Raw genomic sequence first — 110,065 nt, forward strand, 5'->3', positions numbered from 1 at the left:
CGAGGATCGGCCGGCCAATGCTGTCGAAGAAGAAATGCCCGATGCCGTAGCCGAACAAACCGCCGACCACCGATGCGGCGGTGGCCACCAGCGCAATCAGCCAGGCGCGGCGCGGCGCGGCGAGGATCATCGGGATCATCAGCACGTCGGGAGGGATCGGGAAAACCGAGGCTTCGATGAAGGAGACCGCTGCCAGCGCCCAGAGGGCCTTGGGGTGATCGGCAAGCGACATGGTCCAGTCGTAGAGGCGGCGCAGCATCGGCGGGTCGGTCTCCGGCGGTTGTGTCTCCCGCAGGAAGCATGCGGTGCGGCGGGGTGCAAGCCATTGGTGTGGCTTTTGTCCTGACAGTTCCGTCAGCGTGACGCAGGGCCATGACGATTGCCGCTTTACGCGGCGCGACGGGGCCGCTAAATCGGGGCCAGTGCCCAAGTGGCGGAATGGTAGACGCAGGGGATTCAAAATCCCCCGCCGCAAGGCGTGCCGGTTCGAGTCCGGCCTTGGGTACCAAGCTGAAATCACTCGGCTTTCCGCGATTTCCTACTGCCAGGACAGGCCGCCAGAAATCGCCCGTTCACACACCCCGTTCACACATTCTCGTTTCGTTTTCGTTCTGTTCCGCATCACTTGCGGCGCTCCTGCGCCGTGCGCGAAAGCTTTTTGCGGTTCGCTCTGGCACGGTAGTAGGCGACCATCTGAGCGCTCTGCCCGGTGACTGCTTGTATCTCGGCGTCGGAGGCGCCCGCCTCGGCGAGCTCGACGATCGCGAGCTTCCTCAGGCCGTGCAGAGTGTACTTCTGCGCCTGCTCGCCAAGCCCGTTCCTCCAGTTGCGGAATGATTTCTCGATCGCGTCATAGCCCACGGGCTCACGGATGTTTTTGGCTAGGATGTGTGCGCCGCGTTTTCGAATCCCGCCGACGAACGACCTGAGGCGGGGTGGGCAGAATACCGGGAACATCTCGTCCGCCTTCTCGTCCAGAACTTCCATCCAGTCTCCGCTGAACTGTTCATGCCGCATGCTGATGGCGGCGCTCGGTCGCTGGCCGGTGCCCCGGATGAGCTCCGCGGCGATCTGCACGTTCTCAGGAGCTGTCGCGAGCTTCTTTACCATCCAGTCAGGCCAAGCCTCATACTCCCGGGCGGGCTTGTACTTCGCGAGACCTGATGCCGGGTTCTTCCCGAGCGGCCAGTCGAGCTCCTTATCGGCGTAGTTCCACAGCAGAGAAATCGTCTGAGCGTAGCGCGCGGCCTTCCTCGGCGTGTCGGCTAGCTTCCCGAGCGCGGCCCTGACCTGCTGCCGTGTGGTATTCCGCATGTCCTTCCCGCCATTCTTCTCGAGGATCGCGTCCATCGGAAGCCGGTAGCTGCGCTTGGTGCCATCCGCGAGCTTCTGCTGGATGGTGGGATCGCTGCGCCACGCGATGATGCATTCGCGCCAGGAGAACTGTGCAGGGCGCGCCTGAGCCTGATGCTGGCCGGCCTGCGCCAGCCAGTAGAGGCGGTCGAGCTCCTGCGGGTCTTCCTTCCAGTCGAGCTTGATTTCTCGGCTCCGGCGCTTGCCGTCGTCGGTCCAGGTGACCCGGTGATAGGGTTCCCACTTGCCGCGGACCCATCGCCACGTGAGGCGAGGTTTCGAGATGCGGGGCTTCGGCGTCTTCACAGTTCAAATTCCTCATGCGGGAGGGCGGCGTTGCCCTTCAAGATCGCTTCGATCTGGTCGACGCGCCATCTCTTCATATCGCCGATGACGACCGGCGCGGGCAGCGCGCCCGCGTCTACCAAGGCGCGGAACTTGGCGGCTGGCATGTCGAGCATGCGGGCGGCGCTGGTGTCCCTCACGGCAAGCTGAACGCTCATTCCTACGGTTCCTCTTCGGTGGGTTAGTTGGACTGGTTGCGTGCGGAGCTGGGCCTGCGCGCGATGCATTTCTGCGCGAGCTCGCGCATGGTGATCTCGACCGCGCAGGCGGCGACCGCCTTCGCGCGCAATCCCATGCCGATGTCGAAGTGATCGTCAGCGGTGCCGGCCTTCTGCAGCCACTTCCGCTTCAGGCCGATCTGGTCAGCCATGGCGAGCAGCTCGTCGGTGCTGTCCGCGATCATGTGGCTCATCTTCATGTGCCGGAAGCGCCCCATGGTGGTGCGGTACATGTCGTCGGCGTAGACGGTCATGCTGCCATTCCCACCACATCTAGACAGCGGATTTTCCGGCGGTTGTTATCCACAGGAATCTCGACAATCGGGGGCTGAGCGTTCTCGACTGAGGCAAGAAAGTGACGCAGCGTGAACGAGGTCCGTGAGTGGGCTGATGCGCCCGAAGACCTCTTGGTGCAGATAACCGGAATTTCCCCGGTTCTGAGAGGGAGGGCAAACTTTTGAAGACAGAACTTTTGTATTACCAGTCGCCCCGGTTTGGAAAATGTCCCCCCAATCCGGGGCATTTGGTGGGCGACGCCACTCATGCGGCAACCTCCCGAGCTTTGACCAATTGCGCGCAGTTCGACCGCACCAGCGCTTCGGCCAGCGGTGCCAGTGCTGGCACCGCCGCCGCCGGCGAAGCTGTCGACGATCAGCGGCAGGCCGGTGAAAGCGCGATCGGGAATCTCAGGGAAGTCGAAGGTGTCGCGCATCAGAGCCATCCCTCGAACAGCGCGGCCAGCGAGCGGATCGCCGTGGCCAGTAGGTCGAGGCCAAGCCAGATGGCGAGGGCGCCACCGGTCGCAAGGATAGCCATCACAAGAAACGCAAACCAGAAGCCTTCCGGAAGCCAGCGCTCCTGGTCGTGGCAATCATTCCAGAGGCGATCAGTAAGGCCTTGGGCCTCGTATTCTCGCTGAGGCGGGATCGGGGTCAGGGCAGCAGATTTCCGGCGCTCGCGCTCGACGCGGATTTTCGCGAGGATGTCGTCGGAAGTGATCGGGGTGATTTCGTCCATCAGTCCATTCCCAGCGCGGCTTTGTACATCTCGAGCACTGCCTCTTCCTCGGCGATGTCATCCTTGTCGCGCTTGCGGAGGGCGATCACCTTGCGCAGGACCTTGGTGTCGTAGCCGCGCCCTTTAGCCTCAGCCATGACCTCCTTCTGCTGGTCGGCGACCTCCTTCTTCTCGATCTCAAGCCGCTCGAAGCGCTCCACGATCTGCTTGAGTTCGCCTGCGGCGCGCCCATAGGTGCCGTTCTTCACCTCGACGTCGGCGGCGGTCTCTTTCATAGGGGTGCGCTTCTTCGTCCCGGCGCGGGCCATCTCGGCTGCGGCGAGTTCGGCGGGCAACTCGGTCGCCACCACATCGCGCTGGCCCACATGGTCTGCGCTGGTGACGATGCCGAGCGCCTCGAGGTGCTCCATCAGCCGCGCGGCGCGGTTGTAGCCGATGCTGAGGTTGCGTTGCAGGTAGCTGGTGGACGCCTTCCGGCTGTCGATCACCAGCTTCGCCGCCTGGTGCGTGAGCTCGTCGACGACGACGGCCGCAGCGGCTGCGATCTGCTCGGGGCTAGCTGTCGAGATGTCCTGCTGGAAGTCGGTCGTCTGGGTCATGAGCATCACGGATCCTCGATTGGGAATTGTGGCCCCTCGCCACGTTCGTCTTGGGGGCAGACGATCCATGCTGGGTCGCGGCGAGGGAATGCGGGCCTCATGCCCGGCATCTTTGCTGGCTGGCGCCTTAGCAGGCGCCGCAGCCTTGCAGTGTGTGCATCACGCTCCGCACGGCCTTGTCGGTGACAAAGAGCAGGCCGATCCCGCCAGCGGTGATCATCAGCCAGCAAGCGACCGACAAGAGGCGCTCTCCGGCGTCCACCGCGGCGCGCTCGATCTCGTCAATATCGATGTTGATCGGTTGGCTGGTCTCGATGTGCTGATAGGTCATCTGATCCTCCGGTTCGGTTGGCGCTTGGCGCGGCGGAATTCGAGATCGAGCGTAATGGCGGAGAAGCGCGCGGCGCTGGGGGTGGGCATGTTCACGAGCGCGGTGCGCCGGAGGGCGCCCCGCAGCACGACGAACTCGCGGAACTGCCTCGCCTGGATGGGGCGGAGGGCCACACGCGTAGCTTTGCTGCCAGTTCGCGAGAGTGCGCGTAATTACCGATGGTTAACCATTCCTGTCCTTTTCGGTCTAGGAGGTCGCAGGTAATTGTTCGGCGGGGATTTAGCGCAAATCTCAGGAGAGGCTGCTCATGTTGGGCGTTTACTGTCACTGCGTGCGCTCCTCGATGAGGGCGGCAGGAAATTACGGAAGTCCGGGTGGTGGTGTGCCGCTGCCGTCGTCAGTTGGTGCCGAAAAGAAATCGGCAACGTCGCCGGCGCGGGCGGATGTCGCAGGGCGATCGCCCTCGCGGATCGCTCGCTTGAGCAGTTCAAGGCGGTGCTGAAAATGATCCATCGATGATGTCTCCCTGGCATTGACCCACCACCTGCCCGAGGGGGTGCTGTGATGGAGCATAGGAGTTTTTATACGTATGGTGTATGTCTAGGTCAATACGCAGAACGTATAACTTGGAAAATAAATACAGCTACCGTAGGGTCGCTATTCTAGAACGAAGCAAGAACATTTAAGTGGGATGGGGACATGAGTAACGGCTACGGCCAGCATTTGCTGGCCGCGACGCGCTTCTTGGAGGTGGGCGAATCGGAAGAGATTAGTGCTGGCTATCTTCCAGGAGGGTCAGTAGCGCGGCTTGACGTTCGGGGCTTGCTGATCGAAATGCTTCCAGAAAGCGTTGCTCGAGCTCGGGTATGCCGAAAAGCTCAACAGTGCTGACATTCAGCGCCTTAGCGATCTGATCTGCGACAGCAAGCGATGGGTTATTTGTCCCGCTCTCTATCCGAGAGATGGTCGCTTGCTTCACGTTCGCAAGCTCTGCCAGCTTGGCCTGGGACAGGCCGCGGGCTGTCCTGATCCGCTTGAGGTTCTTCATGCATGCTGTGTCACAGAAGGGTGTGAGTGTGCATAGACCCGCAGGCGGATAATTATTCGTGGAGCGGATTGACTCAATAATACGCTCAACGTATATCTGCGTCATGGCTACCCTCGCGCAATTTCTCAAAACAAGTCGGATGACACAGCAAGCATTTGCTGACGCCGTTGGAGTGTCTCAGCCCACGGTGAACCGTTGGCTGAATGGAGCAATGCCCTCTTGGGGAAAGGCGGCAGCCATCGAGCGTGTGACCGGTGGAGTAGTGCCGGTCGCATCGTGGGTTGCTGAGCCCTCTTCGGAGGCTTCGTAATGTCTTGCCTGCAATCAGCCCGCCAGTGCTCGCACGCGGCGTTTCGAGCGCTAGCGCAGAATAATCGAATCCCGGCACCACTCATGTCGGGCCGCAGCGCGGGCAGGGCTCTCTCCTCCTCCCTGGTCCCACCCGCGCTGCACTTGAACACTATCACTCACTGAACAAACCACTCGTCCAATGGTCTTCAACATGGGCTGGGTCGCCAAGCCCTTCCAGCTAAACGAAAATGAGGCCTTCACATGCGAGACCAGATTTACGGCACGATCCAAAACGCGGTCTGCGCGGCGGTCGAGGCGACCGGGAAGCGCCATCAGGATGTTGCGGAGTTCCTCGGAATTCGGGGCTCGACGCTGTCCTACGGAATGGAGCTCAGCGAGACCCGTCCGGGTGGGCTTGGCGTGAACTACCTGCACCGGCTTGGGATTGATTGCCCGGCGGCGGCTGTGCCGGTGGCGCGACACTTCGCGGCCCTGGCTGGCGGCATCTTCCAGCCTGTCGAGGTCGGCGGCGTCGTGACATCGCTTTATTCGCAGTGCGGGAGTGTCGCCAAGGAGTGCGGCGAGGCGCAGGCGGCGATTATTCGGGCCGCGGAAAAGGCGTCCACTCGCGCAAAGGCCGACGCGCTCTGCGAGATTGACGAGGCGCTCGAGGCGCTGATGCGCGCTCGCGCCTCGATCGTCGCCATGCGGGATGCGGCGTGATGCTGCCGCGCCTCGCTCTCTATGACATCCCGAGCGCCGCGGGGAACCGGCGCATCTTCCTGTTGGAACTCTCCGCGCGGCGTCTGGCTGCGCGGGGCTTTTTGTGAGGTTCGCCATGGGTGAGTTCGACGCCGCGGAAGCCGAAAAGAAGCTCCGGCGCTACTGGAAGCGCGGCTGGTCCGACGCTCGGATCGCCGTGGAACTCGGGCGCGGCCGTACCTGGGTTCGAAATTTTCGGAACGGTCTGGGCCTCGCCCCGGTCGGTGTTCTGCTGAAGGTCACGGATGAGCGGCTGCGCGAGTTGCACGGGCGCGGATTGACCGATGTCGAGATCTCCAAAGCGGCCAAGGTCACCACGTCCACGGTCGAAAGCCGCCGGCGGAGCCTCGGCCTCGCGCCAAATGGAGTTGCTTCTGGGCGACCGTCTGGACCGGCGCACTTCACCGAAGAGCATTTTCGGGAGCTTCACGGCGAGGGCCTTGTCGATGGGGACATGGCGTATCAGCTGGGGGTGTCCAAGGACACGGTCCAGTGTTGGCGCAAGCGCTATGGTCTGGCGCCCAATATGCGCAAGACGCTTGAGCAAGTCGAGACGGCGGCTAGGGACGAGCTCCTGAGCCGGGCCGCGCGTATGGCCTTTGCCCTCGCGCCCGAGGACGCACGCATCCTGAAGATGTTGGAGCCGATCCTTGCCGCCGAAATGCGCGCGGTGGCGGCATGAGGCCGGTAGCTCGCACCGCACGGTCGGTCTTCGTGATCTCGGCCACCGCCCTGGCGCTGCACAAGGGCGGCATGACGCTTTGCGGCGGCACCATCATGGCGCTGAGAGATGCGCTCGACGCCTTCCCGCGGGCAGCATCTGACGATGAGGTTGCCGCGGCGCACGGTCGGGCGCGTGAGGTGATCTTGGCACGACTGGCCGGTGATGAGGTCGCGTTCAACGCCGCGAAATACGCGCTCGAAGTCGAGATGGCGGCCCTGTGGGCACTGCGCGCCCGAGCCTATGCACGGGGGGCAGCAGCATGAAATCGGCGACATCTCTGACCGTTGTCAGCGGCAGTGCAGAGCTACCGGAGTACCCGGCCGAGCTTTGCGACCCGCACCTGACGGCCGACTACTTCACGATGTTCTGGCACGACCGCTGGCTCTCGTCCCGTCTGCACCTAACCGGCACCATGGCAGTTCAGGGCGCCGCGCTGAACCTGTTCTTCTTGGCGCGCAAGCAGGTGCCGGTGGGCTCTCTTCCGGCGGATGAGGCGATGCTGTCCCGGCTGCTTCGCATCGACCTAGCCGAGTGGCGCGGGCTGATGGCCCAGCCGGTCACGCCACTGCACCAGTGGAAGCAGTACAGCTATGAAGACGGCGTCGTGCTCGGGCACCCGGTGGTGATCGAGGTTGCCCGAGATGCTCTGACCAAGCGGGAGCATCGCAAGGCGAGCAGCGAGGCGAAATCGGTGGCGATCAGGCAGACGCGCCTCATTGAACTCATGCGCGAACTCGGCTGCAAAAAGGAGCTGTGCGAGGACAAGGTTCTCGTCGAGCGGCTCGATGCCTGGCTCCTCGAAAACCATCGCGGGCAGCGCCGCCGGCCGCAGGTCGACGCCTCGCTCACGCGCGCGCTCGATTTCGCGGTGAAAGAGGGGTGGATCGGACGCCATAATATGGCGCGTTGAAAACGCTCGATAAATCGGCGCGTTGGTTGCCTCCACAGTTCGGAACAGTACCGGAACAGTTTTCCACAAAACGGAACAGTTCCACACAGAGAAGAGAAGAACAGAGGAAAGAAGAAAAGAGGACACAGAACAGATCGGGACGTGTCTCAGGGGCGGAGAGGGTGAATTGCTTAGAAAGGGGATGGCCATGACGGAAGAGCAGACCACCACCGAAACGAAACGGGGCAGGGTGAGGCGCCTGCTGATCCAGCCGCTGATCGAGCACGGCTTCCGCAAGCCGGGGAACGTGAAGCTCGAGCAGCACGAGGCCTTCCTGGTGAAGCTGGCTGATGCGTTGACCTACATGGCGGATCATCAGCTTGAGACGCTGCGGGACATGCTGCGCTATCGCGGCGAGGGCAAGACGCGGGACGCCTGGCCGTCGATGGCGACGATTGCTGCGATGGCCGAGACAGTCGCGCCGCGCCCGCTCGAAGAGCACCCGACGATCCTTAGCTGGTTCGGCTCGGCGCGCGGGCCGAAGGCGCTGGAAGAGGGCGTGCTCGTCGCCGAATTCGCCTTTCTCGAGAAGCGTAAGCGCCCGCCGCTGAACGATGGCGACAGGCGCGCAATCCGCGAGCGGGCGGACGAATGGGCGCGGCAGCGCGAGCTGATGGTGGATCGGGGCCGGCGCGGCATGTCTCGGGACGGCGATGCGCAATGGCTGCGCTGGTTCGATGGAATGGAGCGGCGGGCGATGGCCCTGCTGCCGACGGAAGCACGATAAGGAAGGCGAGGCAGTGTTGAAAACCTATAGCAAGGGCGCCCGGCGACGCGCCAAGAAGAACTCCCTCGGTCTGCCGGAACTGGCCGGGGGCAAGACCCGTCAGCCCGACGGGCGCTTGCGTCCGACAGTTGACCGGCAGGACCCGGCGCGACTTGCGCTGGAGGTTCGCTGCCGCCACGCGGGCCTTGAAGTGACCCGCGCGAATTTGCGGGAGGTTCGCGCGCAGTGGTGTGGGTGCGCGGCTGGCCGGGCCATGGCATCAGCCGTCACCGACAACGATGAGCGGGCTCGACTCTGGGATGCGATCCAGCACATGCGGCGGGTCCAGGTTTCCTATGACCGCGCGATCGGTGCTCCGGGTCGGCACGCTAAGTGCCTGCGACTCCTCGTCCCGATCGAGGCGCTCAGTGCCGATGCGGAGACGCCCCCGCTCGACGAGCGGACCGACGAGGAAAAGCTCCGCGATGCCAATCGCGCTCTGATGCAGCTCGAAGGCTGGCTCGGCTACACTGACAAAACAGCTCGATCCGAAGCGAAACGTGTGATCGTCGATGACAGTGAGGCACGAGATATCGCCGGCCTCCTGTCCGCTCTTCTCTGTATCGCCGATGGGCTGGCGGGCCGGCGGGTCATGGTGTGGCGCGGGAGGGCTTGACGCGAGTTGGTGAAATCGGCAGTTTGGCATCATCGAGAGTTTCCGCGCCCGGAGGAGAAATCCTTCCGGGCGCGATGCTTTTGGAAAGCTGCAGGCGCAAAGAACGCTCGACGACAGAGCTGGTTCCGGATGGCGGCGCATGGCGCGATTGTGGGCAGTGTTTCGCCGCTAGCAGCCGAATTATGTAGTGGAATTCCGCTTGGGATCGACGAGGGCCGGAACGTCGACGTCTGCTTCTGGGTTCTTACGGTGTACCCAAGAAGGATGAAGACCATGAAAAAGTACCTGTACATCTCCGTGATCGCGCTTCCCTTCGCCGCCGGTCCTCTCTGGGCTCAGGACACGACTTTGACGCCCACCGACGAGGCACCCGCAGAGCAGATGGAAAGCGAGGCACCGGATAGCGGTGCCGACATGTCCACCGACTCCACTGCCGCGCCCGCCGCCGAGGCTCCTGCAGAAGCGCCCTCCGCAGACGCTCCCGCCGCCGCACCTTCCGCAGATGCGCCCACCGACCAGACGGACGGCACTGCGACCATGGATGAAGCGACGGATGAAGCCGCAGCACCTGTGGCGACCTCCGATGCAGTCGTTTCGCAGCAGGATAGTGCCGAGATGCTCGGCGACTGGCTTCTCAGCACCAGCGTGACGTCGCCGGATGGTGAAACCATCGGCAGCATCAAGGACTTCATCATCACCGAGGATGGTCAGATCACGGCAGTTGTCCTCGGCGTGGGTGGCTTCCTTGGCATGGGTGAGAAAGACATCGCAGTCGATTACAGCGAACTGGACATCCAATATGATGGTGATGCCATTCAGCTTGCGATGACCCGCGAAGAGGCTGATGCCGCTCCCGAATACCAGTATCGCGACAAGCAGACGCCCCCGCCGGCGACCGGCGATGCTATGGGCGCCACTGGGACCGAGATGAACAACGGGACCGAAGGCACGGGCATGGGCACTGCAGCCCCGACCGAGTAACGACCAAAGCCGCAGAAAGCGCTATCTAGCCTGCAGCCGCGCCCGGTGGAGAAACTCCACCGGGCGCTCTGCATTTGCAGCACTGCGAACCGTCGAGATCGAGCACGGGCCTGCCCTAAAATTCCAATACAAGCCGTAAGGCCCAAATCCATGGGTCCCTCCTGGAAACCGCCCGTATACGGGGCGGCTAAGGGCATGGGTTTTGCCTCTCTAAACAAACGAAAAAGCCTAAACTCCTAACTAAACCAAGGGGATGAAGCTAAACAACTTGGGAGGTCGCAGATGAATACGACCGAACTTGCGAAAGAGCTTGGCCTCTCGAAAGGCCGCATCAGCCAGTATGTTTCCGAGGGCAAGCTCGACGGGTGCTTTACCGGCGCCGGGCGGGCGCGCCGGTTCAACGTCGACAAGGTGCGCGCGGTCCTCGAGCAGAGGCTGGACCCCGGCCAGATGCTTGGCAACGGTGCCGAGACAAAGCGCCGGCTGCGAGATGGTGAAGCTGCGCCAGAGGCAACCGAAGTCACCCCGGCGGTTCCGAAGCGCGATGGGCAACTGCCCCGGAATGACCCGGACCGCTACGAGCTCGCGCGGATCCAGAAGGTCGAGGAAGAGGCGCGGCGGCTGCGCCGGCAGAACATGCTCGAAGAGGGCAGCGTTGTCCTGGCGGACAAGGCCGCACGCGAAGCGACGCGCGCTCTGTCGCGCGAGCTGGCACAGGTCGAGGACTTCCTGCGCCGCGCCGCTCGGGCGATCGCCGACGAGCTCGGCGTCGATTTCAAGGAAGCGCGGAAACTGGTGATCGATCTCTGGCGCGAGCACCGGGGCGCGCGGGCCGAGGCCATGGCCGAAGAGGCTGCCGTTGCCACGATGGACGCCGAAGAGGACGAGGTCGATTTCTGATGGGATTTCTTGCGTCGGCGCGACATGTGGTCTGCTCGGCCATGGCCGCGGCGATGGCACCCCCGCCGCCGCCTGACATCACCCGGTGGTGCACCGAGAACATCGAGTTTGACGAGCGCTCACCGATCTCCGGTCCGTTCGACATCGCGCGCTTCGAGTTCCTGCGCGAGATTCACCAGGTGCTCTCGCCGGAACACCCGAGCCGGGAGGTGACCATCCGGGGCTCGGCGCAGTGGGGCAAGACGGTCTCGATCATCCAGCCGACGCTGGGCGCCTGGCACGAGTACACGCCGCTCGACTCGTTGATCGTGCACCCGACCGGCAGCGCTGCGAGCGAGTGGGTCAACAACAAATGGATGCCGATGCGCCGCCAGGCGCCGGGGCTGATCCGGGTCTTCGGGGCAGGGCGCGGCGAGAACCGCGACAACATTTTCAACCAGGAGACACTTGACCGGAACGGCTCGCTGAAGGTCGCCTCGTCCGGATCGCCCGCCGACCTGACCGGGACCAGCCGCCGCCTCGTGATCATGGATGACCTCTCGAAGTTCGAGAGCTCGGACAAGGGCGATCCGGAGAAGCTGGCCGAGAGCCGCGCGTCGGGCTTCGATGATGCCAAGATCCTCCGCGTCTCGACGGCGATGATCAAGGGGACGTGCCGGATCAGCGAGGCTTACGAGCGGAGCGATCAGCGGCTCTTCCACGTGCCGTGCCCGAGCTGCGGCTTCGAGCAGCCTTTAACCTGGGAGAACTTCAAGGCGAGCCTCGAGCCCGAGCGTCTGCATGCCGCGCATTTTACCTGCGAGAGCTGCCGCGAACCGATCCGACATGGGGCCAAGGAAAAGATCGTCCGCCTCGGCAAGTGGGTGCGCCACAACCGCGGCGGGGACCATCCGGGGTTTCACCTCTGGCGCGCCTATGCGCCGCAGCGGGACTGGGCGTCGATCGCGATCGAGTACGCACAGATGATGGGCTGGACCCGGCTCGAGGCGGGACGCTCGAAAGCCGCCGAGGGGCAGGGGAGCGACGAGGCACCCGGCAAGGCGGCGACCGCCAAGCCGATCAAGGCCGCGGTCGAGCAGGTGTTCTTCAATGACGTGCTCGGCCTGCCCTATGAGCAGGCGACCGATGCGCCGGACTGGGAGACCCTGCGCGACCGGACCGAGCATGCCGAGCCCGGCGCGGTGCTCGAGCTCGGCGTGCTGCCCGCGACGGGCTTCATCTTCGCGGCGGGCGTCGACTGCCAGGATGACCGGCTCGAGGTGCACCTGGTGGCCTTCGGTGCGAACCGGCGGCGCTGGGTCATCGACTACAAGGTGATCCCGCACCACATCGGCGACGAGGCTGGCCGGGACGCGCTGAATGCGCTGCTGCGGCAGGAGTGGCGCACCGAACTGGGCTTCCGGGTGCCGCTCGACATCCTCGCGATCGACGGCGGCGCCTACACCGACGACGTGTGGAGCTGGGCGAAGCGCCATCCCTGGGGCCGGGTGATCATCGTCAAGGGCGGCTCCACGGAGAACGGCCCGCTGATGGCGCTGCAGAAGTTTGATCGGCGCAGGGACGGCAAGGTGAAGAAGGCGCAGAAGCGCGCCTTCAACCTCAACGTCTCGTCGCTGAAGGCGGGGCTCTACGCGCACCTGCGCAAGGAAGACCCCGAAGAGCGCGGCTTCATCCAGTTCGCCAGGGCACTTGGCGACGAATACTACCGGATGATCACCGCCGAGAACCGCGTGCTCAGCCGGAACAAGCAAGGCGTGATGACCAGCCGATGGGTCCTGGTCGAACCGACGCGCCGCAACGAAGCGCTCGACACCATGAACTACGCCGAGGCCGGCGCGCTGCGGAAGGGCTGGGCTGCCATGACCGACAACCAGTGGGATGCGCTGGCGGCGGAACGGGGCGGACCCGCGCCGGACAAGCAGCCCGACCTCTTCGATGCATCGCTGCCGCTCCTCACGGGTGAGCAGCTACGCGCCGCGGGCGCGAAACCAAAACCCAAGAGCAAGCCGGCCAGCAAGGCCACGCGGCTCGCCGATCTTCTGAGGGAGCAAAATGGCGGATAACGAGACCCTCACGAAACGCCTGGCCGAGGCCGAGGAAGCGCTGCACCAGGTGCGGATCGGCGGTCAGGCCGTGGTTGTCGGCTACGACGGGCATCGCACCGAATACAGCCCGGCCAATGCGGCGGAACTGCACCGATACATCACCTCGCTGCGCCGCCAGCTTGGCCTGCCGAGCGGTGGCCTCGCGTCTCGCCCGGTGAGGTTCTGAGATGGCCGTGCGCTCGCTGACCGAGGTCCCGCGCATTCCCCGCAAGCGCGGCGCGCTCCGCGATGCCGGCTTCGGCGGCTCGGCACCCTACGTCGCGGCCGATACCGGCATCGACACGCTTGCCGGATTCCTTCCCACCAACCGCGCCGTCGATGCCGAGGTGTTGCCGGGCCGGGATCGCATCACCGCGCGCAGCCGCGATCTTGGCCGCAACAATGGCTGGGCCGCCGGGGCGATCGCCAAGGAAGTCGATGGCGTCATCGGCGCGAACTTCCGGCCGCTCCTGAAGCCGGACTGGCGCGCCCTCGGCCTCGATGCGGACTGGGCACAGGAGTTCAAGGAGACGATCGAGGCGCGCTGGCGGACCTATGCGGATGACCCGCGCAAGTTCTGCGACACCACGCGCAGCCAGACCATGCCGCAGCTCTTCGGCATGGCCTATCGCACCTATCTCGTCGAGGGCGAGGCGATTGCCCTGGTCAACTGGCGGGCCCGGCGGCCGTTCAAGACAACCATGCGGGTCGTCGATCCCGACCTTCTGAGCAATCCGAACGGGGCAGCGGACGAGGCGCGGCTGCGCGGCGGCGTCGAGATCACCCGCGACGGCGTCGCGCGGGCCTACCATTTCCGGCAAGGCCACTACGCGACCAGCTGGGCGGATGGATCGGACGCGATGACCTGGAAGCGGATCGGGCGCGAATCCGCGACAGGCCGCCCCCAGGTGATCCACTTCTTCGACAAGACACGGGACGGCCAGACCCGAGGCATCAGCCGCCTCGCGCCGATCGTCGAGCGGCTGCGCATGGAGGACCACTACAGCCGCGTCGAGCTGCAGGCGGCGGTGATCAACGCGGTGCTCGCGGCCTTCATCAAGAGCCCGATGGGCCCGGAGTCGATCAACGAGATGTTCGGCGATGATGACGGCATGCAGGCGTTGCTGAACTACCAGAGCGGCCGGAAGGAATTCTACGGCAGCTCGGGCGGGGTGAAGATCGGCGGCGCGCGGATCAGCACGCTCTATCCCAACGACGAGATCGGTATGGTGCCGACCGCGCGGCCGGCGGCACAGTTTGCCGATTTCGAGGCGGCTGTGCTCCGGCATATCGCGTCGGGCATGGGGATCAGCTACGAGCAGCTCGCCTCGGATTGGTCGAAGACGAACTACTCGAGCGCCCGCGCCGCGATGATCGAGATCTGGCGCGGATGGACCGCGCGCCGCACCGCCTTCGCGCAGGGCTTCTGCCAGCCGTTCTTCATGGCCTGGCTGGAAGAGCAGATCATGGATGGTCACGTGCGCCTGCCACGCGGCGCGCCTGACTTCTACGCATTCTGGCCGGCCTATGCCCGCGCCAAGTGGATCGGACCGGGCAAGGGCTTCGTCGATCCGGTCAAGGAAGCGCAGGCCGCGGCCATGCGCGTGTCGCTCGGGCTTTCGACGCTCGAGGAGGAGGCGGCCGAGCTCACCGGCACCGACTACGCCGACAACATGGAGCAGATCGCGCGCGAGGTCGCGGCCATGCCCAAGGGCACGCTGCACCCGGCCCAGGAGAGCTTCGCAAAACTGCTGGGCCCGACGACCGGCCCGAGCATGAGCCCCGAGGACTGACATCATGCACCATCCGCAAATCGCGCAGCGTGTGTTTCACACGCCGCTTCTGGCTGCGCCGACGAAAGCCGCCGCCTTCATCATCGGCCTCGGGCCGCGCCTGATTGGCGCCGAGGAGATCGAGGTGGTTGGCGCAGAAGCCTCGCCCGAGGCCAGTCGCCGGGCTCGCGCCTCGCTGCTCGATGAGCGCCTCGAGGAGGGTATGCGCAGCGGCCGGCTCGGAGCCTACCGGGTGCGGGACGGGATCGCGGTCATCCCGGTCACCGGCGCATTGATCCACCGCGGCGGATGGATCGGCAACAGCTCCGGTCAGACCTCCTACGAGGGGCTCGCCGCGCAAATCGAAATGGCCGCGAGTGACGGCATGGTGCGCGGCGTGGCGCTGGAGATCGACAGCTTCGGCGGGGAGGTCGCGGGGTGCTTCTCGCTGGCGGACCAGATTCGGGAATTGCGCGAGAAAAAACCGGTCTGGGCCTTTGTCAGCGACCACGCCTTCTCGGCGGCCTACGCCATCGCCTCGCAAGCAAGCCGCATCGTGATGCCGCGCACCGGTGGCGCCGGATCGATCGGCGTCATCTGGATGCATGCCGACCAGAGCGCCGCGCTCGAGCAGCGCGGGGTGAAGGTCACGGTGATCGCCGCGGGTGAGCACAAGGGCGACGGCAATCCCTATGCGCCGCTCCCCGAGAGCGTGCGCGCCGATCTGCAAGCCGAAATGGAACAGCTGCGCACGATCTTCGCCGAGACGGTGGGGGCCGGACGCGGCGCAAAGCTCACCGCCGAGGCGGCCCTGGCCACAGAGGCCCGCTGCCTGCTCGGCGCTGACGCGGTCGAGGCGGGTCTCGCCGACGAGATCGCCAACCCGCGCGAGGCCTTCGAGGCCTTCGCCGATGACCTCTACGGCCGCCGACCCGCGCGGCCCTCCACCAGTGCAGAAGGAAAGACCCTGATGACCGACAAGACCAATCAGCCGCCCGCCGCGACCGCTCCGGCTCCGACCCCCACGGCCGCGCCGACACCGGCGCCTTCGGCCGACGTGCCGACCACTCCGGCTCCCGCTGCGGCCACGCCTGCACCGGCCGCCCCGGCCGCGACCGCCCCGGCGCCCTCCGCCGCGAGCGAGGACCCCAAGGCGCGCATCCAGGCAATCCTGACGTCGCCCGAGGCCGAGGGCCGCGAAGAGCTCGCCAAGAGCTTCGCCTTCAACAGCGACATCTCCTCGGCCGAGGCGGTCGCGCATCTCTCCGCGTCGCCGAAAGCCGGCGCGCAGCAGACCCTCTCGGCCTCGATCGACGCGGAGGCCACTGACCTTGATGCGCCGGCACCCGGCGCTTCGGCCGCGGCACCCTCGATGAAGGACCGCATGGCGGCCCGCTTCACCTGATCCGGCGCGGGGGCTTCCCCCGCGCTTTCTCTTTGACCTCTGGCAGGAAGGAAGACCCCGATGCCTCCCCTTACTGAAGGCCGCACCGCCGGCGATTTCGTGTTGTTCGACCAGGCCGAGTATTCCCGCGAACCCGCGGTGATTGGCGGTGGCGCCGATCTTCAGCCCGGCACCGTGCTCGGCAAGATCACGGCCACCGGCAAATATGTCCGCTGCGACAGCGGTGCCAGTGACGGCTCGCAGACACCCGTCGCCGTGCTGCGCACCGAGGCGCCCGCAGCCTCGGCCGACGTCACCGCGGTGATCCAGGCACGGCACACCCGCGTGCGGCGCTTCGGGCTGATCTTCGACGCGAGCTTCGCCACCGAGGCGGACCGCAATGGCGCCTGCGCGGCGCTGAAAGAGGTCGGCATTCTCGCGACCTGACCCGTCCTCGGCGCCGGGGCCCACCCGGCGCCGCCGTCCCGCCGCGCGGAAGCGCGCCAATCGATGAAAGGAGAGCCCGATGGCTCATTACGATATCTTCAAGGGCGATGGCTTCTCCGCCATGACGCTCGGCGACTCCATCCGCGTCGTCCCCAACCAGTGGGGTCTGGTCAGCGGCATGGGTGTCTTCGCCGCCAAGCCGATCCGCGGCACCAAGTTCTCGGTCGAGATGATCAACGGCGTCATCCAGCTGGTGAACTCATCCGAGCGCAGCACGCCGCTGCCCGGCGCGGACACGCGCAAGGGCAAGCTGGTGGACTTCTCGACCAAGCGCTTTGGCCTCAAGGCCCGGATCACCGCCGACGACATCGACAACATCCGCGCCTATGGCTCCGAGACCGAGCTCAAGCAGGCGCAGGATGAGGTGATGGAACGCCAGATCGAACTGCGCGGCTCGCTCGACATCACGCGCGAGTATCACCGCGTCTGCGCGCTGCAGGGCATCGTGCTCGACGCCGACGGCTCGCCGCTCTGGGACCTCTACGACAAGTTCGAGATCAGCCGGAAGTCGGTCGACTTCGCCCTGGGCACCGGCACCACCGATCTCGCCGCGAAGTGCCGTGAGGTGACGCGCCACGTCCGGACCAACCTCAAGGGCGATGTGATGACCGGCGTGATGGGCCTGATTCACCCCGACTACACCGACAAGCTGATGGGCCACGCGGACTTCAAGGACCGCTACAAGTACTTCCAGAACACCAACGGCGGCGATCCGCTGCGCGACGACAAATCGGACGGCTTCGAGTTCGGCGGCATCACCTGGAAGGAATACCTCGGCGAGGCGGATGTGCCGCAGGAGGATGGCACCGTGGTGACCCGCAACTTCATCCCCGAGGCGGAGGCGAGCTTCTTCCCGGTCGGCACCCGCCAGACCTTCCGCACCTTCAACGGCTCGCCCGACTATGTCGGTCTCGCGAACACGCCGGGGCAGGAGTTCTACTCGAAGGTCATCTACGACCGCGACGAAGAGCGCTTCGTCGACGTCGAGGCGATGATGCAGAACGCGCAGATCTGCACCCGCCCGGCCGTGCTGGTTCGCGGCCACACCTCGAACTGATCCCGATAATCCGGCCCCGGCGCCGCGTGCGCCGGGACCCTGTTCCCTGGAGTGAACCCCATGGCCAAAAAGACCAGCACCGAACTCGTTCGCGTCAAGATGACCGGCGAGTTCACCTACAAGCTCGACGGCTCGTCGAAGCGCACCCTGCCGAAGGGCTGGGCGGGCGCGGTCCCCACCTCGATTGCGGAACTGATCGAGAAAGATGGCGCCGGCGCGCGCGAGGCCGACGGCGAAGCCGTGACCGCACCGGCGAAGACCGCGACGAAGAAGGCGGCCGCGACCAAGAGCGGCGCAGCCAGCCAGGCCGCGACCGGCACCACAGTGGCAAATGCGGAGTCGACAAGTGCCATCGCTGCCTCATCCGCGACCACCGGAGTGGTCACGGGCGCTGGCGCTGCCGGTACCGGCGCCGCGGACTGACCGCGATGGCCCCGTTTCTTCGCAGCGTCGAGGAGACCTTCCGGCGTCACGGGATCGAGGCTGTCCTCGATCCCGACGGCGTGGCGCGTCCGGTGCGGCTGCTCGCGGCGCGGCCGGATGAGATCGCCGATTTTCGCAGCCTGCAGGTGCAGTCGGAGACCGGCATGTTCGAGATCCTCGCTTCAGATTTCGAGGGCTTCTTGAAGGGGACGATCCTCGGCATCGGGTCCGAGCGGCGCAAGGTTCAGCACGTCCGGACGCGGGACCCGCGGCGCTACAAGGTGCTGTTGAACACCGTGGAGCAACCTGCATGAAGGAGCGGATCAGCGTTGCCCTGACCGGCAACCTCGAGGAGTTCATGGAAGAGGAACTCGATCTCGCCGAGCGCGCGATCACCGCCGGGGTCCGTTCGGCAGGGGCGAGGGCCAAGCGGCTCCTGCGCCAGGACGTGCTGGCGGGCGGGCTCGGTCCGCGCCTTGCGCGGTCGTGGCGCCAGAAGGACTACCCGCGCGGCCAAGCCTCACTGGCGGCCGCCTCGATCGTTTACACCAAGGCGCCCGAGCTGCTGCGCGTCTTCGACGAGGGCGCAACGATCCGCTCGGCTGACGGCTTCTACCTTGCGATCCCGACCCCGGATGCCCCCAAGCTCGGCGACGGGCGCAAGCGGCTCACGCCGTCGAATTTCCCCGAGCACCGCTTCGGGCCGCTGCGCTTCGTCTATCGCGAGCACGGTGCGTCGCTGCTGGTGGTCGACAACCAACGCCAGCGCCAGGGCAAGCGGGGCGGCTACGCGCTCTCGAAGAGCAAGCGTGCGCTGAAGACCGGGCATGGGCTGATGACCGTGCCGATGTTCTTCCTGGTGCCGCGCGTTCGACTGAAGCGCCGGCTCAACATCGACAAGAACCTGCATCTCGCCATGCGCAGCCTTGCCGAGGACATCGACACCGCGTTCCGCACGCTGCGTCGCCGCAAGAGAAGGCGCAAATGATGCCCAGCACCCATGAAACCGCGATCACCGCGTTGGTCGCAGCTCTGGCCCCGCATTCCGCGCGGGTGCTGCGCGAGGCGGAGCTGCCGCATGCCTGTCCGGCCGAGGGCCTGGTCAATGTCCAGCCGGCTGATCCGGGCGAGGGCGAGCAGCATCTCGGCACCGGGACGCGCGAGTTCGAGCGCGACATCGACCTCGAATGCGTCGTGCAGGGATCGGACGCCGAGGAGCGCGATGCGGGCCTCGATGTCCTGCTGCAGGGCGTGGCGGCGCTGCTGCTCGCCGACCGCTCGCTTGGCGGCGCTGTGACCTACCTGCGGGTCAATGCCCCGCAGGGAACCGACGTGGTGCCCATGGATGGCGCGGAGAGCCTGAAAGGCGCCGTGCTGCCGGTGACGATCTACTACGAAACCCCCGACAACCCGATGGAGTGATCCCATGACCTTTGCGCGTGGAAACGAGGCGCGGCTGCTGTCGCGCCAACAGGCGAGTTTTGGCACCGCCGAGGCGGCGGCCGATGGTGCCTTCCGGCTGATGCCCTTCTATTCCTACAACGTCTCGCCCACCGGCGAGCTTGCGAACGACGAGGCCGCCTACGGCGACTCGATGCCGGGCGAGGTGGTCGCGGGGCTCGAGAACCTCACGGGGTCGATGGCGGTGCCGATGGGGCTCAACTCGATCGGCTGGCACCTGCAGCAGCTCTTCGGCGATCCGGTGACCACCGGGACCGAGGATTACAGCCACGTGTTCAGCGTGCCGCGCCAGCAGCTGATCCGCCTCATGACGCACGGGATTTCGCACAACGGCATCGGCCAGCACTTCGTGCAGGACAGCCTGGCAATGACCGGGCTTGAACTCTCGGGGCAGAAGAACGGCCAGCGCCAGCGGGTCACCTTCAATCTCGCCGGTCGCCAGGAGGTGGGCGTGCCCGCGACGCTCGACGCGACACCCGTGCAATATGCGCCCGATCCCGTGCCGGTCGGATTCCAGGCGGCGCTGCTGATGGATGGCGCGATCGCCGGGGCGGTGACCCAGGCGGCGCTCACGCTCAACAGCGGGATCGAGCCGGACCAGGAGGCGCTCAACGGTCTGCCCACGGCGGCCGCCATGCAATCCGGGTTCTGGGAGCTCTCGGGCACGCTCGGCGCACGCTTCCAGGACCGTGTGATCTACGATCTCGCCAATACCGGCGGGTCCTTCTCGCTGGGCTTCAAGTGGGAAATCAGCGCGACGCGCTCGCTCGAGATCGTCTGTCCGGACGTGCGGCTCGAGCGCACCGGCGTGGCGGTCGAGGGGCGCGGCATCCTGTCGTCCTCGTTCAACTGGCGGGCCAATCGACCTGCGGACGGTGCTGAGCTGATGACCGTCACGCTCAAGAACAGCACCGCCAGCTACGCCAACCCCGTCTGATGGTCCTGCGCCTGCACCGGCGCGGCTCCGAGCCGCGCCAGATCGACCTCGGCTATGGCGTCACGGTCTCCTGCAAGCCCTTCGGCTACGCCGATTACCGCGAGGCCGAGGCGGCGGCTCTCCGGCTCGCTCGGCAGAATCTGCCCGAGGAGCTGCAACTCGAGGCCGAGATCCACGACGAGGAGAACCTCGGACCGGAACACGACGAGGCCCTTCGGGGCCTCGCCGCGCGATACGTGGTCAAGCTGCTTCTGCTGCGGTTCGGCGCGGGCTGGGCCGGGGTCGAGCTGGAGGACGGCAGCGCCGCTCCGATGACCGCCGCGACGCTCGACGAGTTCATGCGGCTCTTCCCCGGCGTGTCCGCGACGCTGCACGGCGAGCTCCTCGCGCCCTGGATCGCGCTGGAGATGGAGGGAAACGTCTCCGCGCCCTCGCCAAATACCGCCACAGCGGAGGGCTGAGCCATTGCGCGGGCTGCCGGGATGCTCCCGGCTTTGCCTGCGCAAGGTTAGGCGGCGAGGGCGCATGCCCCGAAGACACCCATCTGCCACGCTCGATCGAGGGACGTGCCATTGCCTCGGCGGGGCTCGAGCTCTTCCACCAGCGGCGGATCGGTCCCGGCGGCTACGCCGGGCTCGACATGCCCGCCTGCCTCGCGCTCCTGAAGGCGCGCCGCGTTTCCGAAGATATTGCAGCGCTGCTTTTGCCGCGCTGGGAAGCCGGGCTTCTCGAGGCCGCGGCGCTACAGCGTGAGGACAAGAGCGAATGAGCCGAACGGAACGCCAGTACTCGATCCGCTTCTCCGCGGCTGGCAAGCAGCAGCTCGAGGCGGACCTGCGCTCCCTCGGCGCCAGTGGTGAGCGCAGCCTGCGCCTGATCCACAATGCGGCGCGCCCGGCCGGTGCGGGGCTCCGCGAGACCGATCTCGCGGCGCGGCAGCTCAAGGGCTCGCTGCTGTCCGTCGCGGCGGAGCTGCCGGCGCTTCAACGCCTTGCCCGCTACATGGGCACAACGGCGATCGCCGGTGGCCTGGTCGCCTTCGGCAAGGGCGCGCTCGATGTCGGGCGGCAGTTCCAGGCGATGATGCAGCGTGTGCAGGCAGCGACGGCTGCCAGCGTTCAAGAGACCGCCAGCCTCGAGGCGGCGGCCAAGCGGCTTGGCGGCACGACCGCCTTCACCGCGATGCAGGCGGCCGAGGCGATCGAGGTGCTGGCGAAGAACGGCGTCGCGGTCTCCAATATTCTCGGCGGCGCGCTCGACGCCTCGCTGTCCCTGGCGAGCGCCCTCGGTGCGGAGCTCGCCCCGTCGGCCGACCTGGTCACCGACCTCATGGCGCAGTTCAGCCTCGAGGCGGCGGCGCTGCCCGACGTGGTCGATCGCGTCACCGGGGCGGCCTTCACCTCGAAGTTCGGCTTCGACGATCTGCGCCTCGCGATCGGCCAGGCCGGCGGTGTCGCCGGCACGGCCGGGGTCGAGCTCACCGACTTCCTGACCTCGCTCTCTGCGACCGCCTCGAACTTCTCGTCCGGCCAGGACGCCGGGACGTCGTTCAAGACCTTCGTCCAGCGCCTCACGCCGGAGAGCAAGCAGGCCGCGGCGGCGATGCAGGAGCTTGGCCTCGAATTCTTCGACACGCGCGGCAACATGAAGACCATGGCGGAGATCGCCGGGGAACTGCAGGAGGGTCTTGCCGGTCTGTCGGATGAGGCGCGCAACGAAGCGCTCAAGACGATCTTCGGGACCGATGCCATCCGGACCGCGACGGCGCTGGCAAAGACTGGCGCCGAGGGCTTCCGCGAGCTTGCCTCCGCGATCTCGGAAGTCTCGGCCGAGGAGCAGGCCGCGGTCAGGCTGCGCGGTCTCGACGGCGCGCTGAAGGAGCTCGCCTCGGCCTGGGAGGCCCTGCAGCTGCAATCGGCGCAGAGCGGCGGGCTCGAGATCGCCGAGGAAGCGGTGCGCCGGCTGACCGACGCGCTGCGCTTCCTCACCGATAATTTCGACGACGTGCAGGAAGTCGTGGAGCGGGTCGCGCAGGCGCTCACGGTTTTCCTCGTCGGTAAGGGGATGACGCTGGCGATCGCCAAGGGGGTCGCCATGCGTGCCTCCCTGATCGAGATCGCCGGGGCGACGGCAGGCGTCGGCACCGCGGCAAGCCGCGCCGTCGGGCCGCTGACCCGCCTCGGGCTCGCCGGGCGCCTGCTGATGGGAACCCTGGGCGGGCCGCTGTCGCTGGCTCTGACGGCCGCCTCGCTGATTTCGCTGGGCATCGACACCGACACCGCGGCTGACGCGATCGGCCGCGCCGAGACCTCGGCGCAGAAGGCGGCCGATGCGCTGCTGGCCTACCAGGACGCCAGCAAGCGCGCGGCCGACGAACAGGCGAAGCTAGGCGGCAAGGTCAGCGAGACCACCCAGCAGATGCTGACCCAGTCCCGCGCGGCGCTGGTGCAGGCAGTGGCCGACATCGGCCGCGAGCTCGAGGAAGCACAGAGGGCCATGGGCGAGTCGCTGCTCGACAGCGACGGCTTTGATGATTTCGCCGCGCGCTACCGCGCCGCGCTCGGCGGCGGGCTGCAGACGGGGACAATTGGCGGCGGAACACCAAGCAATCGCTACCTGGCGCAGCTTGCGAAGATGTCCGAGCAGGCCGGCAAGATGGAGATCGCGGCCGGTGAGTTTGCGGCTGCCTTCGAGCGGGTGCAGGCGGTGGGCCCCGCCATTGAGCAGGCCTCAAACGCCATGGCCGAACTGCTCGGCTCGGGCGGGCCGATCGGTGGCAGCGAGACCCTGTCGGCCGTCACCGAGCTTGCCGAGCGGACCGGTCTTTTCGGCGAGGAACTGGCGGCGCTCTCCAAGGCAGACAGCGAAGCTGATCTGCGTCGGGCTTTCGAGGCGCTCATGCGCGCGATGAACGAGGCGGTGGTCGCCGGCCAGCAGGTGCGCTCCGAGCAGCTCGAAGGATTCCGCGAGAACGTCGCGGGGCTGGTCGAGGTTGAAACGAAGCAAAAGGAGCTGTCCGAGCAGCTCGGCGAGATCGAGGGTTTGCACGAGAGCATCGCCAACCAGCGCCCGTTCGATGCGGCGGCGGAAAGTGCGCGCGAAGCGGCCGATGAGGTGGAGAGGCTCGCGAACGCGGAAACGAACCTTAAATCAGGGATCGATGCGGCCAAGAAGCTGATCCGCGAAAAAGAGGACTTCCGGCCCGACGCGTATCCCGACTGGTCCTACAAGAACGGCAAACGCTACAACAGCGGTTGGCGCGCAGGCTACGGCTCGGACACCTACACGACGCCGGATGGCAACGCGCATCGGGTCGCTGAGGGCATGACGATCACGCGCGCACAGGCCGAGCTCGATCTTGATCGGCGGATTCGGGACTATTTCGACGCCATCACCGCGCAGATTGGCGAGACCGCATTCGCTGTGCTTTCGGACGATCGGAAGGGCAGCCTTGCGTCGCTGCTGCACAACTACGGCACGGGCGAGTTCCGTGCGGGCGGTGATCTTGGCGGCGTTGTCTCGGCGCTGCGCGGCGGCACCTCTCAGGAGGTCGCCGATGCGATCGGCGGGCTTGCCAAGCACAACAATGGCATCAACGAAAAGCGCCGCCTTGAAGAGGCCGCGGCTTTCGGCAGCACCAGCTCGGCAGAGGCTGCGCTCGCGCGCGCCGATGCCCTGAAAAAGGTTGTCGACGCCGGTGCGGAGCAGCTCGAGCAGCTCCGGCTTGAGGCTGAGCTGGCAGGCCAGAGCGTCGAGGCGCAGGCGCGGCTCACCTACCAGGCCGAGGCCCTGCGGCGGGCCAAGGAAGCCGGGATCGATGCAGAGACCACGCTCACCGAGGACGGGCGCAAGCTGGTCGACGTGATCAACGAGCAGGCCGAGGCCTACGGCAAGCTGATGGCGGCGCGGGACGAAGCCGGCAAGCGGCGGGAAACTTCCGGCGACGAGGATCAGGATCGCACTCAGCGGATCGATGAGTATCGGCAGGAAATGTCGCGGCTCTTTGACAACCTCAAGCCCGGCGGCAACGGCTGGACCGGCTTTATCGACGACTTCCAGACCTACCTGCTCGACAAGCTCTGGGAGCTCGCCCTCGATCCGGTCTGGCAGCAGCTCGCCCTGCTGATGGATCAGGCCTTCGGCGCAATCGGGCCGGGTGGCACGCTGACCCTGTCCGGTGCCGGTGCGACCTCCGGCTATACCGGCAGCGCCGGTGCAATGGTCTCGGGCGGTCTTTATTCGACCGGCGGACCTCTGCCGCGCCGCGCGGGGGGTGGCGGCTTCCAGAGCGTTCCGCGTGCGGTCGGCATGCTGCAGGGCCCCGGCAGCAAGAAGCAGGACAACCTGCTTTTCTGGGGCTCGCGGGGCGAGTTCATGCAGCCTGCCGCGGCGGTGGACTACTACGGGCTCGAATTCATGGAAGCGCTCCGCAGGCGGGAGGTGCCAAAGTTCGCGGAAGGTGGGGCGATGCCGGGCACCTCCACGGGCGGCTCTGGCGGCGTCACGCTGCGCCAGGGCGATGTCGTCGTGAACAACTTTGCGGGGGTCGAGGTCGAGCAGCGGCGGGACGGTGCGGGCAACCTCTCGCTCGATCTGCGCCGGGCAGTCAGCGACATGATCTCCTCCGGCGGGGCGGATGCCGCGCTGCAAAACCGATTCAATCTCAAGAAACCGCCGAGGGGGTGGTAAGCATGCCGAGCTGGCCCAGCAGTCTGCCGTTCTTTTCGGGACGCAGCGCGTACGAACTCAGCGGTCCGACCGGGCACATCCTGCGCACGCAGCCGAGCGTCGGCCCCGCGCAACGGCGCCTGCGCACCACCGCCGCCTCGCGGCCGTTCTCCGGGGCAATCTCCTACATGACGCTCGCTCAGCTCGCCGAGTTCGAAGCCTTCTATCGCGACGATCTGCGGCTTGGCTCGCTTGCCTTCGATGCGGTCGATCCGCTCACCGGCGAGGCGCGCGTCTACGCCTTCGCCGGCGAATACAAGATCAGGCCGAACAAGCTCGGAGTGAGCGTCTCGGCCAAGTTGGAGATCATGCCATGAGGCCTTTGAGCGATCAGCTTCTCGCCGAGATGTATGCGGATTCAAACGGCGCCGTGCTGGTGCCGCTGGTCAAGCTCGAGCACGTCGATTGGGAGATGCCCGTCTGCCTCGCGCGCAACGCCGAGCCCGTATCGCATGGCGGCGAGACCTATGTGCCTTTCCCGATGGAGCTGAGCCTGCCCGACGATGAGGACGAAGGGCTGCCGATCCTGCGCTGGACCGCGCAGAACGTGGTCCGCGAGATCATGTGGTACTTCCGGCGGGTCTCCGGCGTGGTGCGCGGGACGGTGGTCTATGTCCAGCCCGCCGTGCCGGGCGTGGTCGAGATCGGGCCCTTCGAGGTCGAAATCTCGGGCATCGAATACGACGAACAGACCCTTTCCGGCGTCATGACGATCGAGCCGATCCTGGAAGAGGCTTTCGGGTACCTGACGATGACACCTGGGACCACCCCGGCGCTCTTCTGATCCATGTGGACGGATGACTGGATTGGCCTGCCCTATGCCGAGCTCGGCCGGGGGCCGGGCGCCTATGACTGCCTCGGTCTCTGGCTCGCCCTGCAGCGCGCGCGCTTCGGGCGCGAGGTGCCGGACCCGGAGTGCCGTATGGGGGACGCCCTCCGGCGCGGCACTGTGGACCGCTATCGTTCCCGCTTCGCGCGGGTGACCGCCGCCGCTGAGGGGGACCTGCTGCTTTTTCTTTCCGCCGGCCGCCCGCTGCACGTGGGCTTTGCTCTCGACAATCAAGACATGATCCACATCGACGCCTTTGGGGGCAGCCGTGTGGAGCGCTGGCGCGGGATGCGCTGGCTTGGAAAGCTCGAAGGGATATATCGCCTTGCTTGACCACCTGACCCACGCTGACGGCATCGAGGTTTCGATCGAGCACCACCCGTGCGCGCGCACCGAGTGGGAGATCACGCGCGCCCCGATCGGTGCGACCGTGGCCGAGATCGTCGCGCTGTCGAATATCGACTGCGCCCGCTTCGGCACCTTCCCGACCGTGATCCTGCTGCGCGGGGACCGCATCGACGTGGTGCCGCTCAACATGTGGCGCAAGGTGCGCCCCAAATCCGGCACGCGGGTCGAGATCGCTTTTCCCATGGGAGAGCCCGGCACGTTGGCGCTGATCGCCTCGGCGGCGCTTCCGCATGCAGCGGCCTACGCCGCCACGGCGCTGAAGCTGACAGGGATGTATTACGCGCTCACGGTCGCCGCGATCACCGTCGTGGGGGCGTTGACGATCAACGCGCTCATTCCGCCCGCCCAGCAGGGCGGCACCGGCGCGGGCCCGCAGAACTTTGCGATCACCGGCGTGGCGAATGTCGCCAATCGCTATGGCTCCTTCCCCTATGTGATCGGCCGGCACCGCATGTTCCCGTCGCTGACCGCCAGCGGCTATTCGGAAACCGTCGGGCGATCGATCTTCTATCGCGGGCGCATGACCTTCGGATACGGGCCGGTCGCGCTCGAAGATTTGCGCATCGGCACGACGCCGATCTGGGAGTACGACGGGGTCGAGCTCGAGTTCCTGAATGTCGATCGGGACCGGACGCTGGCGGCGATGCCGCAGCTCGCGGACCTGGTGATCACACGCACCGAGGAGGCGCAGACGCCCAAGGCCTTCGTCGCACCGGGCAGTGAGGGCTATGTCTTCGCGCCGGGCGGGCTGGCAAAAAGCGCGAGCCTGACAATTACCCCGAGCCCGCTCGCCTATTACGCGAGCCTCGATGTCGTGGTCGAGGTCTCCGAAGGTGGCGGCGCGTGGTCCGCCGTGGCGACCTATCCCGGTATCACCGGCACCGTCACCTTCTCGGCGGGCGCGTTCTCCGATGGGGTGCAGCGTAGCTGGCGGGTGCGGATCGCGGCGGCGACCGAGGCCCCCGCGGTGCCCGGCTCTGCGCTGCGCCGGAAATCGAGCGAGGGCGTCACGGTCACCGCGGCGTCGGCGGTCTACCAGGCGCCGAGCGCGGGCTGGCGCAAGGGCAGCGAGACCATGCGACTTTACGCGCAGGACGTGACCGAAGACGGCTATTCGGACGTGCCGCAACACAATGACCCCGTCGTGAAATACACCAGGCTTGAGACCACCAGCGCGGCGATCGACCTGACCTTTCCGCAGGGTCTCTACAAGACCCGCAGCAGCGGAAAGGTCTCGGGCCACGGGACCGACTTTCAGTTCGAGTACCAGAGCACCGAAGGGGGGCTCGGCGAGGCGGATTGGATCGATCTCGGGATCGACAATATCCACGCGAAGGCCACCACGCTTTTCCGCTGGACGAAGCACATCAGCTTTCCGGCGCCGGGCGAATACGCCATCCGTGTTACCCGTCGGTGGCTGATCGACGAAGACCCCGGCGACGTGAACACCGCAACGCTGACGGCGATCCGCTCATTCGGCGACGGGGATTTGCCGAGCCACGAGGGGGTTGCCGAGGTTGCCTTCCGCATCAAGGCGAGTGAGCAGCTCAACGGCCAGATCGACAGCCTCAATGCGATCGTCCAGCAACTCGCGCCGATGTGGGATGGCTCGGCCTGGACCGAGCCCCAGCCGATCCGGCATCCGGCCTGGGCCTTCCTGCAGGCGTTGCGTGGGCCGCACCTGCGCCGCCCGGTGCCGGCCTCGCGCATTGACCTCGAGGCGTTCCGTGCCTGGGCGGAGCAAGAGCCGCATTGGACCTGCGACTATGTCATCGACACGCCCACGCAGGTCGCGGATGTTCTCGACGTGATCGCCGCCTCGGGCCGCGCCAAGCGCACGCTTACCGATCTCAAGTGGTCGGTGATCCGGGAGAGCGCTGCGCACCCGGTGCGCCAGGTCTTCACGCCGCGCAACAGTTGGGGCTTCAAGGCCGAGCACCGCTTCCCGCGCGAAATCCACGGCTTCCGGGTCAAGGTCCGCAGCGAGCGGCTCGAGTGGCAGGAAGACGAGATCCTCGTTCTGATGGATGGCTACACGCGGAAGACCGCGAGCGAGCTCGAAACGCTCGAGCTTCCCGGCGTCGTTGTCACGGCCGAGAGTGAGGATGAGGGCAACGCCTTCCGGCTCGCGCGCTACCACCTCGCGGCTGCGCTGCATCGACCAGCGACCTACACGCTGCAGACGGGTTGGGAGCATCTTCGCGTCACGCGCGGAGACAAGGTCCGCCTGGTGCATGACGCCGCGCTGATCGGCGTGGGGCAGGGGCGCATCAAGGCAGTCGGCCAGGACGGCTCCGGTAGCCTCGCGTCGATCACCCTCGATGATTGCCTCTATGGCACGAGCGGGGAGTTTCGGCTGACGGTGCGCACGGTTGCCGGTGAGGCAATCTTCACGGCAACGGCGCCGGCCGATCCCACGACCCGGCTTTGGACCGTTGCTTCGGGCTCGGGCATCGCGGCGGCCGATGTGACACCGGGCGATCTTGCGATTGTCGAAGAGGTGGCCCAGCGGAGCGCCGAAATGCTGGTGAGTGCCATTCGCCCCAATACCGAGGACGGTGCGGAGCTGGTTCTTGTCGATGCCGCCCTCGAGGTCCTCGATGCTGACAGCGGGGTGATCCCGCCTTATGACCCGGTGATCACCGAGCCGCGCGATCCGGCCTCGGTCGGTCTGCCGGTGGCGCCGGTGGTGATCTCGGCCTACTCCTCGAATCTGACACAGCTGGTGCTGCCTGACCTCTCGGTGCGTCCGCGCATCGCGGTGCAGCTCGCGCCCTTCGTCACGGGCGCGGCGGCCGAGGGGGTGACCTTGCAGCTTCGCTGGTCCGACGCGGAAGCCGAGGCGGTCTGGGCCTACGGCGAAAAGGTCTCGGCGGGCGAGTACACCCTGCTGACGGGCGCGCTCGAGGAGGGCGAAAGCTACCGCGTCGAGGTGAGCTCGGTTGGAGCTGATGGCAAGACGCGCGGTTGGGTTTCGGCTGGCGTGATCACCGCCACCATGGCCCCGCCCGCGCCGCCGCTCATCGCAGCCAGCGCCGCGCCTTTCGAGATCCCCGATGCTGCAGGAAGCGCCCGCCGCCCCGGCATCCTGCTGAGCTGGCCGGTTCCGTCGAACAAGATGCTTCGCGTGACCTGGCAGTTGCGCATTGCTGCAACTGGCGCGCTGGTGCAGCGTGGGCTCTTCGCCGAGGCCTCCGAGGGCAGCGTGCTGATCTCCGATGGTCTCGTGCCGGGCGTCGCGTATCAGATCAGGCCGAGCTTCGTGACGGGCGCCTCCGACCAGAGAACCTGGGCAGACTGGCTCGACGTCACCGCACCCGATGTGCGTCTCGAGCGGAATGATCTCGATGACGCGCTCACGGCGGAGCTGGACGCGGCGACGGCTGCCGCCAACAAAGCCCTCGCCGACGCCGAATCGGCCGATCAGCACGCGACCCAGGTGCAAGAGAGCCTCGACGCTCAGGTGGGTGACCTTCTGCAAGGGTATGGCACCATTGGCGATGCTGTGGGCGTGGCCGAGCAGGCGAGAGACGACGCGCAGGCAGCCAGCACCAGTGCGGCGGCTGATCAGGTGGCAGCAACCCAGGCGGCAGACGCCGCCGAGCAGTCGGCAACCAACGCGCAGGGCAGCGCGTCTGCGGCCAGCACCAGTGCGACCGCAGCGGCCACTAGCTCGACTGAGGCAGGGGATTCCGCCAGCGCGGCGTTGGGCAGCGCCAACACGGCAAGCACGGCGGCGGGGGATGCCGAGACCTACCGGGACGAGGCGGCGGTCAGCGCCTCCGCTGCGGGGCTGTCCAGCGTGGCTGCGCAGGCAGCGCAGGGCGTGGCGGTCAGCACCGTGGCGCTTAACGCGCACGTGACGGACTTCAACGAGGACGGGACGTACTACACCAACATCATCATCGGCGATCCGCTGACCCCGGAAGGCATGTCGGGCGACTGGACTTACGTAGACACGACCGAGGGCCGGGCCGCCACCATCTCGGTGCCCCCGTTGGCTAACCGGCACCTCGTGCCTCGCTACCTCCTGCGCAACGGCACGGGCCGCACCTACCGCATGCGCGTCAAGGCGCGGTACACCGGCACCGGGGCATTGGTTGGGCCTATGTCCCTACAGTTCCGTCGCATCAAGGCCGACTTCACGGACGGGGGTGCCGTCGGTAACGTGTCGGTGACCTTCGATGCCTCCGGGCAGTGGCAAGAGTTCGTGCACGAATGGACCGAGGTAGCTGTTTCCTCGCTGACGCCGTGGATCAGGGGCTTCGTCTTTGCGCCTGCCACCTACACGGGCAGCGGCACCTTGGAGGTGGTCTACATCTCCGTGGAGGATGTGACCGAGGAGCTTAAAGCGACCAACGCGGCCACGGCAGCAGCGGGCAGCGCAGAGGATGCCGCCGCGAGCGCGTCCGGGGCTACTCAGGCGGCCAGCGCGGCCAGCACGTCCGAGACCAATGCCAGCACCAGCGCCGGGGATGCTTCGACCGCTGCTGGGCAGGCGTCGTCCAGCGCAGCCGCTGCGGCGGGGGCGAGCAACGAAGCGGCGGAATACAGCCGCCTTGCGGCCGTCACCAAGCGCGCGGCGTCTACCCGGAACATGATCTACGAGCCGAACGGTGACGAATACGCGGCTGGCGCTAACCCGGAGTTCTGGAACGGCTCTGTGACCGTTGGGGCTGGCTCCCCCAGCGCGGCCCCGGCTGGGTCGAAAAGCCTCAAGATGACCGACGGTGCGATGGTCGATCCGGTCTACACCGGCAATTTCAAGGACCGTCGTTATCGGTTCAGTGGTTGGGTCTATACCGGCAATCAGACGCAGGGCACCGCGCGCTTCGCCATGCGGGGGGAGAACCTTTCCGGCACTGCCGTCGCGTTTTATACCGCCCCCGCCACCTACTTCGACGCAGCGTCCACTTGGAAGTTCTATGAGCTGGACGTTGTTGTCACCAGTGATACCTCTTGGATCGCCCCCGGCATCGACCTGAACGGGCAGGCGGCGGGCGACCTCATCAACCTGTGGGACTTCCGGTGTGTGGACGTTACCGAGGAGTTCAATGCGGACGTCTCGGCTACGGCTGCGGCATCGTCGGCCACTACGGCGGCATCGTCGGCAACCACCGCCGGGCAGCAGGCGAATACCGCAACCACGCAAGCGGGGCTCGCCACGACCAAGGCGGGCGAGGCGCTGACCTACAGCCAAGCCGCTGCCGCCAGCGCGTCCGATGCTGACGGCCGTGCGGTTGCTGCGGCTCTGTACCAGTCGATCACTGCCCGCCTTGCGGGGCAGGGGGTCAGCTGCCTGCCCGACCCCTACTTCTCGACCTACGGGGAGGCCGGAGGCGACTGGGCGAACTTCGCCAACGGGCCGTCGCTGGTAGGCTCTGCCAACGACATCTTCCCGGTCGGCAAGACGCTGCAATTCAACCGCACCGATTTCTCGCTGAACGAGGGCGTGCTCATTTCGCAGTCCGGTGGCTGGGAAGGGCCGGAGAACGAAGACGCCTACGTGGTGGAGGTCTGCTTCACGTACATTGGCGGGACGGGCATCAGCGGCGCGGGCATCCTGCTGGACTGGAACACGACGACCACCGAGTTCCGTGCGTCTGCACGGCTTGAGGACATGATCAACGGGCCGCTCAAAACCGGCACGCCCATGTTTGCGCAAGCCCTGCTGAAACGCCCCGCAGGGTTCACTGGCACGTTTACCACCCACGATCTGTGGTTCATTGCCAACTACCCGAACAGCGGGCTCGGGCCGAACGAGCGAAAGCACCTCAAGCTGCACTACATGCAAATTCGCCCGGCCTCGGTGGACGAAATTCGCAACCTTGAGACTGCCGCTACTGTGACCGAAGACACCCAGACGCTCGCCACGCTGGACGGCAAGGCGCGGGCGACCAAGGGCATTGCGGTGGTCGCCACCAGCGGCGGCAGCACCTTCGTCTCGGAGCTGCGGCAGACGAGCTATGCCAACCCGGACGGGACCGGCGGCTCGGCGATCCAGCTTCGCGCGGACACCATTATCGCGGATGGGACGCTCGCGGCCTCGAAACTCGCGGTCGGCTTCGGGGGCAACCTGCTCACCAACACAGGCTTCTGGGCGGGCTTCTCGGACTGGAGAACTTTCGCGAGTGGAGGATCGGGGGGGCAAACCTCGTTCCAGCTTCGCGAGCCGGGGCAAACGTGGGCAGGTCTGCTCTACCCCACGCTCCTCATATACCAGAGCGGGACCGCTACCGATGGCTATGCCGATATCACTTCCGACCCTGTGTATACCATTGACGGCGACTCCGGTCTCGGCGCGCAGGTAACGCCTGACAAACGCTATGAAGCGACGATCTACTGCTCGACGCACCGTTGCACGGGGCAGTTGCGCATCCACTGGCTCGATGAGGCGGGGAACTCCATCAACTACGCGGGTCCGACGAACATCCCTACGGCAGTCAGCGATAGCGCCAACCCGGACAAGTGGCCGCGCCATGTCGTTCGCGGGGTCGCCCCAGCAAACGCCGCTTACGCGCGCATTCACATTCGCAAGCTCGGCACGCTGTCGGGGACGAACAGCTACATGTTCATTCACAAGCCGATGCTGTGTGAAGTCCCCGCCAATGCCACGGAGATGACGCCCTACAGTCCGGGTGGGTCTACCTTCATCGACGGGGCAACGGTCAAAACCGGATCGCTCTCGGCGCTGGCCATCGGCGCGGACAAGATGAATGCGCGGTATCTCGAAATCACCGAGCAACTCGCCCTAGACGCGGCCCAAGCCGGTTTCACCATGGGCAAGACCTCCGCGGCAGACCTCACCAACGACGGCATCTACATGGGCCGCACCGACAGCGGCGGTTCCATCGGCTTCGGTTTCAACGTGGGCGTGCAGTCTAACGGGGCAGGCTACCCGGAATACCTCCGGGCGACCGAAGACACGGGCATCGAGATTGTCAACGCCAAGCACTACCGCAACCTGACCGCAGCCTCGGCGCCAATCCTTGTCTCCACCGGCCAGACCATCACCCTGCCCACGACGGCCACCAAGCTGAACCTGGAGATCGTCGGCGGCGGGGGTGGTGGCTCTGCGGGTGGCAACGATTATAATATCACTTCCGGCTCTGCCCATACCGGCAAGGCAGGCACGACGACAACCGTGCAGCTCTATGACGGCACCACGCTGAAGAAGACCTGGACCGCAGCTGGAGGCATCGAGCGGACCTATCGCCGCAGTTCCAGGAATGGCACCTATGGGGACTCCTCGCTCTTCGCAACCGGGGGAAGGGATGGGGATTGGCCGGATGGAAGTGGTCAGGTCGGCAGCCTTGGCTCGGGTGGCGGCGGAGGTGGCGGGGGTTCCCGTGGTGGTACCGGCGGCGCTGCTGGTTCGGTCACGACCATCACCGGCTTTGACATCTCCACCTATACCACACCGAAGATCACCATCACGGTCGGCTCCGGCGGTATCGGAGGTATCGGTGCCGGTGGTGGTGACGGCGGTCCTGGTGGCAGGGGTGGTAACGGGGCAGTCCGCTATAGTGTTTCCCAGGAGGAGATGATCCGAGCCGACGTCATTCCGCTGGAGCCGACGGCGCAGGGCACCATGTCGAACCATGGCCCGTTCCCGAACGTTGTCGGCGGCTCCGCTGGTCTCTGGATCATCTCCATCGACAGCGCCGCCGCGGACGTGGCTTTCGGACAGGTCGAGATCAACGACAACGGCGGCTACATCACCGGCGCGCAAAATCAACAGGTCTGTTTCGTCAGCTCTAAACGGCCTGTGGTGCTGACCACCCCGCACTCGGCGCGAACCCTGATGTATCAGTTTTTCAAGATGGGTGATTGAATGCTCCTCTACTACGACACCGAGACCGGGCAGGGCCTCTATGCCATGCAGCCTCCAAAGGACGCGCCACGTCCGGAGGGGGCTTACGTCGAGCTGGGGGACGTCCCCGCGCCCGCGAACCTCCATCTTCTGCGGGTCGATCTCGACACGCTGGAGCTGGAGGTCGTCATCCCGCCGGTGACCGCCGAGGACGTGACGGCAGAGCGGGACCGGCGCATCAACGGCGGCTTCACCTTCGGTGGGGTCGCCTATCAGACCAGGCCCGAGGACCGCGAGAACATGGCCGGGGCCAGCACGGCGGCGCTCTCGGCGATCATGAATGGCGCGCAGGTTGGGGACGTCTACTGGCACGGCGGCGCAACGCCGTTCTCGTGGATCGCGCAGGACAACACGCTGACCGAGATGGACGCGCAAACCATGTTCGCCTTCGGTCAGGCGGCCATGGAGCACAAGCAGGCGCACATCTTCGCGGCGCGCGAAATCAAGGACATGGACCCGATCCCGCAGGACTTCGCGGATGACAGCCGGTGGCCGGCATGATGCTGAAGGAGTTTCTGCCGCGTGTCCGCACGGGCGCGGGTCTCACGCGCGACTTTCTCTATCTCATCGCCGTTGTGACACCGGCGATGATGATCTTTCTCTACGGTCTCTATGCCTACAATCGCGAGTGGATCGTCGCGACGGTGAAGGCTGAGCTGGGCATAGATGGTCTGGCGACCGAAGGGGCGGTGACGCGCCTCGCCGAGACGGTCGAGGGGCTGGCCGAGGACGTGCGGCGGGCGACGGGCGAAGATCGGGTGATCCGGCAGCCGCAGGGGCTCTCTTACGTCGAAGAGCCCGTCTCGATCGGTGAGAACGTGGTGCTCTGGCTGACCGTCGCACGCACCCGGCTTGGCAAGAACTGCCGCCTCACCGACTGGACGCCGCTCTTCTCGGATAGCCGCAACGTACCGCTTGCTGGGACGCGTCCGCATCCGGGCGGGGTCCGCAGGCAGATCGGGGACGACTTCGAAAAGCTCCGGGTCGAGATGGTGCCGCCGCCGGGGCTCCTGCCGGGGCGGATCGAGCTTTACCTGGTGCTCGACTATGAATGCTCGAGCGACAGAGACGGCACCCGCGTCATCACCCGCGTGCCGGACCGTACCGACGTCGTGACCTATCAGCTGATGGGGTGAGCGCGGCCCCTGTATCGGTAGCGCAACCTCCCTTGCGCTGAAGGTACGCTGGGGCCGCGCTCTTGGGCGGGCTTTGCAGCAAGGAACAAGTGCGGCCGCGGCAGCCACAGCGTTGCGCATCCTGGAAGCCGTCGCGCGCCCGTCGAGTGATTCCTCAATACCACATTCTTCCCGATTCCTCACGTCATCGCGCGGGCTTTTCTTCATGGAGATCGCAATGCGACAGGAAATCCACGCCCTTCAGGCGGGGGCGAATGCACTCGGCTTCTCGGCCGGGCGCGCAGATGGCCTCTGGGGGCCGAAGAGCGAGCGCGCTGCTGGCGGCGCACGAGGGCCGCTGGGGCGATCCGGTCGAGGCGCCCGACTCGATCAATGAGAACGTGGTGCTCTGGCTGACCGTCGCACGCACCCGGCTTGGCAAGAACTGCCGCCTCACTGACTGGACGCCGCTCGTTTCCGATTGCCGCAACTTACCCCTTGCTGGGACGCGTCCGCATCCCGGCTGGGTCCGAAGACAGATCGGGAACGATTTCGAAAAGCTCCGGGTCGAGATGGTGCCGCCGCCTGGGCTTTTGCCGGGGTGGATCGAGCTTTACCTGGTGCTCGACTATGACTGTTCCGGCAAGCACGTCCCGGACCGAACGGACGGGGTGACTTACCAGCTCTTGGGGTGAGGTGAGCGCGACCGATGGGCCGGGGAAGCCCTCACTGAAAAGCACAACCCTCGGGACGGGAGCAAAATGTGCCTAGTGCGGAAGAGGTGGTCGCGCTCTTTGCCACGGTTACGTCGCGGTAAGGTCAGAGGGTATGCCGGCTGGAAACAGTGGTGACATTCTGTGGCCGAAATGTCTCGGGATTGAGGTCCATCCCTGAAGTCTTGGCGCTGGCGCGACACCCTTGTCTGCTGCCATTGGGCGAGTGAGCGACCGCCGCGCAGCTTAATTCATTGGAGGTGCTCCTCGACCCACACAGGGAGAGTGTCGCGCCGATCTTCAACCTTAGAGAGAATTTACCTTTTTGCAAGGCCCCGCCATCGCGCGGGGCTTTTTCATGGAGATCGCAATGCGACAGGAAATCCACGCCCTCCAGGCGGGGGCGAATGCGCTCGGCTTTTCGGCCGGGCGCGCAGATGGCCTCTGGGGGCCGAAGACTGAGGCGGGCCTGCTGGCGCTGCTGGCGGCGCACGAGGGCCGCTGGGGCGATCCGGTCGAGGCGATGCACGAGGCGATCATCGACCTCGGCTATCTTGCCGCCGGGCCGGTCAGTAGGGTCTGGACGCCTGAGCTTGACCGCGGGCTGCGCGCGCTCGTCGATGCCGAGGGGCTGCCACGCGCAGGCGCGGTCGTCGAGGAGGTCATGGTGTCGCCCGGCTGGGGCGGCTGGGTCTCTCACGAGAAGCAGGTGCTCCAGGGAAGCGCCGGCTACCTGGTCAGCCTCTTTGTGCTGCACACCACGGCGACCACGGCGACCTGGTGGCAGGGCAAGTCCAACCGGCAGATGTTCGAGGAAGTGCGCGGCTGGCACCTAGCCAATGGCTGGCGCGACATCGGCTATCACGGGGTGATCTTCCCGGATGGCGAGGTGATCGAGGGGCGCGCCTGGTCCGAGGTCGGCGCGCATGTCATCGGTCACAACGCGGGCTCGCTCGGCTACTCGATGGTCCCGGTGCAGACCGTGACCCACATGGGCAAGCCCGAGGACTTCTACACCCGCGAGACTCTCGAGGCGATGCGCGGCGTGATCGCCAAGGCCTGCAACGCCACGCAAATCCGCCGGATCGCCGGGCACAACGAATTCGCCAACAAGCTCTGCCCCGGCTTCAAGGTCGAGGATGCGGCATGGGCACCGATGGGGTGGGCCGCATGACCCGCGCCGTCCACTACCGCGACCGCAATGCCTTCCTGCAGGACCGCGCGCCCGGCTCGTTCTGGATCAGCGGTCCGGAAGAGAAGGGCGACCAGAGCTTCCTCTTCTTCTGTCCCTGCGGCTGCGGCGACAAGTCGGTGCTGAATATCGGCAACGGCTTCAAGCCGAAGCACGGGCCGAGCTGGTGCTGGAACGGCTCGACCGCCGCGCCCGAGCTCGCGCCCTCGGTCAACTGGCAGGGCCACTGGCACGGCTGGCTGCAGGCCGGTGTCTGGCGATCGTGCTGATCCTCCTTCCGATTTCAGACTGGCGCCTGGCGCTGGTCCTCTCCGCGGCTGCGGTCGCTCTCCCGAAAGGACACCTTGATGGACTTCCTCAAAAGCATTCTCGCCAGCCCCGAGCTGGTCAACGCCCTGGTCGGTCTCTTCGGCCTCATCCTGATGCTGATCATCAACCGCGGGGCAGGGGCGGTCGAGGCCTTCACCGGCATCAGGATCGAGGCGGCGGCACGTGAGGCTCTGCATTCGGCGATCAAGTCAGGGGTCGAGGCCGCGCTGCTCGAAGGGCCGAACGCGGGCTTCGAGGTGATCAAGGCCCATGCCATCTACCATGCCCAGCAGTCCGTCCCGGATGCGATCAAGCGGCTGGTGCCCGGTGATGGCGTCCTCGATCGCATCGCGCTGCGCTACTACCGCGAGGCCATGGCCCGCGCGGGCGTGCAGATCCCCGAGGCGGCCTGATCCGCCTCGGACTTTCCGCATCCGCCCCTGATGGGGCTCACTCTGAAAGGGTTTCGCCATGGCCTTCCACGGCAACAAAGACGTCAACGCGGACGAGGTCGCGCTGCTGACCGACAATGATGTGACCTCAATCACCGTGCAGAACCAGACCGGCTACACGGTGCGCCTCATCGGGGCGGCCGACGCGACGCCTCCGGCCGCTGATGCGGCTGGCCTCGAGCTTGCGCCCGGTGCCGTGGTGCTGAACGAGGCACTCGCCGATCTCTTCCCTGGCATCGCCGCCGTGCGGGTGTTCGCCGTTGGCGTGACCGGCAGCGGCCGCCTGATGGTGTCCCATGCGTAAGGTTGCGCTGACCAGCTTCGGGCGTGCCCGCTTCGGCGGGCACCGGCGGTTGCGAGGCAGCACAGTTCTGCCTCCAATCGCCCCCCTGGCGAGCCTGCTTACCTCCGCGCGAGGCACCTTCGACGACACATCGGGCATGGATGTGCGGACCAACTGGGATGTGAGTGGCGGCAAGGCCGTCTGCCTCGGGGCCAGCACGAACGATTTGCGGATTGCGTTCGACACGCCGACCCAGGCGGGCAGGGCGACGGTCACCAAGTTCGACGCCGTGATCCCCAGCAGCAACCTCAAGATCAACCTCGGCGGAAACGGCTCCAAGAGCGGTCGCACGCTCTCTGAAGAGTGGATGGCGTTCCAGTACTACTCGGCTGCGGAGATGGTGAACAGTTACCCTCGCTTGCAACTCGTGCCGGGAACCACGGGCGTGCCCTTCGAGATCGACAACGTTGAGATCTATGACCTCGGAGACGTGGATCCGAGCGTTGCGCCCTGCGACGTGATCATCGTCGGAGGTGACAGCAACAGCGCCAATGCGACCTCGGAGAAATTCGGCGTCGATATAGGTAGCGCCGAAAGGGAAACCCCCTTCGATCCCCGCATCTGGTACATGCCGCACCTTCGCGTGACGGGCATCTACGGCAATACTGGCTCCGTCCGCCACGTCCCGCAGCCTTGCATCGAGCCGGTGGTTACGGTGGAAGCCGTGCGCATGTCCCCGGTTCACGCCGTCGCTGGCCGGTTGGTCGAATGGTCCGCAGCGCGGGGCAGGCCCCTCCTGGTGATGGCGATGGGCGATCCAGGCTCGGGTCTGATGAACACGGAGGACTGGCGCTCCGACAGTGCCGTCGCGACCACCGGCGGGCGCATGTGGAACGAGTTGGTCGCGATGAAGGCGGCGGTCGACGCACTCGGCCCGGCGCATGAGATTGTAGGTACGGTTTGGTCGATGGGCGCCAACGACCGCTACAACGCGGGCAGTGTCAATGCCTATGACTCGGCGCACCTGCCGGTCTACTCGAAGTTCTTCGCGGACGTGCGGGCGCTGGTGGGCGACATCCCGATGGTGCTCTGGAACATCGGCGACCAACTGGTCCGCAACGCCCAGACCTCCGGCAACCTCGGCTTCGGCATCTACATGCAGGACTGGCTCGCCCGGTTCGACAAGGACAGCGGCCACAGCAGCGCGATCGACCGCCTCACGGTGGTCCATCCGCAGGACGGGAACCAACTCGCAGGTGATGATGACCCCCACTACAACGCGCATGGGATGCAGCAGAATGGGCGAGATGCCGGGGATGCGCTGCGCGCGCTCCTCGAAGGTTGACGACATGGGGGCGTGATGACGGCGGGTGGAGTTGGTCCTCGCTCGCCTTACGTCCTATCTGCGCCCCATGTGGACGCGAAGAAGAACAGTGGTAGCGGGCAGGACGGACGGCGGCAACGACTGGAGGGTCTACAAGGATCGGCAGCCGGTGGGGCGGGTCTATGCCACGCACATCAGCGACCCGGCGCTCCGGTGGATATGGGTGGTCCAAGTCGGGCAGGTGGGGCAGGGATATGCGCCCGATCTGCCCGAAGCGCTTGAGGAAGTCCGCCGGCGCTTCGGCTGCTGCGGGTTCGCTAGACTGGTGGCGAGTGTCAGCGCGCCCGGACAATTCGCTTCTCCGCCCAAGGAGGGGCGACTTTCATGTCTTGAGTGATCGGGTAGTTCATGTGGTACTCGAAATCGCCATATCGACGGTCATAGATCCCCCAGTCGCACACATACTCGACGCGGTATCCTGCTAGTTTCATGAGACCCTTGATCATTGCTCATACCTTCAAACCGTTTACTTGCCCGGCGTACAAAACAATGCGCTGGAGCCTAACTGCTACATCGTGCGCGACCGTCGCACGAGCTCCGAGGATGGGTGGGGAACGGCGCAGAGGAGCGATCTCGCTATCCATCAGGGTAGCGTTTGACTTCAGTAGAGCCGCTCGCTGCGCGGGTTTTCTGGACAAGGCCGTTCGGCTGCTTGCAGCCCCTTGCAGACGAACGTGCGAAGCTCACCATGCCCACACGTCTCGCCCAAAAGCCGGTGAATATTCTGACAGCTGAGTAAGTGCCGCGGGCATGCCAAGAAGAGCCGTCGGGGTAAGGTGATCACCTCCGTAGAGTTGGCGTGTGTAACCGCTGGGCACCTCTCCCTAAAATTCTACACGCGCGAGCCTGTCTTTTGGCTTTCGAAGCGACAAGAGCATCATTAACTTACGGCGAAACTTTGTAAAGTTAAGGCCTGCGTAAATGATGAGAATATTCGACGATGTCTTCCCGGGGAATGCTTCGGTGTTTGCGAAGCTGTTGGAAGCTATGGAGCAAGGAGAAATGTTGGCCTTCACGGGTGCGGGTACTAGTATGCCTAAGTTTCCGTCTTGGCCGGCTCTTGTCCGTACCCTAATAACAACAGCAAAGACAGAGGGTAGAATATCGGACTTGGATGCCCAAGCACTTCTCGAAGAAACGACGGACCTCCTCTACGTGGTTGACGAATTCGTGCGAGCCTATGGAGACGCTCAGGCGCGTAAAAAAATATCAAATATATTTCGTGCGAATGACTGTCAGACTAAGGCGCACGAACTTATCGCATCCACATCCTTCTCTAAATTCTTGACCCTAAATTATGATCTTGGTCTTGAGTCATCTATGTCATCTCTTTTGGGGGCGCATATAGGGAGTATATCGGGGAGCCAAGATGCGGAAACGCTTGAGTGGGAACGGAAAGATGCTAAATTATCAATCCCTCCAATTCTGCACTGGCACGGACATGTCAACGATGTCAGTAGTATAATTTTGAGTGGCGATGATTACCAAGGGTATTATCGTGAAGAATCGAAGGAAGATCTTCTAAGGGGAATCTTTAGAAATTCGAGAGTGCTAGCGCTGGGTTTTGGGTTCTCCGATCCATTTGTTGTTAACGCTCTCGAGAGTGTTATGAGGCCTCTATCTGGCGAGACTGCACACTTTGCGGTGGTTGGAGTCGATGTGGCAAAGCAATTCAATGCAGTTCTAGAAAGACGTAAGTTTTCTGTCAAATATAAGATGGAGGTAATATTTTACCCGGTAGATAACGCAGGTCCAAATCCTCACGAAGGCCTTCTGAAGGTCTTGGAGGTGCTCAGCTCCCGTTTCCCGAGGTCAAAAAAAGAGCGCGGTATCGTAGAGGATCAGCCGAAGCGTGCGAGCACTCAGGTTAGTTATCAAAGCAGCCTCTTTAGTATTGGCGCCAAGAAGATATATTGTGATCCTAATCTTTGGGAAATAGATGCTTCATGTGGGAGTGGGGTTGAGAGAAATGTACCAATCTCGGAGGTGGTAAGCTCTTCTCAGCACATTGCTATATCGGCGCCTCACGAATATGGATTGACTAACGTCGGTAGAAGAATTGTCGATGAGAGGAATGCTTCAGGTCGGCGATCGATTTTTAAGATCGCTGCTGATCTACCAAAATATCGGAAGAAAATTGAGCAAGACGAAGAGTTTTCGGAATTCAATGGAGAGAGCGAGTTCTCTGTCGTCATTGATGGGTTTTCCTCGGTCGATCATCAGAGGCTCTTGCGGGAGCTTACATCAACTTTTCCGAAGGTGTCTTTGGTTGTTCTACAGCGAAATGTCTTTGGTTCCGAGGACTTTAATGAGGAGCTTTTGGAACTCGGATTTCGTAGGATCCATTTGCGCGGTTTGACGCGACCCAATATTAGAGAGATCGTTGAGGTCGTTGCCTCCGGCGTAAATACTGACACACGGTCCGCCATCGTTGAGAAGGTATATTCCGACCTTCTGCAACTCTGCATCCCGCTGACGCCTTCAAATGTTATTATATATGCGAGCGTCTTGTGCCGAGATGGCGCATTTTCTCCGGTGTCGCGGCTTCACATCGTCGAAAGGTTCATTGTTGAAGCTTTGGCGCGCCCCAGCGACGCATACTCTGATGCGTTTAACTCTGAGAATAAAGTTGATTTAATTTCGAAGTTCGCCTTCCAACTTTTTGACGAGAACAGGTCCACTTTCTCCCTTTCTGAATGGAGAGAATATTGCCGACAGTACAAATCAGATAACTTTGTCGACTTTCAGGGTGTCGAAATTCTCGGCGACTTGAAGCTTGGAAAGATTGTGTCGGAGGAATTTGGTGTATATCGATTTAGATACAAGATGTTCTTCAGTTATTTTGTGGGGCATTACATTTCATCTCGTCCCGAAGTACTGGATACGTGCCTAGCGGAGGACCGTCATTTTGAACTCGATGGCCTCATTGAGGTGCTCTGCGGAATACTTGCGGACTCGAGTAAGGTGATCTCTCGTATTTCTCTGCAACTTGATCGCGCCTTCGGGGATTTCTATGAGAAGTATCCTATATCTGGACTCGATTTGCATGAGCAGGCGACATGGATTATATCAGCTGATGAACCAAAGCATTGGGAAGAGCTGGCAAAGCAGATAGAGAGTGGTCCGGCGAATAGCTCTGAGTTGGATAAGCTGAAGAGTTCCATTCAGGCTGAAAGGAGAACTGACGACCAGAAGATATCCATCATGAAATTTATGGCGTCTGAGAAGAACGTGTCTATGATTGGCGGAGCTTTGAGAACCGCCGTAGAAAGCTCTAAGTCTGCCAGCGGCATAGTTAAGCTAGCGGCGGCTAGATCGGTCCTTAAGGTTAATAAGCTGGCATACGAGGTAGCGACAGTCTTCGCACCACTGATCGCCGAAGAAAAGCACTTTTCGTGGAACGGATTTACTTACGTCAACCTTATTGAGGGTCCAACGGAAATTTCCAAAGATTCTGAAGAAGGGTCGGAAGTCATGTTGAGTATGGTAACTTTCGCGCTACCGGTCTCAATATCAAAAGGCATCGCCACGCACTTCGGAAGCCGAAAGCTTGGTCAGTTGTTTCTTGAAATATCCCGCACTGGGAGTGGCAGTAAGTACGAACGCCTGATAAATTTTAGACTTATTATTACGAGCAAGCCTGCTGGTTGGAAACAGGCGGCTCAGAACTTGATTATAACCTTCGCAAAGGATGATCTTTATTTGAGGCATATGACGGAGGTGGCCTTTGATCAGTTCAAAAATGAGATTAACACGGAGTCTGATCGGAAGGTTCTTAAGGAAATTATAACCTTTATTAGGTTAAGGAGGGATAGCAAGAAGAAAATTCCGAGCAAAACTGATGTAAAGAATGCTCTTGGAAAAATGGACAAAGCAGGCATTTGGAGCGGCTACTAGTAGGACACCTACAGGATTTGGTCTCTCTTGAGTCTGCATTTCTAGAACCCGCGCATCGTCGTCGCACCGTCCGAGTCCTTTCTTTCGGAGTGGGTTGCGCAACACCTTTTATCACCCATACGGTCCGAACGAAAATTTAGACCTGCATTTGGGCCCTGGTGCTAAAGATGTGGCGGCATGCGATGGGCGGACTATGAAATTCCGTCCAACCCGCGAGGCGCATCAACCCTCTGTAGTCTGAGATGTCTGGGCTGCACGGGTGCAGCGGTGAACGACAGTTATCTGCGCCTTGCTGCCGGTCGAGCCAGGCCCCGCGCACGGCTGATGTCAGCCCTTTCACGACATTCGGTCCGGCGTCAGCGCCGCCAATTGCATACCGGCTTGGTCAGTCAGGTTGGAGGCGGCCGAAGAGCTGGATAACCTCTTGGCTTCCTCGCGCAAATGCCTGTTTGGGATGCGAACCTTTGCTTTCAACCCGCGCGTGGTCGCGCCAATCCTCGCGTTGGAACGAGTGCCACAGGTGTTCGAGGCGAGTCCGAAAGCCACCTGCCCGCGTCCAAGGTCCAGGGCGGGGCCCAAGCACTTCTGGATGTATCGTTTGTCTTTCGTCAGTATCCGAGCAGTCCAGTTGCAGATGCGGCCGTCGGGACGGTGGATCCCGAGGTGCCTGCATCGGAGAAGAGAATGCCAATAGGGTGTCTCGCGAAACCTCAGGGCTGTGATCGCCCCTTCATTCGCAAAAGGGCACCCTTCGATTGCGTCGAGGGCTGTGGGGGGAATGAGCTCGGAAAAAGTCGGCGGAGAGATCATGGCAAGCCTCCTTTGTCCGCTTGGCTGCCAAGCTTATCCTATGCCGCATGACACGATCGTCGCGTCAGAAAACGACCGAGGCTTCCCTGCGATTTGGCCAACGAGAAAGCTGCCGCGCTATTTCGAACACGGCTTGTCTTGCTCTGCCGCACGGCTCCAGCCCTCGGACGCGGCTTCTTGTTCCACTCGCTCAAGAAAAAACCTTCTGGCCTTTTCGGTAAGCCCGTACCGGCTGATGTAGTCGGACATCACGTCGCTCAAGGACACGGTGTTCTTCATCATGGCGCTCCTTCCCCTCAGCTCAGCATATGGGTAAATGTTGAACGGAAGGTTAATCCAATGCTCGCCGCCCGCTGCACCCAACCTGTGCTGAGCTGCCACTGCGGGTTTTCTGGACACAGGCCTCGCGGCGAAGTAGCCGCAACTCTTGGAAACGGATGTGCTCTGTCGTACGAAAATTCAGTGTGTACGAGGGGATGAGGCGATGTTCACGAAAATTGGCGGCGTTCTTGCTGGAATCGCGGTGCTTGCTGGCCTGGCAGCAATTGCCGGCGCTTACTATTTTGCGCCTGAAATGTACTCACCCGACTTCAATAGGGCATCTCTAAAGCCGTATGGCCTCCTTTTTTGGCAAGGTGCTGGTTTGGTGTTCTTGGGGGTGGTGCTGGGCGTCCTGTGTGAGATTAGCAGGAAGCTCACAAAGCCCTCGTAGCGGAATCTTTCAGTTATTCTGATTTGTTTATGTCGGGTTTTCCGGACCGAGGCCGTCCGGCCGCTCCCAGCCCGAACTTGCCCTTCGCTCGGAAGTGCCTTGCTCAGCGAAGCGGAGCTCCATCGCGAGAGCGGCGCCGAGCAGTGTGCGGACGAAGATGACGTGACAATCAGAATGCTACGAGGCTGTTTAAAGGAAGTCTGATCCTACGAACAATCTTTGAGCGAACATCAGGAGTGAGATTGGGCACCTTCTCCCGCTCTGGCCTCGAGCTTTTCCATCAGTTCCGGGATAAATCGCTCGCTGAACCCAGCGATTGTGGCGAACACCATTAGGGCAAGGGAATTCTCCTTGAGCATACCCAATACAAGATCGCTCATACACATCATGCAAAACAAGATTCCAAAGAAAAAACCTACTAATACCCTGGCAACGCCTTCAGCCATGATCATCTTGCGTTGTGACTTCCAGTTTATTTTTAAGCTCGTTATCCGGTGCGCGACAGAAATGGCCGCACCAGCAGCTCCCATCAAGCCACACCAGTTGCCGACCTCCCACTCGCCTGAAAAGGAAAATGCCCAAGCGGCAAGGAGCCCTAAAGAAATAATGATACCCAATGCGGCAAAACAATAGGTTACGTAAGAGAATCGAGCATTTTGTTGTGCAAGCTCCTCAATGGAGGTGATGATGCTCTCGAAGTGATCTTGCGGCGATTGATTGCTTGTTGAGTCAAGCGCTTGGAATAGTGATTTTCCAAGAAGTTTTAGATGATCGTCTGTGCGCTGGTCTGGCAAATACGTTCTAATAGTCTGCATTAGTGCGTTAAATTCACTCACTGCCGGTTTCTTGTAGTCTGGTATTTCACCGCCATCGCCATAGTAGTCCCACCTTAAATGCTTGTCTTCGGTGAAGTAGACTGCTGCCGTCTTAGACTGGCCTAGAACCTCTTTGACGATCTGGCCCGTGCTAGTCGTTGAGCCAATCTTCAGTGGATCTTCCATAGACTACACTCGTTTCAGATTCTGATAACGGGAATATTAAAGCAGTTTGACGTAAAAATATATCGACATTCGCGGCGATGCAGAATGCTCGTCAGATTGGGCTCGGTGGAGCCGAACGCGGCGCCCCGCCTGAAGGGCAGCTTTCGGGAAATGTACTCTACGGAGGCTGGTCGGCTAACTGCGCGAAGCTGCCCTCGGTGCGATCTCGACGGCGCTTTGACTTACCTGGCTAACTTAGAGCTGAGTGTTCTCAGAGATGGTATGAGGGGTAAGTTTGTCCATAATCTGGGGATATATCCTTGAGGCTCCTGGGCGTCCGCCGCTGCCAAAGCAGCGCGAGGTCATGCGCGCTCTGGGCGTCGATATGAGCGAGTTCGGCACGTGCTGGCAGGACAAGATCACGAAGGGCTCTACGCGCCCGCGCTCGCAGCTCGAAGAGCGCAACCTGCTGCTCAAGGGTGCACGGAAGGGCGACACGGTTGTCATCGCTGCGCCGCTATGCCTCGGGATTTCGGAGAAGGATGCCGCGTGGTTCCTCGCCGAGCTGGCCGAGTGCGGCGCGGTAGTGACGGTCAACGGCGACCTCGACACGCTCAAACCCGGCGACGATCATTCCGATATGCTGCGGCGCGTGGCGAGCGCGCACAACGTCCATCATGTGCGGGTGGCAAAGGCCAAGGCCCGCGCGAAGTCCAAGTAAGGAGCGAGGGCATGTCTGTTGATTTCGTGATGGCCGGAAGCGCGGCCCTCGGCTTCTTCTGTGGCTTCGGGCTTTGCCTCTGGATCGTTCGGTAGAGGAGCGCGGCGTGGCATCTGGTGTCGGCACTGGCGACCGCATCGCGTGCGGCTGCTTGCTCCATGCCTGGTGCGGTCGGTATGGCTGTATGAATAAAGGGGGCCAGTGGCGCCCCTCTGTCTTTCAGGTAAGATCGAGCTCCTAAGCAGCCACCGTCAGAATGCGCTTTCCTAGCGCTTCAAAGGCTGCATCGAACTGGTCAAGCCGCGTCGCATGCCTCGGGGCGAAAAGGCGGTCCACCTGAGTTCGCGACCAGCCGAGAGTTCTGACCAGATCGGCGCGGGACAAGCCGCGAGCTTCGAGTTCCCAATAGAGCTGAACCTTCAGCCCGATTAGGGTAGAAACCGCCACGGTCAGTTCACCCACCGAAGGGTGGGGAATTCCGTCGAAATCATCAAGGCGGCCGGCCAGCGCCTCCTCGACGGCATCGGCTCCGTTTGCGAATGCCTCTTCTAGCGTGTCTCCATCAGAGGTCACCTCGGGAAGATCAGGACAGGTCACCAGATAGCCGTCGCCGTCCGGCTCTACGTTGATCGGATAGTTGAGCATTTGGTTTCTCCTTTGCGGGTGACCCCGGCATCATTCGATGCCGAGTTCTTTCTTGATCTTCGCGACGAGACCTCTTCCGCGATCCATGAACGGGCATCACTGTCTTTCTGTCGCCCAGCTTGACGGTGATGTGTCCGCCTTTGCCGCGCTTGGCTTCGAAGATGCAGCCGTGCTTGGCTAGGAGCTTCTTGAGTTCTGCGCTGTTCATGAAGATAAGGTATTCCACACATGTGTGGAATTCAATAGATGTGTGGAATTTATCGAGCTGAGATCGCGCGACTATCGACCTGCGCCACGCGCCGGGAATCGTGGTCCACCTGCGATGTAAGTCATTGATATCATATGGACCCACATCCCTAGATCGCGGTCCACATCTGCACTGATTTTAAAGGGGAAATTCGGTGTGTTGGTGGGCCCGGCAGGACTTGAGCCCCGGAGCGAGCCTCGGGTGCGTTTTATCACGCAAGCCAAGGGGGCAGCGATGCAGGCTACGAGTTACGAAGTGCATTCCAGGTCACTGAACCTACGTGCACCGAAAATCCTTGGATTGGTGGGCGAAAAGGTGATTTAAGAAGTGCATCGTGGGCGGAAAATAAATGGCTTGGCGCCGCCACGCTTTGTTCACATCAAAGCGCTTGCCGGTTCTATGCGCCCGCGCTCACAGTTCGCCGGCCGCAATGATCTTCTGGACGCAGTAATGGAAGGCGACACGATGGTGATCGCCGCGCCGTTCTGCTTTGGACTTTCGGAGAAGAAAGCCGCGTGGTTGCTTGCCGAGCTGGCGGCGCGCAAGGTGGCAGTGAAGGGCGAACTCGACAGGATCGAGCCGGGCGACGATCTTTCGGACATGCGTCCCGCAAGTCCAAATAGGAGTGAGAGAATATGGTGCTAAAGTTTTCCGGTTTAAGTGGGAGTTCGTCAAATTTTGAGACCCTATTGGAAGCATTCGATGGCAAAAGACGTGTGGTGGTCGTGACTTCAAGTGAGGCTCTTGACCGTTACGGCTTGCTTTCTGTGGAGCAAAAGGCTTCAGATAAATATGACGCCGGGAGAACTGATGCTTCTGGGCGAGTAAGAGTATTTGCGGCCGACCTCGGTCATTGAGCCGTGAGCCAGTCCTTGAAAGAAGAAAGGGCATGGCTGATGCTTAGAAAATTGCCGGGACGGCCGCTCACTGGCTTGCGCAGTCAGAGATGTGGCTGGCAGAGCTGCGAGGACATGTCGTGCCGGAGGCCGCGGTGCACGACCTTCGGCAGAATGCCCGCGTGGCGGTCCATGATTCCATCGGGGCTATGAAGCGGCAATCCGCCATGCGCTCCATCAGCGATGCGCCGCAGGATGGCACGCCGGTCTTGGTGAAGATCAAGGATGACCTCGCGCCGTGGGAGATCAAGCCTGGGCACTTCGGCGGGACTAAGCGCTTCGCGGGATTGCACGCGGTCATGCGGTGTCGCGGCGACATGATGGACTGGTGCTTCGTTGCGCCACTCGGGTGCGGGGGCTTACCCGCAGAATGTCTGGACGGCTGGTGGCCGCTTTAGGTCCAGTAGAGGAGGCGGGGGTTGGCGGCAGGCGTGAGTACTGGTGACCGTATCGCATGCGGCTGCGTTCTTCATGCCTTTTGCGGGCGGTATGGTTGCGCGAGGGGGAATTCACACATCGCGATTCGTTCACTGAATGTCCGTGTGAGCGAAATGGGGTTAAGCGGCTGATTTCGCGCTGAGTTGACCAAATTCAAAATCCCCCGCCGCAAGGCGTGCCGGTTCGAGTCCGGCCTTGGGTACCAAGCTGAGATTTTTCCAGCTTTCCGCGAAGCCTCGTTGCCGCAGCGTCTCGCACCTTCTGCCCCCCGTCAGCGCAGCGCATTGTTCCGCGGTGCGCAGCCCATGCGCTCCTGCAAGATGCAGGCGATCGGCGATTGGCGGGTGTTGCACGCAGCGCTATCCGGCGCGACCAGCGCTGATCCCATGGCCCGCGCTTGACCTCGCACGCGACGGAGGTCTTGTGGCCGAGCCCTCTCGGCGGAGCGAAAAGGCGGGTGCCAGCGGCTAAGATGCTGGGGCGTCGTCAAATTTCCCCTCGGGCGCCGCGGTGACTCCGTGGATGCGCCGCATTTCTTCCTTTTTTCGCCACCAGAAGGGGCCGGTACTGACCAGAAAGGTGTATGTAAATGTTTGGTTTGATTTCGGGGGCCAGCTCGGGCGGCTACTCGGGGATTTTTGGCGGTTTTGCCAACGCTTCGTCCACCGGCGCAGCGCAATCCAACAACACGGCGCAGGAAGAAGATCTGCAGGTGGAAGAGGTGCAGGCGTCGCAAGAGCCGGAAACCGCATCCGGGAACGCTGCCGCCACGACCGGCGAGAGCGCGGCGGGCGACACGACGCCCGAGCCCGCGTCCGAGGTGGCTCAGGATGCCTCCGCGACAGACGCCCCGGCATCGGCGGGCAGCACGCAGGCCGCTGCGGCAGGTTCCGTGGCCTCGGCGGGCGGGCCGGTCGAAACCTCTGGCGCGGCTGGTGCCGCCGACGCGCTGGCCGAGGCGCGGGCGCAGGCAATCGCCACCCAGGAAAGCTTTGTGAAATCTCTGGTGATCGCGCAGATGGGTTCGAAATCCGATGAGGGCGACCTCGCGTCGCGCCTGCGCCGGGGGGCCGAATCCTATGCCGCCGCCCGCGCCGCGACGGAGCAGACTGGCGAAACCCCGCGCACGGACGTGGCAGCCTAAACCGGAAAGCCGGTCCGCCGCTTGATCGGCGATCGAAATACGCGCGGCGCAGGGGGGATCCCTTGCGCCGCGCTGTCGTTCCGAGGGGAGCTATCAGGCACTTGCCGCGCAGCGACCGCAAGCACGGCATGGCGCGCGCCCCTTGGGGGCGTTCTGCCATGGTCCTGCACGCTTGCTCGGATCTCCCGGTATCCACCGGGGTGGGCACTTTCCCAACGCTACCAGAGCGTTAAAGGGAAAGTGGCGGAGAGACAGGGATTCGAACCCTGGGACCCCGTGAAGGGTCAACGGTTTTCGAGACCGCCCCGTTCGACCACTCCGGCACCTCTCCGCGGGGGTCGTGGGGGGCCGTTTAACGACAAGCTTCGGGGGGTGCAACAGGGAATTTTGAAGTTTTTTCATCCGGACGAAAATCTTTTCCGGCGAAGCTCCGCCACCGGCGCATTTGGTCGCCTTGGAAATGCATCGGCGCGGCCCTAGGCTCTGGGGCTGACATACCCGGAGTACCCCATCTCATGTTCCCGCGTCCTGCCGCCTACCTCGCCGTTTTCCTGTCTTTCCTGCCCATGGCGCTGCCCGTGCAGGCCGGACCCGCCGAGGACCTGCTGGAAGCCCTGAAGATCGACGAGATCATCGAGATCATGCGCGAGGAGGGGCGCGGCTATTCGACGGACATGGCGCAGGATCTGCTTCCGGCCGGGCAGACGGCGGGCTGGCAGCGCTCGGTCGACAGGCTTTACGCCCCGGATGCCATGGCCGAAGTCGTGCGTGCGCGATTCCTCGAGAGCTTCGGCGACACCGATGCGGCGCCGCTGCTGGACTATTTCACCAGCCCCGAGGGGCAGAAGGTGGTGACCCTCGAGATCGAGGCACGGCGGGAAATGATCTCCGAATCCGTCGAAGCGGCGGCGCGCGAGGCATGGCGGGAACGGTCGGTTGCCGGTGAGCCGCGTCTCGACCAGCTCGACCGCTTCGTCGCCGCCAACGACCTGCTCGAGACCAACGTGGTGGGCGCGCTCAATGCCAGCTTCCAGTTCTACCTCGGGTTGGTGGATGGCGGCGGCCTCGAGATGACCGAGCCCGAGATCGTCGAGGAGGTCTGGATGCAGGAGGAGGCGACGCGGGTCGACACCGGCGAATGGCTCTACAGCTACCTGCTGCTCGCCTACCAGCCGCTCTCGGACCAGGCGCTGGACGACTATATCGACATCTCTCAGACACCGGAGGGCAAGGCGATGAACCAGGCGCTGTTCGCGGGGTTCAACCATATGTATGAAGAGATCTCGTACGGATTGGGTCTTGCAGCCGCCCACGAGATGCTGGGGCAGGAGCTCTGAAACCGTGCTGACCGCGGGACGTGTCGACCACCCGCTCGACCACACGCGCGCGTAAGGGGAAAAACCGTGGCGCGCGGGTTGACACATGGGCAATTTGCCCCGATAAGCCGGGCCTCGTGACGGGGCCATTGCGCGCCCCGCTTTCGATTCTTACATCCATACAGCCCGAAAGGGCGCGCTGTTCGACGGCGGAGCGGGATACCCCGCACCACGAAGTCCCCAACAAACCGGGGCGCCACAGGACGCGGTAGACAAAGGAAGACGCAGATGTTCGCGGTGATGAAAACCGGCGGCAAGCAATACAAGGTCCAGGCGGGCGACGTGCTCCGCGTGGAAAAGCTGGCTGCAGACGCGGGTGAAACCGTTCAGTTCAACGAAGTGCTGATCCTCGGCGGCGACAACGTCACCGTTGGTGCTCCGCTGGTGTCCGGTGCCGCCGTCCAGGCGACCGTGATCGACCAGATCAAGGGCGACAAGGTCATCAGCTTCGTGAAGCGTCGCCGTAAGCACGGCTCGCAGCGTACCCGTGGCCACCGTCAGCAGCTCACCCTGCTGCGCGTGACCGAGATCCTCGCATCCGGCGCCGAAGGCACCGGCGTGAAGGCCGCCACCGGCGCAGCCTCCGCTCCGAAAGCCGCTCCGGCCGCAGCTGCCCCGAAAGCAGCCGCCGCAGGCGACGATCTGACCCAGATCACCGGTGTCGGCCCCGCCGCCGCCAAGAAGCTGAACGAAGCTGGTATCACCACCTTCGCACAGCTCGCAGCCGTTGACCCCGAGAGCTTCGACGCCGTCAAGGTGAAGCCCGAGTGGGTTGAGCAGGCCAAGACCCTGGCCTGATAGACATTAAGGAGACCAACCCATGGCACATAAAAAAGCAGGCGGTAGCTCCCGTAACGGCCGCGACTCCGCTGGCCGCCGTCTCGGCGTGAAACTCTACGGTGGCCAGGCGGCCATTCCGGGCAACATCATCATCCGTCAGCGCGGCACCAAGTTCTGGCCGGGCGAAGGCGTGGACATGGGCCGGGATCACACGATCTTTGCCGTGGCCGAAGGTTCGGTCAAGTTCCACAAGGGCCTGAAGGGCCGCACCTTCGTATCCGTCCTGCCGGTGGCGGAGGCTGCTGAGTAAGCTGATCCCGGATCGCAAAATTGGAGGGGATCGGCACGGGCCGGTCCCCTTCTCCGTTTCGGGAGGAGACGAAGCGGCCCGCGAGATTTCTCGCACAAGAGGAGAAAGACCATGAGTCTGGCCGAAGACGACCAGCTGGCCGCGCAGGCGGTTATCGAGACACCCCGCTTCCTGCTGCGGCCGCTGCGCCGCTCGGATGCGGGCATGATCGCCCACTACACGTCCGAACTGCGCCTCGCGCGCATGACCACCTCGATTCCGCACCCGCTGCCGCCGGGCGCGACCGAGGCCTTCATCGCCCGCTCCATGGATCCCAAGCGGGTCGAGGACGTCTGGGCCATGGATGCCTCCGAGCAAGGCGGGGCCGAGGTGATGGGGCTGATCTCGCTCGAGCGTCTGACCGATGGCAACCAGGCCGAGATCGGCTACTGGGTCGCGCCGCCGTTCTGGAACACCGGCCATGCCTCGGAAGCGGTCCGCGCGATGGTGCAGGCCAACCCCTTCGGCAGCGCCACGATGTTCGCCTCGGTCTTCCAGGACAACGCCGCCTCGGCGCGGGTGCTGACCAATTGCGGTTTCGAATATATCGGTGACGCCGAGGCTTTCTCGGTTGCGCGCAATTCCGCAGTGCCCACATGGACCTACCTGCGTCGGATGGACTGAGCGCGGCCCCGCGCCGCGCCACCCCCGCGACAATGTGATCCCGCCCGGCCTACGAATTCCGTTGGCCGGGCGTTCGCTTGCCTCGTATAAGCGGAGCCATGATCACCGAATTCGGACATTTCGCGCTCATCCTCGCCTTCCTCGTTGCCTGCGTGCAGGCGGTGGTGCCGATGATCGGGGCGCACAAGCGCTGGCCCGGCTGGATGGCCGTCGCCGAGCCTGCCGCCACGGCGCAATTCCTGCTGGTCGCGCTGTCCTTCGGCGCGCTGATGCACGCCTTCATCACCTCGGACTTCTCGCTGCGGCTGGTGGTGCTGAATTCGCATTCCGCCAAGCCGATGCTCTACAAGATCAGCGGCGTCTGGGGGAACCACGAAGGCTCGATGCTGCTCTGGGTGCTGATCCTGGCGCTCTTCGGCGCGATGGCGGCCTGGTTCGGGGGCAACCTGCCGCCGACGCTGCGCGCGCGGGTGCTGTCCGTGCAGGCCTCGGTTGCGGTGGCCTTCTTCGCCTTCATCCTCTTCACCTCGAACCCCTTCCTGCGCCTCGCGGTGCCGCCCTTCGACGGGCAGGATCTCAACCCGCTGCTGCAGGATCCGGGGCTCGCCTTCCACCCGCCGTTCCTCTACCTCGGCTACGTCGGCCTCTCGATCTGCTTCAGCTTCGCGGTTGCCGCGCTGATCGAAGGGCGGGTCGATGCCGCCTGGGGTCGCTGGGTGCGTCCCTGGACGCTGCTGAGCTGGGTCTTCCTGACCATCGGCATCGCGCTTGGCTCGTGGTGGGCCTACTACGAGCTGGGCTGGGGCGGCTTCTGGTTCTGGGACCCGGTCGAGAACGCCTCGTTCATGCCCTGGCTGCTGGCCGCCGCGCTGCTGCATTCCGCCATCGTGGTGGAAAAGCGCGAGGCGCTGAAGAGCTGGACGATCCTGCTGGCGATCCTTGCCTTCGGCTTCTCGCTGATCGGCACCTTCATCGTGCGCTCGGGCGTGCTGACCTCGGTGCATGCCTTCGCCTCGGACCCGCAACGCGGCGTGTTCATCCTCGGCATCCTCGTCTTCTTCACCGGCGGCGCGCTGACGCTCTATGCCGCGCGGGCAGGGGTCATGCAGGCCAAGGGGGTCTTCGGCCTCGTCAGCCGCGAGTCGGCGCTGGTGCTGAACAACATCCTGCTCGCGGTGGCCTGCTTCGTGGTCTTCACCGGCACGCTCTGGCCGCTGGTCGCCGAGATGCTTTTCGGCCGCAAGCTCTCGGTCGGCGCACCCTTCTTCAACATGGCCTTCACCCCCTTCATGGTCCTGCTGGGGCTCATCCTGCCAATCGGCGGGATGATCAGCTGGAAACGCGGCAAGCTCGGCCGGGTGGTCCAGCAGCTGGTGCCGGCGCTGGTGCTGGCCCTGGCGCTGGCGGGTCTGGTCTGGGCGATGCAGACCGGACGCAGCCTGATGGGGCCGATTGGGGTCTTCCTCGGCACCTGGCTCGTCGCTGGCTCGGCCACCGATCTGCTCGGCCGCATCGGCCAGAGCCGCGACTGGCGCCGCCTCGCGCGGCTGCCGCGCGCCGACTGGGGCAAGGCGGTGGCCCATGCGGGTCTTGGCGTCACCATGCTGGGCGTTGCCGGGCTGATGGCCTGGGAAGAAGAGGACATCCGCGTCGCACAGATGAACGCCCCCTTCACCGTCGGGGCCTACGAGCTTGAACTGCTCGGCGTCGAGCGCGTGCAGGGCCCCAATTACTTCTCGGACATGGGAGAGGTCTCGCTGCGCCGGGACGGGGCCGAGATTGCCCATCTCTACCCCGAGAAGCGCAGCTATCCGGTGGCCGGGATGCCGACCACCGAAGCGGCCATCGACGGCGGCTTCCTGCGGGACGTCTATGTGGTGCTGGGCGATGCGCAGGCGGGCGGTGGCTGGACCATGCGGGTCTACGTGAAACCGCTGGCCAACTGGATCTGGGGCGGGGCGATCCTCATGGCGCTCGGCGGTGCCCTCAGCCTGTCGGACCGTCGCTTCCGCGTCGCCGCGGGCGCGCGCAAGACGGCACCGGCGCGCGGAGTGCCCGCGGAATGACTTTCGCAAAGCCCTTCCGTGCGCTGCTCTTGCTGGCGCTGCTTGCCCTTCCGCTGATGCAGGCGGCCGTGGTGCATGCGGTGCAGCCCGACGAGATGCTCGCCGACCCGGCGCTCGAGGCGCGGGCGCGGGATCTCTCGAAGCACCTGCGCTGCCTCGTCTGCCAGAACGAGAACATCGACGATTCCAACGCCGCGCTCGCCCGCGACCTGCGCCTCTTGGTGCGTGAGCGGCTGGTCGCCGGCGACAGCGACGACGAGGCGGTGGCCTACCTGGTGGACCGCTACGGCGAATTCGTCCTGCTGCAACCCACCACGCGGGGCTGGAACTGGCTGCTCTGGGCCGCCGGGCCGATCCTCTTCGTGCTCGCGTTGATCGTCGCGGCGGTCTATCTGCGCGGCCGCTCGCGCGCCGAGGCGCGCACAGAGGCCGGGCTCAGCCCCGAGGAAGAAGCCCGTCTGAAGCGCATTCTGGACGAGGGCAGCTCCTCCTGATAGGACTGCCGGCAGGGTCGGCAGTCCACCCAGTCTCCGCCGCCCGGTGTTCCGGGTACGCTGAACCTGCCTTTCGGATCGCAGAGCTGTCCCGGACCATCCGGCGCTGCCTGACGGACAAGGGCGGAACTCCAGCCCCGCAAGGGGTCGGGCAAAAGGCGCCGGAGGATCTGGAGGATCCGATGACCCACCCCCTGAAGGACGAGTCCCTGAAACGGGACACCATTCCGCTTGCCATCGACGACCTCTCGGGCTTTGCGCGCGCGCTGCGCGCCGGTCTCGAGGCGGCTCCGTCGCATCAGCAGATGCTGGGCCTGATCGCCCGCGCCGCGGGCTACCGCAACTACCAGCACCTGCGCGCCAAGGTCACGCCCGCGCCCAAGGCCGATCCGCAGCTGGTGTCGCGCGCGTTGCGGCATTTCGACGGGCAGGGGCTGTTGCTGCGCTTTCCGGGCCGCACGGCGATCCAGGGGCTCTGTCTCTGGGCGCTCTGGGCCCGCATCCCGCCGCGCACAGCCTTCACCGAGCGCGAGATCAGCGCCCGTCTCGATGCGCTCTGCGCCTTCCGCGATGCCGCGCAGGTCCGCCGCAGCATGGTCGAGAACCGGATGCTCGAGCGCACGCGCGATGGCGCGGTCTACCTGCGCGTCGAGACCCGCCCGAGCGCCGAAGCCCTTGCGCTGATCTCGGCGCTGCGCGCGCGCTGAGGGCGGTGCGGGGGCTTGCGCCCCGGGCGCGCGCGGGGGAGAGTTCCCGCGCGCAACCGCGCAAACCCGGAGGACCCCATGCAGTACGACACCATCCGCTACGAGATCGCCGACGACGTAGCGCTGATTACCCTGGCCCGGCCCGACGTGATGAACGCGCTTTCCGCGCCGATGCGGGCCGAATTGACCCATGCCATCCAGGCTGGCGGCAAGGACGCGCGGGTGGTGGTGCTGACCGGCGAGGGGCGGGCCTTCTGCTCGGGGCAGGACCTCGGCGATCGGGAGAGCGCGGCGAACATCGACCTCGAGCGGGTGCTGCGCGACGAATACATGCCGATGCTGGCCGCGCTCGTCGATTGCCCGCGCCCGACCATCGCCGCGGTGAACGGCGCGGCGGCGGGGGCCGGGGCCAACCTTGCGCTGGCCGCCGACGTGGTGATCGCCGCCGAGAGCGCCTTCTTCATGCAGGCGTTCACCCGTATCGGCCTGATGCCCGACGCCGGTGGCACCTGGATGCTGCCCCGGCAGATGGGCATTGCCAAGGCGATGGGCGCGGCGCTCTTCGCCGACCGCATCAGCGCGGCGCAGGCCGAGCGCTGGGGGATGATCTGGGAGGCGGTGCCCGACGCCGAGTTCGAGGCGATCTGGCGCGCGCGGGCGGCGCATCTCGCGCAGGGTCCCTCCGAGGCCTATGCCCGGATCAAGCGTGCCATCCGCGGGGCCTTCGAGAAGGATCTCGACGGGCAACTCCTGCTCGAGGCGCAGCTCCAGGGCGAATGCGGCATGACGCGGGACTTCAAGGAGGGCGTCGTGGCCTTCCACGAAAAGCGCCCCGCGAAATTCGAGGGACGTTGAAGCTCACCCGGCGGCGGCCGCACCCTCCGGCCAGCGCGGCGCATCGATCCGCAGCGGCCCGGCGGGGTGCGTCCAGCGCGGCGGCTGCCCGTCAAGCGTGACCGGGAAGCGCAGCCGCCGCGCCGGGCCCCATCCGGTTTGCTCGGTCTCGGCGGCAAGATCGGCCTCGCTTGCAGCGATGGGCGCGCCGGTCATCTGGCGCGCGCCTGCGGCCACCAGCAGCGCGGCGGTGCGGGCCAGCGACAGCCGCGCAGAGAGGATACGTCCGTCGCGTTGTTGTTGCCGCAGCGCGCGCAGCACGGCGGCGGCCATCAGGCAGCCCGTCGCATGGTCGAGCGCCTGCAGCGGCAGCGGTACGGGCCGCGCCGCGGCGCTGCGCCGCATCCCCTCGTCGGCGATGCCGCAGCTCATCTGCACAAGGCTGTCGAAACCGCGCCGCCCGCTCCAGGGCCCGGTCCAGCCGTAGGCATTGAGGCTGACATCGATCAGGCCGGGGGCCATGCGCTGGCGGGCCTCTGCGCCGAATCCAAGCCCTTCCAGAGCGCCGGGACGGTAGCCGTGCACGAGCACGTCGGCGCCCTTCAACAGCGCGGTGAAGCTCTGGCGGTCCGCGGGTTTCGTCAGGTCGAGACCGGCGCGGCGCTTGCCGAGGGTGACCTCGGGCTCGACACCCGGCTCGCCCCAGAACGGCGGGTCGATGCGCAGCACCTCTGCGCCGAAGCCGGCAAGGAACCGTGTCGCCACCGGACCCGCGAGTACGCGTGTCAGGTCGAGCACGCGAAGCCCGCGGACCGGAACCGGGCCGGGCCGGCTGCCGGTCTCCTGCCAGGCGATGAGCGGCTCGGCCGCGACGGCGCGGCCCTGCGGGTGCGCCGCCCAGTCTTTCAGTCCGTGCATCGCCGCCGCGGCGCCGCCTGCCGCGACCACGGCCTCCTCCAGCGCGCCCTTACGCCACCTGGCGACCTCCGCCGCGACGGCGGGTTTCTCTGCGGCACAGCCGAGCACGGATAGCGCCGCCGCGCGGTGGTGCGGCGCATTGGTGTGCAGGCGAATCCAGCCGTCCGCCGTGGCATAATCCCCGGCGATCGGATCCCAAGCTGAAGGCAGTTCCCAGCCCTGCGGCCGCAGCGTCCGGTCGAACCACAGCGCGGCCAGCCGCCGGTCCACCCGCAGTTGCCGCGCGCCCAGGAGCGCGCCCATCTCGAGCGCGGCGGCCTTGGTCGCGGCAGCGGCAAGCTCCGTGACGCGGAAGCAGGACGGCAGCTCGGCGGCAGTCATTTCCGTGGCTGCGAGCGCGGGGCAGAAATCTTGCCCCAGCGCTGCGCTGATCTGCTGGTCGAAAAAGGATGTCATCGCGGCCTCCTTGGAAGTTGGCCTCCATGAAAGGCCCGGATTGACCGGCTGTAAATCTTGATCAATATAATCAATATGAATTCACGCGACTGGATCGACGCCGGAACGGCCTGCGCCTTGCTCGGGGTAAAGCCCCAGACGCTCTATGCCTACGTCAGCCGCGGCCAGCTGCGCACGCAGGCCGATGCTGGCGATGCCCGCCGGAGCCTTTACGCGCGCGCCGATGCCGAGGCGCTGCTGCGCCAGAACCGCCGCCCGCGCGCCCGCGCCGAAGTGGCCGAGCAGGCGATCCGCTGGGGGGATCCGGTGCTGGAAACCGCGATTTCCGAGGTGCGGGACGGCATGCTCTGGCTGCGCGGGCGCTCGGTCGAGGCGTGCGCCGAGAGCATGACTCCCGAACGGATGGCGGCGCATCTCTGCGGCCTTGACCGGCTGGAGTTGCCGGACGCGCCGGCGCGAGGCGCCGGAGAGAGGCCTGCGGCGCGGGCCGTGCAGGCGCTCTCCGCTGAGCTCGACGGGGCGGTGCCGCTCGGTGATCTCAGAGACACCGAATTCGGCGCGGAGGCGGCACGTCTGATGTCCCTGGTCGCCAACGCGCTGCTGGGGCGGCCCGGGGGCGGCGTATTGACGGCGCGCTTCGGAGGGGCCTGGGGCCTTGACGGGCGTGGCGAGGATGACATCCGCCGGGCGCTGGTGCTGCTGAGCGATCACGAGCTGAACCCATCCACGTTCGCCGTGCGGATCGCCGCCTCGACCGGGGCGAGCCTGCCTGCCGCGCTGCTCTGCGGGCTCGCAACCCTGAGTGGGCCGCGGCATGGCGGAGCCTCGGCACTTGCGCGTGCGGCGCTGGAGGCGGCGATGCGGGGCGAGACGGAGACCTTCCTTGCTTCACAGGAGGGGCAATCGCCCTACGGCTTCGGCTATGGTCATCCGCTCTATCTCGACGGTGATCCCCGGGCACGGCTGCTGCTGGAGCGACTGCCGCATGACCACCCGGTGCGTCACGCGCAGCGCGGGCTCTCTGCGCGGCTCGGGCAAGCGGCGAACGTCGACACCGGGCTGGCGGCGCTGGAACTGGCGCATGGCCTGCCTCGGGACGCGGGGTTCACCCTGTTTGCCGCGGGGCGGCTGGCGGGCTGGATCGCCCATGCGCGCGAGCAGGCACGGAGTGGCGCTGTGATCCGTCCGCGGGCGCGCTACGTAGCGGGATAATGCCCTGCCACACAAGCAAAAGGCCCCGCCAAAGCGGGGCCTTTCGTACGTCTGAAACCCGGATCAGCGGCTTTCGATGTCGGTGTAGTCGCGCAGCGCCGAGCCGAGGTAGAGCTGACGCGGACGGCCGATCTTGTGCTGCGGATCGGCAAGCTGCTCTTTCCACTGCGAGACCCAGCCCACGGTGCGCGACAGCGCGAAGATCGGGGTGAACATCGAGGTCGGGAAGCCCATCGCCTCGAGGATGATGCCCGAGTAGAAGTCGACGTTCGGGAAAAGCTTCTTGTCGATGAAATACGGATCTTCCAGCGCCTGCTTCTCGAGCTCTTTCGCCACCTGCAGGATCGGGTTGTTCTCGACGCCGAGCAGGTCCAGAACCTCGTCCGCGGACTGCTTCATCACCGTCGCGCGCGGGTCGCGGTTCTTGTAGACGCGGTGACCGAAGCCCATCAGGCGGAACGGATCGTTCTTGTCCTTGGCGCGGGCGATGAACTCGGGGATGCGGTCCACCGAGCCGATTTCCTTGAGCATCTCGAGGCAGGCCTGGTTGGCGCCGCCGTGGGCCGGGCCCCAGAGGCAGGCGATGCCGGCCGCGATGCAGGCGAACGGGTTCGCGCCCGAGGAGGAGGCGAGACGCACGGTCGAGGTCGAGGCATTCTGCTCGTGGTCGGCGTGCAGGGTGAAGATGCGGTCCATGGCGCGGGCCAGGATCGGGTTCACCTCGTATTTCTCGGCGGGAACCGAGAAGCACATGTGCAGGAAGTTCGCCGCGTAATCGAGATCGTTGCGCGGGTACACGAAGGGCTGGCCGATCGAGTACTTGTAGGCCATCGCCGCGATCGTCGGCATCTTGGCGATCAGCCGGTGCGAGGCGATCTCGCGCTGGCGCGGGTCCGAGATGTCGGTGCTGTCGTGGTAGAAGGCCGACATGGCGCCGACCACACCCACCATGGTTGCCATGGGATGCGCGTCGCGGCGGAAGCCGCGGAAGAAGTTGTGCATCTGCTCATGGATCATCGTGTGACGGGTGATCGTGTTCTCGAACTCCTCGAGCTCCGCCGCGGTCGGCAGCTCGCCGTACATCAGCAGGTAGCAGACTTCGAGATAGTGCGACTTCGACGCCAGCTGGTCGATCGGATAGCCGCGGTGCAGCAGGATGCCTTCGTCACCGTCGATGAAGGTGATGGTGCTGTCGCAGCTGGCGGTGGAGGTGAAGCCCGGATCGTAGGTGAACACCCCGGCCTGGCCGTAGAGCTTGCGGATGTCGAGCACATCGGGCCCCACGGTGGGCGAATAGATCGGCAGGTCGTAGGTTTGCTCGCCGATGGTCAGTTTCGCGCTTTTCGCTGTGTCAGCCATGCTTGCTTGTCCCTTCATCTGGATAAGGCCAGGCGCGTCGGGCGCGCCCGGTCGGTAGTGTCACACATGGCCCGTGGCGGGGTCGGGTGGGCCCGTCACATGGGACCCGTCACGCCGCCTCGGAAGCCGCTGCCTGCTCAAGCCGGAGAAGGCTTTCCTCCTTGCCGAGCACCAGCATCATGTCGAACACGCTTGGGGTCACGGAGCGGCCTGCAAGAGCCGCACGCAGCGGCCCGGCCAGCTTACCGAATTTGGTGTTCTGTTCCTCGGCGAAACGCGCCGTTACCCCCTCGAGTTCTTCTCGCGACCAGCTAGCACTTTGCAACTGCGGCGTCAACGAGGCCAGTATACCACGGGATACTGCATCGAGGTTCTTGGCCGCCTTCTCGTCCGGGACCAGGGGCGTTTCTGCCAAGATAAAGTGTGCTTTTTCAAGAAGTTCAGGGAATGTCTTGGAGCGGTCTTTCAAACAGTACATACCCCGCGTCATCCCGGATTTTTGTGCCTCGCTGAGGGCCGGTTGGCCCGAGGCCTCGAGATATGCCTCGATTTCTTGCAGCAGTGCGGCATCGTCCCCGACGGCGATGTGCTGACCGCAGACATTTTCCAGCTTCTTGAAATCGAGCCGTGCCGGCGATTTCCCGATTCCTGACAGGTCGAACCACTCTTTTGCCTGCGCATCGGTAAAGAACTCGTCATCACCATGGCTCCAGCCAAGGCGCGCAAGATAGTTGCGCATGCCCGCCGAAGGGTAGCCGAGCTTCTGGTACTCGTCGACGCCGAGCGCGCCGTGGCGCTTGCTGAGCTTCTTGCCGTCCGGCCCGTGGATCAGCGGGATGTGCGCATAGACCGGGAGCGGCCAGCCCATGGCGGTGTAGATGCCCATCTGGCGCGCGGCGTTGTTCAGGTGGTCGTCACCGCGGATTACATGGGTGACGCCCATGTCATGGTCGTCGACCACAACCGCCAGCATGTAGACCGGCGTGCCGTCCGAGCGCAGCAGGATCATGTCGTCGAGCTGGTCGTTGCGGATCCGCACCGTGCCCTGAACCTCATCCTCGATCAGCGTTTCGCCCTCTTCGGGCGTGCGCAGGCGGATCACGAAAGGCGCGTCGGGATGGGTCGCCGGATCGGCGTCGCGCCACGGGCTGCGGAACAGCGTCGAGCGGCCTTCCTCTTTCGCCTTTTCCCGAAATGCCTCGATTTCCTCTTGCGAGGCGAAGCACTTGTAGGCCGCGCCCTTGGCAAGCAGCGCGTGCGCCACCTCGGCGTGGCGCGGCGCGCGTTCGAACTGGCTGATCACCTCGCCGTCATGGTCGAGCCCGAGCCAGTCGAGCCCCTTGAGGATGGCCGCGGTCGCTTCGGGGGTCGAGCGGGCACGGTCGGTGTCCTCGATACGCAGCAGGAACTTGCCGCCGCGGCCGCGGGCGTAGAGCCAGTTGAACAGGGCGGTGCGGGCGCCGCCGATGTGCAGATAGCCGGTGGGGGACGGGGCGAAACGGGTAACGACCGCCGGGGTGTTCGGGGAGGGGCTCGTCATGGGAATTAACCTCGCGGTAACCGTGGTGGGCCTAGGGTTTTGCAGGTTCCTTAAACAGCACGGGGGACGGGGGCAAGCATGGGCCGGTTGCTGACCTTGCTGCCGATCGGCGCGGGGCGGCGGGCCAGGACCGCGCTGCATGCACAGCGGGGGCATCTCTTTCCCTGGGCACCGGTTTTCCTCGGGCTGGGGATCGGCGTCTACTTTGCCCTGCCGCTTGAGCCAGCACCGACCTGGCTGCTCGCGTGCGGCATCGGCGCGGCGCTGCTCATGCTCATTGCGCCGCGGCTCCCGGACCTGCCAGCGCTGCTCTGCATCGCGGTCGGGCTTGTGCTGCTCGGACTGGGCCTCGCGGGCGGACGGGCGCATCTGGTTGCCGCGCCGCAGCTGCCGTTGCCGTATTATGGCGCGATCGAGGGGCGCGTGGTCGGCGTCGACCGGTCCGCTTCGGATGCGCTTAGGCTGACGCTCGACACGGTGGTGCTGGCCGGGGTTCCGGCCGCGGCGACCCCGGCGCGCCTGCGCGTCTCGTTGCACGGCGATCCGCAACTCCAGGCGCGGGCGCTGGTGCCGGCGCCGGGCCAGAGGGTGGCGCTGACCGGCCGGCTCTTGCCGCCCGGAGGACCCGTCGAGCCGGGCGGTTTCGACTTTCGTCGCCACGCCTGGTTCGACCGCATCGGCGCGGTGGGCTACAGCCGCGCACCGGTGGTGCTGGCAGCCCAGCCAAAGGGCGGTCAATGGGTGCTGCGCGCGCGCATGGCACTTTCCGGTCACGTCCAGCGGCAGCTGCCCGGCGAGATCGGTGCCTTCGCCGCGGCATTGATGACCGGTGACCGCAGCGGCATGGGGCAGGCGACGATCGAGGCGCTGCGACGCACGAACCTCGCGCACCTCCTGGCCATCTCCGGTCTGCACATGGGCCTGCTCACCGGATTCGTCTTCGGCTCGGTCCGGCTGCTGCTGCTGATTCCGCCGCAGAGCCGCCACCTCGGCTCCGGCAAGAAGATCGCAGCGCTGGCGGCGCTGGCCGCGGCAACGGGATACCTGGCGCTCTCGGGCGGCAATGTCGCGACGCAGCGCGCCTTCATCATGGTCGCGGTGATGCTCGGCGCGATCCTGGTCAACCTGCGTGCGCTCTCGCTGCGGGCGGTGGCGCTTGCGGCGATGGTCGTCCTGGGGCTCCGGCCGGAGGCGCTGCTCGGTCCCGGTTTCCAGATGTCCTTTGCCGCAACCACCGCGCTGGTCTGTGTCTTCGGAGCGATGCGCGGCGCGCTGCCGATCCCCCCATGGGCGCGCCCGGTGCTGGCGCTGGTGCTGTCCTCGGCTGTGGCCTCGGTCGCGACCGCGCCGTTTTCCCTTGCCCATTTCAACCTCGTCTCGCGGTACGGCCTGTTGGCCAACCTCCTGGCCGTGCCGGCAATGGGGCTGGTCGCGGTGCCCATGGCGGTGCTCGCCGCGATTCTGCTGCCGTTCGGACTGGACGGGGTCGCGCTGCAGCTGATGGGCCAGGGCCTGCGCTGGATACTCGCCATCGCGCGGACGATCTCAAGCTGGGACGGCGCGGTCGGCCAGATTGTCGCGCCAGGCCCGGGCGTCTTGCCGTCGCTCTCACTGGGCGGGCTTCTGCTGCTGCTCTGGCAGGGGCGCGGTCGCTGGGCCGGGCTCGCGCCGATCTGCCTCGGGGTCGGTCTTTGGGCGCTTGGCGAGCGACCGGCGCTGCTGATCGCCGAAAGCGGTGCCCTGGTCGGGGTGATGACCGACAAGGGCCGCGCGCTGTCACGCCCGACCGGGGAAGGTTTTGCCGCCAAGATATGGCTCGAGAATGACGGTCAGGCCGGCAGCCAAGCGGAGGCGGCGGCGCTCTGGCCTGCGTCCCTGGGCTCGCAGCGCCGTGCCCTGGCCGCGGGCACCGAGGTGCTGCATGTCACAGGCGAGCGCCAGGCTGCCGCACTGGAAGGCTGTGACGGGGCCGACATCGTCGTCTCGAGCGCGGTCTTGCAAGGAACGCGCGACTGCCTGGTCTTCGATCCGGAGCGGCTGGAAGAAACCGGGGCCGTGGCCCTTCGGCACGGACCCGGCGGATTGGCAATCCAGACCGCGCGAAGCAGCACGCCGCGGCTCTGGGAGCGCGGCGCCCGGCGGTCTCAGTAAGAGCGGATCAACCCGACGAGGCGGCCCTGCACCGAGACTGACCCAGAGGGCAGAACCCGCGGCTCATACGCAGGGTTGGCGGCCTCGAGCACGATGCTGCTGCCCTTGCGGCGGAAGCGCTTGAGGGTCGACTCGTAGCCTTCGACCTGGGCCACGACGATCTGCCCGTTCTCGGCCGAGCTGGTTTCGCGAATGATCACCACGTCGCCGTCGTTGATGCCGGCGTCGATCATCGAGTCGCCCTTCACCTCGAGCGCGTAATGCCGGCCGCTGCTGGAGAGCATCGAGGAAGGCACCGCGACATTCGGGGGGATGTCGGAGATGGATTCGATCGGAACGCCGGCGGCGATGCGACCCATCAGCGGCAGCTCCATCGCGCCGACTGCCTCCAGCGCGTCATTGGCCGGGGGTTTCGGCGCGGCGCCACGGTCCCCCTGGATCACCTGCGGCACGAAGCCGTTCGGCCGGCCAGCGAGGCTGTCGGGCAGCTTGACGATCTCGATCGCGCGGGCGCGATGGGCAAGGCGCCGGATGAAGCCGCGCTCTTCAAGCGCGGTGATCAAGCGGTGGATGCCGGACTTCGACCGCAGGTCGAGCGCGTCCTTCATCTCGTCGAAACTGGGCGGGACGCCATCGCGCGCCAAACGCTTGTTGATGAAGTCCAGCAGATCGAGCTGTTTCTTGGTCAGCATGCGCCTTGTCCCGGTTTTCCTAAGAGATGTTCGACTTTGTTCTAGCCATGTTCCCGTTTTGTGTCAATCCCTGCAATCATTAACACAAGATTAAAGCTGTGTTAATTCTTGCGGTCTTCCAAGCGCTTCCTGCAGGGAGCTTGGATTTCGGGATATGCCGAAACCGCGTCAGAGACGCAGGACGTCGATGGGTTCACCCAGGGCGCGGGCGGGATCATGCGGGGGGCGCACGGCCAGCACATCCGCCGCGCCAAGCACGCTCAGCAGGGCGCTGTCCTGGCGGTCGAACACCATGACACCCTCGGGCGTCAGCTTGCCGCGCATATAGTGCTCGCGCGGTCCGTTCTGCGGGACCGGCGCGGCAAGCGGTCGCGTCTCGCGCGGTGCCGGGCGCGCGCCGAGGCCGAGCATGGCGCGGATCACGGGCGCAAGGAACACGTGGCCGCAGACCATCGCCGAGACCGGGTTGCCCGGCAGGCCAACCATCATCGCATTGCCAAATCGACCTGACATCAAGGGTTTGCCGGGGCGCATGGCAACCTTGTGGAAGGCCCGCTCGAGGCCCATGCTCTGGGCAACCGGAGCCACGAGGTCATGATCTCCGACCGAGGCGCCGCCAATGGTGACGACGAGATCGGCATCGCCGACCATGCCGAAAACCGTGCGCAGCGAGGCCTCGTTGTCGCGCGCGATGGGCAGCAGCCGCGGCATGGCGCCGAGTTCCTGCATCAGCGCGTAGAGGCCGAAGGTATTCGAGGCGATGATCTGGTCGGGGCCGGGCTCTTCGCCGGGCATCACCAGCTCGTCGCCGGTGGAGATCAGCGCCACCTGCGGACGGCGGGTGACCGGCACGCGGGCGATGTTCATCGAGGCCAGCAGCGCGATGTCCTGCGGGCCGAGCAGGCGCGGCGCATCCATGGTCATCCCGGCCCGGAAATCGTTGCCAAAGGGGCGGATGTTGTCCCCGTCGCCAAGTCGATCGGTGATGGTGATCACGTCACCATCGCGCGCGACATCTTCTTGAATAACAACGGTTTTCACCCCATCTGGCACCGGGGCGCCGGTGAAGATGCGCACCGCTTCACCCGGACCGATGCTGCCGGGGAACGCCCGGCCCGCGGCGGCTTCGCCGATCACCGTGAAGCAGAGGCCCGGCGCGGCTTCGGCGACGCCGTAGCCGTCCATTGCCGAGGCGGCGAACGGCGGCTGGTCGCGGCGCGCGGCGACCGGGCGGGCAAGCACGCGACCTCCGGCTTCGCGCAGCGGCACTTCCTCGATCTCCAGCGGGCGGGCGAGGGTGAAAAGATGGTCGAGCGCTTCGGAAACCGGGATCATCTGGCCTCGTAGCGTCCCGATTTGCCGCCGTCCTTCAGCAGCACGCGCAAGCCGCCGATTTCCATCGCGCGGTCCACGGCTTTCACCATGTCATAGACGGTCAGCGCGGCGGTCGAGGCGGCGGTCAGCGCCTCCATCTCGACGCCGGTCTGACCGGTGGTCTTGACCGTGGCCTCGATCTGCAGGCCGGGCAGGGACGCATCGGGGGTGATCTCGACGGTGACCTTGGTGATCGGCAGCGGGTGGCAGAGCGGGATCAGATCGGAGGTCTTCTTGGCGCCCATGATCCCCGCAAGCCGCGCCACGCCGATGACATCGCCCTTTTTCGCCTTGCCCTCGGTGATCAGATCGAAGGTCGCCTGTTCCATGCGGATCCATGCGCCTGCCGTGGCGATGCGGGACGTTACGGGTTTATCCGAAACGTCGACCATATGGGCATCGCCCTTGGCATCGAAATGGGTGAGGCCGCTCATGCCGGAACCGGGTCGGCAAGGAGCGTGCGTGTCGCGGCCTCGACGTTTTCCTGCCGCATCAGGCTCTCGCCGATGAGGAAGGCGCGGGCACCGTATTGCGCCATGTCCGCGAGATCGGCAGGCGTGTTGAGCCCGGACTCGGAGATCAGGAAACGCCCTTCGGGCACGCCCTTCGACAGCTCGCGCGTGGTGCCGAGCGAGGTCTCGAAGGTCTTGAGGTTGCGGTTGTTGACCCCGATCAGCGGCGATTTCAGCTTGAGCGCGCGCTCCAGCTCCTCGGCGTCATGGACCTCGATCAGCGCGTCCATGCCCCAGTGGAAGGCGGCATCTTCCAGCTCGGCGGCCAGCGTGTCGGAGACCGAGGCCATGATGATCAGGATGCAGTCGCCGCCAAGCGCGCGGGCCTCGGCGACCTGGTAGGGGTCGTACATGAAATCCTTGCGCAGCGCGGGCATGTTCGTGGCCGAGCGCGCCTCGGTCAGGAAGCCCTTGGCGCCCTGGAACGAGGGCGTGTCGGTCAGCACCGAGAGGCAGGTCGCGCCGCCGCGTTCATAGGCCTGTGCCAGCGTCGCGGGATGGAAGTCTTCGCGGATCAGGCCCTTGGAGGGCGAGGCCTTCTTCACTTCCGAGATCAGCCCGTACCCGGTTTTGGCCGCATCGAAAAGCGCCTGCGCGAAGGGGCGCACAGGGCCTGCGTCGCGCGCCTCGGCCTCGACCTCGCTCATCGGTTTCGCGGCCTTGTCGGCGGCGACCTCTTCGAGCTTGTAGGCCTTGATCTTGTCGAGGATCGTCTGGGTCATGGCGGGCTCCGTATCGTTCTTGCGCCGGTCCGTCAGGCCGCGCCGGGCGTGGTCCAGTTGATCGGCGTCTCCCCTCTGGCTTTAAGCCAGTCGTTGACGCGGGAAAAGGGGCGCGATCCGAAAAAGCCGCGCCGCGCCGAGAGCGGCGAGGGGTGGGCCGAGGTCAGGATCAGGTGAGCGTCGCCATGGATGTGCGGCGCGAATTTCTGCGCGTGCCCGCCCCAGAGGATGAAGGCGCGCGGCTGGTCCGAGAGCGCCTCCAGCACCTGCGCGGTGAGCTTCGACCAGCCAAGCTTGGCGTGGGCGCCCGCATTGCCCGCAGGAACCGAGAGCGCGGTGTTGAGCAGCAGCACGCCCTGACGGGCCCAGAAGCGCAGGTCGCCGTTCGGCGGCACGGACCCGAACTCTTCCTGCAACTCCTTGTAGATATTGGTCAGCGAGCGCGGCAGGGGCCGTACTTCGGGGTCTACCGAAAAGGACAGCCCATGGGCGTGGCCGGGGGTCGGGTAGGGATCCTGCCCGAGGATCACCACGCGCACATCGCCCGGCGCGCAGGCATCGAGCGCGGCGAAACGCTGCGGCTCGGGCGGCAGGATTTGCCGGGTTTCCTCCGCAAGCGCGGTGGCGATGCGGGGGAAATCTTCGGTGAAAAAGGGCAGGTGGCCCCAGCTGGCAGGCAGGCTCATGCGGCGGCTTGGCTGGCCTTGGCGAGCGCCTCGACCTTACCCTTGGCCGCGCCGCTGTCGATGCTCTCGCGCGCCATGGCGACGCCTTCCTGCAGGTCGGCGGCCTTGCCCGCAACCACCAGAGCGGCGGCGGAGTTCAGCAGCACCGCGTCGCGATAGGCATTCTGCGCCCCGTCCAGCAGCGCGCGCATGGCGGCGGCGTTCTCTGCCGGATCGCCGCCGACAATCTCTTCGAACGGGTGTTCGGGAAGACCCGCATCCTCGGGGTGCAGTTCGACCTCGCGGATGGAGCCGTCCTCTTCCAGCGCCGCGACCCAGCTCACGCCCGAGATCGCCAGCTCGTCGGTGCCGTCCGAGCCATGCACCAGCCAGGCGCGTTCGGACCCGAGTTGGCCCAGCGTCTCGGCCATCGGCCGGATCAGGTCGCGCGAAAACGCCCCGGTCAGTTGGCGCTTGACGCCCGCGGGGTTGGTCATCGGCCCGAGGATGTTGAAGATCGTGCGCGTGCCCAGTTCCATCCGCGGCGGGCCGACGTGCTTCATCGCCGGGTGGTGCATGGTCGCCATCATGAAGCAGATGCCAACCTCGTTCAGGATCGGCGCGATCGCCGAGGCGGGCAGCATCACGTTGATGCCCATTTGGCCGAGCGCATCGGCAGAGCCCGACTTCGACGACAGGTTGCGGTTGCCGTGCTTGGCCACGGTGACACCCGCGCCTGCGACGACAAAGGCGGTGGCGGTCGAGATGTTCAGCGTGCCCTTGCCGTCACCGCCGGTGCCGACGATGTCGATGGCGCCCGCGGGGGCGATCACCTTGTTGCATTTCGCGCGCATCACAGCGGCGGCGGCGGCATATTCCTCGACCGTCTCGCCGCGGGTGCGCAGGCTCATCAGCAGGCCGCCGATCTGCGCCGGAGTGGCTTCTCCCTCGAAGAGGATCTCGAAGGCGGTCTCGGCCTCCTCCCGGCTCAGCGGACGGGTACAGGCGGCGCCGATCAGCGGCTTCAGTCGATCGCTCATGCAGGGACTTTCATGGTCTTCAGGAAATTCTCGATGAGGGCATGGCCGTGCTGCGAGGCGATGCTCTCGGGGTGGAACTGCACGCCGTGGATCGGCAGCTCGCGGTGGCGCAGCCCCATGATCGTGCCATCTTCGAGCCAGGCGTTGGCGATCAGCTCCTCGGGCAGGTCGTCGCGGGCGACAACCAGCGAGTGGTAGCGCGTCGCCTCGAAGGGCGACGGCAGCCCGGCGAAGACGCCGGTGTCGTCGTGGTGCATGAGACCGATCTTGCCGTGGACGATCTCGTCGTGACGCTTGACCGTACCGCCGAAGGCCTGGCCGATGGTCTGGTGGCCGAGGCAGACGCCGAAGAGCGGCGTGCGCGTCTCTGCGGCGGCCTCGGTGAGCGCCAGGCAGATGCCCGCCTCGGTCGGTGTGCAGGGGCCGGGCGAAAGCAGGATGCCGGCGGGCTTCATCGCCATCGCCGCCTGGACGTCGATCTGGTCGTTGCGCACGACCTTCGCCTCCACGCCCAGCTCGCCCACGTAATGCACGAGGTTCCAGGTGAAACTGTCGTAATTGTCGATGAGAAGCAGCATGGTAGACTCTTCAGGCTGGCGGGCGGACCCGCGGTGGGGGTATACATGCGCCCGCAGGTGGTGCAGCGTCAAGGCCATGTCCCGAACTCTGATCGGGACCGGCACATGCGCCGTAGCACGGCGACAAAGGGTCCGGCAACGGGACCCGGGGGACAACAGAGGACGGGCAGCGACATGGCACGCGGTTTCTTGGCAGGGGCGATCTGGGGGTTGGTGGTCTCCGGGGTCGGGGCAGGGGCGCTTTCGGTGGCCATGGGGCCGCCGGCCAACCGCCCGGCACCGCCCGAGATGCCCATCGCCACCGATCCTGTCGCCGAGGCGGTGGACAGCCTGAACGATCGCGCCGCACCGGTGACCGGCACCGCCACAGAGACAACGCGTGCCGCGCCGGACAGCGAGCCCCGGATGACAGAAGCGGTCAGCGCGGCGGAGCGTGAAGAAGAGGGCGTCGCCGAGACCGCAGCAGATGCCGTCCCCGGCGCAACGACCGCTCCGCCGCCCGAGCGCGAGGTCGCCGAAACCGCCCCGCCGCCGCTGCCCGCGCGCCGACCGACCGGCGAGCAGGAGGTCGACACGGCCAGCGCCGGCCCGGCGCTGTCAGCCCCCTCGCTGGTCGAGGGCAGCGATCCGGACACGCGACCCTTGCAGCGCCCCGAGGCCATTCCCGCGCCCGACGCCCCCAACGCGCCCGGCACCTCCGAGGTCGCGCGCCTTGCCGTCGGCGGCGACGCCCCGGTGCAGCCGGGGCTGCCCGCGCTGCCGCCGCAGGCACCGATGGCCGAGGCGCAGCCGGCGCTGTCGACCGATCCGGCACAGCCGCCGCAGCCGAGCGAGGACGTCGGCCTTGCCGCCGAGCCCGAGGACGCCCCGCAGGACCCCGGCCAGGAGGCTAATTCGGACATTCCCGAAAAGCCTGATGCCACCCCCGAGCCCGCGCAACAGGAGCCGGCGCCGCGGGTCACCGTCCTGACGCCCGAGCGCCCCGCCGAGGCAACGCAGCCCGCCGCGCCCGGCATTGGCCGCCCCGCCACCTCGCTGATCGACCGTTCTACGGAACAGACCGAGCCCGCCGACAGCGGCGCTGCCGCCAGCGCCCCGCGCGTCGGAACCGCCGCGGAAAGCCGCCTGCCGGCGATCACGGAATCGCCCGCAACCCGCCCCGCGCCCCAGCAGAGACCGCTGCATCTCTATGGCGCCGCCTCGGACCTCGCAGCGGATGCACCGGCGATGTCCATCGTTCTGATCGATGACGGCGTGGGACCGCTCGGACCGGAAACGGTCGAGGCCTTCCCCTTCCCGGTGAGCTTTGCCATCTCGCCTGACCATCCCGATCCCGCCGCCGCCGCCGCCGGCTACCGCGCGCGCGGGTTCGAGGTGCTGGCGCTGGCCGATCTGCCCCAGAATGCCACGCCCGCCGATGCGGAGGTCGCGCTCGAAGGCGCGCTGCACAGCGTTCCCGAAGCGGTTGCCGTGCTCGAGAGCGCGGATCTGGCGCTGCAGCACAACCGCGAGATTTCCGAGCAGGCCGCGGGCTTTCTCGCGGCCTCGGGGCACGGCCTGGTGCTGATGCCCAATGGGCTCAACACCGCCGAGGCGCTGGCCCGCCGGGCCGGTGTGCCAAGCCTCACGATCTTCCGCGATTTCGACGGCAACGGGCAGGACCCGCGCGTCATGCGGCGCTTCCTCGATCAGGCCGCCTTCAAGGCGCGGCAGGAGGAAAACGTCGTCATGCTCGGCCGGCTGCGGGCCGACACGGTCTCGGCGCTGCTGCTCTGGGGGCTTCAGGACCGCGCGACCAGCGTGGCGCTGGTCCCGGTCTCGGCACTGCTGCTGCGGCAATCCCCGGAGAACTGACCAGAGCTTGTCACCCGCAGCAGGCTATCGCGGCGGCGAAGCCCCCAAGGACCGCGCGGAGCGCGGCCCATCGGGCCTTGCCCAGCCATCGAGTGACACCCCAAGATCGCCATATCCGGTGAGCCGCCGCTCGAAGGCGAGACCCAGCCGCGCGGCATGGCTCTCGGCCAAGGCGGCGGTCTCCGGCGCATCGACCTGCGCCAGGTGCACCAATGTTCGGTAGTTCCCGAAATAGGCATCCCGCAGCTCGGGATGCCGGTCGAGCCCGAGCGGTCGCCAGACGAAGGCGTCGAACTGCCGCACGAGGAAATCGGTGAGGAAGAAGCTGCGCATCTCGGCGCGCGCGGCGAAGCGTGCAACCCCGTCGTACACGGCGTAGCAATGCGCGCCGGGAAGCATCTCGAGGCCAAGCTCCTCGCACAGGGCGGCGAGCGCGCCGCCGGTGCCGCAATCGGCGTAGAGCAGTTTGATCTGTGCGTAGTGCCCGCGGTGTCGCGCGACCGTGGCACGCACCGCGCCTGGAATGCGCTCGGGGGAGTTGTGCAGCTTGGCAGGCAGGCAGATCAGGCCTACGTGATCGAGGCCCCGCTGCGAGCGCAGCGCAAGCACCTCGCGTGCCAATGCGCCGCAGGCGATGAGCAGGATGCGATCAGGGGGCGCGGCTCGCGCGTGATTTGGCTGGCGGTGATCAGGCCGAAGGCCGCCGTGCGGTGCAGACCCGTTTTCGGAAGGTGCGAATGCTCTGCTCTGATCAGGCGCGGGTGTCATCCGCCGGCACCGAGGCCATGCCCCAGCGGACCAGCAGCGCGACGCCGAGCAGCAGCGGAATGACCTTGCTGGCGCCCCATGCGAAGAACGCCCAGACTGTGAAACCAGCGGAGGCAAGCACCGCGATCAAGAGAGCAACAAGAGTGGTCACCGGCATCGGGGTCTCCTTTCCCTTCTCTGAAAGATAGGGCGCAGGCTCCCAGAAAGCAAAGACAAATCCTCGTTGCGCTCTGCTTGCCACTGGAAAGCCCCGCAATTTTCCGCCGGTGTCGCGCCGCTTTCGGGCGCGGATGCCGAGCGGTCATCCCGCCGCGGCGCGGTTGTGACGCCGCGCGATCAGCGCCTTGGCGGTCTCGACGGCCACCGCGGCATCCCGGCAATAGGCGTCGGCGCCGATCGCCCGGCCGAAATCTTCGTTGAGGGGGGCGCCGCCGACCAGCACGATGGTATCGTCGCGCAGCCCCTGCGCGACCATCGTGTCGATCACCACCTTCATGTAGGGCATCGTGGTGGTGAGCAGCGCCGACATGCCGAGGATATCGGGCTTTTCCGCTTCCATCGCCGCGAGATAGGCCTCTACCGCGTTGTTGATGCCAAGGTCGATCACCTCGAAGCCCGCGCCCTCCATCATCATCGACACGAGGTTCTTGCCGATGTCGTGGATGTCGCCTTTCACCGTGCCGATCACCATCTTGCCGATGGTCGGTGCCCCGGTTTCGGCCAGCAGCGGCTTGAGGATCGCCATGCCGCCCTTCATCGCACCCGCCGCCAGCAGCACCTCCGGCACGAAGAGGATGCCATCGCGGAAATCCTCGCCGACGATCTTCATGCCGCCGACCAGCGCCTCGGTGAGCACCCGGTAGGGGGGCCAGCCGCGGTCGAGCAGGATCCGAACGCCTTCCTCGATCTCCTCCTTCATCCCGTCGTAGAGGTCGTCGAACATCTGCTCGACCAGTTCCGCGTCATCAAGCTCGGACAGGATGATCTCGTCTTCGGGGTTGTCCTCGGCCATAGCCACCTCCGTTGCGCTGTCTCCAGCCTGCGCCCCGCTGGCCTTCGGCACATGGCCGATTGCGACATGGCCGGGGCCGGAGGCGACGCGCGGGGCGCGGGGGCTTGCGTATGTTCGCGGTATGTTCCATATCTTCCGCATGTGCGCCGCATCCCGCTTCATCGACAAAGAGCGCCGCAAGGGACGCGGTGCCGCCTCCCGCGACAGCGGGCGGTTCGAGCGGCTTGCCTATGAGGATGCGCATGACGGCTGGGAGATCCCCGAGGAGCTGCCGCCGCTGCGCACCGAGGTCAGCGAGGAACGTCCGCGCAGCCTGATCAACTACGTGCGCTCGCCGGATCTGCCCTTTGACCGGACGATCAACCCCTACCGCGGCTGCGAGCACGGTTGCATCTACTGCTTCGCCCGGCCGACCCACGCCTACCTCGGGCTGTCGCCGGGGCTCGATTTCGAGACCAGGCTGATCGCCCGGCCCGACGCGCCCGAGGTGCTGGCGCGCGAGCTGCGCGCCAAGCGCTACCTGCCCGCGCCACTGGCCATCGGCACCAACACCGATCCCTATCAGCCGATCGAGAGGGACCGGGGGATCATGCGTGCCTGCCTCGAGGTGCTGCGCGACTTCCGCCATCCGGTGGCCATCGTCACCAAGGGCACGCTGATCGAACGCGACATCGACATCCTGTCGCAGATGGCGGCCGCGGGGCTGGTGCGGGTGGGGATCTCGGTCACCACGCTCGACGCCGATCTGGCGCGCCGGATGGAGCCGCGCGTGCCGTCCCCGGCGCGGCGCCTGCAGACGATCCGCCAGCTCAGCGCCGCGGGCATCCCGGTGCGGGTCATGGCCTCGCCGATGGTGCCCGCGCTCACCGACCCTGAACTGGAGAAGATCCTCGAGGCCGGGGCCGCGGCGGGTGCCTGCTCGGCCAGCTGGATCATGCTGCGGCTCCCGCTCGAGGTCGCGCCGCTCTGGCGGGCCTGGCTCGAAGAGCACTACCCCGGCCGCGCCGCGCGCGTCATGGCGCGGCTGCGCGAGATGCACGGCGGGCAGGACTACTCGGCCCAGTGGCACAGGCGGATGCGCGGCGAGGGCAGCTATGCGCAGCTCATCGCGCAGCGCTTCGACAAGGCGGTGCGGCGGCTCGGGCTGGATGCGGAACAGCCGGCCCTGCGCAGCGACCTTTTCCGCGCGCCGGCGCGGGCGGGCGACCAGCTGTCACTGTTCTGAGATGCGGCAAATCTCTTCAAAGAGATTTGCAACTTCCTTCGAAGGAAGTTGCTCACCGAACAATCCGAACAGGGTCCCGATTGCAGAAGATGATCGTCTGCCCGGCGTTCTCCACCGCGCGGAAGCCGCGCCGCTCGAGTTCCGCGAGGAACCTCTCTCGCCCGACGATCCGCTCGATGTCGCGGGTCCGGCGGCGCACCACGCCGCCCTGCGCGGCCGCGCGGCTCAGGAAAACATGGGCAAGCCAGATGTCGGGTCGAATCGGAAGCGGCAGCTCGGTCATCTCCGAAACCTGCCGCTGCCATGGTTAACGCGCGGTGAAGTCCTTCAACCCCGTCGCCGCCCGCCGCGCCGCAGCCGCGCCGGGCCATCCTCGCCGAGCCCGTCACGCTCCGAGCTGAACGCTCCCAGCGTTCCGGCAATCCGCTCGAGCGTCGGCCGGGGGCCGGCCGGACGGCTTTCCAACGCGGCGCGCATGGCGCGCAGGTGCTCGGGCGTGGTGCCGCAGCAGCCGCCGATGATCCGTGCCCCGGCATCGCGCGCCATGACCGCGTAGTCTGCCATCAGCGCCGGGGTGCCGTCGTAGCGGATCTGCCGGGCCTCGTAGCGCGGGATCCCGGCGTTGCCCTTGGCGATGATCGGCCGCTCGGTGCCGCTGGCGGCAAAGCCGAGCACCGAGCGCAGCAGGTCAGAGGCGCCGGTGCCGCAATTGGCCCCGAAGGCGCGCGGCGGGTTGGGCAGGGTTTCGACCAGCCGGCCCAGGTCGGCGCTGGTGACCCCCATCATGGTGCGCCCGGCGGTGTCGAAGCTCATCGTGCCGCACCAGGGCATGGCGACGTTGGCAAAAGCCTCGGCGGCGGCGCGGAACTCCTCGGGGGCCGAGATGGTCTCGAGCCAGAGCACATCCGCGCCGCCTTCCTTGAGGCCGGTCGCCGTTTCCTCGAAAATCTCGACCGCAAGCGCATGGGCAAGGGGGCCGATGGGGGCGAGGATCTCGCCCGTCGGTCCGACCGAACCCGCGACGACGACCGGACGCCCCGCGCCATCGGCCACCTCGCGCCCGAGCTCGGCGGCCCGGCGGGACAGCGCGCGGGCGCGATCCGCGGCGCCATGCAACTTCAGCCGCGCCGCATTGGCGCCGAAGGAATTGGTCAGGAAGATATCGGACCCGGCGTCCACCGCGCCCCTATGGAGCGCGCGGATGCGCTCCGGCTGGGACTCGTTCCAGAGCTCCGGAGCCTCGCCGGCGGACAGCCCCATGTTGAAAAGCGTGGTGCCGGTGGCGCCATCGGCGAGCAGCCAGTCCCGCTCGGCCAGCAGGTTGGAAAGCGCGTCGGTCATGAAATGCCTCTTGAAAATTTCTCCCCCGAGCGGGGAATTCCACATCCGGTGCGGCGCCGCAATCCCTCGCGCAGCGGCAGCGGCGGTCCGCTGATGCGCCGCGGGCAAAGCCCGTGGTCAGCCGGTCATGCCGGGGCCGCGCAGCACCATCAGCTCGCCGACGTTCTCTCGGGTGACGTAGCCCAGCACCCGGTCCTGGGCATCGATCACCGCCACCACCGGCGCCTCGGCCAGCGCATCGAGCACCGATTGCAGCGGCGCGGCCAGCGGCAGCTGCGGCACCTCTGTCATGAAGCCCGAGACCGGTTGCGTGCCATGTTGCTCGGCGATGCCCCTGAACAGCGCGTCGCGGGTCAGGAACCCAGCCAGCCGGCCGTCGGGCGCGAGCACCGGGAATTCGTGCTGCGTGGTGCGGATCAGGGTCTGGCCGGCGGTTGACAGCGGGTCCTCGGGGCGCAGCGCCTCGAAGCTGGTGATCATCGCATCCCGCGCCAGGAGGTCATGGGCAACGGCCCGCGACGAGACGTCCTGGCTCTCGGCCTGGCCGGCAAAGAACACGAAGATGGCGATCAGGATCAGGATGAAGTTGCCGGAGCTGAGGCCCCAGAACGCCAGGCCGAAGGCGAGGATCTGCCCGGTGACCGCCGCGGCGCGCGTGGCGCTCACCCGGTCGGTGCGCAGGGCCAGAAGCGCGCGCAGCACCCGTCCGCCGTCCATCGGGAAGGCCGGGATCATGTTGAACAGCGCCAGTGCCAGATTGATCGAGGCCAGCTGGCTGAGGAACGCGCCGGTGCCCGCACCGAGACGCGCCAGCGCACCCATGTCGGACGTCGCGCCGAGCAGCACCAGCACCAGCCAGATCGCCACGTTGACCAGCGGTCCGGCAATGGCCACGGCGATCTCCTGCTGCGGCTTCTCGGGCATCCGCTCGAGCCGCGCCAGCCCGCCGATCGGCAGCAGGGTGATGTCGGGCGTGCGGATGCCGAAACGCCGGGCGGTCAACGCGTGGCCGAACTCATGCGCCACGACGCAGGCGAAGAGCGCGAGGATGAAGAGCACGTTCTGCACCGCCGCCGCCATGCCACCCGCCGACCAGGCCGCCACCCCGATCCAGAGCAGAAGCAGGAAGAAGGTCGCGTGGATGCGGAGCTCGGAGCCGAAGAGGCGACCGATGGGAAAGGACCAATGCATGAGGCGACTCCTTGCCGGCGAAATTATCCCGACTGTGAAGCGCTTTCGGAAAGAAATAAACTTTTCCCTGCGCCGGGCGGGCGACGCCTCGGCGGCAGATTGGCGCGCGGCGGGTCTTTTCTGCCGGGCGGCGCAACTCCGGCGGCGGCCGGACGTTGTGAGGGCAAGGAAGGGCGCGGAGGACCCGCGCCGCGATGCGGACCTTATCCGACAGGAGGACATCATGAAAACATTCGCTCTCGCCACCGCTTTGCTCGGGCTTGCCGCGGCACCGGCGCTGGCAGCCACCGCCACGGCCCAGCTTTCGGGCACCGATGGCAGCGACATCGGCAGCGTCACCGTCACCGACACGCCTTCGGGCATGGCGCATGTCACCGCCAAGCTGCAGGGTCTGCCGGAAGGGGCGCACGGCATTCACATCCATGAGACCGGCGACTGCTCGGCGAGCGATTTCACCTCGGCCGGCGGGCATCTCGCGGGGGATGCCGAGCATGGGGTGATGGCCGAGAACGGGCCGCATCCGGGCGACCTGCCCAACGCGCATGTCGCGCCGGACGGCGCCTTGGAGGTCGAGGCGTTCCTGCCCGACCTCGACGTCGCCGAGATGCTGCTCGACGAGGACGGTTCGGCCTTCATCGTGCATTCCGGTCCGGACGACTACGAGAGCCAGCCCTCGGGGGATGCCGGCAGCCGCCTTGCCTGCGGTGTGTTCGAAGCCCAGTGATGCGGCATGTTGAGGCGGGCGCGGGCGCTCAGCGCTTGCGCCGCGCCCAGGCGATGGCGTCGGCGAGCCGGTCGTCGCCCCAGAACAGCTCGCGGCCGATCGCGAAGGTGGGCGAGCCGAAGACCCCCAGCGTCATCGCATCGGCGGTGGCGCTGGCAAGCGCGTGGACGATCTCTTCGGAGCCCGCGCGTTCCATCACCCGCTCTGGGTCCTGACCGACCTCGCGAAGGCTCTCGGACAGGTTCGGCTCTTCGCCTGCCGCTTCGCCCTTCTCGAACCAGCGCCGATAGGTGGCGCGGGTGTAGTCGATGCCCCAGCCCTCCCGCATGCCCAACACCGCGACCTCGTTGGCGAATACCAGCCCTGCGATGGGATAGGGAGCGGGCAGGATCGGGGCGAGCCCGTACCCCTCGGCCCGCCGTGCGATGTCGCGCCACATGTAGGCGGTCTTCACCGGCTTGTCCCTGAAGGGGATGTTGTTCTGACTGACCATGACATGGCGCACGTTGAATGGACGCCAGCGGAACTCGATGCCCTCGGCCCGTGCCACGTCGGGCAGACGCATCACCGTGAGGTAGCTGTAGGTGCTGCCGATGGAGTACCAGAAATCGATCATGGCCATGCGCTGCCCCCCTCTGCGGGCAGACTAGCAGATCCGGGCCGCGAAATCGCCCGTGACGTCAGTCGCCCAGATCGTAGCGCTTGCAGACGCTGCCCTCGGGACTGCGCCAGCTGCGGAAGCCCATCGCCGCATAGTAGCCTTGACCCTCGGCATTGGAGGCGCCGATACAGGCTTCGATCGCGGGCAGGTCGGCGGCGCCTGCCGCCGCGCGGGTGGCGGCGAAGAGACCCTTGCCGATCCCGCGCCGGGCGGCCGCCGGAGCGACGTGGGTGCCGATGATGCCCCATCCCTCGGGGGTGCCGTAGGGATTGCCCGCCATGGCGCGCGACAGGGCCTGCAGGCCCAGAAGCTGCCCGTCCGCGGCCTCGGCGACGAAGCAGCTGATCCCGTTCGGATGCGCGACATAGGTCGCCAGAACGAAGGCCTCGTCCGCCGGGCGTGTGCGCTTTCCGGCGGCGACGAGATCTTGCAGCATTGCAGACAGGCCCGGCACATCGGCGCGGTTGGCCGCGCGGATGGTTGCCGCGGCCGGATCAGGCATTGCCCGATCCGGTGAAGCGCGCCGCGTCCGCCGCCGCGCGCCGAATGGCGTTCGACTTGTGGACGGTCTCCATGTACTCGGCCTCGGGGTCGCTGTCGTAGACCACGCCGCCGCCCGCCTGGATGTAGAGCTTCTCGTCCTTCACGATGGCGGTGCGCAGGGCGATGCACATGTCCATGTCGCCGCCGGCGCTGAAGTAGCCGACACCACCGGCGTAGACGCCGCGCTTCTCGGGCTCGAGTTCGTCGATGATCTCCATCGCGCGCACCTTGGGCGCGCCAGAGACGGTGCCCGCGGGCATCCCGGCGAAGAAGGCCGACAGCGCGTCCTGATCCTCGGCCAGCTCACCCACCACGTTCGACACGATGTGCATGACGTGGCTGTAGCGCTCGATGGTGAACTGCTCGGTCGGCCGCACGGTGCCGATCTTCGAGACCTTGCCGGTGTCGTTGCGGCCCAGATCCAGCAGCATCAGGTGCTCGGCCAGTTCCTTCTTGTCCGCCAGCAGGTCGGCCTCGAGCGCCCGGTCTTCCTCGGGGGTCGCGCCGCGCGGGCGGGTGCCGGCGATCGGGCGGATGGTGACCTCGCGGCCGAAGACCCGCACGAGGATCTCGGGCGATGCGCCGATCACCTGGAAGCCGCCGAAGTTGAAATAGAACATGAAAGGCGACGGGTTGGTGCGCCGCAAGCTGCGGTAGAGCGAGAAGGGCGGCAGCGGGAAATCCTGCGTCCAGCGCTGCGCCGGCACCACCTGGAAGATGTCGCCCGCGCGGATGTAGTCCTTGGCCTTCTCGACCGCGGCCTTGTAGCTCTCGCGGGTGAAGTTCGACACCGGCTCGCCGATCTCGCGCGCCTCGCCGAGCTCGCGGCCCGCCTGCGGCAGGGCACGCTCGAGATCGCGCACCGCGTCCATCACCCGCTCGGCGGCCTGCGCATAGGCGGCGCGGGCCGACTGGCCCGACTGCACCCAGGCAGGGGCCACCACCGTCACCTCGCCCTTCACCCCGTCGAGCACCGCGACCACCGAGGGTCGCAGCATCACCGCGTCGGGCAGGCCGAGCGGATCGGGGTTCACGTTGGGCAGGCGCTCGACCAGCCGGATCATGTCGTAGCCGAGATAGCCGAAGAGACCCGCCGCGGCCTGCGGCAGGTCCTCGGGCAGCGCGATCTTGCTCTCGGCGATCAGCGCGCGCAGCGAGGCGAGCGGATCGAGGGTCTCCTCCTCGAAGGCGTCGGGATCGAAGCGCGCCTGGCGGTTCAGACGGGCCTGCTTGCCGTGGCACTTCCAGATCAGATCCGGCTTCATGCCGATGATCGAGTAGCGCCCGCGCACCTCTCCGCCGGTGACCGACTCGAGCATGAAGGCGTCCTTGGCCGCCCCCGTCAGCTTGAGCATCAGCGACACCGGCGTGTCGAGGTCGGCGGCGAGCCTAGTGTAGACGACCTGGTTCTCGCCCGCCTCGTAGGCGCGGGCGAACTCGTCGTAGGAGGGGGTCAAAGATGCCATGGTCTTACCGGAAATTGGTGTGGACGGCATTCACCGCCTGCTGGTCGATATTGACCCCGGCGCGCTCCTGAATGTCGGTGACGAAGGCGCGGAAGAGGTCCTGCGCCACGCTGCCTGCGGCCCGGTCCTTCAGCAGGCCCTCGAGCTGCTTCGAGGCGTCGCTGTCGCGATCCACCGGCGTCACCGCGTCAAGCCGCAGGATCAGCGCGGCACCGTCGCCGGACACCGCGCGGGCGTCGCCCGGCTTCATCTCGAAGGCGGCATCCAGCAGGCCAGAGGGCAGGTCCGAGATCTGCGCGTCGCGGGTCAGCGTCTGCTCGGCGTTGGGCTCAAGGCCGAGGTCGGCAAAACTCGCGCCCTGTGCCAGCTGCTGCGCCAGATCGTCCGCCTGGGCGACAAGCAGTTCGGTGGTCTTGTCCTTGTCCCAGCCGGCGGCAACCTCATCCTTCACCTCGTCGAAGGGGCGCGGCGCGGGCGGGCGGATCTCGTCGAGGCGGATCGCGAAGACGCCGCCGTCACCCAGATCCGAAATCGCCGGGTAGTCGTCCTCGGAAACCGCTTCAGCGGCCTCGCGGAAGGCATCGTAGCCCGCGATCGTCTCGTCGCTTTGCGCGTTCCAGGCGATCGTGCCCAGTTCCATCTCGGTGTCATTCGCCAGTTCTTCCAGCGTCGCGCCGCCGGCGAGTTCGTCGTCGAGGCTCTGGGCCATGCCCTCGATCACGCGGCGGGCGCGGTCCAGCGCCAGCTCGTCGCGCATCATCGGCACCGCCTGCTCATAGGGGGTCTCCTGCGCGTGCAGGATGGCGTTCACGCGGTAGAGCGCCGGGCCGAGGTTCGACGGAAGCGGACCGGCCACCTCACCCGTGTCGATCGCGAAGACGCCGTCACCTGCCTCGCCGAGAGCCTGCCTGGTCATGTCGCCGAGGTCGGTGTCGGCCAGTTGCAGCCCGCGCTCCTCGACCAGCGCCTCGAAGGTGATCTCGCCGGACGCGATGCGGTCCATCGCCGCCTGTGCCTCGGCCTCGTTGCCGAAGACCAGACGCTCGACCAGCCGGCGCTCGGGCAGGTTGAACTCGGCGCTGCGCTCCTCGTAGGCGGCGCGCAGCGTGGCCTCGTCCAGCTCGACGCTGTCGACGATCATGTCGGGGGTGATCCAGGCATAGGTGATGAGCTTCGTTTCGGGCAGCGTGAACCGATCCACGTTGTCATCGTACCAGGCCTGAAGCTCGTCATCGCCGGGAACCGGAAGCCCGGTTTCAAGCGCGTCCGCCTCGAGCCGCGCCCAGGAAAAATCGCGGGTCTCGCCGGCCCATCCAAGCAGCGTATCGACGTAGGTGTCGGGCAGGGCGGTGCCGGAATAGATCGCGGAGTTCAGCAGGTTACGGGCGCTTTCGCTGCGCAGGCCGGCTTCGAACTCGGCCTCGGTCAGCCCGGCATTGCGGAGCGCGTAGGCGTAGCTCTCGCGGCTGAACTTGCCGTCCGGCCCGTGGAAGGCGGCAACCTCCCCGAGCGCCTCGGCCACCTGGTCGTCGCCGACCGACAGCCCGATGCGGCTGGCTTCGTCGTCGAGCGCGGCATTGGTCACAACCTGCGCCAGCACCTGGCGGTCGAGCCCGAACTGCTGCGCCTGCTCCAGCGTCATTGGCTGGCCGGTCTGCGCCTCGAAGGCGCGCATCTCGTTCTGCAGCGCGCGGGAATAGTCGTTCACCGAGATCTCGGTGTCGCCGACGGAGCCGATGCCCCGCAGCCCGCCGGTGAAGTTCACCGTGCCGAAGGCGCCGAAGCCCAACACCACGAGGATCAGAAGACCCCATACGAGAGTCTTGCCGATGCTGCTCTTGCCGCGTGCCATGCGCTGCCTCTTGATCATGTGTTTCTGGCGTCGGGGTTTACTGGGCCAAGCCCTTGCTCGCAAGGGCTGTTGCACCCTCGCGGGTGCCCTGGCAGGCGACCGGCCAATCCAGCGCTTCGAGCCGACCGAAAAGCGTACCGATCTCGGCCCGGTTCACGTTGGCGAAGGCGAAGCGGAACTGGCGGGCACCGCGCGGATCGGTCTCGGGCATGAACATCGTTCCCGGAAGGGTGAGCACGCCGGCCTCGGCCACCAGCTTTGGTGCGAGCTGTGCCGAGCTTTCGGCGAAGGGGTGCTCGAGGTAGGCGAAATAGGCGCCCAGGCCAAGCAGCTTCCAGCCCTTCGCTTCGAGCCGGGGCATATTGTCGGCAATGGCGGCGCGGCGGTCGAGGATTTCGTCGCGCTCTCCGGCAACCCATTGCCCGAGGTTCCGAAGCCCCCAGAGCGCCGCACGTTGCCCGAGCTGCGTCGCGCAAATGGTCACCGTGTCGAGGAATTTCTCGACCTCGGGGAGCAGCGCCTCATCCGCGATGATGGCGCCCACACGGTGCCCGGTCAGGCGGTATGCCTTGGAGAAACTGTAGAGCTGGATCAGCGTGTCGCGACCCTCGGGGGCATTCAGCAGGTCGTGCGGGGCACCGCTGCGGCTGTCGAAATCCTTGTAGGTCTCGTCGACGATCAGCTTGATGCCATGCGCGCGCGCCAGATCGAAAAAGCCGCGCAGGATCTCTGCGGGATATTCTTTTCCGCCTGGATTATTAGGTGAAACCAATACAATGGCGCGCGTTCTTGAGGTGATGAGAGAAGCGGCGGTAGCAACCTGAGGCAGCAGTTCATCGTCGGTCGGCAGCGGCACGGTGGTCACGCCCGACATGTCGAGCCACATCTTGTGATTGAAGTACCAAGGGGTCGGCAGCAGCACCTCGTCGCCCTCGCCGCAGAGCGCGCTAATGCAAGCCGCGAAGGCCTGGTTGCAACCCGATGTAATCGCGATATTTTCCGCCGCCACATTTGCGCCATAATGAGCCGACCAATGCTGTGCCAGCTCCGTGCGCAGCTCGGGCATGCCCAGCACCGGGCCGTAGAGATGCGTTGCGGGGTCTGCGAGCGCCTCGCCCATGGCAGCGATCAGCGGCGCCGGCGGCGGGTCGATCGGGGCGGCCTGGCTGACGTTGATCAGCGGGCGATCTGCGGGAAACTCCACGCCTTCCAGCCAGCGCCGCGCCTCCATCACCGGCGGGGCGAAGGTGGTTTGCGTGCGGCTCTTGCTGGTCATTTGCGGTGTCTCCCTCAGTGTTGGCCGGACGCTATCAGCGGCCCAAGTCAGGGGGAAGAGGGCTCAGGCGACTTCCTCGGCGTCAAAGGCCGCGCGGGACGCCCGGATCGCCTCGTGGTTGTCATCGGCCCAGACCAGAAGCGCGCCGATCGCCGGCAGAGCCGAGCGGCCAAGATCGGTCAGCGCGTATTCCACCGAGGGCGGCTTGGTCGGAAAAACCTGCCGCGAGACCAGACCGTCGCGTTCCAGCTGCCGCAGCGACTGCGTCAGCATACGTTTGGAAATGTCTCGAAGCTGCCGTTGCAGCTGGGAAAATCTCCTTGGTGCCGGTTCCAGCGCGACGAGGATCAGCAGCGTCCACTTTTGTCCGACACGGTCAAGTACATCGCGCACAGGGCATTGCGCCTCGTCCGCCGGGGCGCCGGCCCATGCTGCCATACCATCAAGTATGGCGCGCACCGGGTCGGGGTTCCCTGCGTGTAACCTTGTCATGTGCATGTGCCTCCTTACGACGCCGGGAAGGGCGGTCTATTTATGAGACCATATCTCGAATCAGAACCCTGCACCAGCGCAGGGCCGCGGAAAGGAAAGACCATGTCCGACACCCTCGATTATCTCGTCACCGGCGCCTCCGGCCAACTGGGCGCTTTGGTTCTGGAGCAGCTGAAGGCAGCCGCGCCGGATGCACGTATCGGAGCGCTGGTGCGCCGGCCAGAGGCGGCCGCTGCGCTGGAAGCGGACGGATATGTCGTGCGCCTGGCCTCCTATGATGATCCCGCAGCGCTCGAGGCGGCCTTCGCCGGAGTGTCCAAGCTGCTGCTGATCTCATCGAGCGAGGTCGGGCAGCGCGCCGCGCAGCATGCCAACGCGATTGCCGCAGCCGAGGCGGCGGGCGTGGATTTTCTGGCCTATACCTCGATGCTGCGCGCCGCCAGCTCGCCGCTGACGGTGCTGCCGAGCGAGCATGTGGAGACGGAACGGGCTCTGGCGGACTCGGGTCTCGACTACGCGGTCCTGCGCAATAGCTGGTACAGCGAATACTACATGATGGCCGCGGCGGGCGCGGTTGCTCATGGCAGGCTGATCGGGGCGGCGGGCGAGGGCCGCATCTCCTCGGCGGCGCGGGCCGACTACGCGGCGGCTGCCGTCGCGGTGCTTACGGGCGAGCAACCGGCGCGCGGCACAATCTACGAGCTTGCGGGAGACCAGAGCTACACGCTGACGGAGCTTGCGGCGGCGCTCTCCGAGATTTCGGGCAAGGCTATCCCCTACGTCAACATGCCCCAGTCCGACTATGCGGCTGCGCTGGAGGCTGCGGGCCTGCCGGAGCCGGTGGCACAGATGTTGGCTGACAGCGACAATGGCGCGGCGCAGGGTGGGCTTTACAGCGAGGACCGAACGCTGTCGCAGCTGATCGGACGCCCGACGACCCCATGGCGCGAGATACTGAAGGCAGAAGTGACCAAGCTGGGCTGAGCCGGGTTCTCCGATTTAAAAGAAAAGGCGCGGCCATTGCGGCCGCGCCTTTGTGCGTAGAGCTCTGAAGACCCGGAAGGCCGGTCAGTCGTTGGTGCCGTGGAACGGTTTCACGTATTGCAGCGCCATGTCCCAAGGGAAGAAAATCCAGGTGTCCTGGCTTACCTCGGTGATGAAGCTGTCGACCTGCGGGCGGCCCATCGGCTTGGCGTAGACGGTGGCCACATGCGCCTTGGGCAGGTGCTTGCGCACCACTTCCAGCGTGCGTCCGGTATCGACAAGATCGTCGATGATCAGCACGCCCTCGCCATCGCCCATGACTTCCATGTCCGGGAACTTGATGACCTTGGGTTCCGACTGCGCCTGGTGGTTGTAGCTCTTGACCGAGATCGTATCGACGATGCGGACGTTGAGCTCGCGCGCCACGATCATCGCCGGCGCCATGCCACCGCGGGTGATCGCGACGACGGCACGCCACTCGCCGCCGCCCTCGGGCTTGTGGCTCTGCAGGCGCCAGGCCAGCGCACGGCTGTCGCGGTGCAGCTGGTCCCAGCTGACGTGGAAGCCCTTTTCATGGGGCAGGCGGTCGGTCATCTCGGGCATAGGGCTCTCCCTGTCGGATGTCTGTCGGTCGGAAGGGCGAGGCCCTTGGAGGTGATGAGGGCCGGGCCCTCGAAGGTCGAAAGGGGCTCAGCCCTTGGAGATGTCGGGCGCGTCGACGGCTTTCATGCCGACGACATGGTAGCCCGCGTCAACGTGATGCGTCTCGCCGGTCACGCCTGCGCCGAGCTCGGACAGCAGGTAAAGCGCCGATCCGCCGACATCGTCAATGGTCACGTTGCGGCGCAGCGGCGAGTTGTACTCGTTCCACTTCATGATGTAGCGGAAATCACCGATGCCCGAGGCGGCCAGCGTCTTGATCGGGCCGGCCGAGATGGCGTTGACGCGGATGCCGTCCTTGCCGAGATCCTCGGCGAGGTAGCGCACGGAGGCTTCCAGTGCCGCCTTGGCCACGCCCATCACGTTGTAATGCGGCATGATGCGCTCGGCGCCATAGTAGGTGAGGGTCAGCGCGGAGCCGCCGTTGTTCATCATCTTCTCGGCACGCTGCATCACCGCGGTGAAGCTGTAGACCGAGATATCCATGGTCAGATTGAAGTTCGAGCGGCTGGTGTCGACATAGCGGCCGCGCAGCTCGTTCTTGTCCGAGAACCCGATGGCGTGAACCACGAAATCCAGATTGTCCCAGCGCTGTTTCAACCCGTCGAACAGCGCATCGATCGAAGCCTCGTCCGAGACGTCGCAGGGCAGCACGATGTCCGAGCCCAGTTGCTCGGCAAGCGGATCGACGCGTTTCTTCAGCGCATCGCCCTGGTAGGAAAAGGCCAGCTCGGCCCCGGCCTCGTGCAGCTTCTTCGCGATGCCCCAGGCAATCGACTTGTCGTTGGCGAGACCCATGATCAGGCCGCGCTTCCCGGCCATCAGAGTATTTGACATACCTCACCTCTACCCGGCATTGATTTTGTCCATGTCCTTTAGGCGATTGGTCCGGGGGCATCAAGAGTTTGGACGCGCGCCCCGCCGCGGGGCACGCGGGAAAAGGAGACGGCGGATGAGTGATCGGAGTGGAATTTTTGCGGGCGACGATCCTTTCGTGATCGCGCAACGCTGGCTGACCGAGGCCGAGGCCGTCGAACCCAATGATCCCAATGCGATCGCGCTCTCGACCGTTGACGCGCAGGGGATGCCCAATGTTCGCATGGTCTTGCTGAAGGAAATCGAGGCGAATGCCTTTGTTTTCTACACGAACTACGAAAGTGCCAAAGCAAAAGAAATTTTGGGCAGCGATAAGGCAGCCTTTGTGTTACACTCGAAAATACTGCGGCGTCAGGTCCGGGTTCGTGGACATGTATTTAAGGAGGATGGCCCGCAGGCAGACGCATATTACGCGTCGCGATCGCTGAAATCCCGTCTCGGGGCATGGGCTTCCAAACAGTCCAGGCCTCTTGCGTCGCGGGCAGCACTGATGGCGGAGGTTGCCAAGATTACGGCAACAAAAGGGCCTAATCCGCCAAGGCCCGAATTTTGGGGGGGATTTCGGATCGCTCCCGTAGAAATTGAATTTTGGGCCGATGGCGCGTTCCGGTTGCATGACAGGTTCGTCTGGAGGCGTACAAGTGTTTCGGATGAGTGGACAGTGACCAGATTAAATCCTTGAATTTCATGTTACGCGAAATGCAAATTGGTAGAAAATACAGGTTTCAATGACTTGCAATCTAGCTTCACCCTATCGCAAGAGGGTAGCGGGGATACGCAAGACGACCAGTGGAAACGCATTTGACACAAGACGAGAGTGAAACGCGGCGCGTGCTTGGCCGGGTGAAGTGGTTCGATCCCGTGAAGGGGTTCGGCTTCGTCATCTCGGACGAGGGAGGACCCGACATATTGCTGCATGCCAACGTGCTGCGCAATTTCGGGCAGAGTTCCGTGGCCGACGCCGCGCGCATCGAAGTGAGCATCCAGAGTACCGAGCGCGGCATCCAGGCCACAGAGGTGTTCCGGATAGAACCCCCCGAGGCCCCCGCCGGGGTGCCTCTGGCGGATTTCGAGGAAATCGACCCCGAGATCATCAAGTCGGCGCCGCTGGAACCGGCGCGGGTGAAGTGGTTCGACAAGGCCAAGGGCTTTGGCTTTGCCAACGTCTTCGGCCGAGATCAGGACGTCTTCATCCATATCGAGGTGCTGCGGCGCTCGGGGCTTGCGGATCTGCAACCTGGAGAGGCGCTGGCCATCCGGGTGATCCAGGGCAAGCGGGGCCAGATGGCCACGGAGGTCTGCGCATGGGAAACCGCGGTGGTTCACTGATCTTCCTGGCAGCGATGCTGGCGAGCGGGCAGGCGGCATGGGCCGCCTGCGACGCCGAGGTGTTGCAGCTTCGCGGGGACTGGGGCAGCGCACGCTTTGTCGTGGCTGTCGCGGACAGCGTGAAGGAGCGGGCCCAGGGGCTGATGTTCGTCGAGCAGATGCCCGCGAGCGCCGGGATGCTGTTCGTCTACGACGAGCCGCACCCGGTGTCCTTCTGGATGAAGAACACGCTGATTCCGCTCGACATGCTCTTTGCGGATGCGCAGGGCGTGGTCGTCTCGGTGCACGAGAATGCCATTCCCGGTGATCTGACCGCGATCGAAAGCGGCGCGCCGGTGCAATACGTTCTGGAGATCAACGGTGGCATGGCCGCCCGTCTGGGCATTGCCGAAGGCAGCCAGATGCAGCACCCGACCATCACCGACGCGGCTTGGGCCTGCGAGTAGCTTTTTCGGCTTTTCAATCCCGGGCGAGCCTTGTATTGGCTGTCCCGTCGGGGCGTAGCGCAGCCTGGTAGCGCGACGGTTTTGGGTACCGTAGGTCGGAGGTTCGAATCCTCTCGCCCCGACCACTGAGCAGGGCAAGCAGGCCCTCTCGCCACATCATCCCTTCCTATCACATCGATGCTGCGCAGCTGGCTCTGCGCGAAGACGGCGCGTTCGCGGTACGAGCAGGACGCAGCGTCGTGCCGCGTCATGCAGCCGCGGCGCGTGATTTTTGTGCACCACTGCCGGGCTGCCGAAGAAAACCTCACTGTGCCGCTCGGAGAGACAATTGGGTACATCTTGTGTCACACTGACACAGATTGTGACAGGCGCCCGCAGCGACCCCACGCTGCAAGGGGTTTCGTGCGCCCGTCCGAATTGTGATAAAAATGTGGAGACCATAGCTGTGGTGTTTCGGCGGCAGTGCTCCACCAAATATATGGGGTGCGCCGGAATTTTCCGTTGACCGATGACGCGATTGTAAGCCAGTTTGTCCGCAACGGACCAAGAGCCACAATATGTAGTGGCCTTCCGCAGGGACAGATCTAGGGAACGTGCCAGAATTAGGGGGCGGGCACGCAATCGCGCGCCTGTCGGTGGCTCCCCTGTGCCTTGCAGTCCGGATTTTGATTTGGGCCAGCAGGCAAGGGCAGAGACCATGAAGATCGAAAGACGGTACACCACGGCGGGACAGGACGCTTACGCGGGCATCGACTTCGTCACCACCACCTCCGAAATCCGCAATCCCGACGGCAGTTCGGTCTTCAAGCTCGAGAACATGGAGGTTCCGGCCGGTTGGAGCCAGGTCGCCTCGGACGTCATCGCGCAGAAATACTTCCGCAAGGCAGGGGTGCCCGCGGCGTTGAAGCGGGTCAAGGAAGCCGGCGTGCCCGAGTTCCTCTGGCGCTCGGTCCCGGCAGAGGACGCCGCGCCGCGCGGGGGCGAGACGTCGGCGAAGCAGGTCTTCGACCGTCTCGCCGGAGCCTGGACCTACTGGGGATGGAAGGGCGGCTACTTCACCGCCGAAGCCGATGCCCGCGCCTATTACGACGAGATGCGCCACATGCTGGCGCGCCAGGTGGCCGCGCCGAACTCGCCGCAATGGTTCAACACCGGGCTGCACTGGGCCTATGGGATCGACGGTCCGGGACAGGGACATTTCTACGTCGACTTCAAGACCGGTAAGCTGACCAAGTCCAAGTCCGCCTACGAGCACCCGCAGCCGCACGCCTGCTTCATCCAGTCGGTCAGCGACGACCTGGTGAACGAGGGCGGGATCATGGACCTCTGGGTGCGCGAGGCACGGCTGTTCAAATACGGCTCGGGCACGGGCACCAACTTCTCCTCGCTACGCGCCGAGAACGAGCGCCTGTCCGGAGGCGGCAAGTCCTCGGGCCTCATGGGGTTCCTGAAGATCGGCGACCGCGCGGCCGGGGCAATCAAATCCGGCGGCACCACCCGCCGCGCAGCCAAGATGGTGATCGTCGATGCCGACCATCCGGACATCGAGGAGTTCATCAACTGGAAGGTCAAGGAAGAGCAGAAGGTCGCCAGCATCGTCGCCGGATCGAAGATGCACGAAAAGATGCTCAACGCCATCTTCGACGCGATCCGCAGCTGGGACGGGGCCGAGGCGGATGCGTGTGACCCTGCCGTCAACGCGGCTCTGAAGTCGGCCATACGAGAGGCGAAGAAGCTCGCAATTCCAGAGACCTACATCAAAAGGGTGCTGGACTACGCGAAGCAGGGCTACGCCAGCATCGAGTTCCCGACCTACAACACCGACTGGGACAGCGAGGCCTATGCCAGCGTCTCGGGGCAGAACTCCAACAACTCGATCCGCGTCACCGATGCCTTCCTGCAGGCGGTGCGCGACGATGCCGACTGGGAGCTCCTTCGCCGCACTGACGGAACGGTATCCAAGACCTTGAAAGCGCGCGATCTTTGGGAACAGGTGGGGCATGCCGCCTGGGCCTGCGCCGATCCGGGCATCCAGTTCCACGACACGGTGAACGCCTGGCACACCTGTCCCGAGGACGGGGCGATCCGCGGCTCGAACCCGTGCTCGGAATACATGTTCCTCGACGACACGGCCTGCAACCTTGCCTCGATGAACCTGCTGACCTTCCTCAAGGGCGGCAAGTTCGACGCGGAGAGCTATGTCCACGCCACCCGGCTCTGGACGCTGACGCTGGAAATCTCGGTGCTGATGGCGCAGTTCCCCAGCAAGGAGATCGCCCAGCTTTCCTATGACTTCCGGACTCTTGGCCTTGGATATGCGAATATCGGCGGGCTGCTGATGACCATGGGCCTGAGCTATGACAGCGACGCTGGCCGGGCGCTCTGCGGCGCGCTGACCGCGGTCATGACCGGCACCGCCTATGCCACCTCGGCCGAGATCGCTCGCGAGCTTGGCAGCTTCGCGGGCTTCGAGCGCAATCGGGCGCACATGCTGCGGGTGATCCGCAACCACCGCGCCGCGGCGCATGGCAAGGCCGAGGACTACGAGGCGCTCGCGGTGAAGCCCGTGCCGCTGGATCACGCGAACTGCCCGGATCAAACCCTTGTCGAACTTGCAAAGTCCGCATGGGACGAGGCGCTGGAGCTGGGCGAGAAACACGGTTATCGCAACGCCCAGACCACGGTGATCGCGCCCACGGGGACGATCGGCCTCGTCATGGATTGCGACACCACCGGGATCGAGCCGGACTTCGCTCTGGTGAAATTCAAGAAGCTCGCGGGCGGCGGCTATTTCAAGATCATCAACCGCTCGGTGCCCGCGGCGCTTTCCGGGCTCGGTTACAGCCACAGCCAGGTCGAGGAGATCATCTCCTACGCGGTCGGCCATGGTTCGCTCGGCAATGCGCCTGGGGTCAACCACACGGCGCTGATCGGCCATGGCTTCGGCAAGGCGCAGCTCGAGAAGATCGAGGCGGCGCTGGCCACCGCCTTCGACATCCGCTTCGTGTTCAACCAGTTCACGCTGGGTGAGGAGTTCTGCCGCGGCACGCTGGGCATCCCGGCCGAGAAGCTCTCGGATCCGAGCTTCGAGCTGCTGCGCCATCTCGGCTTCAGCAAGGCCGAGATCGAGGCGGCGAACGACCATGTCTGCGGGACGATGACGCTGGAGGGCGCGCCTTTCCTCAAGGAGGAGCACCTCGGTGTCTTCGACTGTGCCAACCCCTGCGGCAAGAAGGGCAAGCGCTACCTCTCGGTCGACAGCCACATCCACATGATGGCCGCGGCGCAGAGCTTCATCTCGGGCGCGATCTCGAAGACCATCAACATGCCCAACTCGGCCACGATCGAGGATTGCCAGCAGGCCTACGAGCTCTCGTGGTCGCTGGGCGTGAAGGCCAACGCGCTCTACCGCGACGGCTCCAAGCTCAGCCAGCCGCTGGCCGCGGCGCTGGTCGAGGATGACGAGGACGCGCAGGAGGTGCTGGAGACCGGCACGCCCGCGGCGAAAGCGCAGGTGCTGGCCGAGAAGGTCATCGAGAAGGTGGTGGTCAAGGAACTGGTCCGCTCGCACCGCGAGAAGATGCCGGACCGCCGCAAGGGCTACACCCAGAAGGCGGTCGTCGGCGGGCACAAGGTCTACCTGCGCACCGGTGAATATGGCGACGGCTCGCTTGGCGAGATCTTCATCGACATGCACAAGGAAGGCGCGGGCTTCCGGGCGATGATGAACAACTTCGCCATCGCGGTGTCGGTGGGCCTGCAATACGGCGTGCCGCTTGAGGAATTCGTCGACGCCTTCACCTTCACCAAGTTCGAACCGGCGGGCATGGTGCAGGGCAACGACAGCATCAAGAATGCGACCTCGATCCTCGACTACGTGTTCCGCGAGCTGGCGGTCAGCTATCTCGACCGCACCGATCTGGCGCATGTGAAGCCCTCGGGAGCCAGCTTCGACGATCTCGGCCGCGGCGAGGAGGACGGGCTCGGCAATGTCGAGGAGCTGAGCGAAAGCGCCGCGACCCGCTCTTTGGAGGTGCTCAAGCACATCTCATCGTCGGGCTACCTGCGCAAGCGGCTGCCGCAGGAGCTTTCGGCGCTTGGCACACTGATCTCCGAGGAGCGCCCGGCGGCGGCCTCGATGACGGTGACCACCTCGGCGCTGGCAATGGACGCGCGCACCAAGGCGCGGATGCAGGGCTACGAGGGCGAGGCCTGCGGCGAATGCGGCAACTACACGCTGGTGCGCAACGGCACCTGCATGAAGTGCAACACCTGCGGCGGGACATCCGGCTGCAGCTGATCCGGAGCAGCGCAGTCAATCGCAGGGCCGGGCACAGTGCCCGGCCTTCCTTGTCCGACTAGTCCCGCGGGTGATCCTGCAAGGCCCTGCGCCGCAGCTTCCCGTTGGCGTTGCGCGGCAGGGCCTCGACCCGCACCCAGGCACGGGCCTGCGTGTAGCGGGCGAGCCTTTCGGCAGCGACGGCCTGAAGCGCGCGCTGGTCGAGCGGCTCATCAGAGACGTAGAAGGCGGCGATGACCCGCACATCCTTCTTGATCGCGAGGTCGGTGACCGCCAGTTCGAGCACGCCGGGCAGGTCCGCCAGCGCGGCCTCGACCTCCATCAGCGAGACCCGGTGGCCGCCCCGCGTTCATCATGTCGTCGCCGCGCCCGAGATAGGTGACGGCAGCATCCTCGCCCATGCACGCCTGGTCGCCGGTCAGGAACCGGGTTCCGGCAAAGCGCGCCTCGGTCTCTTGCGGGGCGCCGAGATAGCCCAGCATCCACCCGGGATCGTCGCGGTGGACCGCCAGTGTGCCGGGCTCGTTCAAGGGCAGGGGTTTCTGGTCTGATCCGAGCACCGCCACACGTCGCCCGGTCTGGGGAAAGCCGAGGGTCCCGGGGCGAGCAGGTCTTTCGGGAGAGCCCGAAATGAACGTCGAGCATTCGGACATGCCGAAAGCCTCGTAGACCCCGGTGCCGGTTGCATTGCGCCAGCCGTCGCGAAGCGCGTCCGAGAGCTTCTCGCGGGCGGAAAGCGCGTGGCGCAGCTTGGGCAGCGGCGGGACGGGGTATTTCAGGATTTGCCGAAATACGCCGGGCGCGGCGGCGAAGAGGCTGGCGTCGTCGCGCGTCATCAGAAGCGCGAGTTGGGCAGGGTCGGTCCTCGGCGCGCAGCCCGTACCAGCCATCCATCATCATTTGCCGGGCCCAGATCGTGCGGTGGGCGTGGCCAACGGCGCGCGGCACCCCCGAGGTGCCCGAGGTGTAGATGGAATAGGCCAGCCGTTCGGGGGCGCCCATGGCATAATCGGCGGGGGGCAGTTCACGCCAGGCATTGAAGGTTTCGGAGATGAAAACGGCCGCATCGGTCGCGGGACAGGTGATGCCCTCGGCCAGCGGGATGGCGGCGGGCGCAAGCTGGTCGAGGATGCGCGACACCTCGGGCAGCGTGAGTTCCGCGGAGGTCGGTACCGGCACGATGCCGGCCGCGATCGCGCCGAGACAGGCGATGGTGAAGTCGACCGTATTGCCGATCCGCAGGAGAACGATCTGCCCCGGTTCGATGCCCGCCCGCAGGAGCCCGGTGGCGGTGCCGCGCACGGCGGCGATCAGCCGTGCATAGAACCAGCGCTCGGCCCCGGTTGGGCGCAGGATCGACAGGGCGATCTTGTCCGGCGTGGCCTCACCGGCGGCAAGCAGTGGGCGGCAAGGTTGAACGGCGTGGGGCAGCGAGCGAAAGCGCCCTCATCGAAAACGGACAGCATGGGAAATGGCTTAGGCAGGGCACGGGAGGCGCGCAAGCCCGCTGCAAGCGCCATTGCAAGCGCCGCGGGGGAAGGCTATGGCAATGCACATGTCGCGCGATCCCCGTACACTCATCCGCATTGCCCGCGAGTCCGGGCAGGAACAGACCGCCGAGCCGCTCGATCTGGGCGCGCGGGTGCGCGAGTTGCGTAAAGAGCGGGATTGGACGCTGGAACAGGCCGCCAAGCAGGCCGGGCTGGCGCGCTCGACGCTGTCGAAGATCGAAAACGGCCAGATGTCTCCGACCTATGAGGCCCTGAAGAAGCTGGCCGTCGGGCTCGACATTTCCGTGCCGCAACTCTTCACGCCGCCGAAGCGCGAGCAGGTCTCGGGGCGGATGGTCCATGTGAAGGACGGCGAGGGGCTGCATCAGGTCACCACGACCTATGAACACGAGCTTCTGGCGGAGAGCCTGACCCGGAAGAAAATGCTGCCCTATCGCGCGCGAGTGCGGGCTCGGTCGATCGACGAGTTTGATGGCTGGGTGCGGCACGACGGCGAGGAATTCCTCTTTGTACTCACCGGCGTCGTGAAGCTTTATTCCGAGTTCTACGAACCCATCGAGATGCGCCGCGGCGATTCCGCCTACTATGACGCCTCGATGGGGCACAATGTCGTCTCGGTCAGCGCCGAGGATGCAACCATCCTCTGGGTCACCTCGCTGACCTGAGGCTTGACCCGAAGCCTGCGCTGGCGCGCCTCACCCTGCCAGTCGGTCCAGCTCTTGCGCGGCACCCTGGGCGAACAGCCAATCGTCAAGTTCGCGCTCTGCCTCGAGCAGGGTCAGATCATGACGCCCAGCGATGTCCTGCGTCAGTTCGGCATGATCGTGGCGACGGGCGCGCAGAGCGGTGGCGTCGAGATACGGGAAGCGCTGGAGGAGGCGCTCTGCGGTGAGGCCCCAGTTGCGGGTGATGCTTTGCCAATTCATGTGTCTCGTGACTCCTGAAGGATTCAGTATCAGTCCGGTTCAAGATGCGAACCTGATGTGAACGAATGCGCCGGGAGGATGTTCCCGACGCGAACCGGGCCGGAGGTCCCTTTGGCGGGTCAATCAGAGGGATTGAGCCGGTGGGGACACGGTCGTCGGCGGTGACGTCCACCTAAGATGAGACAGGGAAATTACCATAGCGTTAGGCTGCGACACGCTGTCCGTTCGGCCAATGCCCGCGCAGCGGGGGCGTCTCTCGGCCAAAGGTTGCTGACCCCGCCGCGGCGGGATCAGCAGGGTCTCTCACTTCTCGGGCAGCAGCCCGCGCGGCGCAAAGCGCAGCACCAGCAGCAGGATCACCCCCATGGTCAGCAGCCGCATGTGCTGCACGCTGTCCTGAAGATGCGCCTTGACCGCGGAGCCGTCGGCCATGCCCGAGGTGACGAGGTTCATCACGAACTGGCCCATCGGCTCGACCTGCACCCAGAGGAACCAGATCAGGAAGCCGCCAAGCACCGCGCCGAGGTTGTTGCCCGAGCCGCCGACGATCACCATCACCCAGATCAGGAAGGTGTAGCGCAGCGGCTGGTAGGTCCCCGGGGTGAGCTGGCCGTCGAGCGTGGTCATCATCGCGCCCGCCATGCCGCACAGTGCGCAGCCCAGCACGAAGATCTGCAGGTGGCGACGGGTGACGTCCTTGCCCATGGCCTCGGCGGCGGTCTCATTGTCGCGGATCGCGCGCATCATTCGGCCCCAGGGCGATTTCAGCGCCAGCTGGGCAAGGATCAGCAGCACCACCAGCACCGCCGTGAACAGCAGCGAGTAGCCAAGCTTCACCGCCAGCGTCGAGGCGGTGGTGGCATCGAGCCCGAGGTTGCCCGCGGTCTCGACGAAGCCCGGATCGGCCTGAAGGTCGATCTCGTAGGGCACCGGGCGGGGCAGGCCGATGACGTTCTTCACGCCGCGCGCCAGCCAGTCCTCGTTCTTCAGCACCGCGATGATGATCTCGGCGATGCCCAGCGTCGCAATGGCCAGGTAGTCCGAGCGCAGCCCGAGCGCGGTCTTGCCGATGGCCCAGGCGACACCCGCCGCCATCACCCCGCCGATCGGCCAGGCCAGCAGCACCGGCAACCCGAGCCCGCCGAGGTAACCGGTGGCCGCGGGGTTCACCGCCTCGATGGCATCGACCGCCGGATCGAGCAGCGCGCGGTAGGCGAAGAAGCCCGCCACGGTGATCGCCGCCACGGCCCAGCCGCGGACGCCCTTTCCGAGCTTCTTCCAGGCCAGCACGGCCGCGACGACAACGCCGATGCCGAAGAGGATCGCGCCGATCACGCGCGGCCCGCCGGCGTCCCAGGCCTCGGGCACCGGGGCCATCGAGACCAGCACCACGGCCAGCCCGCCGACGGCGACGAAGCCCATGACGCCGACGTTGAACAGACCGGCAAGGCCCCACTGCAGGTTCACCCCGAGCGCCATGATCGCGCTCACCAGGCCCATGTTGAGGATGATCAGCGCCGAGTTCCAGCTCTGCAGGAAGCCGGTGCCGAGGATCAGCGCTGCGACCAGCGCGAAGAGACCAATGGTGCGGGTCATATGGTCTGCCCCTTGAACAGTCCGGTCGGGCGGAACAGCAGGACGATCACCAGGATCACGAAGCTGACCGCGAATTTGTAGTCGGTGGAAAGCAGCTGCACGAGCCCGTCGGGCGCCATGCTCTCCGGCAGGAAATAGGTCAGGAACTTCTTCCAGGCGTAGGTGATGCCGACCTCGGAGAAGGCGATCACGAAGCCGCCCGCGATGGCCCCCAGCGGGTTGCCGATGCCGCCGACGATGGCCGCCGCGAAGATCGGCAGCAGCAGCTGGAAGTAGGTGAAGGGCTTGAAGCTCTTGTCGAGCCCGTAGAGCACCCCGGCGATGGTCGCCAGCGCCGCCACGATCAGCCAGGTCACGGTCACCACGCGCTCGGGGTTGATGCCCGACAGCAGCGCCAGGTCCTCGTTGTCGGAATAGGCGCGCATCGATTTGCCGGTGCGCGTGCGGTTGAGGAACCAGAACAGCAGCGCCACGGTGATCAGCGCCACCACCACGGTCAGCGCCTGGGTGGTCTTGATCGCCAGCCCCTCGTCGAGCCCGGTCAGCGCCTTGAAGTCGCGGGCCGAGATCAGGAAGCGCTCGCCGTCGGCGAAGTTCTGGTCGTCGGGGCCGATGACGAAGCGGGTGAGCCCGTTGTAGACGAACATGATGCCCATCGACACGATCACCAGGATCACCGGCTTGGCCTTCTGTTCGCGGTAGAAGCGGTAGACCACCCGGTCGGTGGCCAGCACCAGGACCGCGGCCCCGGCGATGCCGACCGGGATCGCCAGCAGCGCCGTTGGAAGCGGCCCGAGGCCGATCCCGGCGGCCTGCAGGCCCCATGTGGCCAGCACGGCGCACATGGTGCCCCAGGCCATGGTGTCGCCATGGGCGAAGTTGGAGAAACGCAGGATTGCGTAGATGAGTGTCACACCGAGCGCGCCGAGCGCCAGCTGGCTGCCGTAGGCAAGCGCCGGGACGATGACGAAATTGGCCAGGGCCACGAATGCGTTAAGGATGTCCATCAGGGCAGGATCCTGCAGGTCAGAAAGTCAATTTCCGCCGAGGGCGGCGCGTCGGTGCCGCTCTGGGTGGTCTGGCGCGTCCAGAGCGCCGTGGTGTCGCTGGTGAGGCTGAGCGCCATGCGCGTGCCCTCCGACGGCTGCCAGAGGTACGGCCCGGCGAAACCCGGCGCCTCGGCGGGCAGGGGCTCCGCGCCATCGACGCTCATCGAGTAGCTGCCGGCGCCTTCCGCATCGGTCTCGACCGGTGCGAGGGTGAAGGCGACGGGACCTACGCCCGCAGCGCAGACCCCGGCCTCGGAGCAGGCGGTGACGAAGGTGCAGTCGAGGTTGAGCCTGGCGCCCTCGGCCTCAGCGCCGGAGCAAAGCCCCAGCATCGCCGCCGTGGCCAGTGCCAGCCGCTTCATCGTTCCGGAAATACGCATGTCAGCCACCGAGGAAGCTCCGCCGCACCTCGGGATCGGCCAGAAGGTCCTTGCCGGTCCCGGTAAAGGCATTGCCGCCCTGCACCAGCACGTAGCCCTTGTCGGCGATCTCCAGCGCCTGCCGGGCGTTCTGCTCGACCATGAGGATCGGGATGCCGGTGCGCGCCACCTCGAGGATGCGGTCGAAAAGCTCGTCCATGACGATGGGCGAGACGCCGGCGGTGGGCTCGTCGAGCATCAGCACCTTCGGCCGGGTCATCAGCGCGCGGCCCACGGCCACCTGCTGGCGCTGGCCGCCGGAAAGCTCACCCGCCGCCTGACGGCGCTTGTCGCGCAGGATCGGGAACAGCGTGTAGACCTGCTCCATGGTGTCGCGGAAATCGTCCTTGCGGATGAAGGCCCCCATCTCGAGGTTCTCTTCCACCGTCATCGACGGGAAAATGTTGCGCACCTGCGGCACGAAGCCCATGCCGCGCCGCACCCGGTCCTGGGGAGAGAGCGCGGTGATGTCCTCGCCGTCGAGCCGCACCGAGCCCGAGCGCAGGTCGAGCATGCCGAAGACCGCCTTCATCGCGGTGGACTTGCCCGCGCCGTTCGGCCCGACGATGACCGCGATCTCGCCGCGCTCGACGGCGATGGTGCAGCCATGCAGGATGTCCGCGCCCTTGCCGTAGCCGCCGGTCATCGCCTCGCCGATCAGGAAGGGGCCGCCGGGGGCCGCATGGGCCGCGCCGCCGGGCTTGACGGGCCAGGCGTCGCCCATGCCCGCAGGGTTGGTGATCGAGCGGTCCTTGTTGCCGCGATCGCCGTAGGTCTCGCCGCTCATTTCGCGCCCGCCTCTTCTTCTCTTTCAAAATACGCCGGGGGAGCCGCGCGCAGCGCGGCGGGGGCGGAGCCCCCTTCCTTACTGGTCCGCAAGCAGATCATCCGCCGATCATCTCCTTGTTCTTCAGCCCGGTGCCGAGATAGGCCTCGATCACCGCCTCGTTGGCCTTGATCTCGTCGACGGTGCCTTCGGCCAGCACCTTGCCCTCGGCCATGACGATCACCGGATCGCAAAGGCGGCCGATGAAATCCATGTCGTGCTCGATCATGCAGAAAGTGTAGCCGCGCTCCTGGTTGAGCCGCAGGATGGCGTCGCCGATGGTGTTGAGCAGGGTGCGGTTCACGCCCGCGCCGACCTCGTCGAGGAACACGATCTTGGCGTCGACCATCATCGTGCGGCCAAGCTCCAGCAACTTCTTCTGGCCGCCAGAGAGGTTCCCGGCCTTCTCGTCCTTGAGGTGCGAGATGGTCAGGAAGTCGAGCACCTCGTCGGCCTTCTTGAGCAGCATCGCCTCTTCCTCGGCGATGCGGCCGCGGCCGAAGATGGCGTTCCACAGGCTCTCGCCGGACTGGCTGCCGGGCACCATCATCAGGTTCTCGCGGCAGCTCATCGAGCTGAACTCATGGGCGATCTGGAAGGTGCGCAGCAGGCCCTTGTGGAAGAGCTCGTGTGGCGGCAGCCCGCTGATGTCCTCGCCATCCATGAGCACCCGGCCCGAGGTGGGCGCGAGCGCCCCGGCGACGACGTTGAACAGCGTGGTCTTGCCGGCACCGTTCGGGCCGACGAGCCCGGTGATCGAGCCCTTGGCGATCTCCAGGCTGGCCCCGTCAACGGCACGAAACCCGCCAAAATGGCGGTGAAGGTTTTCGACGCGGATCAATTCTGTTTCCCCAGCGGGCCCGTTTTACGCCCGCATTTTGTTTGTTTGTTATATTGGCGCGTGTTGGTCCGCGCTCTTGTTTGGCGATGCGCCCGGAACCACGGTTCCGGGCGCGCCTGTCTGTCGCTTACTTGAACGAGACGGTCTCGAAGGCGCCGTCCTTGATCTCGTAGTAGCGGTAGGTGCCGGCGGCTTCGCCCGGCCCGATCAGCTCGACGTTGGTGGCACCGACGTAGTCGATGTCGCCGCCGTTCTTGAGGATCTCGAGCGCCTTGCCCAGCTCGCCCGGCAGGATCGGCTCGCCCGGCGCGTTGGCAACATCGAGGATGTTGGCGGCAACCGCGGCCGACGAGGGCTCGCCGCCCTTGGCCATGGCCAGCGCGATCAGCGCTGCGGCGTCGTAGCTCTCACGGGTGTAGGAGCTTTCGGAGTTCACGCCGCCGGCTTCCGCCACGGCCTTGAACTTCTCGGCGCCTTCGCCCTCGGCCCAGGGCACAGAGCCGAAGGAGCCGTCGATGTCATTGCCGAGATCGGCCAGCAGTGCGTCCGAGTACATGCCGTCACCGAGCGCGAAGGTGTCGAAGGCACCGGTGTCGAGCGAGGCCTGGATCATGCCCTTGCCGCCCTGGTCCGAATAGCCGAGGACCACCAGCGCGTCGCCACCGGCCGAGGCCAGCGCGCCGACTTCCGCCGAGTAGTCCGCCTTGCCGTCTTCATGCGGCGCCGCGAGGGTGATTTCGCCACCCTCGGCCTTGAAGGCCGCTTCGAAGGCATCGGCGAAGCCCTTGCCATAGTCGTTGTTGGTGTAGGTCACCGCCACCGACGAGATGCCGCGCTCGCCGAGGATGCCGGCCAGCACTTCGCCCTGGCGGGCGTCGGAGGGGGAGGTGCGGAAGAACAGGCCGTTGTCTTCGGCAGCCGAGAGCGCAGGCGAGGTCGCCGAGGGCGAGATCATCGGCACGCCGTTCGGCAGGGCGACGTTCGACAGGACCGCACCGGTCACGCCCGAGCAGTCCGCGCCCATGATGGCGACGACGCCATCGGTGGTCACCAGACGCTCTGCCGCGGCGGTGGCGGCGGCGCTGTCGATGCAGGTGGAATCGGCGCGCACCGGAACCAGCGTCACGTTCTCGAGGAAGTTGCCGCTCTCGTTGATTTCCGCCAGCGCCAGCTCGGCGCTCCCCGCCATCGAGGGCGTGAGGGATTCGATCGGACCGGTGAAGCCGAGGATGACGCCGATCTTGGCATCGTCCGCGTAGGCGGCACCGCCGGCGATGAGCGGAAGCGCAGAGGCCAGAAGCCACTTCTTCATTAGGTATCTCCCGAGTTGGTTACTTGTTATTCAGGCCGCGAGCCTATTCGGGGCAGATGCAAAAGAAAAGAGCGTTCAGCGAAGCAAAATACGCTCCTGTAACGTCAATTCGGGTGTCGCAGCGGCATGCCCGCGGAGCGTGTGCCGCAGGGCAGGATGCACGCAGGTCCGGGAGCGTCCGGCGCTTCCGCGCCGCGCTTTGGCAGGCCGTGTCCGGCAGTGGGTCACGCCTCGGCGCGGGGTCCAGAGGTGCCCCGTTCGCGGTAGGGCGTTGTCTGGTAGTGCGCGCGGTAGCATTTCGAGAAATGCGAGGGGCTGGCGAAGCCGCAGGCGAGCGCCACGTTGATCACGCTCATGTCGGTCTGCATCAGCAGGTTGCGCGCCTTTTGCAGTCGAAGCTCCATGTAGTAGCGCTTCGGTGATCGGCTCAGGTAACGGCGGAACAGCCGTTCGAGCTGGCGGGTGGACATGCCCACCTCCTTGGCCAGCAGGGCCGGGCTGATCGGCTCTTCGATATTGGCCTCCATGCGGTGGATGACCTGGCTGAGCTTGGGGTGGCGGACGCCGATCCGGGTCGGCACCGAGAGCCGCTGCGTGTCCTGGTCGGTGCGGATCGAACTGTAGATCAGCTGGTCGGCCACCGCATTCGCGAGATCCGAGCCATGATCGTTGGCAATGATCTTCAGCATCAGGTCGATGGAGGCGGTACCGCCCGCGGCGGTCATCCGGTTGCCGTCGATCACGTAGATGCGCTTCGACAGTTCCACTTCCTCGAACTCCTCGAAAAAGCCGTCGTGGTTTTCCCAGTGGATCGTGGCGCGTTTGCCGTCGAGCAGCCCGGCCTTGGCCAGCGTCCAGGCCGCGGTGCACAGCCCGCCCACCGCCTGGCAGCGCCGCGCCTCGCGCCGCAGCCAGCCCAGCAGCTTCCGCGAGGTGGCCAGATGCACGTCGATGCCGCCGCAGACCAGGATGGTGTCGTCGCGCGACAGTTCCGGCAACTCGCAATCAAGCTTGAACTCTACGCCCGCCGAACAGCGCACGCTTTCGCCCTCGGACCCAGTGAGTCGCCAGTCGTAGAGGGTCTGCCCCGCCATGCGGTTGGCGATGCGCAAGGTCTCGATCGCGGCGGAAAAACTCAAAAGAGTGAAATCTTGGAGTAGGACAAAGACAAAGCGGCGCGGTTTTGCGGCGCTGGCTGGTGCGGGGGGCACTCGCTGGTCGGACATCGCGCGGATCCTTGCTTGGCACCTGCCGCGCGGGGCAGGCGAAGGCCACATGGGCAGGAAAGCCCAGCAGCGTCAAGAGATGTCGTTTTCATGACATTTGCTATATCTGCAAGGTGCCTTGTCCGGTGCAGGGGCCATCGGGTTCCGCCGGGGCAAATAGGGCGTTTTTCCCTATAGCTTTGAGAGTTGCTCTTCGGTATAGCCACAGGACGTTTTTACGGAGACGTTTACGCTAACGGAGTGTCGTCGGGAGAAAGCCATGACCGAGTGGAGCAAATCGAGCTGGAGAGCAAAGCCGCGGATTCAGATGCCGGACTATCAGGACCAGGCAGAGCTGAACGCAGTCGAGGCACAGCTTGCAAAGTATCCGCCATTGGTTTTTGCGGGCGAGGCCCGGCGTCTGCGCGATGAGCTTGGCAAGGCCTCGCGCGGCGAGGCATTCCTTCTGCAGGGCGGTGATTGCGCAGAGGCCTTCGACCAGTTCTCGGCCAACTCCATCCGCGACACCTTCAAGGTGATGCTGCAGATGGCAATGGTGCTGACCTATGGCGCCAAGGTGCCGGTGGTGAAAGTGGGCCGGATGGCCGGCCAATTCGCAAAGCCGCGGTCCGCGCCCACCGAGACGATCAACGGCGTCGAGCTTCCGAGCTTCCGCGGTGACATCATCAACGAGCTGGCCTTCACCCCCGAAGCGCGCATGCCGAACCCGCAGAAGATGCTGCAGGCCTACACCCAGGCGGCGGCGACGCTGAACCTGATCCGCGCCTTTTCGACCGGCGGCTATGCCGACGTGCACCAGGTGCACCAGTGGACGCTGGGCTTCGTCGAGGGTGAGAAGGCCGCGCGCTACCGCGAGATGGCGGGGCGGATCTCGGACACGCTCGACTTCATGAAGGCGGCGGGGATCGACTCCAACCGTTCGGCGGCGCTGCACCAGGTGAACTTCTACACCAGCCATGAATCGCTGCTGCTGGAATACGAAGAGGCGCTCACCCGCGTCGACTCGACCTCGGGCAAATGGCTCGCCGGCTCGGGTCACATGATCTGGATCGGCGACCGCACCCGTCAGCCTGATGGGGCGCATGTGGAGTTCGCCCGCGGCGTGATGAACCCGATCGGCCTGAAGTGCGGCCCCTCGATGACCACCGAGGATCTCAAGGTTCTGATCTCGAAACTGAACCCGCAGAACGAGGCAGGCCGGCTGACGCTGATCGCCCGCTTCGGCGCGGGCAAGGTGGGCGATCACCTGCCGCGTCTGATCAAGACGGTCAAGGACATGGGCGCGAATGTGCTCTGGACCTGCGATCCGATGCACGGCAACACGGTCAAGTCGGCCTCTGGCTACAAGACGCGCCCGTTCGACTCGGTGCTGAGCGAGGTGCGCGAGTTCTTCGCGGTGCACCGCGACGAGGGCACGGTCCCCGGCGGCGTGCATTTCGAGATGACCGGCCAGGACGTGACGGAATGCACCGGTGGTCTCTATGCCGTGTCGGACGAAAACCTGTCGGACCGCTACCACACCGCCTGCGATCCGCGCCTCAACGCGTCGCAGTCGCTGGAGCTGGCCTTCCTCGTGGCAGAGGAGCTGACCGCGCTGCGTCAGACCCCGGCGGATGTTGCCTCGGCCTGATCTGGCATGAGGCGATCGCCGTAAGGTGAGATTCAGGGGCGGGCCTTCGGGTCCGCCCCTTTGCTTTGCGCGCCGCGCCGCCGGTCCGGTGGCGGCTTGTCGCCGTGCGGGAAAACGTGAGCGAACCGCGGGCCCGGTTGCGGCGTAGGACTCCCGACCCAAGAGGAGAGCCCCGATGTTCCGCCCCCCGATCCCGCTCACGGCTTTCGGTCTGGCCGCCGCCGCCAGCCTCGCGACGCCCGGCGATCTCGCCGCCGAAGACGATCTTTTCCGCCACTTGCCCGCCGAGGCACGCGATCTTCACGCGCTGCGCTGGTCGCACCGGCCGGTGCTGCTGTTCGCGCCTTCAAGCGGCGATGCCGCCTATGCGGCGCAGATGGAGTTGCTGCATGCGGCCGAGGAAGGGCTGCGCGCCCGCGACATCGTCGTGCTGAGTGACCTCGATCCGCGCAGCCCCGGCCCGATCCGTCAGGCCTTCTGTCCCGGCGGGTTCAAGCTGGTGCTGGTCGGCAAGGACGGCGGGGTCAAGCTGGAAGAGAAGGCGGTGATCGATCCGGAGCAGCTCTTCGCGCTGATTGACCGGATGCCGATGCGCCAGCGCGAGATCGCGCAGTAACCCTCACCGCACCGCAGAGCAAACGGCCCGCCGCGTCCACGGACGCGGCGGGCCGTCGGTCATTGCTGCCGCGCGGGCTCAGGCGGCCTCGTTCTCGCCGCTCGTCTCGGGTTTCTTGCCGAAATCCTCGGGCGACAACAGCGAGAGCTGGTCCGATGCCCAGTGCCGCGTGTCGCGCTTCTGCACGGCCGAGCGCAGCAGCGCCATGCGGGCGCGGCGCTCGGCCTCGGGCATGTCGAGCGCAAGATCGATGGCGAAATCCATGGCGCGCGTCGACCAGGGGTTGGTCAGCACGGCCGCGCCCAGCTCCACCGCCGCCCCGGCGAATTCCGACAACACCAGCACGCCGTCGCCATCCTTGCGCGAGGCGATGTATTCCTTGCAGACGAGGTTCATGCCGTCGGCCAGCGGGGTGATCCAGGCGACGTCGGCCACCTGGTACCAGGCGACCAGCTCGACGAAGGGAATGGCGCGCGAGATCAGCGCGACAGGCTGGAAGGTGAAGCTGCCGAAGCGGCCGTTGATGCGGCCGGCGATCTCCTCCAGTTCCTTCTGGATCGGCTCGTAGACGGTCATGTTGCGGTTGGCGGGCACCGAGACGTGCAGCAGCCGCACCTGTCCGCGCAGGTCGGGGCGACGTTCCAGCAGTCGCTCGAAGGCCAGCAGCTGGTCGGCACCGCCCTTGGTGTAATCGGTACGCCCGACCGAGAGCAGCAGCTTGCCGTCGCCGATTTCCGAGCGGAAGCGGGCGGCGAGCTTGTCGGTGTCCTCTGTGGCGGCGAGCCCCTTGATGTAGTCCACGTCCACGCCGACCGGCGTCACCCCGAGGTGCACCACATGTCCGCTCTCGAGGTGGATTTCGGTCGGGACGGTGCGGTCCGAAAGCGCCGAGCCTTCGGACATCATGTCTTCCGCCACCTTGGTGCGCGGCACCTGGCCCACGTCGCGCAGGCTGCGCACGCAGCTGAGGAAGTTCGAGGCGTAGCGCGGGATATGGAAGCCCACCACGTCGGCGGCCAGCAGCGAGTCGATGATCTCGCCGCGCCACGGCAGCACGTTGAACATGTCGGCAGGCGGGAAGGGGGTGTGGTGATAGAAGGAGATGCGCAGGTCGGGGCGCATCTGGCGCAGGTAGCCGGGCACCAGCCACAGGTTGTAGTCATGCACCCAAACCGAGGCGCCCTGCGCGGCCTCGGCCGCGGCGGCCTCTGCGAAGGCCCAGTTCACCTCGCGGAAGGTTGGCCAGTCCACCGGGTCGTAGTTGTACTTTTCCTTGAAGCCGTGAAGGATCGGCCAGAAGGCCTCTTTCGAGGTGATGTGGTAGAAGCTGCGCACTTGCTCGGCGGTCAGCGGCAGGCGCGAGACGGTGTAGCTACCGAAACTGTCCTCGATCTCGACCACCCGCTCGAAGCCGGGGTTCGAGGGATCCGGCGCTTCTTTCCACGCGACCCATGCGGCCTTGTCCACCGAGCCGAAGAAGCTCTTCAGCGTTGGGACGATGCCGTTCGGACTCTTGTTCTCGCGGTATTCGATCTTTCCATTCACCAGCACTTCTTCGTAGGGCTGGCGGTGATAGACGATGACCAGATCGCTGGGCATGGCTCAGGCTCCTTCCGGAAGGTCGTGCATGTCGAAAGTGCGGATCGCCTCGAGGATGCCCGCGGCACCGATGCGCTCGGCCTTGTGGACATGCGGCAGATCCTTCACCTCGCTCAAAAGTGCGGTCTCGGCGCCGCCGACGGCAACGGCGGGCAATCCGCATTGCAGCATCGACAGGTCGTTCAGCGTGTCGCCGGCGGCGAGCACGCGGCGTTCCTCGATCTTCAGGTGCGACACGAGGCGGCGCAGGGATGGCCCCTTCGAGACGCCGCGGGGCAGAACGTCGAAATAGCGGTTGTCCGAGACCAGCGCATCGTGGCCCATCCCGCGCACCTTGTCGTGCGCCGCGCCGTCGTAGGCCTCGGCGTCGAGATCGTAGCTGACGCGGTAGCGGAATTCGGTGGGCTGGAGCGTCAGGCCGGGATGGCCCTCGAGCGCGGCGCGCACCGTGTCGCCGGCGTTGCCCCAGGTCTCGGCGATTTCTTCCTCGAGCGGCGCGATGGGATGGATCTCGCTGCCCACCACCTCGGCGATGGTCGTGCCGACGTCACCGACGACGAACTCGGGCCAGGGCACGCCGCCCTCGCAGAGCTCGCGGATGAAGCGGGGGTCGCGGCCGGTGACGAAGATCAGCCCCACGGTGTCGCGATTGGCTTCGATCCAATCATAGAGCGACTTGCGATCCGCGTCGGAGCCGCCGAGGAAGGTGCCGTCAAGATCGGTGGCGAGCACGAAGCGGCAGGTGGCGATGTCCCGGGTCTTTGCGGAATCGAGGCTCATGCGGTGTCTCCTTCGTGGGGATGCAGGAAGAGGTCGAGCGCGCGCGGCTCGCCCTCGATCGGGGCGGCCCAGAGCTGCTGGAAGGTGGCGGTGAGCGGCGCGCCTTCGTGCAGGATGGCGTGCACCGCCTCGCAGATCGGCATGCGCACGCCGAGGCGACGCGCCAGATCGACCACCGAGACGGCGTTGACTTCGCCCTCGACCACGACGGGCCTGCCGTCGAAGCACTCGGCGCGCGCCATGCCGCGACCAAGCTGCGTGCCAAGCGCCATGTTGCGCGAGGTCGTCGACGAACAGGTGAGCGTCAGGTCGCCCGCCCCGGCAAGGCCGGTGACCGTCTCGCGGCGACCGCCAAGCGCCTCGGCGAGGAACTTCATCTCGTCCATGCCGCGGGTGATCAGCGCGGCGCGGGTGTTCTCGGCAAAGCCGGCGCCGGTCATCATGCCGCAGGCGATCGCGATCACGTTCTTCACCGCGCCGCCAACCTCGACGCCGACCAGATCGTCGGACACATAGGGACGGAAGGCGTCCGTCTGCATGGTCAGCGCGAGCCGGGCGGCGGGGGCCTTTTCGGGCTCGATGCGGTCGTTGTGGCTGAAGGTAAAGGCGACGGTGGCGGCGGTCGGGTGCCCCAGCGCGGTCTCGGTGGCAAAGGTCGGCCCCGACAGGGCCCCCACCGGGTGACCCGGCAACTCCTCTTCGACCACGTGGCTCAACAGGTAGCCGGTGCCGCGCTCGATTCCCTTGCAGCACAGCGCCAGCGGGATGCCGGGCGGGAGATGCTCGCGCATCGACCGGGCGATCTCGCGCAGGGTGTGTGACGGGGTGACCAGCAGTACCGCCTCGGTGCCGTCGAGCGCGCTGCGCAGGTCCGACGTCGGGCGGAGCGTCGCGGGCAGGGCAATGCCGGGCAGGTGATCCGGGTTCTCCCCGGTCTCGGCCATGCGGCGCGCGAGGTCCTCGCGGCGACCCCAGAGGCGGGTTTCGCAGCCGGCTCGGGCGGCGGTGGCGGCAAGGGCGGTGCCCCAGCTCCCCATGCCGATGACCGTCAGGCGGGAGTAAGGCGTGGCGCGGCGCGGGCCGGTGAGGCTGCGCGGGGGCGCGGGCGGGGTTTGGATGCGTTGACCGTCCATGACACAGATGGGGCCGCTGCCGGAATTGGCACCGTTGTCGGCCCTAGGGGCTCTCTCCGTCGTTGTTGGCGTGATAACGCTGACAATAGGCGAATGTTCCGAGATGGCCACCGACAGGCATAAAGTTTTTCTGCACCTGCGAGAGGATTCCTGCGCAAACCTCTGAGATAGAAGGGATGTTTCCCTCGGTCATATTTGATTAAAAATTAGGCATGGAACCCGAAGGGCGGTTTCAGCGTTTTTCACGCGTATGTAAAATCAAGAGCTTGGGCAATACGTCGCTCATCATCCGACGCCCGGATTTGACCTGTGATGAAATGGCCATAGGCTCTTACCTATTCGCCGCGATGCAGCGGAGTCGTAGTTTTTCCTCCCCCGCGGCACCCGCATCTGAAAGCCACTCGGCCCGCAATCGGCCACCACAAGGAGACCAAGACGTGAGCACGCCCGACATGAAGACCAGCAAGTCCAAGGTTCGAACTGCGATCTTCCCCGTTGCCGGCCTCGGCACGCGTTTCCTGCCCGCCACGAAGGCAACCCCGAAGGAACTTCTTCCTGTTCTCGACAAGCCGCTGCTGCAATTTGCCATCGACGAGGCACGTGCCGCCGGCATCGAGCGGATGATCTTCGTCTCGCACCCCAGCAAGAGCGCCATCGAACGGTATGTGCATCAGGACCTGGAGCTTTGCGCGACGCTGCGCGAGCGCGGCAAGACCGAGATCGCCGACACGCTGCACGAGGCGGCGATCGACCCGGAATGCGAAGAGGTATTCTTCGTGATGCAGCCCGAACCCCTGGGGCTCGGCCATGCCGTGCTCTGCGCCGCCGATCACGTGCTGCCGGGGCCCGTC

At 65.6% G+C, this 110,065-nt stretch carries 111 protein-coding genes, 3 tRNA genes and 2 pseudogenes (2 of these 116 cut by a window edge); 65 read left to right on the plus strand and 51 right to left on the minus strand.

All coding sequences use genetic code 11. The features are described 5' to 3' along the window. Positions 1-259 carry the 5' portion of a YqaA family protein gene (locus IQ782_RS02730; protein ID WP_194133054.1) on the minus strand. Its footprint begins 320 nt before the window's first position, so the window shows 259 of its 579 coding nt (coding positions 1-259); the start codon lies at positions 257-259; its stop codon lies beyond the left edge, outside the window. 165 nt (positions 260-424) lie between these two features. Between IQ782_RS02730 and IQ782_RS02735 the strand changes: the two genes are divergently transcribed. After that, positions 425-508, plus strand: a tRNA-Leu gene (locus IQ782_RS02735). 113 nt (positions 509-621) lie between these two features. Here the strand turns inward: IQ782_RS02735 and IQ782_RS02740 are convergent. From IQ782_RS02740 to IQ782_RS02780, 10 genes and pseudogenes are all read right to left on the minus strand, one after another. Beyond that, complete coding sequence (locus tag IQ782_RS02740) at positions 622-1,659, minus strand: site-specific integrase (protein WP_194133055.1); 1,038 nt, start codon at positions 1,657-1,659, stop codon at positions 622-624. Continuing rightward, complete coding sequence (locus tag IQ782_RS02745; protein ID WP_194133056.1) at positions 1,656-1,856, minus strand: hypothetical protein; 201 nt, start codon at positions 1,854-1,856, stop codon at positions 1,656-1,658. Before IQ782_RS02745 ends, IQ782_RS02740 begins: the two co-directional genes overlap by 4 nt. 23 nt (positions 1,857-1,879) lie before the next feature. Beyond that, on the minus strand, positions 1,880-2,170 hold the full coding sequence (locus tag IQ782_RS02750) for a DUF4031 domain-containing protein (RefSeq protein ID WP_194133057.1): 291 nt from the start codon (positions 2,168-2,170) through the stop codon (positions 1,880-1,882). Next, complete coding sequence (locus tag IQ782_RS02755) at positions 2,167-2,628, minus strand: hypothetical protein (RefSeq protein WP_194133058.1); 462 nt, start codon at positions 2,626-2,628, stop codon at positions 2,167-2,169. The genes IQ782_RS02750 and IQ782_RS02755 overlap by 4 nt, the downstream gene beginning before the upstream one ends. Next, positions 2,628-2,933: a hypothetical protein gene (locus tag IQ782_RS02760; protein ID WP_194133059.1), complete on the minus strand. Its 306-nt coding sequence runs from the start codon at positions 2,931-2,933 to the stop codon at positions 2,628-2,630. Before IQ782_RS02760 ends, IQ782_RS02755 begins: the two co-directional genes overlap by 1 nt. Then, complete coding sequence (locus tag IQ782_RS29625) at positions 2,933-3,208, minus strand: DUF2312 domain-containing protein (protein ID WP_240989074.1); 276 nt, start codon at positions 3,206-3,208, stop codon at positions 2,933-2,935. The genes IQ782_RS02760 and IQ782_RS29625 overlap by 1 nt, the downstream gene beginning before the upstream one ends. 78 nt (positions 3,209-3,286) lie before the next feature. Continuing rightward, a pseudogene (locus IQ782_RS29630) lies at positions 3,287-3,601 on the minus strand (DNA translocase FtsK); the annotation flags it as partial. Positions 3,602-3,659: 58 nt separating this feature from the next. Beyond that, positions 3,660-3,863 carry a hypothetical protein gene (locus tag IQ782_RS02770; RefSeq protein ID WP_194133061.1) on the minus strand — a complete coding sequence of 68 codons (204 nt, stop codon included), beginning with the start codon at positions 3,861-3,863 and terminating at the stop codon, positions 3,660-3,662. Positions 3,864-4,223: 360 nt separating this feature from the next. Next, a complete protein-coding gene (locus tag IQ782_RS02775) occupies positions 4,224-4,376 on the minus strand; it encodes a hypothetical protein (RefSeq protein WP_194133062.1) in 153 nt (50 codons plus the stop codon). Between the two features lie 256 nt (positions 4,377-4,632). Further along, positions 4,633-4,911 carry a helix-turn-helix domain-containing protein gene (locus tag IQ782_RS02780; RefSeq protein ID WP_194133063.1) on the minus strand — a complete coding sequence of 93 codons (279 nt, stop codon included), beginning with the start codon at positions 4,909-4,911 and terminating at the stop codon, positions 4,633-4,635. A gap of 103 nt (positions 4,912-5,014) precedes the next feature. On the opposite strand from IQ782_RS02780, the gene IQ782_RS30360 reads away from it, so the two are divergent. The 36 genes from IQ782_RS30360 (at position 5,015) to IQ782_RS02955 (ending at position 43,708) form a co-directional block, all read left to right on the plus strand. Next, positions 5,015-5,221, plus strand: a complete 207-nt coding sequence (locus IQ782_RS30360) for a helix-turn-helix domain-containing protein (protein WP_194133064.1) — start codon at positions 5,015-5,017, stop codon at positions 5,219-5,221. A 242-nt stretch (positions 5,222-5,463) separates the two neighbouring features. Next, a complete protein-coding gene (locus IQ782_RS02790) occupies positions 5,464-5,925 on the plus strand; it encodes a hypothetical protein (RefSeq protein WP_194133065.1) in 462 nt (153 codons plus the stop codon). A gap of 115 nt (positions 5,926-6,040) precedes the next feature. Beyond that, positions 6,041-6,646, plus strand: coding sequence for a hypothetical protein (locus IQ782_RS02795; RefSeq protein WP_194133066.1), 606 nt, complete (start codon positions 6,041-6,043; stop codon positions 6,644-6,646). Then, positions 6,643-6,951: a hypothetical protein gene (locus tag IQ782_RS02800; RefSeq protein ID WP_194133067.1), complete on the plus strand. Its 309-nt coding sequence runs from the start codon at positions 6,643-6,645 to the stop codon at positions 6,949-6,951. The genes IQ782_RS02795 and IQ782_RS02800 overlap by 4 nt, the downstream gene beginning before the upstream one ends. Next, positions 6,948-7,598: a hypothetical protein gene (locus IQ782_RS02805; protein WP_194133068.1), complete on the plus strand. Its 651-nt coding sequence runs from the start codon at positions 6,948-6,950 to the stop codon at positions 7,596-7,598. The genes IQ782_RS02800 and IQ782_RS02805 overlap by 4 nt, the downstream gene beginning before the upstream one ends. A 187-nt stretch (positions 7,599-7,785) precedes the next feature. Continuing rightward, positions 7,786-8,364 carry a hypothetical protein gene (locus IQ782_RS02810; protein ID WP_194133069.1) on the plus strand — a complete coding sequence of 193 codons (579 nt, stop codon included), beginning with the start codon at positions 7,786-7,788 and terminating at the stop codon, positions 8,362-8,364. Between the two features lie 13 nt (positions 8,365-8,377). After that, positions 8,378-9,019, plus strand: a complete 642-nt coding sequence (locus IQ782_RS02815; RefSeq protein ID WP_194133070.1) for a hypothetical protein — start codon at positions 8,378-8,380, stop codon at positions 9,017-9,019. 273 nt (positions 9,020-9,292) lie between these two features. Next, positions 9,293-10,000 carry a PRC-barrel domain-containing protein gene (locus tag IQ782_RS02820; RefSeq protein ID WP_194133071.1) on the plus strand — a complete coding sequence of 236 codons (708 nt, stop codon included), beginning with the start codon at positions 9,293-9,295 and terminating at the stop codon, positions 9,998-10,000. Positions 10,001-10,282: 282 nt separating this feature from the next. Beyond that, positions 10,283-10,900 carry a helix-turn-helix domain-containing protein gene (locus IQ782_RS02825; RefSeq protein ID WP_194133072.1) on the plus strand — a complete coding sequence of 206 codons (618 nt, stop codon included), beginning with the start codon at positions 10,283-10,285 and terminating at the stop codon, positions 10,898-10,900. Then, positions 10,900-12,963, plus strand: coding sequence for a phage terminase large subunit family protein (locus IQ782_RS02830; RefSeq protein WP_194133073.1), 2,064 nt, complete (start codon positions 10,900-10,902; stop codon positions 12,961-12,963). Before IQ782_RS02825 ends, IQ782_RS02830 begins: the two co-directional genes overlap by 1 nt. Continuing rightward, positions 12,953-13,171 (plus strand): gpW family head-tail joining protein, encoded by a 219-nt coding sequence (gpW, locus tag IQ782_RS02835; protein ID WP_194133074.1) that lies wholly within the window; start codon positions 12,953-12,955, stop codon positions 13,169-13,171. Before IQ782_RS02830 ends, gpW begins: the two co-directional genes overlap by 11 nt. 1 nt (position 13,172) lies before the next feature. Beyond that, positions 13,173-14,777, plus strand: coding sequence for a phage portal protein (locus IQ782_RS02840; RefSeq protein WP_194133075.1), 1,605 nt, complete (start codon positions 13,173-13,175; stop codon positions 14,775-14,777). Between the two features lie 4 nt (positions 14,778-14,781). Then, on the plus strand, positions 14,782-16,161 hold the full coding sequence (locus tag IQ782_RS02845; RefSeq protein ID WP_194133076.1) for a S49 family peptidase: 1,380 nt from the start codon (positions 14,782-14,784) through the stop codon (positions 16,159-16,161). A gap of 60 nt (positions 16,162-16,221) precedes the next feature. Next, entirely contained in the window at positions 16,222-16,587 is a 366-nt protein-coding gene (locus IQ782_RS02850; protein WP_194133077.1) for a head decoration protein, read from the plus strand. Between the two features lie 79 nt (positions 16,588-16,666). After that, positions 16,667-17,704 (plus strand): major capsid protein, encoded by a 1,038-nt coding sequence (locus tag IQ782_RS02855; RefSeq protein ID WP_194133078.1) that lies wholly within the window; start codon positions 16,667-16,669, stop codon positions 17,702-17,704. Positions 17,705-17,764: 60 nt separating this feature from the next. Next, the gene (locus IQ782_RS02860; RefSeq protein ID WP_194133079.1) at positions 17,765-18,127 is read left to right on the plus strand and encodes a hypothetical protein; all 363 of its coding nucleotides are present in this window, start codon (positions 17,765-17,767) and stop codon (positions 18,125-18,127) included. 5 nt (positions 18,128-18,132) lie between these two features. Further along, a complete protein-coding gene (locus IQ782_RS02865; RefSeq protein ID WP_194133080.1) occupies positions 18,133-18,441 on the plus strand; it encodes a head-tail joining protein in 309 nt (102 codons plus the stop codon). After that, positions 18,438-19,115, plus strand: coding sequence for a DUF6441 family protein (locus tag IQ782_RS02870; RefSeq protein WP_194133081.1), 678 nt, complete (start codon positions 18,438-18,440; stop codon positions 19,113-19,115). Before IQ782_RS02865 ends, IQ782_RS02870 begins: the two co-directional genes overlap by 4 nt. Then, entirely contained in the window at positions 19,112-19,549 is a 438-nt protein-coding gene (locus IQ782_RS02875) for a hypothetical protein (protein ID WP_240989031.1), read from the plus strand. The genes IQ782_RS02870 and IQ782_RS02875 overlap by 4 nt, the downstream gene beginning before the upstream one ends. Before the next feature lie 4 nt (positions 19,550-19,553). Then, positions 19,554-20,525, plus strand: coding sequence for a phage tail tube protein (locus tag IQ782_RS02880; protein ID WP_194133082.1), 972 nt, complete (start codon positions 19,554-19,556; stop codon positions 20,523-20,525). Next, complete coding sequence (locus IQ782_RS02885) at positions 20,525-20,986, plus strand: hypothetical protein (RefSeq protein ID WP_194133083.1); 462 nt, start codon at positions 20,525-20,527, stop codon at positions 20,984-20,986. Before IQ782_RS02880 ends, IQ782_RS02885 begins: the two co-directional genes overlap by 1 nt. 149 nt (positions 20,987-21,135) lie before the next feature. Then, on the plus strand, positions 21,136-21,294 hold the full coding sequence (locus IQ782_RS30365; RefSeq protein ID WP_420832622.1) for a DUF7697 family protein: 159 nt from the start codon (positions 21,136-21,138) through the stop codon (positions 21,292-21,294). Continuing rightward, positions 21,291-25,214, plus strand: coding sequence for a phage tail tape measure protein (locus IQ782_RS02890; RefSeq protein ID WP_194133084.1), 3,924 nt, complete (start codon positions 21,291-21,293; stop codon positions 25,212-25,214). Before IQ782_RS30365 ends, IQ782_RS02890 begins: the two co-directional genes overlap by 4 nt. Positions 25,215-25,216: 2 nt before the next feature. After that, positions 25,217-25,570 carry a hypothetical protein gene (locus IQ782_RS02895; protein ID WP_194133085.1) on the plus strand — a complete coding sequence of 118 codons (354 nt, stop codon included), beginning with the start codon at positions 25,217-25,219 and terminating at the stop codon, positions 25,568-25,570. Beyond that, a complete protein-coding gene (locus tag IQ782_RS02900; protein WP_194133086.1) occupies positions 25,567-26,037 on the plus strand; it encodes a DUF1833 family protein in 471 nt (156 codons plus the stop codon). Before IQ782_RS02895 ends, IQ782_RS02900 begins: the two co-directional genes overlap by 4 nt. 3 nt (positions 26,038-26,040) lie before the next feature. Continuing rightward, positions 26,041-26,415 carry an NlpC/P60 family protein gene (locus tag IQ782_RS02905; RefSeq protein WP_194133087.1) on the plus strand — a complete coding sequence of 125 codons (375 nt, stop codon included), beginning with the start codon at positions 26,041-26,043 and terminating at the stop codon, positions 26,413-26,415. Then, entirely contained in the window at positions 26,381-34,324 is a 7,944-nt protein-coding gene (locus IQ782_RS30145) for a host specificity factor TipJ family phage tail protein (protein ID WP_194133088.1), read from the plus strand. Before IQ782_RS02905 ends, IQ782_RS30145 begins: the two co-directional genes overlap by 35 nt. Then, positions 34,325-34,864, plus strand: coding sequence for a DUF4376 domain-containing protein (locus IQ782_RS02915; RefSeq protein WP_194133089.1), 540 nt, complete (start codon positions 34,325-34,327; stop codon positions 34,862-34,864). Next, positions 34,861-35,499, plus strand: a complete 639-nt coding sequence (locus IQ782_RS02920) for a hypothetical protein (protein WP_194133090.1) — start codon at positions 34,861-34,863, stop codon at positions 35,497-35,499. The genes IQ782_RS02915 and IQ782_RS02920 overlap by 4 nt, the downstream gene beginning before the upstream one ends. Positions 35,500-35,753: 254 nt before the next feature. Next, positions 35,754-36,173 (plus strand): hypothetical protein, encoded by a 420-nt coding sequence (locus tag IQ782_RS02925; protein WP_194133091.1) that lies wholly within the window; start codon positions 35,754-35,756, stop codon positions 36,171-36,173. Between the two features lie 388 nt (positions 36,174-36,561). Continuing rightward, complete coding sequence (locus tag IQ782_RS29645) at positions 36,562-37,365, plus strand: N-acetylmuramoyl-L-alanine amidase (RefSeq protein WP_240989032.1); 804 nt, start codon at positions 36,562-36,564, stop codon at positions 37,363-37,365. After that, positions 37,338-37,652: a ubiquitination-like system serine protease family protein gene (locus IQ782_RS02935; RefSeq protein ID WP_240989033.1), complete on the plus strand. Its 315-nt coding sequence runs from the start codon at positions 37,338-37,340 to the stop codon at positions 37,650-37,652. The genes IQ782_RS29645 and IQ782_RS02935 overlap by 28 nt, the downstream gene beginning before the upstream one ends. Before the next feature lie 78 nt (positions 37,653-37,730). Next, a complete protein-coding gene (locus tag IQ782_RS02940; RefSeq protein WP_240989034.1) occupies positions 37,731-38,105 on the plus strand; it encodes a hypothetical protein in 375 nt (124 codons plus the stop codon). Between the two features lie 58 nt (positions 38,106-38,163). Next, positions 38,164-38,448, plus strand: coding sequence for a hypothetical protein (locus IQ782_RS02945; protein ID WP_194133092.1), 285 nt, complete (start codon positions 38,164-38,166; stop codon positions 38,446-38,448). After that, a complete protein-coding gene (locus IQ782_RS02950; protein ID WP_240989035.1) occupies positions 38,441-39,772 on the plus strand; it encodes a hypothetical protein in 1,332 nt (443 codons plus the stop codon). The genes IQ782_RS02945 and IQ782_RS02950 overlap by 8 nt, the downstream gene beginning before the upstream one ends. Positions 39,773-40,732: 960 nt before the next feature. Next, entirely contained in the window at positions 40,733-43,708 is a 2,976-nt protein-coding gene (locus IQ782_RS02955) for an SIR2 family protein (protein WP_194133093.1), read from the plus strand. Positions 43,709-44,635: 927 nt separating this feature from the next. Here IQ782_RS02955 and IQ782_RS02960 read toward each other — a convergent pair. Further along, a complete protein-coding gene (locus IQ782_RS02960) occupies positions 44,636-44,797 on the minus strand; it encodes a hypothetical protein (RefSeq protein ID WP_194133094.1) in 162 nt (53 codons plus the stop codon). A gap of 205 nt (positions 44,798-45,002) precedes the next feature. Between IQ782_RS02960 and IQ782_RS02965 the strand changes: the two genes are divergently transcribed. Continuing rightward, a complete protein-coding gene (locus IQ782_RS02965; RefSeq protein WP_194133095.1) occupies positions 45,003-45,230 on the plus strand; it encodes a hypothetical protein in 228 nt (75 codons plus the stop codon). A gap of 230 nt (positions 45,231-45,460) precedes the next feature. Here the strand turns inward: IQ782_RS02965 and IQ782_RS02970 are convergent, their stop codons facing one another. Continuing rightward, the gene (locus tag IQ782_RS02970; RefSeq protein ID WP_194133096.1) at positions 45,461-46,231 is read right to left on the minus strand and encodes a hypothetical protein; all 771 of its coding nucleotides are present in this window, start codon (positions 46,229-46,231) and stop codon (positions 45,461-45,463) included. A gap of 343 nt (positions 46,232-46,574) precedes the next feature. Between IQ782_RS02970 and IQ782_RS02975 the strand changes: the two genes are divergently transcribed. Beyond that, positions 46,575-46,931, plus strand: coding sequence for a recombinase family protein (locus IQ782_RS02975; RefSeq protein ID WP_194133097.1), 357 nt, complete (start codon positions 46,575-46,577; stop codon positions 46,929-46,931). A gap of 237 nt (positions 46,932-47,168) precedes the next feature. On the opposite strand, the gene IQ782_RS02980 is transcribed toward IQ782_RS02975, so the two are convergent. Beyond that, positions 47,169-47,576 (minus strand): type II toxin-antitoxin system HicB family antitoxin, encoded by a 408-nt coding sequence (locus tag IQ782_RS02980; protein ID WP_194133098.1) that lies wholly within the window; start codon positions 47,574-47,576, stop codon positions 47,169-47,171. Positions 47,577-48,177: 601 nt separating this feature from the next. Here IQ782_RS02980 and IQ782_RS02985 point away from each other — a divergent pair. The 3 genes from IQ782_RS02985 (at position 48,178) to IQ782_RS02995 (ending at position 50,301) form a co-directional block, all read left to right on the plus strand. Further along, positions 48,178-48,468 carry a hypothetical protein gene (locus IQ782_RS02985; protein WP_194133099.1) on the plus strand — a complete coding sequence of 97 codons (291 nt, stop codon included), beginning with the start codon at positions 48,178-48,180 and terminating at the stop codon, positions 48,466-48,468. A gap of 301 nt (positions 48,469-48,769) precedes the next feature. Continuing rightward, positions 48,770-49,117, plus strand: coding sequence for a hypothetical protein (locus IQ782_RS02990; RefSeq protein ID WP_194133100.1), 348 nt, complete (start codon positions 48,770-48,772; stop codon positions 49,115-49,117). 629 nt (positions 49,118-49,746) lie between these two features. Continuing rightward, complete coding sequence (locus tag IQ782_RS02995; RefSeq protein WP_194133101.1) at positions 49,747-50,301, plus strand: hypothetical protein; 555 nt, start codon at positions 49,747-49,749, stop codon at positions 50,299-50,301. 241 nt (positions 50,302-50,542) lie between these two features. Here the strand turns inward: IQ782_RS02995 and IQ782_RS03000 are convergent. Then, positions 50,543-50,632: transfer RNA gene (locus tag IQ782_RS03000), tRNA-Ser, on the minus strand. Positions 50,633-50,816: 184 nt separating this feature from the next. On the opposite strand from IQ782_RS03000, the gene IQ782_RS03005 reads away from it, so the two are divergent. From IQ782_RS03005 to IQ782_RS03040, 8 genes are all read left to right on the plus strand, one after another. Beyond that, on the plus strand, positions 50,817-51,638 hold the full coding sequence (locus IQ782_RS03005; RefSeq protein ID WP_194133102.1) for a DUF2059 domain-containing protein: 822 nt from the start codon (positions 50,817-50,819) through the stop codon (positions 51,636-51,638). A gap of 267 nt (positions 51,639-51,905) precedes the next feature. Next, positions 51,906-52,475 carry a 50S ribosomal protein L21 gene (locus tag IQ782_RS03010; RefSeq protein WP_194133103.1) on the plus strand — a complete coding sequence of 190 codons (570 nt, stop codon included), beginning with the start codon at positions 51,906-51,908 and terminating at the stop codon, positions 52,473-52,475. Positions 52,476-52,497: 22 nt separating this feature from the next. Further along, positions 52,498-52,767, plus strand: coding sequence for a 50S ribosomal protein L27 (gene rpmA, locus IQ782_RS03015; protein ID WP_194133104.1), 270 nt, complete (start codon positions 52,498-52,500; stop codon positions 52,765-52,767). Between the two features lie 111 nt (positions 52,768-52,878). Beyond that, the gene (locus tag IQ782_RS03020) at positions 52,879-53,430 is read left to right on the plus strand and encodes a GNAT family N-acetyltransferase (protein ID WP_194133105.1); all 552 of its coding nucleotides are present in this window, start codon (positions 52,879-52,881) and stop codon (positions 53,428-53,430) included. A gap of 98 nt (positions 53,431-53,528) precedes the next feature. Continuing rightward, positions 53,529-55,496, plus strand: a complete 1,968-nt coding sequence (locus tag IQ782_RS03025) for a heme lyase CcmF/NrfE family subunit (RefSeq protein ID WP_194133106.1) — start codon at positions 53,529-53,531, stop codon at positions 55,494-55,496. Beyond that, the gene (locus IQ782_RS03030; protein WP_194133107.1) at positions 55,493-55,990 is read left to right on the plus strand and encodes a cytochrome c-type biogenesis protein; all 498 of its coding nucleotides are present in this window, start codon (positions 55,493-55,495) and stop codon (positions 55,988-55,990) included. Before IQ782_RS03025 ends, IQ782_RS03030 begins: the two co-directional genes overlap by 4 nt. A gap of 182 nt (positions 55,991-56,172) precedes the next feature. Continuing rightward, on the plus strand, positions 56,173-56,697 hold the full coding sequence (locus IQ782_RS03035; RefSeq protein ID WP_240989036.1) for a DUF2087 domain-containing protein: 525 nt from the start codon (positions 56,173-56,175) through the stop codon (positions 56,695-56,697). Between the two features lie 78 nt (positions 56,698-56,775). Then, positions 56,776-57,552: an enoyl-CoA hydratase-related protein gene (locus tag IQ782_RS03040; protein WP_194133108.1), complete on the plus strand. Its 777-nt coding sequence runs from the start codon at positions 56,776-56,778 to the stop codon at positions 57,550-57,552. Positions 57,553-57,555: 3 nt separating this feature from the next. Here IQ782_RS03040 and IQ782_RS03045 read toward each other — a convergent pair whose 3' ends face one another. After that, positions 57,556-58,905, minus strand: a complete 1,350-nt coding sequence (locus IQ782_RS03045) for a CoA transferase (protein WP_194133109.1) — start codon at positions 58,903-58,905, stop codon at positions 57,556-57,558. Between the two features lie 75 nt (positions 58,906-58,980). Between IQ782_RS03045 and IQ782_RS29650 the strand changes: the two genes are divergently transcribed. Further along, on the plus strand, positions 58,981-60,117 hold the full coding sequence (locus tag IQ782_RS29650; protein ID WP_240989037.1) for a citrate synthase: 1,137 nt from the start codon (positions 58,981-58,983) through the stop codon (positions 60,115-60,117). A 63-nt stretch (positions 60,118-60,180) separates the two neighbouring features. Here IQ782_RS29650 and gltA read toward each other — a convergent pair whose 3' ends face one another. Both gltA and gltX read right to left on the minus strand, forming a co-directional pair. Next, on the minus strand, positions 60,181-61,476 hold the full coding sequence (gene gltA / locus IQ782_RS03055; RefSeq protein ID WP_194133111.1) for a citrate synthase: 1,296 nt from the start codon (positions 61,474-61,476) through the stop codon (positions 60,181-60,183). 109 nt (positions 61,477-61,585) lie between these two features. Further along, positions 61,586-63,016, minus strand: coding sequence for a glutamate--tRNA ligase (gltX, locus tag IQ782_RS03060; RefSeq protein ID WP_194133112.1), 1,431 nt, complete (start codon positions 63,014-63,016; stop codon positions 61,586-61,588). 78 nt (positions 63,017-63,094) lie between these two features. On the opposite strand from gltX, the gene IQ782_RS03065 reads away from it, so the two are divergent. Further along, entirely contained in the window at positions 63,095-65,167 is a 2,073-nt protein-coding gene (locus tag IQ782_RS03065) for a ComEC/Rec2 family competence protein (RefSeq protein ID WP_194133113.1), read from the plus strand. Here the strand turns inward: IQ782_RS03065 and lexA are convergent. From lexA to IQ782_RS03100, 7 genes are all read right to left on the minus strand, one after another. Then, positions 65,161-65,859, minus strand: coding sequence for a transcriptional repressor LexA (gene lexA, locus IQ782_RS03070; RefSeq protein ID WP_194133114.1), 699 nt, complete (start codon positions 65,857-65,859; stop codon positions 65,161-65,163). The two genes, IQ782_RS03065 and lexA, sit on opposite strands and share 7 nt — an antisense overlap. Before the next feature lie 168 nt (positions 65,860-66,027). After that, a complete protein-coding gene (locus IQ782_RS03075) occupies positions 66,028-67,194 on the minus strand; it encodes a molybdopterin molybdotransferase MoeA (protein ID WP_194133115.1) in 1,167 nt (388 codons plus the stop codon). Next, positions 67,191-67,667: a cyclic pyranopterin monophosphate synthase MoaC gene (gene moaC / locus IQ782_RS03080; protein WP_194133116.1), complete on the minus strand. Its 477-nt coding sequence runs from the start codon at positions 67,665-67,667 to the stop codon at positions 67,191-67,193. The genes IQ782_RS03075 and moaC overlap by 4 nt, the downstream gene beginning before the upstream one ends. After that, positions 67,664-68,467 (minus strand): indole-3-glycerol phosphate synthase TrpC, encoded by an 804-nt coding sequence (gene trpC, locus IQ782_RS03085; RefSeq protein ID WP_194133117.1) that lies wholly within the window; start codon positions 68,465-68,467, stop codon positions 67,664-67,666. Before trpC ends, moaC begins: the two co-directional genes overlap by 4 nt. Before the next feature lie 32 nt (positions 68,468-68,499). Next, the gene (locus IQ782_RS03090) at positions 68,500-69,153 is read right to left on the minus strand and encodes a uracil-DNA glycosylase (protein WP_194133118.1); all 654 of its coding nucleotides are present in this window, start codon (positions 69,151-69,153) and stop codon (positions 68,500-68,502) included. Further along, positions 69,150-70,172: an anthranilate phosphoribosyltransferase gene (trpD, locus tag IQ782_RS03095; RefSeq protein WP_194133119.1), complete on the minus strand. Its 1,023-nt coding sequence runs from the start codon at positions 70,170-70,172 to the stop codon at positions 69,150-69,152. Before trpD ends, IQ782_RS03090 begins: the two co-directional genes overlap by 4 nt. Further along, positions 70,169-70,750, minus strand: a complete 582-nt coding sequence (locus IQ782_RS03100; RefSeq protein WP_194133120.1) for an anthranilate synthase component II — start codon at positions 70,748-70,750, stop codon at positions 70,169-70,171. The genes trpD and IQ782_RS03100 overlap by 4 nt, the downstream gene beginning before the upstream one ends. Positions 70,751-70,924: 174 nt before the next feature. On the opposite strand from IQ782_RS03100, the gene IQ782_RS03105 reads away from it, so the two are divergent. After that, entirely contained in the window at positions 70,925-72,604 is a 1,680-nt protein-coding gene (locus IQ782_RS03105; protein WP_194133121.1) for a divergent polysaccharide deacetylase family protein, read from the plus strand. Between the two features lie 24 nt (positions 72,605-72,628). Here the strand turns inward: IQ782_RS03105 and IQ782_RS03110 are convergent, their stop codons facing one another. The 3 genes from IQ782_RS03110 to IQ782_RS03120 form a co-directional block, all read right to left on the minus strand. Beyond that, positions 72,629-73,225, minus strand: coding sequence for a DUF1638 domain-containing protein (locus tag IQ782_RS03110; protein ID WP_338092537.1), 597 nt, complete (start codon positions 73,223-73,225; stop codon positions 72,629-72,631). A gap of 130 nt (positions 73,226-73,355) precedes the next feature. Continuing rightward, positions 73,356-73,529, minus strand: a complete 174-nt coding sequence (locus tag IQ782_RS03115) for a hypothetical protein (protein WP_194133123.1) — start codon at positions 73,527-73,529, stop codon at positions 73,356-73,358. A 144-nt stretch (positions 73,530-73,673) separates the two neighbouring features. After that, complete coding sequence (locus tag IQ782_RS03120; RefSeq protein WP_194133124.1) at positions 73,674-74,384, minus strand: corrinoid protein; 711 nt, start codon at positions 74,382-74,384, stop codon at positions 73,674-73,676. Positions 74,385-74,505: 121 nt separating this feature from the next. Here IQ782_RS03120 and IQ782_RS03125 point away from each other — a divergent pair, with 121 nt between their 5' ends. Beyond that, entirely contained in the window at positions 74,506-75,609 is a 1,104-nt protein-coding gene (locus tag IQ782_RS03125; RefSeq protein WP_420832620.1) for a PA0069 family radical SAM protein, read from the plus strand. Positions 75,610-75,661: 52 nt separating this feature from the next. Here the strand turns inward: IQ782_RS03125 and IQ782_RS03130 are convergent, their stop codons facing one another. From IQ782_RS03130 to IQ782_RS03140, 3 genes are all read right to left on the minus strand, one after another. Then, the gene (locus IQ782_RS03130; RefSeq protein ID WP_194133125.1) at positions 75,662-75,892 is read right to left on the minus strand and encodes an N-(5'-phosphoribosyl)anthranilate isomerase; all 231 of its coding nucleotides are present in this window, start codon (positions 75,890-75,892) and stop codon (positions 75,662-75,664) included. A 44-nt stretch (positions 75,893-75,936) separates the two neighbouring features. Continuing rightward, positions 75,937-76,950, minus strand: coding sequence for a betaine--homocysteine S-methyltransferase (gene bmt / locus IQ782_RS03135; RefSeq protein ID WP_194133126.1), 1,014 nt, complete (start codon positions 76,948-76,950; stop codon positions 75,937-75,939). 117 nt (positions 76,951-77,067) lie between these two features. Next, on the minus strand, positions 77,068-78,141 hold the full coding sequence (locus IQ782_RS03140) for a site-2 protease family protein (protein WP_194133127.1): 1,074 nt from the start codon (positions 78,139-78,141) through the stop codon (positions 77,068-77,070). Between the two features lie 223 nt (positions 78,142-78,364). Between IQ782_RS03140 and IQ782_RS03145 the strand changes: the two genes are divergently transcribed. Then, positions 78,365-78,865 carry a superoxide dismutase family protein gene (locus IQ782_RS03145; protein WP_194133128.1) on the plus strand — a complete coding sequence of 167 codons (501 nt, stop codon included), beginning with the start codon at positions 78,365-78,367 and terminating at the stop codon, positions 78,863-78,865. 28 nt (positions 78,866-78,893) lie between these two features. Here the strand turns inward: IQ782_RS03145 and IQ782_RS03150 are convergent, their stop codons facing one another. The 6 genes from IQ782_RS03150 to IQ782_RS03175 form a co-directional block, all read right to left on the minus strand. Continuing rightward, positions 78,894-79,487 (minus strand): 2-hydroxychromene-2-carboxylate isomerase, encoded by a 594-nt coding sequence (locus IQ782_RS03150; protein ID WP_194133129.1) that lies wholly within the window; start codon positions 79,485-79,487, stop codon positions 78,894-78,896. Positions 79,488-79,545: 58 nt separating this feature from the next. Next, the gene (locus IQ782_RS03155; protein ID WP_194133130.1) at positions 79,546-80,028 is read right to left on the minus strand and encodes a GNAT family N-acetyltransferase; all 483 of its coding nucleotides are present in this window, start codon (positions 80,026-80,028) and stop codon (positions 79,546-79,548) included. Continuing rightward, positions 80,021-81,535 carry an anthranilate synthase component I gene (trpE, locus tag IQ782_RS03160; protein WP_194133131.1) on the minus strand — a complete coding sequence of 505 codons (1,515 nt, stop codon included), beginning with the start codon at positions 81,533-81,535 and terminating at the stop codon, positions 80,021-80,023. The genes IQ782_RS03155 and trpE overlap by 8 nt, the downstream gene beginning before the upstream one ends. Before the next feature lie 4 nt (positions 81,536-81,539). Continuing rightward, the gene (locus tag IQ782_RS03165) at positions 81,540-83,387 is read right to left on the minus strand and encodes a peptidyl-prolyl cis-trans isomerase (RefSeq protein ID WP_194133132.1); all 1,848 of its coding nucleotides are present in this window, start codon (positions 83,385-83,387) and stop codon (positions 81,540-81,542) included. Positions 83,388-83,424: 37 nt separating this feature from the next. Continuing rightward, complete coding sequence (locus IQ782_RS03170) at positions 83,425-84,663, minus strand: aminotransferase (protein WP_194133133.1); 1,239 nt, start codon at positions 84,661-84,663, stop codon at positions 83,425-83,427. Between the two features lie 63 nt (positions 84,664-84,726). Then, positions 84,727-85,155, minus strand: a complete 429-nt coding sequence (locus IQ782_RS03175) for a winged helix-turn-helix transcriptional regulator (RefSeq protein WP_194133134.1) — start codon at positions 85,153-85,155, stop codon at positions 84,727-84,729. A 102-nt stretch (positions 85,156-85,257) separates the two neighbouring features. On the opposite strand from IQ782_RS03175, the gene IQ782_RS03180 reads away from it, so the two are divergent. Beyond that, positions 85,258-86,139, plus strand: coding sequence for an NAD(P)H-binding protein (locus IQ782_RS03180; protein ID WP_194133135.1), 882 nt, complete (start codon positions 85,258-85,260; stop codon positions 86,137-86,139). 84 nt (positions 86,140-86,223) lie between these two features. On the opposite strand, the gene gpt is transcribed toward IQ782_RS03180, so the two are convergent. Both gpt and fabI read right to left on the minus strand, forming a co-directional pair. Beyond that, the gene (gene gpt / locus IQ782_RS03185) at positions 86,224-86,733 is read right to left on the minus strand and encodes a xanthine phosphoribosyltransferase (protein ID WP_194133219.1); all 510 of its coding nucleotides are present in this window, start codon (positions 86,731-86,733) and stop codon (positions 86,224-86,226) included. Positions 86,734-86,829: 96 nt separating this feature from the next. After that, on the minus strand, positions 86,830-87,636 hold the full coding sequence (fabI, locus tag IQ782_RS03190) for an enoyl-ACP reductase FabI (protein ID WP_194133136.1): 807 nt from the start codon (positions 87,634-87,636) through the stop codon (positions 86,830-86,832). A 115-nt stretch (positions 87,637-87,751) separates the two neighbouring features. Here fabI and pdxH point away from each other — a divergent pair, with 115 nt between their 5' ends. From pdxH to IQ782_RS03215, 5 genes are all read left to right on the plus strand, one after another. Further along, positions 87,752-88,357 (plus strand): pyridoxamine 5'-phosphate oxidase, encoded by a 606-nt coding sequence (gene pdxH / locus IQ782_RS03195; RefSeq protein ID WP_194133137.1) that lies wholly within the window; start codon positions 87,752-87,754, stop codon positions 88,355-88,357. A 119-nt stretch (positions 88,358-88,476) separates the two neighbouring features. Then, positions 88,477-89,004, plus strand: a complete 528-nt coding sequence (locus tag IQ782_RS03200; protein ID WP_240989038.1) for a cold-shock protein — start codon at positions 88,477-88,479, stop codon at positions 89,002-89,004. Then, entirely contained in the window at positions 88,980-89,450 is a 471-nt protein-coding gene (locus tag IQ782_RS03205) for a DUF192 domain-containing protein (protein ID WP_194133139.1), read from the plus strand. The genes IQ782_RS03200 and IQ782_RS03205 overlap by 25 nt, the downstream gene beginning before the upstream one ends. Positions 89,451-89,498: 48 nt before the next feature. Then, positions 89,499-89,575 (plus strand) — tRNA-Pro (locus tag IQ782_RS03210). 572 nt (positions 89,576-90,147) lie between these two features. Next, the gene (locus tag IQ782_RS03215; protein ID WP_194133140.1) at positions 90,148-93,750 is read left to right on the plus strand and encodes a vitamin B12-dependent ribonucleotide reductase; all 3,603 of its coding nucleotides are present in this window, start codon (positions 90,148-90,150) and stop codon (positions 93,748-93,750) included. 58 nt (positions 93,751-93,808) lie between these two features. Here the strand turns inward: IQ782_RS03215 and IQ782_RS03220 are convergent. Beyond that, a pseudogene (locus IQ782_RS03220) lies at positions 93,809-95,216 on the minus strand (class I adenylate-forming enzyme family protein). 89 nt (positions 95,217-95,305) lie between these two features. Here IQ782_RS03220 and IQ782_RS03225 point away from each other — a divergent pair. Beyond that, on the plus strand, positions 95,306-95,926 hold the full coding sequence (locus tag IQ782_RS03225; protein WP_194133220.1) for a helix-turn-helix domain-containing protein: 621 nt from the start codon (positions 95,306-95,308) through the stop codon (positions 95,924-95,926). Between the two features lie 30 nt (positions 95,927-95,956). Here IQ782_RS03225 and IQ782_RS03230 read toward each other — a convergent pair whose 3' ends face one another. From IQ782_RS03230 to IQ782_RS03265, 8 genes are all read right to left on the minus strand, one after another. Next, complete coding sequence (locus IQ782_RS03230) at positions 95,957-96,187, minus strand: hypothetical protein (protein ID WP_194133141.1); 231 nt, start codon at positions 96,185-96,187, stop codon at positions 95,957-95,959. Positions 96,188-96,490: 303 nt separating this feature from the next. Then, positions 96,491-97,783, minus strand: coding sequence for a branched-chain amino acid ABC transporter permease (locus IQ782_RS03235; protein WP_194133142.1), 1,293 nt, complete (start codon positions 97,781-97,783; stop codon positions 96,491-96,493). Beyond that, complete coding sequence (locus IQ782_RS03240) at positions 97,780-98,790, minus strand: branched-chain amino acid ABC transporter permease (RefSeq protein ID WP_194133143.1); 1,011 nt, start codon at positions 98,788-98,790, stop codon at positions 97,780-97,782. The genes IQ782_RS03235 and IQ782_RS03240 overlap by 4 nt, the downstream gene beginning before the upstream one ends. Then, positions 98,790-99,212, minus strand: coding sequence for a hypothetical protein (locus IQ782_RS03245; protein ID WP_194133144.1), 423 nt, complete (start codon positions 99,210-99,212; stop codon positions 98,790-98,792). Before IQ782_RS03245 ends, IQ782_RS03240 begins: the two co-directional genes overlap by 1 nt. Position 99,213: 1 nt before the next feature. Further along, positions 99,214-100,038, minus strand: coding sequence for an ABC transporter ATP-binding protein (locus IQ782_RS03250; protein WP_194133145.1), 825 nt, complete (start codon positions 100,036-100,038; stop codon positions 99,214-99,216). A gap of 97 nt (positions 100,039-100,135) precedes the next feature. Continuing rightward, positions 100,136-100,918 carry an ABC transporter ATP-binding protein gene (locus IQ782_RS03255; protein WP_194133146.1) on the minus strand — a complete coding sequence of 261 codons (783 nt, stop codon included), beginning with the start codon at positions 100,916-100,918 and terminating at the stop codon, positions 100,136-100,138. A gap of 127 nt (positions 100,919-101,045) precedes the next feature. After that, a complete protein-coding gene (locus tag IQ782_RS03260) occupies positions 101,046-102,230 on the minus strand; it encodes an ABC transporter substrate-binding protein (protein WP_194133147.1) in 1,185 nt (394 codons plus the stop codon). Between the two features lie 224 nt (positions 102,231-102,454). Beyond that, positions 102,455-103,456 carry a GlxA family transcriptional regulator gene (locus tag IQ782_RS03265; protein WP_194133148.1) on the minus strand — a complete coding sequence of 334 codons (1,002 nt, stop codon included), beginning with the start codon at positions 103,454-103,456 and terminating at the stop codon, positions 102,455-102,457. A 259-nt stretch (positions 103,457-103,715) separates the two neighbouring features. Here IQ782_RS03265 and IQ782_RS03270 point away from each other — a divergent pair, with 259 nt between their 5' ends. Next, positions 103,716-105,086, plus strand: coding sequence for a class II 3-deoxy-7-phosphoheptulonate synthase (locus IQ782_RS03270; protein ID WP_194133149.1), 1,371 nt, complete (start codon positions 103,716-103,718; stop codon positions 105,084-105,086). 175 nt (positions 105,087-105,261) lie between these two features. Beyond that, positions 105,262-105,702: a DUF4174 domain-containing protein gene (locus tag IQ782_RS03275; protein ID WP_194133150.1), complete on the plus strand. Its 441-nt coding sequence runs from the start codon at positions 105,262-105,264 to the stop codon at positions 105,700-105,702. A gap of 78 nt (positions 105,703-105,780) precedes the next feature. Here the strand turns inward: IQ782_RS03275 and ggpS are convergent, their stop codons facing one another. From ggpS to IQ782_RS03290, 3 genes are read right to left on the minus strand one after another with little or no spacing between them, the layout of a single operon-like run. Beyond that, the gene (gene ggpS, locus IQ782_RS03280; RefSeq protein ID WP_194133151.1) at positions 105,781-107,301 is read right to left on the minus strand and encodes a glucosylglycerol-phosphate synthase; all 1,521 of its coding nucleotides are present in this window, start codon (positions 107,299-107,301) and stop codon (positions 105,781-105,783) included. Between the two features lie 3 nt (positions 107,302-107,304). Then, positions 107,305-108,081, minus strand: coding sequence for an HAD-IIB family hydrolase (locus IQ782_RS03285; RefSeq protein WP_194133152.1), 777 nt, complete (start codon positions 108,079-108,081; stop codon positions 107,305-107,307). Beyond that, on the minus strand, positions 108,078-109,214 hold the full coding sequence (locus IQ782_RS03290) for an NAD(P)H-dependent glycerol-3-phosphate dehydrogenase (RefSeq protein ID WP_194133153.1): 1,137 nt from the start codon (positions 109,212-109,214) through the stop codon (positions 108,078-108,080). Before IQ782_RS03290 ends, IQ782_RS03285 begins: the two co-directional genes overlap by 4 nt. 437 nt (positions 109,215-109,651) lie before the next feature. On the opposite strand from IQ782_RS03290, the gene IQ782_RS03295 reads away from it, so the two are divergent. Then, positions 109,652-110,065: the 5' end (the start) of a UTP--glucose-1-phosphate uridylyltransferase gene (locus IQ782_RS03295; protein WP_338092538.1), read on the plus strand. The gene runs 501 nt beyond the window's last position; only the first 414 of its 915 coding nucleotides appear in the window; its start codon is at positions 109,652-109,654; its stop codon lies off the right edge, out of view.

Origin of the sequence: Salipiger mangrovisoli, assembly GCF_015223355.1 — a bacterium.
Lineage (GTDB): Bacteria > Pseudomonadota > Alphaproteobacteria > Rhodobacterales > Rhodobacteraceae > Salipiger > Salipiger mangrovisoli.

What these genes read in the sequence shown, in the direction of transcription:
- gpt (WP_194133219.1), bottom strand. Translation starts at nt 86,733, where the DNA reads ATGACCGACCGCCTGCCCCATGAAAAGGGCTTCCACGTCAGCTGGGAC.
- IQ782_RS02860 (WP_194133079.1), top strand. Translation starts at nt 17,765, where the DNA reads ATGGCCAAAAAGACCAGCACCGAACTCGTTCGCGTCAAGATGACCGGC.
- IQ782_RS02805 (WP_194133068.1), top strand. Translation starts at nt 6,948, where the DNA reads ATGAAATCGGCGACATCTCTGACCGTTGTCAGCGGCAGTGCAGAGCTA.
- IQ782_RS03235 (WP_194133142.1), bottom strand. Translation starts at nt 97,783, where the DNA reads ATGACCCGCACCATTGGTCTCTTCGCGCTGGTCGCAGCGCTGATCCTC.
- IQ782_RS03240 (WP_194133143.1), bottom strand. Translation starts at nt 98,790, where the DNA reads ATGGACATCCTTAACGCATTCGTGGCCCTGGCCAATTTCGTCATCGTC.
- IQ782_RS03245 (WP_194133144.1), bottom strand. Translation starts at nt 99,212, where the DNA reads ATGCGTATTTCCGGAACGATGAAGCGGCTGGCACTGGCCACGGCGGCG.
- IQ782_RS03145 (WP_194133128.1), top strand. Translation starts at nt 78,365, where the DNA reads ATGAAAACATTCGCTCTCGCCACCGCTTTGCTCGGGCTTGCCGCGGCA.
- IQ782_RS02980 (WP_194133098.1), bottom strand. Translation starts at nt 47,576, where the DNA reads ATGCTCAACTATCCGATCAACGTAGAGCCGGACGGCGACGGCTATCTG.
- IQ782_RS29650 (WP_240989037.1), top strand. Translation starts at nt 58,981, where the DNA reads ATGAATTCACGCGACTGGATCGACGCCGGAACGGCCTGCGCCTTGCTC.
- IQ782_RS02770 (WP_194133061.1), bottom strand. Translation starts at nt 3,863, where the DNA reads ATGACCTATCAGCACATCGAGACCAGCCAACCGATCAACATCGATATT.
- IQ782_RS03265 (WP_194133148.1), bottom strand. Translation starts at nt 103,456, where the DNA reads ATGTCCGACCAGCGAGTGCCCCCCGCACCAGCCAGCGCCGCAAAACCG.
- IQ782_RS02890 (WP_194133084.1), top strand. Translation starts at nt 21,291, where the DNA reads ATGAGCCGAACGGAACGCCAGTACTCGATCCGCTTCTCCGCGGCTGGC.
- IQ782_RS02900 (WP_194133086.1), top strand. Translation starts at nt 25,567, where the DNA reads ATGAGGCCTTTGAGCGATCAGCTTCTCGCCGAGATGTATGCGGATTCA.
- IQ782_RS02865 (WP_194133080.1), top strand. Translation starts at nt 18,133, where the DNA reads ATGGCCCCGTTTCTTCGCAGCGTCGAGGAGACCTTCCGGCGTCACGGG.
- IQ782_RS03155 (WP_194133130.1), bottom strand. Translation starts at nt 80,028, where the DNA reads ATGCCTGATCCGGCCGCGGCAACCATCCGCGCGGCCAACCGCGCCGAT.
- IQ782_RS03275 (WP_194133150.1), top strand. Translation starts at nt 105,262, where the DNA reads ATGTTCCGCCCCCCGATCCCGCTCACGGCTTTCGGTCTGGCCGCCGCC.
- IQ782_RS02825 (WP_194133072.1), top strand. Translation starts at nt 10,283, where the DNA reads ATGAATACGACCGAACTTGCGAAAGAGCTTGGCCTCTCGAAAGGCCGC.
- fabI (WP_194133136.1), bottom strand. Translation starts at nt 87,636, where the DNA reads ATGTCAAATACTCTGATGGCCGGGAAGCGCGGCCTGATCATGGGTCTC.
- gltX (WP_194133112.1), bottom strand. Translation starts at nt 63,016, where the DNA reads ATGACGAGCCCCTCCCCGAACACCCCGGCGGTCGTTACCCGTTTCGCC.
- IQ782_RS02895 (WP_194133085.1), top strand. Translation starts at nt 25,217, where the DNA reads ATGCCGAGCTGGCCCAGCAGTCTGCCGTTCTTTTCGGGACGCAGCGCG.
- gpW (WP_194133074.1), top strand. Translation starts at nt 12,953, where the DNA reads ATGGCGGATAACGAGACCCTCACGAAACGCCTGGCCGAGGCCGAGGAA.
- IQ782_RS03115 (WP_194133123.1), bottom strand. Translation starts at nt 73,529, where the DNA reads ATGCCGGTGACCACTCTTGTTGCTCTCTTGATCGCGGTGCTTGCCTCC.
- IQ782_RS02760 (WP_194133059.1), bottom strand. Translation starts at nt 2,933, where the DNA reads ATGGACGAAATCACCCCGATCACTTCCGACGACATCCTCGCGAAAATC.
- IQ782_RS03005 (WP_194133102.1), top strand. Translation starts at nt 50,817, where the DNA reads ATGTTCCCGCGTCCTGCCGCCTACCTCGCCGTTTTCCTGTCTTTCCTG.
- IQ782_RS02925 (WP_194133091.1), top strand. Translation starts at nt 35,754, where the DNA reads ATGCACTCGGCTTCTCGGCCGGGCGCGCAGATGGCCTCTGGGGGCCGA.
- IQ782_RS03105 (WP_194133121.1), top strand. Translation starts at nt 70,925, where the DNA reads ATGGCACGCGGTTTCTTGGCAGGGGCGATCTGGGGGTTGGTGGTCTCC.
- trpE (WP_194133131.1), bottom strand. Translation starts at nt 81,535, where the DNA reads ATGGCATCTTTGACCCCCTCCTACGACGAGTTCGCCCGCGCCTACGAG.
- IQ782_RS02905 (WP_194133087.1), top strand. Translation starts at nt 26,041, where the DNA reads ATGTGGACGGATGACTGGATTGGCCTGCCCTATGCCGAGCTCGGCCGG.
- IQ782_RS02995 (WP_194133101.1), top strand. Translation starts at nt 49,747, where the DNA reads ATGTTTGGTTTGATTTCGGGGGCCAGCTCGGGCGGCTACTCGGGGATT.
- IQ782_RS02840 (WP_194133075.1), top strand. Translation starts at nt 13,173, where the DNA reads ATGGCCGTGCGCTCGCTGACCGAGGTCCCGCGCATTCCCCGCAAGCGC.
- IQ782_RS03075 (WP_194133115.1), bottom strand. Translation starts at nt 67,194, where the DNA reads ATGATCCCGGTTTCCGAAGCGCTCGACCATCTTTTCACCCTCGCCCGC.
- IQ782_RS02885 (WP_194133083.1), top strand. Translation starts at nt 20,525, where the DNA reads ATGGTCCTGCGCCTGCACCGGCGCGGCTCCGAGCCGCGCCAGATCGAC.
- IQ782_RS02775 (WP_194133062.1), bottom strand. Translation starts at nt 4,376, where the DNA reads ATGGATCATTTTCAGCACCGCCTTGAACTGCTCAAGCGAGCGATCCGC.
- IQ782_RS03020 (WP_194133105.1), top strand. Translation starts at nt 52,879, where the DNA reads ATGAGTCTGGCCGAAGACGACCAGCTGGCCGCGCAGGCGGTTATCGAG.
- IQ782_RS03180 (WP_194133135.1), top strand. Translation starts at nt 85,258, where the DNA reads ATGTCCGACACCCTCGATTATCTCGTCACCGGCGCCTCCGGCCAACTG.
- IQ782_RS02990 (WP_194133100.1), top strand. Translation starts at nt 48,770, where the DNA reads ATGTGGCTGGCAGAGCTGCGAGGACATGTCGTGCCGGAGGCCGCGGTG.
- gltA (WP_194133111.1), bottom strand. Translation starts at nt 61,476, where the DNA reads ATGGCTGACACAGCGAAAAGCGCGAAACTGACCATCGGCGAGCAAACC.
- IQ782_RS03290 (WP_194133153.1), bottom strand. Translation starts at nt 109,214, where the DNA reads ATGGACGGTCAACGCATCCAAACCCCGCCCGCGCCCCCGCGCAGCCTC.
- IQ782_RS29625 (WP_240989074.1), bottom strand. Translation starts at nt 3,208, where the DNA reads ATGAAAGAGACCGCCGCCGACGTCGAGGTGAAGAACGGCACCTATGGG.
- IQ782_RS03175 (WP_194133134.1), bottom strand. Translation starts at nt 85,155, where the DNA reads ATGACAAGGTTACACGCAGGGAACCCCGACCCGGTGCGCGCCATACTT.
- IQ782_RS03230 (WP_194133141.1), bottom strand. Translation starts at nt 96,187, where the DNA reads ATGAATTGGCAAAGCATCACCCGCAACTGGGGCCTCACCGCAGAGCGC.
- IQ782_RS02855 (WP_194133078.1), top strand. Translation starts at nt 16,667, where the DNA reads ATGGCTCATTACGATATCTTCAAGGGCGATGGCTTCTCCGCCATGACG.
- IQ782_RS02750 (WP_194133057.1), bottom strand. Translation starts at nt 2,170, where the DNA reads ATGACCGTCTACGCCGACGACATGTACCGCACCACCATGGGGCGCTTC.
- IQ782_RS03125 (WP_420832620.1), top strand. Translation starts at nt 74,506, where the DNA reads ATGTTCCATATCTTCCGCATGTGCGCCGCATCCCGCTTCATCGACAAA.
- IQ782_RS03010 (WP_194133103.1), top strand. Translation starts at nt 51,906, where the DNA reads ATGTTCGCGGTGATGAAAACCGGCGGCAAGCAATACAAGGTCCAGGCG.
- IQ782_RS29645 (WP_240989032.1), top strand. Translation starts at nt 36,562, where the DNA reads ATGCGACAGGAAATCCACGCCCTCCAGGCGGGGGCGAATGCGCTCGGC.
- IQ782_RS03150 (WP_194133129.1), bottom strand. Translation starts at nt 79,487, where the DNA reads ATGGCCATGATCGATTTCTGGTACTCCATCGGCAGCACCTACAGCTAC.
- IQ782_RS03040 (WP_194133108.1), top strand. Translation starts at nt 56,776, where the DNA reads ATGCAGTACGACACCATCCGCTACGAGATCGCCGACGACGTAGCGCTG.
- IQ782_RS02940 (WP_240989034.1), top strand. Translation starts at nt 37,731, where the DNA reads ATGGACTTCCTCAAAAGCATTCTCGCCAGCCCCGAGCTGGTCAACGCC.
- IQ782_RS02795 (WP_194133066.1), top strand. Translation starts at nt 6,041, where the DNA reads ATGGGTGAGTTCGACGCCGCGGAAGCCGAAAAGAAGCTCCGGCGCTAC.
- moaC (WP_194133116.1), bottom strand. Translation starts at nt 67,667, where the DNA reads ATGAGCGGCCTCACCCATTTCGATGCCAAGGGCGATGCCCATATGGTC.
- IQ782_RS03065 (WP_194133113.1), top strand. Translation starts at nt 63,095, where the DNA reads ATGGGCCGGTTGCTGACCTTGCTGCCGATCGGCGCGGGGCGGCGGGCC.
- IQ782_RS02830 (WP_194133073.1), top strand. Translation starts at nt 10,900, where the DNA reads ATGGGATTTCTTGCGTCGGCGCGACATGTGGTCTGCTCGGCCATGGCC.
- rpmA (WP_194133104.1), top strand. Translation starts at nt 52,498, where the DNA reads ATGGCACATAAAAAAGCAGGCGGTAGCTCCCGTAACGGCCGCGACTCC.
- IQ782_RS02790 (WP_194133065.1), top strand. Translation starts at nt 5,464, where the DNA reads ATGCGAGACCAGATTTACGGCACGATCCAAAACGCGGTCTGCGCGGCG.
- IQ782_RS03215 (WP_194133140.1), top strand. Translation starts at nt 90,148, where the DNA reads ATGAAGATCGAAAGACGGTACACCACGGCGGGACAGGACGCTTACGCG.
- IQ782_RS02975 (WP_194133097.1), top strand. Translation starts at nt 46,575, where the DNA reads ATGCGCGCTCTGGGCGTCGATATGAGCGAGTTCGGCACGTGCTGGCAG.
- trpD (WP_194133119.1), bottom strand. Translation starts at nt 70,172, where the DNA reads ATGAGCGATCGACTGAAGCCGCTGATCGGCGCCGCCTGTACCCGTCCG.
- IQ782_RS03120 (WP_194133124.1), bottom strand. Translation starts at nt 74,384, where the DNA reads ATGGCCGAGGACAACCCCGAAGACGAGATCATCCTGTCCGAGCTTGAT.
- IQ782_RS02960 (WP_194133094.1), bottom strand. Translation starts at nt 44,797, where the DNA reads ATGAAGAACACCGTGTCCTTGAGCGACGTGATGTCCGACTACATCAGC.
- trpC (WP_194133117.1), bottom strand. Translation starts at nt 68,467, where the DNA reads ATGACCCAGACGATCCTCGACAAGATCAAGGCCTACAAGCTCGAAGAG.
- IQ782_RS03100 (WP_194133120.1), bottom strand. Translation starts at nt 70,750, where the DNA reads ATGCTGCTTCTCATCGACAATTACGACAGTTTCACCTGGAACCTCGTG.
- IQ782_RS02755 (WP_194133058.1), bottom strand. Translation starts at nt 2,628, where the DNA reads ATGCGCGACACCTTCGACTTCCCTGAGATTCCCGATCGCGCTTTCACC.
- IQ782_RS03090 (WP_194133118.1), bottom strand. Translation starts at nt 69,153, where the DNA reads ATGAGCCTGCCTGCCAGCTGGGGCCACCTGCCCTTTTTCACCGAAGAT.
- IQ782_RS03140 (WP_194133127.1), bottom strand. Translation starts at nt 78,141, where the DNA reads ATGCATTGGTCCTTTCCCATCGGTCGCCTCTTCGGCTCCGAGCTCCGC.
- IQ782_RS02920 (WP_194133090.1), top strand. Translation starts at nt 34,861, where the DNA reads ATGATGCTGAAGGAGTTTCTGCCGCGTGTCCGCACGGGCGCGGGTCTC.
- bmt (WP_194133126.1), bottom strand. Translation starts at nt 76,950, where the DNA reads ATGACCGACGCGCTTTCCAACCTGCTGGCCGAGCGGGACTGGCTGCTC.
- IQ782_RS02780 (WP_194133063.1), bottom strand. Translation starts at nt 4,911, where the DNA reads ATGAAGAACCTCAAGCGGATCAGGACAGCCCGCGGCCTGTCCCAGGCC.
- IQ782_RS02745 (WP_194133056.1), bottom strand. Translation starts at nt 1,856, where the DNA reads ATGAGCGTTCAGCTTGCCGTGAGGGACACCAGCGCCGCCCGCATGCTC.
- lexA (WP_194133114.1), bottom strand. Translation starts at nt 65,859, where the DNA reads ATGCTGACCAAGAAACAGCTCGATCTGCTGGACTTCATCAACAAGCGT.
- IQ782_RS02880 (WP_194133082.1), top strand. Translation starts at nt 19,554, where the DNA reads ATGACCTTTGCGCGTGGAAACGAGGCGCGGCTGCTGTCGCGCCAACAG.
- IQ782_RS02965 (WP_194133095.1), top strand. Translation starts at nt 45,003, where the DNA reads ATGTTCACGAAAATTGGCGGCGTTCTTGCTGGAATCGCGGTGCTTGCT.
- IQ782_RS02850 (WP_194133077.1), top strand. Translation starts at nt 16,222, where the DNA reads ATGCCTCCCCTTACTGAAGGCCGCACCGCCGGCGATTTCGTGTTGTTC.
- IQ782_RS02935 (WP_240989033.1), top strand. Translation starts at nt 37,338, where the DNA reads ATGGGCACCGATGGGGTGGGCCGCATGACCCGCGCCGTCCACTACCGC.
- IQ782_RS03025 (WP_194133106.1), top strand. Translation starts at nt 53,529, where the DNA reads ATGATCACCGAATTCGGACATTTCGCGCTCATCCTCGCCTTCCTCGTT.
- IQ782_RS03165 (WP_194133132.1), bottom strand. Translation starts at nt 83,387, where the DNA reads ATGGCACGCGGCAAGAGCAGCATCGGCAAGACTCTCGTATGGGGTCTT.
- IQ782_RS02800 (WP_194133067.1), top strand. Translation starts at nt 6,643, where the DNA reads ATGAGGCCGGTAGCTCGCACCGCACGGTCGGTCTTCGTGATCTCGGCC.
- IQ782_RS03260 (WP_194133147.1), bottom strand. Translation starts at nt 102,230, where the DNA reads ATGAAGAAGTGGCTTCTGGCCTCTGCGCTTCCGCTCATCGCCGGCGGT.
- IQ782_RS02875 (WP_240989031.1), top strand. Translation starts at nt 19,112, where the DNA reads ATGATGCCCAGCACCCATGAAACCGCGATCACCGCGTTGGTCGCAGCT.
- IQ782_RS03130 (WP_194133125.1), bottom strand. Translation starts at nt 75,892, where the DNA reads ATGACCGAGCTGCCGCTTCCGATTCGACCCGACATCTGGCTTGCCCAT.
- IQ782_RS02945 (WP_194133092.1), top strand. Translation starts at nt 38,164, where the DNA reads ATGGCCTTCCACGGCAACAAAGACGTCAACGCGGACGAGGTCGCGCTG.
- IQ782_RS02955 (WP_194133093.1), top strand. Translation starts at nt 40,733, where the DNA reads ATGATGAGAATATTCGACGATGTCTTCCCGGGGAATGCTTCGGTGTTT.
- ggpS (WP_194133151.1), bottom strand. Translation starts at nt 107,301, where the DNA reads ATGCCCAGCGATCTGGTCATCGTCTATCACCGCCAGCCCTACGAAGAA.
- IQ782_RS03250 (WP_194133145.1), bottom strand. Translation starts at nt 100,038, where the DNA reads ATGAGCGGCGAGACCTACGGCGATCGCGGCAACAAGGACCGCTCGATC.
- IQ782_RS02810 (WP_194133069.1), top strand. Translation starts at nt 7,786, where the DNA reads ATGACGGAAGAGCAGACCACCACCGAAACGAAACGGGGCAGGGTGAGG.
- IQ782_RS03285 (WP_194133152.1), bottom strand. Translation starts at nt 108,081, where the DNA reads ATGAGCCTCGATTCCGCAAAGACCCGGGACATCGCCACCTGCCGCTTC.
- IQ782_RS02950 (WP_240989035.1), top strand. Translation starts at nt 38,441, where the DNA reads ATGCGTAAGGTTGCGCTGACCAGCTTCGGGCGTGCCCGCTTCGGCGGG.
- IQ782_RS02870 (WP_194133081.1), top strand. Translation starts at nt 18,438, where the DNA reads ATGAAGGAGCGGATCAGCGTTGCCCTGACCGGCAACCTCGAGGAGTTC.
- IQ782_RS02820 (WP_194133071.1), top strand. Translation starts at nt 9,293, where the DNA reads ATGAAAAAGTACCTGTACATCTCCGTGATCGCGCTTCCCTTCGCCGCC.
- IQ782_RS02970 (WP_194133096.1), bottom strand. Translation starts at nt 46,231, where the DNA reads ATGGAAGATCCACTGAAGATTGGCTCAACGACTAGCACGGGCCAGATC.
- IQ782_RS03030 (WP_194133107.1), top strand. Translation starts at nt 55,493, where the DNA reads ATGACTTTCGCAAAGCCCTTCCGTGCGCTGCTCTTGCTGGCGCTGCTT.
- IQ782_RS02845 (WP_194133076.1), top strand. Translation starts at nt 14,782, where the DNA reads ATGCACCATCCGCAAATCGCGCAGCGTGTGTTTCACACGCCGCTTCTG.
- IQ782_RS03170 (WP_194133133.1), bottom strand. Translation starts at nt 84,663, where the DNA reads ATGACCAGCAAGAGCCGCACGCAAACCACCTTCGCCCCGCCGGTGATG.
- IQ782_RS03035 (WP_240989036.1), top strand. Translation starts at nt 56,173, where the DNA reads ATGACCCACCCCCTGAAGGACGAGTCCCTGAAACGGGACACCATTCCG.
- pdxH (WP_194133137.1), top strand. Translation starts at nt 87,752, where the DNA reads ATGAGTGATCGGAGTGGAATTTTTGCGGGCGACGATCCTTTCGTGATC.
- IQ782_RS03225 (WP_194133220.1), top strand. Translation starts at nt 95,306, where the DNA reads ATGTCGCGCGATCCCCGTACACTCATCCGCATTGCCCGCGAGTCCGGG.
- IQ782_RS02915 (WP_194133089.1), top strand. Translation starts at nt 34,325, where the DNA reads ATGCTCCTCTACTACGACACCGAGACCGGGCAGGGCCTCTATGCCATG.
- IQ782_RS30360 (WP_194133064.1), top strand. Translation starts at nt 5,015, where the DNA reads ATGGCTACCCTCGCGCAATTTCTCAAAACAAGTCGGATGACACAGCAA.
- IQ782_RS03205 (WP_194133139.1), top strand. Translation starts at nt 88,980, where the DNA reads ATGGGAAACCGCGGTGGTTCACTGATCTTCCTGGCAGCGATGCTGGCG.
- IQ782_RS03270 (WP_194133149.1), top strand. Translation starts at nt 103,716, where the DNA reads ATGACCGAGTGGAGCAAATCGAGCTGGAGAGCAAAGCCGCGGATTCAG.
- IQ782_RS03045 (WP_194133109.1), bottom strand. Translation starts at nt 58,905, where the DNA reads ATGACATCCTTTTTCGACCAGCAGATCAGCGCAGCGCTGGGGCAAGAT.